73 protein-coding genes (1 of these 73 only partly in view) are annotated in these 81,220 nt (G+C 70.8%); 29 read left to right on the forward strand and 44 right to left on the reverse strand.

Annotated elements, in window-relative coordinates; all coding sequences use genetic code 11:
- A protein-coding gene (gene xylB / locus ACGFIO_RS32995) for a xylulokinase (protein ID WP_392832305.1) crosses the window boundary here: on the reverse strand, positions 1 to 55 show its beginning. It extends 1,349 nt beyond the left edge of the window; 55 of the gene's 1,404 nt are visible here — the first part of the coding sequence; its start codon is at positions 53 to 55; the stop codon falls past the left edge of the window.
- A 164-nt stretch (positions 56 to 219) separates the two neighbouring features.
- On the reverse strand, positions 220 to 1,404 hold the full coding sequence (gene xylA, locus ACGFIO_RS33000) for a xylose isomerase (RefSeq protein ID WP_392832307.1): 1,185 nt from the start codon (positions 1,402 to 1,404) through the stop codon (positions 220 to 222).
- 75 nt (positions 1,405 to 1,479) lie between these two features.
- Between xylA and ACGFIO_RS33005 the strand changes: the two genes are divergently transcribed.
- Entirely contained in the window at positions 1,480 to 2,613 is a 1,134-nt protein-coding gene (locus tag ACGFIO_RS33005; protein WP_392832310.1) for an ROK family protein, read from the forward strand.
- Positions 2,614 to 2,933: 320 nt separating this feature from the next.
- Here ACGFIO_RS33005 and ACGFIO_RS33010 read toward each other — a convergent pair whose 3' ends face one another.
- On the reverse strand, positions 2,934 to 3,413 hold the full coding sequence (locus ACGFIO_RS33010) for a MarR family winged helix-turn-helix transcriptional regulator (RefSeq protein ID WP_392832312.1): 480 nt from the start codon (positions 3,411 to 3,413) through the stop codon (positions 2,934 to 2,936).
- A 56-nt stretch (positions 3,414 to 3,469) separates the two neighbouring features.
- Between ACGFIO_RS33010 and ACGFIO_RS33015 the strand changes: the two genes are divergently transcribed.
- On the forward strand, positions 3,470 to 4,576 hold the full coding sequence (locus ACGFIO_RS33015; RefSeq protein WP_392832314.1) for a PP2C family protein-serine/threonine phosphatase: 1,107 nt from the start codon (positions 3,470 to 3,472) through the stop codon (positions 4,574 to 4,576).
- Between the two features lie 151 nt (positions 4,577 to 4,727).
- On the opposite strand, the gene ACGFIO_RS33020 is transcribed toward ACGFIO_RS33015, so the two are convergent.
- From ACGFIO_RS33020 to ACGFIO_RS33045, 6 genes are all read right to left on the reverse strand, one after another.
- Entirely contained in the window at positions 4,728 to 6,434 is a 1,707-nt protein-coding gene (locus ACGFIO_RS33020; RefSeq protein WP_392832316.1) for a VWA domain-containing protein, read from the reverse strand.
- Between the two features lie 201 nt (positions 6,435 to 6,635).
- The gene (locus ACGFIO_RS33025) at positions 6,636 to 7,667 is read right to left on the reverse strand and encodes a lactonase family protein (RefSeq protein WP_392832318.1); all 1,032 of its coding nucleotides are present in this window, start codon (positions 7,665 to 7,667) and stop codon (positions 6,636 to 6,638) included.
- The gene (locus ACGFIO_RS33030) at positions 7,664 to 8,248 is read right to left on the reverse strand and encodes an ATP/GTP-binding protein (RefSeq protein WP_392832321.1); all 585 of its coding nucleotides are present in this window, start codon (positions 8,246 to 8,248) and stop codon (positions 7,664 to 7,666) included. Before ACGFIO_RS33030 ends, ACGFIO_RS33025 begins: the two co-directional genes overlap by 4 nt.
- Entirely contained in the window at positions 8,229 to 8,615 is a 387-nt protein-coding gene (locus tag ACGFIO_RS33035; protein WP_392832324.1) for a DUF742 domain-containing protein, read from the reverse strand. The genes ACGFIO_RS33030 and ACGFIO_RS33035 overlap by 20 nt, the downstream gene beginning before the upstream one ends.
- Before the next feature lie 2 nt (positions 8,616 to 8,617).
- On the reverse strand, positions 8,618 to 9,025 hold the full coding sequence (locus ACGFIO_RS33040) for a roadblock/LC7 domain-containing protein (protein WP_392832326.1): 408 nt from the start codon (positions 9,023 to 9,025) through the stop codon (positions 8,618 to 8,620).
- The gene (locus ACGFIO_RS33045) at positions 9,025 to 11,493 is read right to left on the reverse strand and encodes a nitrate- and nitrite sensing domain-containing protein (protein WP_392832329.1); all 2,469 of its coding nucleotides are present in this window, start codon (positions 11,491 to 11,493) and stop codon (positions 9,025 to 9,027) included. Before ACGFIO_RS33045 ends, ACGFIO_RS33040 begins: the two co-directional genes overlap by 1 nt.
- A 325-nt stretch (positions 11,494 to 11,818) precedes the next feature.
- On the opposite strand from ACGFIO_RS33045, the gene ACGFIO_RS33050 reads away from it, so the two are divergent.
- The 3 genes from ACGFIO_RS33050 (at position 11,819) to ACGFIO_RS33060 (ending at position 14,524) form a co-directional block, all read left to right on the forward strand.
- Positions 11,819 to 12,472: a hypothetical protein gene (locus ACGFIO_RS33050; protein WP_392832332.1), complete on the forward strand. Its 654-nt coding sequence runs from the start codon at positions 11,819 to 11,821 to the stop codon at positions 12,470 to 12,472.
- A 12-nt stretch (positions 12,473 to 12,484) separates the two neighbouring features.
- The gene (locus ACGFIO_RS33055; RefSeq protein WP_392832334.1) at positions 12,485 to 13,426 is read left to right on the forward strand and encodes a hypothetical protein; all 942 of its coding nucleotides are present in this window, start codon (positions 12,485 to 12,487) and stop codon (positions 13,424 to 13,426) included.
- Between the two features lie 111 nt (positions 13,427 to 13,537).
- Entirely contained in the window at positions 13,538 to 14,524 is a 987-nt protein-coding gene (locus ACGFIO_RS33060; RefSeq protein ID WP_392832336.1) for a helix-turn-helix transcriptional regulator, read from the forward strand.
- Positions 14,525 to 14,601: 77 nt separating this feature from the next.
- Here the strand turns inward: ACGFIO_RS33060 and ACGFIO_RS33065 are convergent, their stop codons facing one another.
- The 3 genes from ACGFIO_RS33065 to ACGFIO_RS33075 form a co-directional block, all read right to left on the reverse strand.
- Positions 14,602 to 15,075 (reverse strand): hypothetical protein, encoded by a 474-nt coding sequence (locus ACGFIO_RS33065; RefSeq protein WP_392832339.1) that lies wholly within the window; start codon positions 15,073 to 15,075, stop codon positions 14,602 to 14,604.
- A 539-nt stretch (positions 15,076 to 15,614) separates the two neighbouring features.
- On the reverse strand, positions 15,615 to 17,846 hold the full coding sequence (locus ACGFIO_RS33070) for a M48 family metallopeptidase (RefSeq protein ID WP_392832340.1): 2,232 nt from the start codon (positions 17,844 to 17,846) through the stop codon (positions 15,615 to 15,617).
- A gap of 445 nt (positions 17,847 to 18,291) precedes the next feature.
- On the reverse strand, positions 18,292 to 19,683 hold the full coding sequence (locus tag ACGFIO_RS33075; protein WP_392832342.1) for a family 20 glycosylhydrolase: 1,392 nt from the start codon (positions 19,681 to 19,683) through the stop codon (positions 18,292 to 18,294).
- A gap of 52 nt (positions 19,684 to 19,735) precedes the next feature.
- On the opposite strand from ACGFIO_RS33075, the gene ACGFIO_RS33080 reads away from it, so the two are divergent.
- A complete protein-coding gene (locus ACGFIO_RS33080) occupies positions 19,736 to 20,269 on the forward strand; it encodes a GNAT family N-acetyltransferase (RefSeq protein ID WP_392832345.1) in 534 nt (177 codons plus the stop codon).
- A gap of 59 nt (positions 20,270 to 20,328) precedes the next feature.
- Here ACGFIO_RS33080 and ACGFIO_RS33085 read toward each other — a convergent pair whose 3' ends face one another.
- The 4 genes from ACGFIO_RS33085 to ACGFIO_RS33100 form a co-directional block, all read right to left on the reverse strand.
- A complete protein-coding gene (locus tag ACGFIO_RS33085; protein ID WP_392832347.1) occupies positions 20,329 to 20,793 on the reverse strand; it encodes an NUDIX domain-containing protein in 465 nt (154 codons plus the stop codon).
- A 19-nt stretch (positions 20,794 to 20,812) separates the two neighbouring features.
- The gene (locus tag ACGFIO_RS33090) at positions 20,813 to 21,592 is read right to left on the reverse strand and encodes an LLM class flavin-dependent oxidoreductase (RefSeq protein WP_392832349.1); all 780 of its coding nucleotides are present in this window, start codon (positions 21,590 to 21,592) and stop codon (positions 20,813 to 20,815) included.
- Positions 21,593 to 21,622: 30 nt separating this feature from the next.
- Positions 21,623 to 21,901: a hypothetical protein gene (locus tag ACGFIO_RS33095; RefSeq protein WP_392832352.1), complete on the reverse strand. Its 279-nt coding sequence runs from the start codon at positions 21,899 to 21,901 to the stop codon at positions 21,623 to 21,625.
- A gap of 84 nt (positions 21,902 to 21,985) precedes the next feature.
- Positions 21,986 to 22,942: a helix-turn-helix transcriptional regulator gene (locus ACGFIO_RS33100; RefSeq protein ID WP_392832354.1), complete on the reverse strand. Its 957-nt coding sequence runs from the start codon at positions 22,940 to 22,942 to the stop codon at positions 21,986 to 21,988.
- 236 nt (positions 22,943 to 23,178) lie between these two features.
- On the opposite strand from ACGFIO_RS33100, the gene ACGFIO_RS33105 reads away from it, so the two are divergent.
- Positions 23,179 to 24,243 (forward strand): magnesium and cobalt transport protein CorA, encoded by a 1,065-nt coding sequence (locus ACGFIO_RS33105; protein WP_392832356.1) that lies wholly within the window; start codon positions 23,179 to 23,181, stop codon positions 24,241 to 24,243.
- Between the two features lie 219 nt (positions 24,244 to 24,462).
- Positions 24,463 to 27,048 (forward strand): lipopolysaccharide biosynthesis protein, encoded by a 2,586-nt coding sequence (locus ACGFIO_RS33110; protein WP_392832358.1) that lies wholly within the window; start codon positions 24,463 to 24,465, stop codon positions 27,046 to 27,048.
- Positions 27,049 to 27,095: 47 nt separating this feature from the next.
- On the opposite strand, the gene ACGFIO_RS33115 is transcribed toward ACGFIO_RS33110, so the two are convergent.
- From ACGFIO_RS33115 to ACGFIO_RS33130, 4 genes are all read right to left on the reverse strand, one after another.
- Entirely contained in the window at positions 27,096 to 27,566 is a 471-nt protein-coding gene (locus tag ACGFIO_RS33115; protein ID WP_392832360.1) for a hypothetical protein, read from the reverse strand.
- Between the two features lie 96 nt (positions 27,567 to 27,662).
- Positions 27,663 to 28,148, reverse strand: coding sequence for a GNAT family N-acetyltransferase (locus ACGFIO_RS33120; protein ID WP_392832362.1), 486 nt, complete (start codon positions 28,146 to 28,148; stop codon positions 27,663 to 27,665).
- A gap of 88 nt (positions 28,149 to 28,236) precedes the next feature.
- Entirely contained in the window at positions 28,237 to 28,377 is a 141-nt protein-coding gene (locus tag ACGFIO_RS33125; RefSeq protein ID WP_392832364.1) for a hypothetical protein, read from the reverse strand.
- Between the two features lie 184 nt (positions 28,378 to 28,561).
- Positions 28,562 to 29,035, reverse strand: coding sequence for an Lrp/AsnC family transcriptional regulator (locus ACGFIO_RS33130; RefSeq protein ID WP_392832366.1), 474 nt, complete (start codon positions 29,033 to 29,035; stop codon positions 28,562 to 28,564).
- A 71-nt stretch (positions 29,036 to 29,106) separates the two neighbouring features.
- Between ACGFIO_RS33130 and ACGFIO_RS33135 the strand changes: the two genes are divergently transcribed.
- From ACGFIO_RS33135 to ACGFIO_RS33180, 10 genes are all read left to right on the forward strand, one after another.
- Positions 29,107 to 29,562: a DUF2000 domain-containing protein gene (locus ACGFIO_RS33135; RefSeq protein ID WP_392832368.1), complete on the forward strand. Its 456-nt coding sequence runs from the start codon at positions 29,107 to 29,109 to the stop codon at positions 29,560 to 29,562.
- 96 nt (positions 29,563 to 29,658) lie between these two features.
- Entirely contained in the window at positions 29,659 to 30,009 is a 351-nt protein-coding gene (locus ACGFIO_RS33140; RefSeq protein ID WP_392832370.1) for a DUF2750 domain-containing protein, read from the forward strand.
- A gap of 102 nt (positions 30,010 to 30,111) precedes the next feature.
- The gene (locus tag ACGFIO_RS33145) at positions 30,112 to 30,321 is read left to right on the forward strand and encodes a Flp family type IVb pilin (RefSeq protein ID WP_392832372.1); all 210 of its coding nucleotides are present in this window, start codon (positions 30,112 to 30,114) and stop codon (positions 30,319 to 30,321) included.
- The gene (locus tag ACGFIO_RS33150; protein WP_392832493.1) at positions 30,318 to 30,707 is read left to right on the forward strand and encodes a TadE/TadG family type IV pilus assembly protein; all 390 of its coding nucleotides are present in this window, start codon (positions 30,318 to 30,320) and stop codon (positions 30,705 to 30,707) included. The genes ACGFIO_RS33145 and ACGFIO_RS33150 overlap by 4 nt, the downstream gene beginning before the upstream one ends.
- Positions 30,695 to 31,654 carry a pilus assembly protein TadG-related protein gene (locus ACGFIO_RS33155; protein WP_392832374.1) on the forward strand — a complete coding sequence of 320 codons (960 nt, stop codon included), beginning with the start codon at positions 30,695 to 30,697 and terminating at the stop codon, positions 31,652 to 31,654. The genes ACGFIO_RS33150 and ACGFIO_RS33155 overlap by 13 nt, the downstream gene beginning before the upstream one ends.
- 11 nt (positions 31,655 to 31,665) lie before the next feature.
- The gene (locus ACGFIO_RS33160) at positions 31,666 to 32,430 is read left to right on the forward strand and encodes a Flp pilus assembly protein CpaB (protein ID WP_392832376.1); all 765 of its coding nucleotides are present in this window, start codon (positions 31,666 to 31,668) and stop codon (positions 32,428 to 32,430) included.
- 4 nt (positions 32,431 to 32,434) lie between these two features.
- A complete protein-coding gene (locus ACGFIO_RS33165; protein WP_392832379.1) occupies positions 32,435 to 33,607 on the forward strand; it encodes a CpaE family protein in 1,173 nt (390 codons plus the stop codon).
- Positions 33,604 to 34,986 (forward strand): CpaF family protein, encoded by a 1,383-nt coding sequence (locus tag ACGFIO_RS33170; RefSeq protein ID WP_392832380.1) that lies wholly within the window; start codon positions 33,604 to 33,606, stop codon positions 34,984 to 34,986. The genes ACGFIO_RS33165 and ACGFIO_RS33170 overlap by 4 nt, the downstream gene beginning before the upstream one ends.
- Positions 34,987 to 34,994: 8 nt before the next feature.
- A complete protein-coding gene (locus ACGFIO_RS33175; protein WP_392832383.1) occupies positions 34,995 to 35,930 on the forward strand; it encodes a type II secretion system F family protein in 936 nt (311 codons plus the stop codon).
- A gap of 1 nt (position 35,931) precedes the next feature.
- The gene (locus tag ACGFIO_RS33180; RefSeq protein ID WP_392832384.1) at positions 35,932 to 36,855 is read left to right on the forward strand and encodes a type II secretion system F family protein; all 924 of its coding nucleotides are present in this window, start codon (positions 35,932 to 35,934) and stop codon (positions 36,853 to 36,855) included.
- On the opposite strand, the gene ACGFIO_RS33185 is transcribed toward ACGFIO_RS33180, so the two are convergent.
- The gene (locus ACGFIO_RS33185; protein ID WP_392832387.1) at positions 36,755 to 39,457 is read right to left on the reverse strand and encodes a transglycosylase domain-containing protein; all 2,703 of its coding nucleotides are present in this window, start codon (positions 39,455 to 39,457) and stop codon (positions 36,755 to 36,757) included. The two genes, ACGFIO_RS33180 and ACGFIO_RS33185, sit on opposite strands and share 101 nt — an antisense overlap.
- 350 nt (positions 39,458 to 39,807) lie before the next feature.
- Between ACGFIO_RS33185 and ACGFIO_RS33190 the strand changes: the two genes are divergently transcribed.
- Positions 39,808 to 40,242 carry a response regulator gene (locus tag ACGFIO_RS33190; RefSeq protein WP_392832390.1) on the forward strand — a complete coding sequence of 145 codons (435 nt, stop codon included), beginning with the start codon at positions 39,808 to 39,810 and terminating at the stop codon, positions 40,240 to 40,242.
- 1 nt (position 40,243) lies between these two features.
- On the opposite strand, the gene ACGFIO_RS33195 is transcribed toward ACGFIO_RS33190, so the two are convergent.
- The 4 genes from ACGFIO_RS33195 to ACGFIO_RS33210 form a co-directional block, all read right to left on the reverse strand.
- The gene (locus ACGFIO_RS33195) at positions 40,244 to 40,795 is read right to left on the reverse strand and encodes a hypothetical protein (RefSeq protein ID WP_392832393.1); all 552 of its coding nucleotides are present in this window, start codon (positions 40,793 to 40,795) and stop codon (positions 40,244 to 40,246) included.
- Positions 40,795 to 41,814, reverse strand: coding sequence for a LuxR C-terminal-related transcriptional regulator (locus tag ACGFIO_RS33200; RefSeq protein ID WP_392832396.1), 1,020 nt, complete (start codon positions 41,812 to 41,814; stop codon positions 40,795 to 40,797). The genes ACGFIO_RS33195 and ACGFIO_RS33200 overlap by 1 nt, the downstream gene beginning before the upstream one ends.
- Before the next feature lie 381 nt (positions 41,815 to 42,195).
- Positions 42,196 to 43,194: a 3-oxoacyl-ACP synthase III family protein gene (locus ACGFIO_RS33205; RefSeq protein ID WP_392832398.1), complete on the reverse strand. Its 999-nt coding sequence runs from the start codon at positions 43,192 to 43,194 to the stop codon at positions 42,196 to 42,198.
- 280 nt (positions 43,195 to 43,474) lie between these two features.
- Positions 43,475 to 44,620 carry an MHYT domain-containing protein gene (locus tag ACGFIO_RS33210; protein ID WP_392832401.1) on the reverse strand — a complete coding sequence of 382 codons (1,146 nt, stop codon included), beginning with the start codon at positions 44,618 to 44,620 and terminating at the stop codon, positions 43,475 to 43,477.
- A gap of 322 nt (positions 44,621 to 44,942) precedes the next feature.
- Here ACGFIO_RS33210 and ACGFIO_RS33215 point away from each other — a divergent pair, with 322 nt between their 5' ends.
- The 3 genes from ACGFIO_RS33215 (at position 44,943) to gcl (ending at position 48,407) form a co-directional block, all read left to right on the forward strand.
- Positions 44,943 to 45,728 (forward strand): hydroxypyruvate isomerase family protein, encoded by a 786-nt coding sequence (locus ACGFIO_RS33215; RefSeq protein ID WP_392832402.1) that lies wholly within the window; start codon positions 44,943 to 44,945, stop codon positions 45,726 to 45,728.
- Complete coding sequence (locus tag ACGFIO_RS33220; RefSeq protein WP_392832405.1) at positions 45,728 to 46,603, forward strand: 2-hydroxy-3-oxopropionate reductase; 876 nt, start codon at positions 45,728 to 45,730, stop codon at positions 46,601 to 46,603. Before ACGFIO_RS33215 ends, ACGFIO_RS33220 begins: the two co-directional genes overlap by 1 nt.
- 118 nt (positions 46,604 to 46,721) lie before the next feature.
- A complete protein-coding gene (gcl, locus tag ACGFIO_RS33225) occupies positions 46,722 to 48,407 on the forward strand; it encodes a glyoxylate carboligase (RefSeq protein ID WP_392832408.1) in 1,686 nt (561 codons plus the stop codon).
- Between the two features lie 71 nt (positions 48,408 to 48,478).
- On the opposite strand, the gene ACGFIO_RS33230 is transcribed toward gcl, so the two are convergent.
- Complete coding sequence (locus tag ACGFIO_RS33230; RefSeq protein WP_392832411.1) at positions 48,479 to 49,069, reverse strand: TetR/AcrR family transcriptional regulator; 591 nt, start codon at positions 49,067 to 49,069, stop codon at positions 48,479 to 48,481.
- Positions 49,070 to 49,140: 71 nt separating this feature from the next.
- On the opposite strand from ACGFIO_RS33230, the gene ACGFIO_RS33235 reads away from it, so the two are divergent.
- A complete protein-coding gene (locus ACGFIO_RS33235) occupies positions 49,141 to 49,956 on the forward strand; it encodes a siderophore-interacting protein (RefSeq protein WP_392832414.1) in 816 nt (271 codons plus the stop codon).
- 75 nt (positions 49,957 to 50,031) lie between these two features.
- On the opposite strand, the gene sucD is transcribed toward ACGFIO_RS33235, so the two are convergent.
- Positions 50,032 to 50,916, reverse strand: coding sequence for a succinate--CoA ligase subunit alpha (gene sucD / locus ACGFIO_RS33240; RefSeq protein WP_392832416.1), 885 nt, complete (start codon positions 50,914 to 50,916; stop codon positions 50,032 to 50,034).
- A gap of 2 nt (positions 50,917 to 50,918) precedes the next feature.
- The gene (locus ACGFIO_RS33245) at positions 50,919 to 52,001 is read right to left on the reverse strand and encodes an ATP-grasp domain-containing protein (protein WP_392832418.1); all 1,083 of its coding nucleotides are present in this window, start codon (positions 51,999 to 52,001) and stop codon (positions 50,919 to 50,921) included.
- Positions 52,002 to 52,112: 111 nt separating this feature from the next.
- Here ACGFIO_RS33245 and ACGFIO_RS33250 point away from each other — a divergent pair, with 111 nt between their 5' ends.
- Entirely contained in the window at positions 52,113 to 53,822 is a 1,710-nt protein-coding gene (locus tag ACGFIO_RS33250) for a thiamine pyrophosphate-binding protein (protein ID WP_392832421.1), read from the forward strand.
- An 18-nt stretch (positions 53,823 to 53,840) separates the two neighbouring features.
- Here ACGFIO_RS33250 and ACGFIO_RS33255 read toward each other — a convergent pair whose 3' ends face one another.
- The 11 genes from ACGFIO_RS33255 to ACGFIO_RS33305 all read right to left on the reverse strand — a co-directional run bounded on the left by ACGFIO_RS33255 (position 53,841) and on the right by ACGFIO_RS33305 (position 69,373).
- On the reverse strand, positions 53,841 to 54,530 hold the full coding sequence (locus tag ACGFIO_RS33255; protein WP_392832423.1) for a GntR family transcriptional regulator: 690 nt from the start codon (positions 54,528 to 54,530) through the stop codon (positions 53,841 to 53,843).
- 266 nt (positions 54,531 to 54,796) lie between these two features.
- The gene (locus tag ACGFIO_RS33260; RefSeq protein ID WP_392832426.1) at positions 54,797 to 56,329 is read right to left on the reverse strand and encodes an aldehyde dehydrogenase family protein; all 1,533 of its coding nucleotides are present in this window, start codon (positions 56,327 to 56,329) and stop codon (positions 54,797 to 54,799) included.
- Between the two features lie 316 nt (positions 56,330 to 56,645).
- Positions 56,646 to 56,864, reverse strand: coding sequence for a formate dehydrogenase subunit delta (locus tag ACGFIO_RS33265; protein WP_392832429.1), 219 nt, complete (start codon positions 56,862 to 56,864; stop codon positions 56,646 to 56,648).
- Positions 56,857 to 59,628 (reverse strand): formate dehydrogenase subunit alpha, encoded by a 2,772-nt coding sequence (fdhF, locus tag ACGFIO_RS33270; protein WP_392832431.1) that lies wholly within the window; start codon positions 59,626 to 59,628, stop codon positions 56,857 to 56,859. Before fdhF ends, ACGFIO_RS33265 begins: the two co-directional genes overlap by 8 nt.
- Entirely contained in the window at positions 59,625 to 61,253 is a 1,629-nt protein-coding gene (locus tag ACGFIO_RS33275) for a formate dehydrogenase beta subunit (protein WP_392832434.1), read from the reverse strand. The genes fdhF and ACGFIO_RS33275 overlap by 4 nt, the downstream gene beginning before the upstream one ends.
- Positions 61,250 to 61,756 (reverse strand): NAD(P)H-dependent oxidoreductase subunit E, encoded by a 507-nt coding sequence (locus ACGFIO_RS33280; protein ID WP_392832436.1) that lies wholly within the window; start codon positions 61,754 to 61,756, stop codon positions 61,250 to 61,252. The genes ACGFIO_RS33275 and ACGFIO_RS33280 overlap by 4 nt, the downstream gene beginning before the upstream one ends.
- Entirely contained in the window at positions 61,753 to 62,742 is a 990-nt protein-coding gene (locus ACGFIO_RS33285; RefSeq protein WP_392832439.1) for a 2-dehydropantoate 2-reductase, read from the reverse strand. Before ACGFIO_RS33285 ends, ACGFIO_RS33280 begins: the two co-directional genes overlap by 4 nt.
- A 251-nt stretch (positions 62,743 to 62,993) precedes the next feature.
- Positions 62,994 to 64,265, reverse strand: coding sequence for an OFA family MFS transporter (locus ACGFIO_RS33290; protein ID WP_392832442.1), 1,272 nt, complete (start codon positions 64,263 to 64,265; stop codon positions 62,994 to 62,996).
- A 286-nt stretch (positions 64,266 to 64,551) separates the two neighbouring features.
- Entirely contained in the window at positions 64,552 to 66,684 is a 2,133-nt protein-coding gene (locus ACGFIO_RS33295) for an acetate--CoA ligase family protein (RefSeq protein WP_392832444.1), read from the reverse strand.
- Between the two features lie 13 nt (positions 66,685 to 66,697).
- On the reverse strand, positions 66,698 to 67,924 hold the full coding sequence (frc, locus tag ACGFIO_RS33300; protein WP_392832446.1) for a formyl-CoA transferase: 1,227 nt from the start codon (positions 67,922 to 67,924) through the stop codon (positions 66,698 to 66,700).
- 210 nt (positions 67,925 to 68,134) lie between these two features.
- Positions 68,135 to 69,373: an MFS transporter gene (locus ACGFIO_RS33305; RefSeq protein WP_392832449.1), complete on the reverse strand. Its 1,239-nt coding sequence runs from the start codon at positions 69,371 to 69,373 to the stop codon at positions 68,135 to 68,137.
- A gap of 32 nt (positions 69,374 to 69,405) precedes the next feature.
- Here ACGFIO_RS33305 and ACGFIO_RS33310 point away from each other — a divergent pair, with 32 nt between their 5' ends.
- A complete protein-coding gene (locus ACGFIO_RS33310) occupies positions 69,406 to 70,344 on the forward strand; it encodes a LysR substrate-binding domain-containing protein (RefSeq protein ID WP_392832452.1) in 939 nt (312 codons plus the stop codon).
- A 173-nt stretch (positions 70,345 to 70,517) separates the two neighbouring features.
- Here the strand turns inward: ACGFIO_RS33310 and ACGFIO_RS33315 are convergent, their stop codons facing one another.
- From ACGFIO_RS33315 to ACGFIO_RS33335, 5 genes are read right to left on the reverse strand one after another with little or no spacing between them, the layout of a single operon-like run.
- Positions 70,518 to 71,321, reverse strand: a complete 804-nt coding sequence (locus ACGFIO_RS33315; protein WP_392832455.1) for a PaaX family transcriptional regulator C-terminal domain-containing protein — start codon at positions 71,319 to 71,321, stop codon at positions 70,518 to 70,520.
- 2 nt (positions 71,322 to 71,323) lie between these two features.
- Entirely contained in the window at positions 71,324 to 73,612 is a 2,289-nt protein-coding gene (locus tag ACGFIO_RS33320) for a bifunctional salicylyl-CoA 5-hydroxylase/oxidoreductase (RefSeq protein WP_392832458.1), read from the reverse strand.
- Entirely contained in the window at positions 73,609 to 75,180 is a 1,572-nt protein-coding gene (locus tag ACGFIO_RS33325) for an AMP-binding protein (RefSeq protein ID WP_392832460.1), read from the reverse strand. The genes ACGFIO_RS33320 and ACGFIO_RS33325 overlap by 4 nt, the downstream gene beginning before the upstream one ends.
- 11 nt (positions 75,181 to 75,191) lie before the next feature.
- On the reverse strand, positions 75,192 to 76,055 hold the full coding sequence (locus ACGFIO_RS33330) for an acyl-CoA thioesterase (protein WP_392832463.1): 864 nt from the start codon (positions 76,053 to 76,055) through the stop codon (positions 75,192 to 75,194).
- A complete protein-coding gene (locus ACGFIO_RS33335) occupies positions 76,052 to 76,534 on the reverse strand; it encodes a cupin domain-containing protein (RefSeq protein WP_392832465.1) in 483 nt (160 codons plus the stop codon). The genes ACGFIO_RS33330 and ACGFIO_RS33335 overlap by 4 nt, the downstream gene beginning before the upstream one ends.
- A gap of 39 nt (positions 76,535 to 76,573) precedes the next feature.
- Between ACGFIO_RS33335 and ACGFIO_RS33340 the strand changes: the two genes are divergently transcribed.
- The 4 genes from ACGFIO_RS33340 (at position 76,574) to ACGFIO_RS33355 (ending at position 80,926) form a co-directional block, all read left to right on the forward strand.
- Entirely contained in the window at positions 76,574 to 77,053 is a 480-nt protein-coding gene (locus ACGFIO_RS33340; protein ID WP_392832467.1) for a RidA family protein, read from the forward strand.
- 22 nt (positions 77,054 to 77,075) lie between these two features.
- On the forward strand, positions 77,076 to 79,337 hold the full coding sequence (locus ACGFIO_RS33345) for a putative bifunctional diguanylate cyclase/phosphodiesterase (protein ID WP_392832470.1): 2,262 nt from the start codon (positions 77,076 to 77,078) through the stop codon (positions 79,335 to 79,337).
- Entirely contained in the window at positions 79,334 to 80,449 is a 1,116-nt protein-coding gene (locus ACGFIO_RS33350; protein WP_392832472.1) for a WD40/YVTN/BNR-like repeat-containing protein, read from the forward strand. Before ACGFIO_RS33345 ends, ACGFIO_RS33350 begins: the two co-directional genes overlap by 4 nt.
- Before the next feature lie 180 nt (positions 80,450 to 80,629).
- Positions 80,630 to 80,926: a MoaD/ThiS family protein gene (locus ACGFIO_RS33355; protein ID WP_392832475.1), complete on the forward strand. Its 297-nt coding sequence runs from the start codon at positions 80,630 to 80,632 to the stop codon at positions 80,924 to 80,926.
- Positions 80,927 to 81,220: the final 294 nt, after the last annotated feature.

The raw sequence follows: 81,220 nt of genomic DNA on the forward strand, positions 1-81,220 counted from the left end.
GAATCACGACCTTGCACGACTGGGTGGAACTGTCGATCCCGGCGACCAGCGTCATAACTTGATCCTTCCAGGTCAGATGCGCCCGCGCTGCGGCCGTCGTTGTCGGGGGTGCCGGTTTTTGGACGAGGCGCTCTTTCCCGGCCGAAAACCGGTACCCCCGACAACGGCATCAAGGGCCGCAGCGCCCGCCGAGTGGAGCGAGGCCATCAAACTCAGCCATCAAGCTCTGACTACGTGGTCGATGGCCAGCTGGTGGAGCTTGACGAATCCGTAGCCCTGGGCGCCGGCCTTGTCCGCGTCGAAGTCCTCCCACGCGCTGCGGTCGTTCAGCAGGTCGGTGTAGGTCTCGCCCTCGTTCAGGGTGGGCTGGGAGAGCTCCTTGACCTTGCTGTACGCCAGGGCCTCCTGCACCGCCGGGTCGGCCCGGAACGCGGCCGCCCGCTCCTTGAGCAGCAGGTACATCCGCATGTTGGCGGCGGCCGAGTCCCACACGCCGTCGAAGTCCTCGGTGCGGGACGGCTTGTAGTCGAAGTGGCGCGGGCCGTCGTAGCCCGGACCGCCGCCCCAGCTGCCGTGCTCCAGCAGGTCGACCAGGGCGAACGCGTTCAGCAGGTCACCGTGGCCGAAGACCAGGTCCTGGTCGAACTTGGGCCCGTGCTGGCCATTGAGGTCGATGTGGAAGAGCTTGCCGTGCCACAGCGCCTGAGCGATGGCGTGCGCGTAGTTGAGGTTGGACATCTGCTCGTGCCCGACCTCGGGGTTGATGCCGAACAGCTCGGGCCGCTCCAGCTCCTGGGTGAAGGCGATGGCGTGGCCGGCGGTGGGCAGCAGGATGTCGCCGCGGGGCTCGTTCGGCTTGGGCTCGATGGCGAACCGGAGGCCGTAGTTCTTGTCCTCGGAGTACTGCGCGATCAGGTTCAGGCCCTCGCGGTAGCGGTCGAGGGCGGCGTAGATGTCCTTGGCCACGTCGTATTCCGAGCCCTCGCGGCCGCCCCACAGCACGAAGGTCTTGGCGCCCAGCTCGGCGGCCAGATCGACCTGACGCAGGATCTTGCGCAGCGCGTACCGCCGGACCGAGCGGTCGTTGCTGGTGAAGGCGCCGTCCTTGAACAGCGGGTGCTCGAAGGTGTTGGTCGTCACCATCGGGACGATGATGCCGGTCTCCTCCAGGGCCTTCTTGAAGCCGGCGATGATGCCATCCCGGGTCGCCGTGTCCGAGCCGAACGGGACCAGGTCGTCGTCGTGGAACGTGATGCCGTACGCGCCGAGCTCGGCCAGCTTGTGTACCGCCTCGATCGGGTCGAGCGCCGGGCGCGACGCCGAACCGAAAGCGTCGCGGGCCTGCCACCCGATGGTCCACAGGCCGAATGAGAACTTGTCCTCGCGGGTGGGCTGGGGTGCCACGGTTAACCTCCGGGAAACAGGGCTGATTTGTTCAATGGTTGAATTATTTGGCGGTGGTGTGGCAATGTCAAGGGTGTGACCGCTCGCATCCAGGCCGCCTCGACGGCCCCCGTGCGGCAGTCCAGCGTCCGCGCCCATAATCTCGCGCTTGCCCTCCAGACGGTCGCGACCAGCGAAAATCCGATCTCCCGAGCCTTCGTCGCGGCGGCCACCGGGCTCACCCGGGCCACCGTCTCGGCCCTGGTCGACGACCTCATCTCGGGCGGCCTGCTCGTCGAGGGCGACCCCGTCACCCGCACCGGCGCCGGGCGACCCGCCGCCGGCCTCACACTCGCCCCCGACGGCGCCTTCGGGCTCGGCCTCGAGATCAACGTCGACTACCTGGCCGCCTGCGTGGTCGACCTGACCGGCGCCGTCCGGTTCCGGGTCGTCTCACCCAGCGACCCACGACAACTCGGCTCCTGGGCGACGACGCTGGCCCGGCTCACCCGGGGCATCCCCTCGGTGGCCGGCGCCGCTCTGGCCGTACCCGGCCTCGTCTCAGCCGACGGCATCGTGCGTGTCGCGCCCAACCTGGGCTGGCAGGACGTGGACGCCGCGTCCATCCTGGGCGAGACACTGGGGATGCCGGTGGCCGTGGACAACGAGGCCAACCTGGCCGCGCTGAGCGAACTACGGGCGGCCGGAGGGCGGCCCACCTTCGCCTACATTTCCGGCGAAATCGGCATCGGCGCCGGGTTGGTGCTGGAGGGCGCGCTCTACCGAGGGGTACGCGGGTGGAGCGGCGAAATCGGCCACCTGCCGGTGCATCCCGACGGGCGGGCCTGCCGCTGCGGGGCGCGGGGCTGCCTGGAGCAGTACGCCGGCCAGGAGGCGATCCTGCGCACAGCCGGCGTGACCACCCTGGCCGACCTGCCCGACCGGGCCGACCTGAGCGAGGCGGGCACCGCCCTGGGCATCGCCCTGGCCGGCGTGGTCAACCTGCTCGACCTGGACACGATCGTGCTCGGGGGCATTTACGGGCCGCTGCTGCCACGGCTGCGGCCCGGGATCGAGCAGGAGTTGCGTCGCCGGGTGCTGACCGCGTCGCTGGCGCCGATCGCGTTGCGAGCGTCGGTGCTGGGCGCGGATGCGGCGATGCGCGGGGCGGCGGAGTCGGTGATTCGGGCGATCCTCGAGGATCCGGCTTCGTTTCTGGGCGGGCGTTGATCGCCTGGGTGAACGAAACTGTTTCGTTTCGCCTCGGCGCTCCGTGGCCTGCCGCCGGGTGAACGAAACTGTTTCGTTTCGCGCAGGCTCGGCGTCGGGCTGCCGGGTGAACGAAACTGTTTCGTTCGCACAGGCTCGACGTCGGGCTGCCAGCTGAACGAAACTGTTTCGTTCGCACAGGCTCGACGTCGGGCTGCCAGCTGAACGAAACTGTTTCGTTCGCACAGGCTCGACGTCGGGCTGCCGGGTGAACGAAACAGTTTCGTTCGCACAGTGCTCAGCCAGTGCGGCAACCCGGACGGCCGCGGGCGAACAGAAGGTCAGGCAGTGCGCTGGGATGCGACGCCGGGGCTCTCGGCGGCGGCCACGGCGAACTCGGTCAGCCCGCGGACCAGGGCCGCACGACCGGCCGGGGACATCCGGTCGAGCACAGTGCCCAGCATGGCCAGCCGGGCCGCGCGCAGCTCGTCCAGCAGCTGGCGCGAATACGGAGTCAGATACAGCGCGATCTCGCGACGGTCGGCTCGCCCGGGCACCCGCTCGACCAGGCCGGCCGCGACCAGCCGGTCGCACAGGCGGCTGGCCGAGGACAGGATCATGCGTAGCCGACCGGCCAGCGTACGCAGATTGATGCCCTCGTCCTTCTCGACCACGATCAGGGCGCTCAGCTGCGCGGCGGACAATCGAGGCGTGCTCTGCTCGCGGGCCGCCTCCCAGGTGGCCAGCAACGCTTGCGCGGCGTCGTCCAGTGCCGCGGCGCGTATCGGGTCCGGTCCGACCGGCCCATGGTGTTCGCCCATGGTCCCTCGGAGACTACCCGTACGGTGCACACAGTCGAAGGGGGCAACGAGTGTCCATGCGAAGTGTGTCCGTGCGACGGGCCCTGACCGACGCTCCGGCCGACCGCGTGGTGGAGGCCATGCGCGACGCGATGCGGGCCGCGTACGGGATCGAGGATATTGATCTGCTGCTCATCGATTATCGGCTGGCCGTGCTGCTGCCGCTGACCGAGGGGGCCGGCGTGACCCGGCCGGGCGACCCGGCGTGGCGGTGCTTCGATCATCAGAGCGAGGTGTTCGCCGACACCGTCCTCTATCTACCGGTGACGGTGCGCGGCGAGCGGATCGGTGTGCTGCGCTGCCGGCCCGCCCCGGCCGCGGCCGAGGACCGCGCCGAGCTGGGCGAGTTGGCAACCGCGCTGGGACACGAATTGCAGTCGGCCGCGGTGGGGACGGACCGCTACACGATGGCGGCGCGGACCCGGCGGCTGACGCTGGCGGCCGAGATGCAGTGGGAGCTGCTGCCGGGGCGCAGCCGCATCCGACCCTCGTTCGGGCTGGCGGGGCAGCTGGAGCCGTCGTACGCGGTGCACGGCGACAGCTTCGACTGGGCCGAGGACGACGGCCGGTTGTCGCTGAGCGTGCTCAACGGCATGGGCGAGGGGATGACCGCCGCGCTGCTGACGTCGCTGGCCACCTACGCACTGCGGAACGCCCGCCGGGCCGGTCTGGCGCTGGCCGATCAGGCGGCGCTGGCCGATCAGGCGGTCTTCGCCCAGCACGCCGGCGAGTGGCATGTGTCGGCTCTGCTGCTGGAACTGGACCTGGGCACCGGCGAGCTGACGGCGGTGGACGCCGGCTCGCCGCGCATGATTCTGCTGCGCGACGGTGTGGCTCGCGCTCACCCGTTCGACCAGCAGTTTCCGCTCGGCATGTTCGAGAGCACCGACTACCACCCGGAGAAGCTTCAGCTGCGCCGAGGCGACCGCCTGGTGATTCTGAGCGACGGCGTGACGGGGGCCGCTTCCTACGGCGACGCGCCGCTGCAGCGTTTCCTGCGCCGAATCGGGCCGATGGCGCCGCTCGAGGCGGTCCGGTCGCTCATCGGCGACCTGCGGACCCACCTCGGCGACGCCGACCTCCAGGACGACGCCGTGGTGGTCGTCCTGGATTTCGACGGATAACCGCCACGGCACTCCGTCCCGCGATCGGCCCGTCGTTGAGACGGCCCCGGTTTTCTTACACCCGCAAAAAGCGACGGGTGACAGAAAACCGGGGCCGTCTCAATGGCATCAGGGGGCCGATCGCCCGCGGAGCGGAGCGACGCCGTCCAACTCAGCCATTGGCTCCGTTGCGGCTGGAGATGGCCTCCAGGAAGATGTCGCTGATCTTGGCCGGGTCGGGGGCGATGAAGACGCCGCCGGCGCTGGTGGCGTTGGTGATCGTCTCCAGTTCCTTGCGGTTGACCTCGGTGCCGATGCCGATGATGACCATGCGAACCGGACGCTTCGGGTCGTTGGCCTTCTTCAGCGCGTCGACCAACTGCGGCAGCTTGAGGCCGTCGGGGTTGTCGTTCTCGCCGTCGGTGAACAGCAGCACCGAGTTGATCCGGCCGTCCTGCCAGTCGTCCTGGACTTCCTTGTACGCGGCCAGCGCCGTGTCGTAGAGGCCGGTGTCGCCACCGTCCTTGGGCACGATCTGCTGGGTCGCCCCGAGGAGTTCCTGGCGTGCCGCGGTGAGCGGGCTGATCGGCACGACCTCGCGGTACGGTCGTTTGCCGTCCATCTCGGTCGAGAACACCCACACGCCGACGGCCCACTTGTCGTCGAACAGGGACAGACCCTGCTGCGCGGCCCGCTGGGTGACCACGGCGCGGGTGAGCCCGCCGGCGGTCGGTACCGGCTTTTTCATCGAACCGGAGACATCGAAGACGGCGAGGGCCCGGCCGGGCAGCGTGATCGCGGCCCAGCTGCCGAGCGCCTGGCTGATCACGCCGGCGTCGATGCCCGCGGCGGCCGCGCCGCCCTGCGACGGGTCGGCCGGCGGTGCGGCCGACTTGCTGGCCGCCGGGGCTCCGACGGGGGTGTTGAAGCCGTCGCCGATGGTGCCGTCGGGGGCCCGCAGCCCGTTCTTGGCCAGCAGGTTCTTGAAGGTCGCGGTGGCCAGCTGCTTGCGTAGCCCGGTGGCGGCGGCCTGCCGTTCGAGGCTGACCTCGGGCATGATCGCGTACGGGTAGTCGAGCCCGGGCGGCGACGGTTCGAGGTAGAGCGCGGCCAGCTGGACGGCCGGCTGCTCGGCGTTGTACGCGACGACGTCTTCCTCGGAGAGCGGCGCGGCACCGAGCGAGCTGGCCAGGTCGGCCGTGCTGTTGGAGCGCGGGAACTTCTGCAGCAGGTCGTCGCGGAGCGCGGAGCTGCCCAGGGCCAGCGCGCGCAGCCCGGCCACCTTGGCCTGCAGACCCTTGGCGTCGGTGCCGGCCGACGCGCCCAGCGCGAGCAGCCCGGCCAGCCCGGCGGCGTCCCGGTTGGGGTCGACCAGGCCGGTGTTGATCCGGCCGTCGGCCTTCTGCATCTGGGCGAGCAGGTCCTTCCAGCCCAGCTTGCGGTTGGGCCAGCCGATCCGCTCGGCCACCGGCGTCGGCATGGCGACCACGATGGGGCTCTGCGCGATGGGGGTGCCGTCGGACGGCGTGAAGCCCGACGCCTCCTTCTTGAGGCGGAGGAGCCAGGTACGCGAGTCGGAGATCCAGACGTCGGGCACGTTGACCGACTGCGGGGCGTTGCCAAGCCCGTTGATGGTGACGCCGTGCTCACGGGCGACGGCGGCGGCCATGGTCGCCGGGTTGACCCCGGTAACGCTGACGGCGACGCACGTCCCGTTGACGTTGGCGCCGGTGGTCATCCACTGCTGCGCGGTCGCCTCGATCGCCGGGGCGATCTCGGGCGCGGCGGCGACGGTCAGCGGGATCTGACCGGTGCAGCCCTTGTCGGTGAGCTGCTGGTAACCGAAGTAGGACCCGGTGAGGACGACGATGATCGCCATCGCGGCTCCGATGACTCCGGCGCCCCTGAGGTTGAAATTTCGTCGATGGCGGCCTGACACGCGCTCCATACTGCGCATTGGAGAGACCGAATGCCATACGCGTTCGGACGAAAGTTACTCACATCGAAAATTAGCGTCACGATTTCAACTCAATGTGATCAGCCCGTGGCAACCCGTGCATGAAGTGGCTGGTCGGGGGCCTCAGGCCGGAAGCCAGCGGAGGACACAGGTCGGGCTCGGCTGGCCTACCGGCGCCCCCTGGGCACTGGGCAACCCGGTGGCCGGGTCGATCCGGAAAATCGTGACCGCGTGCGAACGTTCGTTGGCTACGTAGAGGTGGTCGCCGATCACCGAGAGGTGCCGGGGCCAGGCGCCACCCGTGGGCACCTCGCCGGCCGGGGTGGCCCGCGCGCCGTCCCAGGCGAAGACCGAAACGGTGTCCGGCCCGCGGACACCGACGTAGACGTAACGGCCGTCCGGCCCAACGGTGATCTCCGAGGGGTACGCCACGCCGGCCGCCGTGCTGGCCGGGGCGGCGCCGCCGGTCACCCAGCCGTCCGGGCCCGGCCGGTGCCAGGACAGCTCGGCCGACAGCTCGCCGGCGACCAGGACGGCGCCGTCCGGCGTACGCGACAGATGCCGTGGACCCTGACCCGGCGCCGCGACGATGGCCGGGGCGAGATCGAGCAGGCGGCCACCGATCGGGTCCAGCCGCGCGCGCCACACCCGGTCCGACCCGAGATCGGAGATCAGCACATGCCCGGCGGCGTCCGGCAGCACCATGTGCGCGTGCGGGCCGGTCTGGCGGTCGGGGTCGGGACCGTTACCCCGCAGGGCGACGAGATCGGTACGCTCCCCCGGCCGTCCGGCCGCGTCCAGCGGATGCACCGAGACGCTGCCGCTGCTGTAGTTGGCCGCCAGCAGATGCCGGCCGTCCGGGGTGACCGCCACGTGACAGGGGTGCGCGCCACCGGTGCCGGCCCCACCGGCGGGGGTGAGCGAGCCGTCCGGGCCGACCGCGAACGCCGAGACCGTGCCCTCGTCCAGCTCGTTCGCCGCGTACAGCACCGGAAGCACCGGATGGCGGGTGAGGAACGACGGCGACGGCGTACGCGCGGCCACGCCCCGCGGCGACAGCTCACCGGTGGCCGGGTCGCGGCCGAGCAGCGCGATGCCCTCGCCCCGGCCGCCGCTCTCGCCGGTGTAGCTGCCGACGAACAGGAACTCGGTCATCGGCTGGCCCCGGTCAGCTGGCGCCGGGCGACGTACTCGACCAGCTCGATCAGCACGTTGCGGGCCGACGTGGCGTCCCGCGCGTCGCACAGCACCACCGGGACGTCCGGGTCCAGGTCGAGGGCGCCGGCCACCGCCTCGATGGTGAACTTCCGGTTGTCGTCGAAGCAGTTCACGCCGACCACGAACGGCGTACCCCGCTGCTCGAAGTAGTCGATCGAGGGGAAGCAGTCGGCCAGCCGGCGGGTGTCGGCCAGCACCACCGCGCCCAGCGCGCCCTGCGACAACTCGTCCCACAGGAACCAGAAGCGGTCCTGTCCGGGCGTGCCGAACAGATAGAGCAGCAGGTCGTCGGTGATCGTGATGCGACCGAAGTCCATCGTCACGGTCGTGGTGGTCTTGCCCTCGACCAGCGCGGTGTCGTCCGGATGGTCGCCGCCGGAGAGCACCTCCTCGGTCTGTAACGGCCGGATCTCACTGACCGACGACACCAGGGTCGTCTTGCCCACGCCGAAGCCACCGGCGATCAGGATCTTGAGCGCGACCGGGACACGAGAGCCGTCAGAGCGCTCGGAGACCATGGGCAACCGCCTTGAGAACGTCGACGTCGGGCGGCTGGTCGGCCGCCGCGGGCTGGGACAGGGAGATCAGACCCGCCGAGCGTAGATCACCCAGCAGGACGCGCACGACACCGATCGACAGGTCGAGGCGAGCGGCCAGCTCGACCACCGTCACCCGCTCCCAGCACGCCGACATGATCGCGTGGTGCTCGGGCTGCAGGATCACGCCCGGTGTTCCCTCGGCCGTGCCGGTCGCCTGGACGAACGCCACCAGGTCGTAATCGGTCGCGGACGGCGCCACGCGGCCCTGGGTGACCGCGTACGGGCGCACCACCGGGCCGGCCTCGTGGTCGAGCCAGTCGTGCGGGGCGCGCAGGGGATCGGGCATCGTCACCCGTCCAGCGGCGATCGGGTCGGTGCCTGCATGAACTCGCCGACCCGGGTGACCAGCATGGCCATCTCGTAGGCGAGCACGCCGAGATCAGAGTCGCTCCCGGCCAGCACGGCCAGGCAGGCACCCTGCCCCGCGGCCGTGACGACCAGGAAGGCGCTGTCCATCTCGACCACTGTCTGGCGGACCGGCCCGGCCCGGAAGTGCCGGCTCGCGCCCTTGGCCAGGCTCTGGAACCCGGCCGCCATCGCCGAGAGGTGCTCGGCCGCGTCCCGGGCCATCCCGGTCGACGAGCCCATCATGAGCCCGTCCGCGGACAGCACCACAGCCTGTTGTGCCGGCGGCACGCGCTCGAGGAGCTCGTCCAGGAGCCAGGTGAGGTTCGCGGTCTGCTTTGCTTGTGCCACTATGCGTCCTTCTCGTCACGTACCACCGGGAGATTGACGGTAGCCGCTTCTTCCAAGGCGTTGTCGAGGGCGGGTGGGCGGGACTCCGGATCGGCGCCGGTGGCAGCCTGGCGGCCTTGCGTGGACCCGCGCTGCAGGGCGGACATCATGCTGCGGATCTCCTCCGGCGTCCGGGTCGTCCCGGTGCCGGCGTCGTCGTCCTCGGGCGCGGCCTCACGCAACTGCGGCGCGAGGCTGGCCTGGCGGACCCGCTTGGGCAACCCCTCCTTCGTGGTCTCGCCGGGCGGCGTGGCCGGTTTGGACCGCCGGCGTTGTACCAGTCCCTCGGGCGAGAGGCCGTCGGCGACCGAACTGCTGGCGAATGCCGGTCCGGCGGCCGAGATCGGTTCGGAGGCGCTGCGCTGTCGGGGAATCAGCGGGGTGGCCGGCTCCTGCACCGGAACCGGCTGGGTGGCGTCGGCGTCCTGCCACTGCAGGGCGGCCGCCGGGTGCTCCCAGCCGGTCTCGCCGGCCGTCGGCACCGGCGGGAGGTCGCCCGCCGCCGGCGGCGGGAGCAGGCCGGGCGGGATGGGCTCGGCGGTGATCAGCTCGCCCGGGACGAGTACGACGGCGGTGATGCCCGAGTACGCCGACGGGCGCAGCGACACCTTGATGCCGTGCCGGTGGGCCAGCCGCGCGACCACGAACAGACCCAGCCGGGCGCTGTCCGACGGGTCGAAGTCGGGCGGCTCGACCATCTTGCGGTTGGCCTCGTCCAGTGACTCCTGCGACATGCCCAGGCCGCGGTCCTCGATCTCCAGGGCGTACCCGTTGGGCAGCAGGTTGCCGGTGACCTGGACCCGGGTCTGCGGCGGCGAGAACGACGCGGCGTTCTCCAGCAGCTCGGCCAGCAGGTGGATGACGTCGCCGACGGCCCGCCCGACCACCGCCGAGCCGGCCACCGTGGTGATGTCGACCCGCTTGTAGTCCTCGACCTCGCTGATCGCGCCGCGGATGACGTCGATCACCGGCACCGGCTGCCGCCAGCCCCGCCCGGGCACCGCGCCGGTCAGGATGACCAGGTCTTCGGCGTGCCGGCGCATCCGGGTGGCCAGGTGGTCGACGCGGTACAGGTCCTCGAGCTCGTCCGGCTCGGTCTCCCGCCGCTCCATCTTGTCGAGCATCGCGAGCTGGCGGTGCAGCAGCGTCTGGCTGCGGCGGGCGATGTTGAGGAAGACCTCGTTCAGGCCCTTGCGTACGGCCGCCTCGTCCACCGCCGACTGCACGGCCGTCGTCTGCACCTCGTTGAACGCGCGCCCGAGCTGGCCGATCTCGTCCCGGCCGAACTCCAGCGGCGGGGTCTCGATGCCGACGTCGACCTGCTCGCCGCGCTGCAGCCGGCGGACCACCGAGGGCAGCCGCTCACCCGCCAGTTCCAGGGCCTCCTTGCGCAGCCGGCCCAGCCGCCCGACGATCGACCGGCCGACCCGGATCGACACGATGATGGAGATGACCAGCGCGCCCAGGCCGAGCAGCCCGGCGACGCCCAGCCGGACCAGGACCCGGACGGCCACCGGGGTGGAGCGCTCGGTCAGCGCCTGGGTGGCGTTGATCTCGAAGGCGCGCAGCTGCTGCGAGCCGGCCTCGTAGACCGGCTTCCAGAGGTCGTCGGCGACCGGTGGCGCGCCGTCGGCCCGGGACCGGCTGAGCAGTTCGTCCTGCAGCTGGTCGAGCTGCTTCCAGGACTGCGAGAGGGTGAGCCGCTGGAAGGTGGCGCGGTCGGCCGACGGGAGGTCGGCGACGCCCTCGGCCAGCAGGAAGCGCGAGGTGACGATGGCCTCGACCAGGTCGTCCCGGACGACGCCCTCGAACCGGCCCTTGGCGTTGCCGGCGGCGATCAGGGCGTCGGCCCGGCTCAGGTATTCCTGGCCGCGGCCGACGGTGGTCAGCGCCCGGATCTGCCGGTCGACGGTGTCGTCGCCGAACGACGCCGTGGCCGAGAACATCAGGAAGCCGGCGTCGACGATCCCGTTGTAGAGGTTCTCGGCGCCGATCACGTCGACCTCGTGGTTGTCGATGTGGGCGCGGTTGGCGCGCAGGCCGTCGAGGTCGGTGAAAACCTGATCGATCCGGGTACGCAGGGTGTCGCTGTCGGCGTCCCGGGCGTCGTCGCTGTCGGCCGAACGCCGGAAGTCGGCCGCCGCCCGGTCGGTGGCCGCGCGCTGGGCCGTGAGCTCGGGCGTGACCTGGTTGCCGGTGACGGGGCCGGACAGCTGGATCACCGACAGCCGCCGCTCTTTCTGGAGCTCGCCGACCAGCACCTCGCCCGGGCGGCCGACGGTGTCCAGCAGCGTCTGCGCCGACAGCAGGTTGAACGCCGGTCCGACGGTGAGCACCGTCGCGAAGACCCACAGCGCGAGCAGCGCCGTGAGCGGCACCACCACCAGCGCGATGATCTTCGAGCGGATCGACCAGTACCGGCTTTTCATCTAGCTCCGCCCGACGGGTACGGCATGGACCTCCGGCAGAGGATACGAAATCGACGTGTGGCGAGGAACCCGCCCAATGCCCGTTTTGGTGGTTTTGCCGGATGCCGCCGCGCATTCTGTCCGGATGCGCCGCGTGATTGGCATGAACCCGACACTACGACGTCACTCGTCCGAAGTGGCTGGTCAACGGTCTGTGACGGAATGAGGGCGGCACCGGGACATCCGACCATCGCCCTCTGGAACGGGTCAAGTAAACGGATCCGCTGGGCGGGATTGATGACCACCGCTCAGTGGGAATACCAGGGGCGGAGAAGGAGGAAAATCCATGTCCGGTGGACAAGTCATCGTCCTCGTCATCGTCCTGCTGGTGCTGGCCGCGGTCGCGGTCCTCGCGGTCCGCGCGGCGCGCCGTCGCAAGCTGCAGAGCACCTTCGGACCCGAATACGACCGCGTCGTCGCCGACACGGGCAGCCGTGCCGACGCCGAGAAGGAACTGCAGGAACGGCAGAAGCGGCACGCCGAGCTCGAGCTCAAGGAGCTGAGCCCGGAGGCGTCAGCGCGTTACCGCAAGTCCTGGGAAGACGTCCAGATCCAGTTCGTGGACAGCCCCGGCGAGGCCGTGGCCACCGCCGACGACCTGGTCAGCCGGCTGGTCGCCGACCGCGGCTACCCGACCGGCGACTACGACGACCAGCTCGCCAACCTCTCCGTCGAGCACGCCCGCACGCTGGGCCACTACCGCGACGCGCACGAGATCAGCACCCGCAGCCGCAACGGCGAGGCCAGCACCGAGGACCTCCGCCAGGCGCTGGTGCACTACCGCGCCCTCTTCGCCGACCTGCTGGGCGAGGAGCCGGTGCGGCCGGCCGCGACGACCACCACCGCCACCGAGCCGGTGCGGCCGGCCGCGTCCACCACCACCGAGAACGTCAACAACAGCGACGTCACGGGCCCGCGCCCGGACGCCACCAGCCGCTGAGGAGGACCCGGGATGCGCTTCTTCACCAACGACAACAAGGACGACGACACCGACGTCAAGGACCGCCCCGCCGATCACCCCGACGACACCGTCGCCCTGCCGCAGCAGCGCGGCAACTCGCCGTGGTCGTCCACGCCGGACAGCACCGAGGGCAGCGGCAGCCACCGCCGGGACGACGAGGAGCCGCTGATCACCGACCAGTCGGCGGCCGAGGACCCGACGCCGCCGGACCACGCGGTCGCCGACACCTCCCCGGACGCCGCCCCCGACGCCGGCTGGGCCGGGCCCACCGGCACCACCGACGGCAAGGGCGCGACGCTGGAGGACGACGGCGAGTTCGACGACCCCAAGGTGGTCGACGCCGACGGCAGCGCCACCATCGCCGACGGCGACGACGACACACTCCGCGACGAGGGCGCCTTCGACGACCCCAAGGCCGTCGACCCGGCGACCGACGAGCCGATCGAAGACGACTCCACGGACACCGCGGACCACACGGGCACCGACCGCACGGACTACACGGACAGCACGGACACTGTCGAGACCACGGACACGGCCGACACCGCGGTGATCGTCGCCGAGCCGGTGCCCGTCGCCACCGACGCCGCCGTCACTGACGCGCCGGCTGCCGCGGACGCGACCACCCCCGCCGACGAGACGCCCGCGGCCAAGCCCGGCGAGGTGGCCGCCCCCGAGGTGACCACGATCTTCGGCGCCGACGACGCCAAGGCCTTCCAGGACCGGTGGCGGGACGTGCAGCTGCGGTTCGTGGACAGCCCCAAGGAGGCCACCGCCGAGGCGGCCGCCCTGATCGACGACGCGGTCGAGAAGCTCACCGCCGCCCTGCGCAGCCAGAAGGACTCGTTCCGCGGCGACAGCACCGAGGACACCGAGAAGCTGCGCGTCGAGCTGCGCGGCTACCGGGAGATCTTCAACCGGATCATCGGCCTCTGACCGCGCGTACCGTCCGTCGGGCCTTCATGAAACGAAACAGTTTCGTACGCTCACAGCAGCCGCGCCGATGACTGACAGCCGCTGTCAGTCATCGGCGTTATCGTGTCGGCCATGCGCGCCGGCCGCCTGCTCTCCCTCCTGCTGCTCCTGCAGACCCGGGGGCGGATGACCGCGCAGGCGCTGGCCGAGGAGCTCGAGGTGTCGGTGCGCACCGTCTACCGCGACGTCGAGTCGCTGAGCGCGTCCGGGGTGCCGGTCTACGCCGACCGTGGTCCGGCCGGCGGCTACCAGCTGCTCGACGGCTACCGGACCCGGCTGACCGGGATGACCGGGGCGGAGGCGGCCACCCTGGTGCTGGCCGGCATCCCCGGCACGGCGGCCGAACTCGGGCTCGGGTCGGTGCTGGCGGCGGCCGAGCTCAAACTGCGGGCGGCGCTGCCGGGCGGGCTCGCCGAGCGGGCTGACGGCGTACGGGAACGATTTCATCTGGACGCGCCCGGCTGGTTCCGGGCCGACGAGCCCGTCCCCCACCTGGCCGTGCTGGCCGGGGCGGTGTGGGACGCGCGGCAGGTGTCGGTGCGATACCGGCGGTGGCGGGCGCCGCGCGAGGTCAGCCGGACGCTGTCGCCGCTGGGCGTCGTGCTGAAGGCCGGCCGGTGGTACCTGGTGGCGTCCTTCGACGACCGCGTCACGGCGTACCGGGTGGCCGGCGTGCTCGACGCCGAGGTGCTGGAGCGGCCGGCCGACCGGCCGCCGGGTTTCGACCTGGCCGCGTTCTGGCGGGAATGGACCGCGCGGTACGAGCGGAGCGTCTACACCGCGACCGCGACCGTCCGGATGACCACCGCCGCCCTCGACTTCATGCCGTTCGTCTTCCCGCCGGAAATGTCGCGGATGGCCCGGGCCAACGCGGGTGCTCCGGATGCGTCCGGGCACGTGACCACCGAAGTGCCCATCGAGTCGGCCCGGCACGGCCACACTGAGCTGCTCAAACTCGGCTCGTCGGCGGAGGTCCTGGCGCCGCCGGAGCTGCGGGCGATGTTCGCCGCGACGGCACGGGAGATGGCCGCCCGGTACCAGCAGGGACAGTCGCCGTGACGATGCGCCGCGCAACGCGAAGCTGATCGCGGAGTTCCGGGCCGGCGGATCCCGGTGGTGGCGCTGATGCCGGCCGATCAGCCCTGACCGCTGGTGCCGCTCTGATCCGATCCCTCGTTGCCGTCGCCCTCGTCCGGATCGTCGGGCGTGGTGGTGCTCTCCTCGTCCGGCGGCGTGCTCGTGGCGTCGTCGGCCGGGGTGGTCTCGGTCGGCTCGGTGCTCTCCACCGGCTTCGACGTCTGCTCGGGCGCGGGCGACTCGGGCGCCTTGGTGGTCTTCGACGGCTTGGGCCGGGGCGGCTCGGTCATCGGCATGTTCCTGGCCTTGCGCTGGGGCTCCGGCACCGTTACGGGCTCCGGGTCCGCGGCGCCGGCGGCCTCGCCGCCGCGCGGGTTGGTCACGCTCTGTTTCTGCTCGCTCTGCACGACCGGTGGTTTCGGTGGCGAGACGGTCACGTCGCCGATCTGTACGCCGAGCCAGAGCGCCGGCCCGAGCCCGATCGCGACGAGCGCCCCGAAGAGCGCCATGGGTCCCCGCTGTTCGCGTTGCATCGGCGCCCCTCCTCCCCATTGATCATGTCCGCTGCGTCTACTTCTACCCAGAGATCCCGAAGTTGAAGCAGCCGTCACGCGATGCCATTGTGACGCAAAGTGAAGCTTCGGTTACGTGACCGTCAGAAGTGTGACCGTGTTACCGAGAAGCACGAACCGGACGGGCGAACAGTTCAGCGCCCAGCCAGGATTCACCTCGCGTTCGCTCTCTTTCCCGGCCGGCCCGCGCTTTCCCCTCGCCGCCACCCGGCCGGCCCGCACCGGCTCGGCTCAACGGGTCACGGCGTCGTCGAGAGCAGCCCGCGACAGCCCGGCTCAACGGGGCACAGCGTCGTCGAGAGCAGCCCGCGACAGCCCGGCTCAACGGGGCACAGCGTCGACGAGAGCAGCCCGCGACAGCCCGGCTCAACGGGGCACAGCGTCGACGAGAACGGCCCGCGACAGCCCGGCTCAACGGGGCACAGCGTCGACGAGAGCAGCCCGCGACAGCCCGGCTCAACGGGGCACAGCGTCGACGAGAGCAGCCCGCGCTGCTCGGCTCAGCGGGTGCGGGCCAGGTAGGCCACGGCGTCGTCGAGGGCGGCCCAGCCGCCGGGAAGCTCGTCCGAGTCGAGGGCGGCGCGGACGGTCAGCGTGTTGCCGTCGCGCAGCCGCAGGTCGTAGGCCTTCGGGGTGCGGCGCGTCTGGGTCGCTCCGCTGACTTCCGCGTACGGGACGAAGCGCGCCCCCGGCGCCGCGTTCGGCATCGCGGCGACCTGGGCCAGGCGACGTTTCGCCGAACTGTTCTGCGACCGGGGCAGGCCGGGCACCAGCAGCAGTCCCGTGTCCACGATCAGCAGGTCGGTCCGCGACCCGTCCACGACCAGGTTGACCAGCCCACCGACCACGTCGGCGCCGGTGCGGCGGTCCCGTTCGGCGCCGGCCGTCGCCGCCGGGTCGATCCGCAGGGCGATCAGCCGGTCCCGGGCCGCGGCCACCGTCGACGGGTCGGCGACGAGCGTGGCTACCGCACCCAGGTCCAGGTGGCTGCCGTCGGAGGCGACCAGTTCGGCCGTACCCGTCCAGCTGTGCCGCCAGCGCGCCGCCCCACTGCGCAGCGCGGCCAGCGCGAGCAGCAGGGTGACCAGCTCGTTGATCCGGCGTTCGGTCTCGTCCGGCGGCATGTCCGGGAAGACGGTCTCGGCCACCTTGCGCAGCCGCCCGTCCGCGGCCAGGTCGAGCACGTCGGCGGCGGACGCGACGGGCGTGCCCGCGGCCCGGGTCAGGGTGCCGAGCGCAGCGTCCGCCTCGCGGTCCATCTCGGCCGCGCGCGCGTTGCCGAAGAACTCGTCCCAGCCGACCACCGTCCGCCCCTGCGGCGGGAACGCGACCGCCTGCAGCGCGCGGCCCAGCCCCGGCAGGTCGGGCACCAGCTCGACATCATCGGCGATCAGGACCGCCCCGGTCGGCTCGACGTCGACCAGCGCGCCGGCACCGGCCCGAACCGGCAGCGGTGTCCAACCCGGAATCGACGAGACCGGCACCTCGCCGCCGCCCGGGGCCGGAACCGCCGAGATCGGGCTCCCGTCGGCCGCCTCCTGGCCACGATCGACCGGGGCACTCGAGTTCGCGGCGGCGTCAGTCAGCCCGGAGGAAGCACTGAACCCGCCTTCCGCCGGCCCGGTCGCATGGCTGAGCCCGGCGCCCGTCGGGGTGGCGGCATCACTGAGCCCGGCGCCCATCGGCGTGGCGGCATCGCTCAGCTCGGCGCCGGCTTCGACGGGCGGGATGGCGGGGGCGGTCGCGACGGTCGCGGGGGCGGGCGCGGCCATGGCGGGCGCGGGGGCCGCCGGGATCGGGATCGGGGTCGCGAGCGCGGTGACCGCGGCCAGGCGTTCCGGGCGGGGCGGATGGGTGTCCCACTCGTCGGCCACGTGCAGTTCCTGGCGGCGGAGGATGGTGAGCTCGTCGGCCCGCGCCGCCAGCATGCGCAGGAAACCGCCGAACACGTCGTCCGGTGCGTGTCCCGTGCGCCAGCCCGGCGCCACGTACTCGGTGTAAAAGACCCGCTGCAGCGTCTCCATGGCCGGCCCGTCGCGCAGCATCGCCACCGTGGCCGCGACCCCGGCGAACTCCGCCGCCACCCAATCGGCGCACAGTTCCTGGGCCTGGCTGACCGGCTGGTCATACCCCCGATAGATTTTCGCGTAGGCCCGCAGCACCGGACCAGCACCGTTGCGCCGGGAGATCCGCGGGATGATCCGCGCGACCGCGCGCCGCCCCCGGTAGGCCGGCGGCGCCCACCGGCTGAGCCGCGGCGTGACGTGCGAGAGCTCGTGCGCGACGGCCGCGCCCAGCACCGCGTTGTCCCAGGCCTGCAGCAACGGCAGCCCGAGGTAGAGGTCCTGTCGTCCGCCGATCAGACCGAGCAGATGGGTACGCTCGCTGAGCACGACAGTGGCCTCGGCGACCACGATCACGCGTTCGGGCGACCGCACCTGACCGGCCTGAGCCGCGGCGTCGATCATCGCCCACAGCGCCGGCGCGTCCGAGCGGGTCACTTCCACGCCGGCCGGCTCGATCCGCCGGGTGCGCAGGGCCCGCCACGTCGCGTAGGCCATCACGCCGACCGTGGCGATGCACAGCGGAACTCCGAGCCGCAGCGCCGCGCCCGACGGCAGCAGCGACAGCACCAGCAGCACCGGCACCACGACCAGCGCCAGCTGGGCCGTGGCAACGACCAGGAACCCGGCCAGCATGGCGGCCGACAGCCACGCCCTGGCACCGCCCAACGTCCGCTCCTTCCCCTCGGGTCCGCCGTCCCGCCACAACGACCAGCCACATCGCCGCCGCACCGCCGCAACGACCAAGCCACATCGCCACCGCACCGCCGCAACGACCAAGCCACATCGCCACCGCACCGCCGCACCGCCGCAAGCCACATCGCCACCGCACCGCCGCAACGACCAAGCCACATCGCCACCGCACCGCCGCAACGACCAAGCCACATCGCCACCGCACCGCCGCAACGATCGAGCCGCGTCGCCGCCCTCCCGCCGCGACGACGACACCGCGTCACTTCGGGGAGGCGCGACCCAGATTAGGCCGCGCTCCGGCATCCGGCTCCACCGCGTACCGACGGCTCAGCTTCCGCCTTGCACCACGAAGTGCGGAAACAAGACGACGCGGCCGATCCGAAAACTTAAGGAAGATTTCGAACCGGCCCCGTCCGGGTGACTACTCCCAATCGACGGTCGGCGACGGGTGGTAGGCGATGTTCCCGGAACGCCAGCGGGCTCCGTACGCGCCGACCCGCCGGCGGAAGGAGGACCAGTCGCGGGCCGCGCGCGGCGTCCAGCCGATCTCCGCGATCGCCGGCAGCCGCGGGAACGTCATCGTCTGCACGTCGGCCAGGCTGCGCAGCGTCTCCGACCACAGGGCCGCCTCGACGCCCAGCAGGGAGTGTTCGGGTACGCCGGGCAGGCGGTCGGCCGGGTCCCAGTCGTACGCGCGGTCGAGCTCGACGCAGCCGGCCCAGTCCAGGCCCAGGGGGAAGTCGGGGGTGTACTTCATGTCCAGGTAGGTGCGGTCGGCGGGCGACATGATGACCTGCGAGCCGGCGGCGACGGCGCGGGCGGTGGCCTCGTCGTCGGGCTCGGTCCGCCAGAACTGGGGTACGGCGGTGTCGGGGAGGTCGACGGTGGCCATCTCGTGCCAGCCGATGGCCCGTTTGCCGTACTTGCCGACCATGGGGAGCACCCGGGACATGAAGGTCCGGTAGTCGTCGGCGGTGGTGGCCTGGGCCTCGTCGCCGCCGATGTGCAGGAACGGGCCGGGGGTCAGGGCCGCCACCTCGCGGATGACGTCCTCGACGAAGGTGTACGTGGTCTCCGAGCCGGCGACCAGGGAGCTGTAGCCGACCTCGCCGTCGGTGCGCTGGGTGACGGGCTCGCCGTCGGCGGTCAGGGACGGGTACGCGAACTGCGCGGCGTTGACGTGGCCGGGCATGTCGATCTCGGGGACGACGGTGACGAAGCGTTCGGCGGCGTAGGCGACGATCTCGCGGTAGTGGTCGCGCGTGTAGAAGCCGGGGCCGACGCCGTCGACACCGGTGCCGGCCGCGCCGCTGACCTCGGTGAGGCGGGGCCAGCCGGGGATCTCGATGCGCCAGCCCTGGTCGTCGGTCAGGTGCAGGTGCAGGTGATTGATCTTGAAGGCGACGATGGCGTCGATGTAGGACTTGACCTCGTCGACGGTGAAGAAGTGCCGGGCCACGTCGAGCATCACGCCGCGGTAGGCGAAGCGCGGCCGGTCGGAGATGTGGCCGCCGGGCAGGCGTCCGTCGGAGGATCGAAGCTGCTGGAGGGTCTGGACGGCGGCGAAGGCACCGGCCGGCGCGGGCGCGGTCACCGTGACCGATTCATCCGAAATATCAATTGAGTACGATTCGTCGGGACCATCGCCGCCGGCGACGAAGCGAACATCGCCCGCCGGGGAGGACGGCAGCCCCAGGAAGGCCGCAACCTCGGGATAGTCGCCGCTGACGCGGGTGTCGGCGGTGATCGTGAACACCGCGGACGAGGGCTGGACGGTGACGGGCAGAGGAATGACGTCATCGAGGAGTCGCACGAGCCTGACTCTAAATGCTGTTTCCAGTTACTGGCGAATAAAGTAGATCGTCATGGGGATCACCATCCGCCGCGCCACCCCGGCCGACGCGGCCGAACTGCACGACGTGGCCGCCCGGACCTTCGCCCTGGCCTGCCCGCCCGGCACCACCCAGGCCGACGTCGACGACTTCGTGACCACACACCTGTCCGAGTCCCGCTTCGTGGACTACCTCGAGGACGAGAACCGCGTCCTGCTGCTGGCCGAGTCCGACGGCGAGCCGGTCGGCTACACCATGCTGGTCCACGGCCCGATCGCCGACGAGGACGTTCGCCGGGTGGTCGAGGAGGAGGGCAGCATCGAGCTGAGCAAGTTCTACGTGCTGGTCGACCGGCACGGCTCGGGCATCGCACGAGAGCTGATGGCGGCCACGCTGGAGGCGGCCGCCGCCACCGGCGCCACCCACTGCTGGCTGGGCGTCAACCAGCTCAACGCGCGGGCGGCGAGGTTCTACGAGAAGAACGGCTTCACGATCCGGGGTACGAAACGCTTCCTGGTCGGCTCCGACTGGCACGACGACCACGTACGCGCCCGAGCCCTCACCTGAGACCTGTCTCAAAATTCAGTCCCAGAAAGAGCGCCCCGGGGGCGAATTTGAGACAGGTCTCAGGGCGCGAACCAGGTGCCGGGGGCCAGCGCGCATTCGATCCGATGCTTGCCCAGGTCACTGAGGGCCGGCAGGTCGTCGAGGGCGAACCACCCGACGGCCAGCGACTCGTCGTCGTTCACCCGCGCCTCGCCGCCGGCCGCCCGGCACCGGAACGTGATGTCCACGTACTGCACCTGGTCCTGGTTGGGGTAGGTGGTCGCCGGCTGGGTGAGCACGCTGACCACCCGCTCGGGCACGATGTGGACCGCGGTCTCCTCGTACACCTCGCGCACGATCGTCTCGGCCGGCTGCTCCCCCGGCTCCATCACCCCGGCCGGCAGTGCCCACTGCCCGTTGTCGGCACGCTCACCGAGCAGGACACGGCCGGTGTCGTCGAACACGACAGCGGTCACGCCCGGCATCAGGATCAGCCGGTGCCCGATGTCGTCGCGCAGGGTCTTGATGTACGGCGAGAGCGGCATGCCGGACAAGGTACGCGGATCAGGCGAAGCGCGGCGTGATCTCCTCGCCGACGAACCGCAGGAAGGCGTGCAGGTCGGGTTCGTCGGCGTCCGGTTCGAGGACCACGGTGGCGGCACCGGCGTCGATGTACTGCTGGACGGCGTCCACGGTGGCCCGGACGTCACCGGTACGGCCGCGCGGGTGCGGCGCGAACATGATGATCTTGTGGGCCGGGTCGCCGATCAGCTCGCGGGCCTCCCGTACGCCGTCCGGCGACAGGCTGCTGACCAGGATCGTCTCGTCGGCCACCTCGCCGGCCAACTTGAGCGTCTTGGGTCCCATCGCGCCGACCACGATCGGCGGCACGGTGGCCGGCGGCCAGTCCAGCTTGACCTTGTCCAGGTTGACGTACTTGCCGGTGGTGGTGACCTCCTCGCCGGCGAGCAGCGCGCGCAGGGCGGTGACCCACTCGCGCAGCAGGGTCAGCGGCGACGCGGCCCGCGCGCCGACCTGCTGCATCCACTCCTGCACACCGTGCCCGACGCCGACGATCGCCCGGTCGCCGAACATCCGGTGCAGCGTGGCGATCTCCATCGCCTCGGCCACGACGTTGCGGAACGGCACCGGGGTGAGGCCGATGCCGACCCGGATGCGCTCGCTCCACGCCAGCGCGGCCGCGGTGGCCGAGATGCCGCCGTTGAGGAAGCAGTCTTCCCACAGCCAGAGCTCGTCGACCCCCAGTTCGTCGGCGAGCCGCACGGCGGCCTTGAGGTTTTCCGGCGGGTTCTGCGGGCGGAAGGTGACCCCGATCGCTGTCATGAGATCAACCTACTGCCCGGCCGCGGAGGATCACGGCGAGTGGGCGGTCCAGCTCGTCCAGGTGGGTACGCGGATCCCGGGCGGAAACCACGGCGTCGGCGGGTGCCCCGCCCACCAGCCGTCGAAGAACGCGCCGGGCCGCGCGATCCACGGCCCGGCGTGCACCGCCCGGGGCAGCTCGGGGTCCCGGCCGAACCACTGCGGCGGATCCCCGGCCCGCCCGGGCGACCGGATCAGCGTGACACCGGCGTAGAGATCGATCGTCTCGCCCTCCGGCAGCCCCACCCCACGAACCCGAAGCACGCTCATGGCCGGAAATCTAGGGGAAAATGTCGTACCTCGCCGGTAGGTTTCCGGTGCGGATGGGCGCCACGGGGGCGCCCATCCGTCCACTCACGACGGCCCGGCTCCCCTGAGCAGCGCCGCACCCACGCGTCGAGCCGCGTCGATCAGTTCGGGCGGCGACTGCACGGTGAAAGGCGCGCCGACCGTGCCGAGCACCAGCACCGCCCAGTTGAGATCGTCGACGTTCATGACGAGCCGTGCGCCCGCGGCGGTCTCCTCGACGCTGCCCCACGGCCCGACCACCGCCCGCACCCGCTCGGCCGGCGCCTCGATCAGCACGGCCACGTCGTGCCGGGCCGGCACCGACGCCAGCCGCGAGCGAAGCCACGCCACCGGGTCGCCGCCCGGGATCTCCCTCGGCCGGAAGCGGGCGCCGGTCAGCGCCGGGCCGGACATCCGGTCGACCCGGAAGCTGCGCCAGTCGCCGCGCTCGGTGTCCCAGGCCATCAGATACCAGCGGCGGCCGAGCGAGACCAGCCGGTGCGGCTCGACGTGCCGGCTGGTCGCCTCACCCTCGCGGGCGGTGTAGCCGAACCGCAGCCGTTCCTCGCCCCGGCAGGCCAGGGCGATGGTGGTGAGCGCGCCGGCGTCCAGGGCCGGCCCGCCACCGAGGACGCCCGGGCTGGTCATCGCCTGCAACGCGTCGATGCGCCGGCGCAGGCGGGGCGGCAGCAGCTGGATCACCTTGGCCAGCGCGCGTACCGAGGTCTCCTCGAAGCCGGCCACCGCACCGGCCGCCGCCGTCCGCAGCCCGATCGCGATCGCCACGGCCTCGTCGTCGTCCAGCAGCAGCGGCGGCACCGCCGCGCCGGCCTGCAGTTGGTACCCACCGGCCACGCCCCGCGCGGCGTCCACCGGATAACCCAGCTCACGGAGCCGGTCGACATCGCGTCGCAGCGTCCGCGGGCTGACCGCCAGCCGCTCGGCCAGTTCGCCGCCCGGCCAGTACCGATGCGTCTGCAGCAGCGACAGCAGCCGGAGCATTCGAGCACTGGTGTTCGCCATGCCTCCAGAGTCTCCCCCATTGCGGTCAGTTTCCGACCACATCGGCGGCCCCGGAAGTGGCAGGTCTGGGCGGTATCCGCGGCGCGGATACCGCCCAGGGCTACCACGAGGGTTTGGGGGCGCGACCAATTACGCAGGTGGAGCGAAGCGACCTCGGCGGGAGCAGCGGTCTGTACCACCCACCCCGCTACGACCTCCTGGTCTTGATCTTGGAATGCGCCGCTACCTTCTCTCCCATGATGTACCGGTGGTTGCGCGGTCTCGTCGGGCCCGGCCGGGCGGAACGGCCGCACGAGGTCCGGCTCTCCGCCGACGACGTCGTCGACTGCGCCGTTTACGCGCGCGGCCGCCGCCGCCCCGGAGCGGCCGACTTCGTGCACGCCGCGCGGGAGGCACGCCGCCGCGGCGACAGCTTCGTGTGGCTGGGGCTGCACGAACCGGACGTGATCACGATGACCGCGGTCGGGCAGGCGTTCGGGCTGCACGACCTGACCGTCGAGCAGGCGCTCGTCGGCGGGCACCGGCCGGCCGCCGAGACCATCGGCGACGTCGTGCGGATCGTGCTGCGGACCGCCCGGTACGTCGAGCATGAGGAACTCACCGAGACCTCCGAGGTGGTCGACACGGGCGACGTGACGCTGCTGGTCGGCGAACGCTTCGTGATCACGGTGCGGCACGGGGCGCCGGGGGCCTTGCGGGACGTACGCCGGGAGCTGGAGCTGCGGCCGGAACTGCTCGGCCTGGGCCCGTGGGCGGTGGCGCACGCCGTCAGCGCGGCCATGGTCGACGGCTACCTGGAGGTCGCCGGCCACGTCGAGCGAGACATGGAACGGCTGGAGGAGACCGCGTTCGCCACCGACCGCAGGCCCGGCATCGCGCACATGTACCAGCTCAAGCGCGAGATGGTCGAGTTCAAGCGGGCGGTGCTGCCGTTGCAGGAGCCGCTGCACCGGGTCATCGACTCGGACCAGCTGCCACCGGCCCTGCGCCCCTACTTCGTCGATGTGCGCGGCCGGCTGGCCCGGACCGTGGACCGGGTGGCCGGCTTCGACGACCTGCTGAACTCGATCATGCAGGCGCGGCTGGCTCAGGTGTCGATCGACCAGAACAACGACATGCGCAAGATCGCCTCGTGGGCGGCGATCGCGGCGGTGCAGACGGCGATCGCCGGCATCTACGGCATGAATTTCGACCACATGCCCGAACTGCACTGGAAGTACGGATATCCGGCGGTGATCGCGCTGATGCTGCTCGCGGCGGTCGGCCTGCACCGCCGGCTCAAACGGGTCGGCTGGCTGTAACGGTCGGCAACACGCACGGTCACAATCGAGACCAAGATCACTCGCGAAACCGACGTTAGCCTTGTGACCAGGCAAAACGCATGGGACCTCAGGACCAACAAAGCTCCGCCGAACGGGTCCCCCATGGTCGCTCGACCGTGTCCCATCTCGGACCGCTTCGCCGTACCACCCCATTACTTCCAGTAACTACCTTTTGCTGGTCGATCATTGGGGGAACGAGTGACCGCTACCGAGGCCGTGCCACAGACCACCGTTGAGCAGGCTCAACTTACCCTGCTCGGCCGACTGCGCGGGCATGTCGACCTCTTCCTGAACGCCGGCTCGCTGATGGCCACCACGGCCATCACGTCACTCTTCGGATTCGCCTACTGGTGGGTGGCGGCCCGGTCGGCCCCGGCCGAGGCGGTCGGCCAGGCCTCGGCCGCGGTCTCCGCGATGACCCTGATCGGCACCATCGGCATGTTCGGCATGGGCACCATGCTGATCTCCGACCTGCCCAAGCTGACCGGCCGCAAATGGGACCTGATCTCCACCTGCCTGCTGGTCGCCGGCGGCGTCGCCACGGTCGGCGGGCTGGTCTACGTCGCCCTGGCCCACCTGGCCATCCCCGGCCTGCAGGACGCGCTCGGCTCCCCCGCCGCGACCGTGCTGCTGGTCTTCGGCATCGCGCTCAACGCGGTCACCCTGGTGCTGGACGAGGCGCTGGTCGGACTGCTGGCCGGCCCGATGCAGCTGATGCGCAACGCCTGGTTCTCGGTGATCAAGCTGGTGCTGCTGGGCGCCCTGGTGCTGCTGCCGTTCACGGTCACCGGCGGCACGCTGCTGCTGACCTGGGTGGCCGGCATGGTCCTCTCGGTTGCCATCCTGAGCCGGGCGCTGCGCCGCCGCGGCATGATCGACTCGGCCCGCCCGGACCTGCGGCTGATGCGCGGGCGCGGTCAGGCCACCTTCGACCACAACCTGCTCAACCTGGCGACCTACCTGCCCCGGGCCACGTTGCCGCTGGTCGTCACCGCGGTGCTCTCGGCCGAGGCCAACGCGTCGTTCTACACCGCCTTCATGGTCACGTCGTTCCTGGCCATGGTGCCCGGCAACGTGGCGCTCACCCTGTTCGCGGTGGCCAGCGGCGACCGGGCCGCGCTGCGCTCCAAGGTCCGCGTGGGCCTGCTCATCTGCGCGGCGGTCGGTCTGCCGGTGGCGATCTTCGTCGCGGTCTTCAGCGACTGGGTGATGGGCCTCTTCGGTTCCTCGTACGCCGAGACGGCCGGCCCGGCCCTCGCCATCCTGGCCCTGACCTACGTCCCGTTCGTGTTCCACCACTTCTTCCTGGCCATCTCCCGGGTCCAGGGCAAGGTCCGCGGAGCCGGCATCTTCTCGGTCTTCGCCGGCCTGGCCGAGCTGGCCGCCGCCTGGTACGGCGGCTCCCGCGGCAGCCTGACCGAGCTGGTCGCCTGGGTCGCCGCGGTGATGGCCCTGGAAATGATCATCGTCGCGCCCATCGTGCTGCGCGTCGTGCTCCCGTCCCGGCGGGCCGACGCGGCCGAGCTCCCGGAAGGAACCATGTCCGCCACCCCACTCACCCTGCATGAGCGTGCCTGGCTGCCGCTGGAGTACATCCGTACCGTCGGGCCCCTGACCGGGGTCACGGCCGAACGGATCCGGGCCGCCCTGATCGGGTTGCACGCCGCCGACCCCACCCACCGCGCCGTCTCCCGGCTCGACCGCACCGGCGGCCGCTGGCTGCACCTGGACGCGCCGACCTTCGCCGCCTACGTGACCGAGGCCGTCACCGATCTGGGCGACGGGCCGGTCGACTTCGACGCGATGACCCGCGAGCTGCAGGCCGAGCCGCGGGCCCACCATCCGGTGCGGTTCCTGGTCGGCGGCGGCTACGTGGCGATGAAGGTGGCGCACTCGTACGGCGACGCCGGCCCGGTGAACACCCTGCTGCGCGAGGTCGTGCGGGCGGCCGGCGAGGAACGGGCGGCCGTGATCGAGCCCATGCCACGCCGGTTCGCGCTGCCCGGCGCCTGGTGGAACACGTTCGGCAAGCACCCGGGCAAGTGGCGTGACGCGCTGAAGATGGCGCGTACGCCGCACTTCGCGACCGGCGAGGAACACCCGTGGACGGCGGGTCTGACCGTGCAGACCGCGCGTTCGGCCGACGTGCTGGGCAAGATGCGGGTCTGGCGGGACGAGCACGCGCCCGGCGTGACCACGTCGGCAATCACCTTCGCGGCGTTCACCGCGGCGCTGAGCGAGCTCGGCTTCCACCCGGACCTGGCCGGGGCCACGTTCCTCGCCGACGCCCGGCGCTACCTGCCCAAGGGCGTGACGGTGGAGAGCAACTTCTGCTTCGGGCCGTACCTGAGCCCGGCGTCGCTGACCGACCCGATGGCCATCCACCGGACGCTGAAGGGCGAACTGGCCACCGGCGGGATGCTGACCATGATGCTGCTGCGCGAGACCAAGCTGGCGGTGACCGGGGCGCCCGGCTTCCCCGACCCGTACCCGTCCTCGGCGCCGGCCGACCCGCTGGTCCGGCTGACGTTCAGCAACCAGGGGCGACACGACGTGCTGGCCGACCTGCCGTGGGCGATCGAGCCGGCGCACCGGGTCAATCAGAGCGTGCCGACCCGGGGCGGCCCGGAGGGGATCACGCTGACCACGTCGGAGATGGGCGGGGTGCTGCACCTGGAGGCGACGTTCCACGCCTCGACGTACGACCCGGCGATGGTCGGGCGGGCGCTCGAGCTGGTCTGCGCCGACCCGGCCGCGCTGATCATGACGGCGGCGGCCCGATAAGACGTGCGCGCGGCCGGACGCCCCCGCCGGCCGCGCGCATCTTCTCCTTACATACCGGTGTTACGAACCGGCAGCACGAAAGCGGTCCACTTGGCGCTGACGACCTTCTTTTTGCCGGTCTTGCAGTTGTCGTAGCTGATCCACGCCGGCAGGTAACGCCAGGTGCTCTTGTACGTCGGGCCGGTCTTGACGTAGAACGACGCGAAATCGGTCTCGTTCTTCTTCAGCGTCGAGTCGTTGTGCAGCGACGTGAAGGGCCAGCCCCACGGGTGGGTGATGTCGACGCCCGGGATGTCGTTGACGCGCAGCTTGAAGTTGCAGGCTTTCACGTCGGTCCTGAACCAGACGCTCTGCCAGCGCCCGGAGTTCTCGTCCTGGGACTGCAGGAACGACCAGACCGCGGTCGGTCCGTTCGCCTTCGGAGCGGCGACGGCGGGCGCGGAAGTCGCCGTCATCGCCATGCCGGTGGCCGCCACCGTCGCCGCGACCATTGCACCGATCCGCCGGAACTTGTTCATGCCGAAAGCCTCCTGAGAAAGTTCGGCCGCCCCCGTGAACGACCGACGAGATCAGGCTATTCGGACTTTAGGTATTTTTTGGGATTTTGGGAATTTTCATAGCTTCATGTACATAACGTGGAGTCCCACTGGCCCGTTCGTACGATGCCGGAACGACTCGGGAACCGTGCCGATGATCCGGAATCCCAATGCCTCCCACAAATGCACGGCCACGGCATTGGTCTCGACCACCGCGTTGAACTGAATGCCGTGGTATCCCGCCCCGCGCAGCCACTCCACCGCATGAACGCCCATCGCTCGCCCCACGCCCCGCCCACGCACGCCCGGGTCGACCATGAAGCTCGCCGTACCGACGTGATCGCCGCGCCCCGGCCGGTTCGGCCCCATCTTGGCGCTGCCGAGCACGCGATCGCCGTCGACGGCCACCACCACGTGCCCCGGCGGCTCTTCCATCCACAACGCGCCGGCCTCGTCCGGACCAAGCCCTTCCGGGTACGCGTAGGTCTCCCCCGCCGCGACGATGCTCGCCCAGAACGGATAGATCAGCGGCCAGTCCGCCGCCGTCGCTTCCCTGATCTCCACACCGGCAACCGTAGGCCCAGCCGGACCCGGCGGTCGTGAGCAGCGGTACCGAACCGTCAGACGACGCCGCTGGTGTCGGCAGCGCTGATCAGGTCTCGAACGCCGCGGAGGTCAGCTCCGCGGCCCATTCGTACAGCTGACAAGCCGTACCGGCATGGCGGAGATATGGGTCGAAACGCTCCACCGAGATCCACGTCGGGATCGTCGCGGCATGCGGATGAACAGCCACGAGGGCCAGGGTAGGGACTCGACCATTGCCGGCGAAGCCAAATCGAACACAATCACTCGATCGAGTGGCCCAGGGGAACGACCGGAAAAGAAGGAGCCCCAGTGGCATGCCGAAGCAGAGGCCGAACTGGGGCGTACCCGTAGAACGCTAATCTCCTCGACGCCTTTCGTCAAGTCACCTCCCCCTACGGGCCGGCCGGGAGCGGGGCGATGCGGTCGTTGCGGAGGTGTTCGTAGACGACCGAGGTGCGGACGTCGGCGACGTGGGCGTGTTCGGTCAGGCGGTCGATGACGAAGGCGTACAGGGCGTCGTTGTCGGGGACGGCCACGTGCAGCAGGAAGTCTTCGGTGCCCGAGGTGACGAAGACGCCGAGCGTGTCGGGGAGGGCTCCGGCCCAATTGCGGAAGGCCTCGATGTTGCGGCGCGACGGCGGGCGGATGCGGACCGCGATCAAGGCCTGCACGGGGCGCCCGATGGCGTGCAGGTCGAGCTTGAGGCTGGCGCCCTGGATGACGCCGCGCTCGCGCAGCGACCGGGTGCGGTCGAGCGCGGTGGTCGGCGACACCCCGACGGCGGCCGCGATGTCGCGGTTGGTCCGCCGTGCATCGCGCTGCAACTCGCGCAGGATCGCCGTATCAAGTTCGTCCAGATCGGCCATCGGCCCACCCTAGCCGAATTAAGTACGAACGCATTGGAACTCAGCCGTGCTAATGCCTAGCCTTGGCCGTCATGAGCGCACAATTCGGCTTCGAGCCGGAGGAGATCCGTACGGACGAATCCACCCGCACCGCCCGTCTGAAGTGGGTGATCCTCATCGACCGGGAGCTCGACCCGGGCCGGGCCGCGAACGCGGCGGTCTGTGTCGCCGCGGCCACCGCGACCGAGGTCAAGGGCCTGCTCGGGCCGGACGGCAAGGACGCGGCGGGCGCCGTGCACGCGGGTCTGCCCTGGGCCGGGTGCACGATCCTGGGCGCGACGCGGGCCGAGCTGGCCGAGATTCGCGCCAAGGTGACCGACGGCGTGCACGTGACCGACATGCCGGAGGCGGCCCAGGCCACCCGGGTCTACGACGACTACCTGCGTCAGCTGGCCGGCGACGACGCTCCGGCGTACCTCGCGGTGAGCCTGGTCGGGCCCCGGAACCGGATCGACAAGCTGGTCAAGCGCCTGCCGTTGCTGCAGTAAATTCCCATTCAAATCACCCCGAACCCTCCGAAGAGCGACGATAGAGCTACGACAGAGCAGTGGATGGGCCGTAGCGAGGGGACGGAGGGAAGCGGCATGTCGCTCAGCGGTGCGCACCGGGCGGCGTTCCGGCGTGAAGCGCCCCAGGAGGGGCGGGTCTTCTCGATCCGTGACGCCGGCGGCTATCCGGTGGCGAAGGACCCGGACGGGACGATGGCGCTTCCGTTCTGGTCGAAATCGTCGCGGGCGGGCAAGGTGGTCGGGCAGGTCACCGCGTACCGGAAGTTCGACGTCGTGGAGATCGACCTGGCCGACTGGCTGGAGCGCTGGTTGCCGGGTCTGGAGCGGGAAGGTTACCTGGTCGGTGTCAACTGGGCCGGGCAGCGAGCGACCGGCTACGACGTCACGCCTGGCCAGGTTGCCAGGTGGTTCCAAGAGACTTCATGACGCCGCCAAACCCTTTAATGGCTCTCCCGGGGACCGATACACATTGCGACAGGCTGACCATGCCGGCGCAATCGGTCGCGGCACCCCAGAAGGAGATCCACGATGCTCACCACCCTGCTCCACGAGATGGCGACGCGCTTCTCCTCCCGGCGTTCCAGCGACGACGAGGGCGCCACGGCGGTCGAGTACGCCCTGCTCGTCGGCCTGATCGCGGTCATCATCATCTCCTCGGTGACGCTGCTGGGCGGCAACATCGACGCGATGTTCGACGACATCGCCAACCAGCTGGGCGGCGGCACCAGCACCACCTGACGCCCGCGGACGACGGGGCGGCCGCCGTCGAGATGGCGATCGTGCTGCCCCTGCTCCTGCTCATCCTGTTCGGCATCATCGACTTCGGTCTGCTGCTCAACCGGCAGATCCTGCTCACCGAGGCGGCCCAGGCCGGTGCCCGGGCCGCCGCGTTCGGCTCGGCCGACCCGGGTTCGAGGGCAGCCGCGGTGCTCGGCGACCAGCCGTCCTCGGTGTCGGTCACGCCGTGCCCGGCCAACGCCACCACCGCCGACGACGCCCGCGTCACCCTGACCTACCGCTACCAGGCGAAGACGCCACTGGGCAGCCTGATGCTGCTGTTCGGCCAGGACGCCGCCGACACCTTCGAGCTGCGCTCCACGGGTGTGATGGCATGCGTCGGCTGAGCCGAAGGGACGACGACGGCGCGGTCGCGGTGCTGGTCGCGATCCTGCTCGGCGGTGGGGTGCTGCTCGGCACGGGTGCGCTGGTCATCGACATCGGGTTGATCGCGCACGAGCGCGAGCAACTGCAGGGCGGTGCGGATGCGGCCGCGTGGGTGGTCGCTGATTCCTGCGTGCGTACGCCGGCCACGTGCGCCGGCCAGCAGCCACTGGCGCAGCGGCAGGCCGACGGCAACGCGCGCGACGGCCGGTCGGCCGCATCGCTGACCGTGTGCACCGCCGGCTGTGGCAGCGCACCCCGCGGGCGTACCCAACCATGTCCTGCTCTGCCCCCGGACCTGACCGCGCCGTTCGCCGAGGTCCGCACCGAGACCCGCGACGCCGACGGCGGAACCCTGCTTCCCCCGGTGCTGGCCGGGGCGAGGAACGGCACCACTGTCGCCTCCTGCGCCCAGGTCGCGTGGGGCGCCCCGGCCACCGGCACCGTCCTGGCCCTGGGCATCGCGCAATGCGCCTGGGCCGACGCCACGCGGAACGGCACCGCGTACCCGTCGCCCTCGGGCTCGTTCGCAGCCGGCGGCACCAGACCCACCAGCTGCGGCGATCCGATCCCGAGCGGCTGGCAGGCGACCACCGGCTACACGTCGCTGGCCGAGGACGACGGCTGCGAGCGCACCCTCGACACCGCCGACACCGTGCCCGCTCCGGCCGACCCGGGTGACTGCGCGTCCGCCCTGGACGCAGCCCGCGACAGCGGCGAACCGGTGCTGATGGCGATCACCGACGCGACCGACGGTACTGATTACCGGATCAGCGGCTTCGCGGCCTTCGTGGTCGAGGACGACGACCCGCTCACCGGCCATTTCGAGCAGCAGATCCGGCCGGTGAACGGGCAGCTGCCGGGCGACGGCCGGGACTACGGCGCCACGTACATCACGCGGATCGGATGAAGGAGGATCTCATGCGCCGACGGGTTCTCATTGTGCTGGCCGCCCTGGTTCTGGGCGGGCTGAGCGCGATGGCCGTGCTGGTCTACGCCCGCGGCGCGGACCGGCGTGCGGTGGCCGGCCGGGAGGGCGTGTGGGTGCTGCTGGCCCAGGACAAGATCCCGCGGGGTACGACCGGAGAGCAGATCCGGTCGGGCCGGCTGGCCGGCCGCGTGCTGATGCCGGCGGCCACGGTGCCCGAGGGCGCGCTGACCGACATCGACGGCAAGCTCGACAGCAAGCGCCTGGCCACCGACCTGATGCCCGATCAGATGCTGATGCGGGGCCTGTTCACCGACGCCGGCGACATGGACCGGGCCGGTGTGCCGGACGGCAAGCTCGCGGTCAGCGTGGCGGTGGCCATGGCCCCGGGTGTGGCAGAGAAGGTCACCTCGGGCGACAAGGTCACGGTCTTCGTCACGTACGCCAAGGACGACCCGCCCAGCCGGCAGCGAACCCGGGTGCTGCTGCCCGAGGCGACCGTGATCAGCATCGACAGCGGGCCGCCGAGCGACGTCACGCCCAGCCCGGCCACCAGCTCGCGGCTGTCGGTGTCGACCCGGAGCAGCAGCCGCCAGGCCGACTCGTACCCGGCGACCCTGGCGGTGGACCAGGGCCAGGCCACCCGGCTGGTCCACGCGGCGCAGACCGGCCTGATCTACCTGGGTCTGGTCGGGGCGGACGCGTCGGTCGGCCCGTCCGCAGCCGTGAACTACGACAACATCTGGCCGAAGGGATGAGCCGGTGACCTACTACGTGTACGTCGAGCCGGACCCCGAGCGCCGGTCGATGGCCGGTCCGTACACCGAACAGGGTTTCGACATCGTGCCCGAGCTGGCCGACCTGGACGAGCACCTGCCCCGGAACCCGGAGACGCTGCTCGTGGTGGTCGGGGCCGCGGTGGATCTGGAGGCGGCGCTGACCTTCGCGGCGTACCAGCGGGTCCAGCGGCCGCTGCTCGGAGTGATCCTGCTACGCCGCACCCCCGACCCGGACGTGCTGGCCCAGGCCATGCGGGCCGGCGTCCGTGAGGTCGTCCAGGAGCTCGACGCCGAGGGTATCCGCAACGCCGCCGTCCGGTCGGTGGACCTGTCCAAGGCGCTGAGCACGACCATGCGCGCCACCGACCACACCCGCAGCGCCAAGGTGGTCACCGTGTTCGCCGGCAAGGGCGGTTGCGGCAAGAGCGTGGTGGCCACCAACCTGGCCGCGGCGCTGTCCGCCCAGGGCGGCCGCCGGGTCCTGCTGGTCGACCTGGACCTGCAGTTCGGCGACGTGGCGATCATGCTGCAGCTGCCGCCGGCCCGGAGCATCACGGACGCGATCGCGATGGCCGGGCGGCTCGACGAGACCGGGCTGCGGTCGGTGCTGACCTCGTACCGGCCGAACTTCGACGTGCTGCTCGCGCCGGCCAGCCCGGCCGAGGGCGAGCATGTCGGCCGCGACCTGGTCACCGAGGTGATCGAGGTGGCCCGCGGCATGTACGACTTCGTCGTGGTCGACACCCCGCCGTTCGTCACCGATCAGGTGCTGGCCGCGCTCGACCTGTCCGACTGGTTCGTGCCGATCGTCACCCCGGATCTGCCCACGCTGAAGAGCATCCGGCTCACGGTGGAGATGTTCGACCTGCTGGAGTATCCGCGCGAGCGCCGCCTGGTGGTCTTCAACCGGGCCGACTCGCAGGTCGGCCTGACCGTGGAGGACGTCGAGGAGGCGGTCGGCGCCCACCTGTCGGTGCACATGCCGTCGTCCCGGGACGTGCCGGTGTCGGTGAACAAGGGCATTCCGATCACCCTGGACAACCCGACCCACCCGGTCAGCATGGCGATGCGCCGGCTGGCCGACCGGTGCGCCGGCGGGGCCGCGGAGCAGGTCGAGGCCGCGCCGAAGCGGCGGATGTTCGGGCGGCGGCGGTGAGCCTGTCGGCGCGGATCGGCGGCCGCGCCCGGACGCCGGAGGCCGCGCCACCGCTGGACGACGCGCCGGAGCGGGGCCCGGTCTCGGTCACCACCGAGCGCTACCGGACGGCCGGTCTGCAGGCCGGGGACAACGTCACCGAGGTACGCCTGCGGATCCAGCGCCGGCTGGCCGACGAGCTCGGGCCGTCCTTGTACTCGGCCAACGCGGCCGCCGAGGACCTGGAGGACCGGGTCCGCCACACGCTGACCGAGCTGATCGCCCGGGAGGAGACCCCGCTCGCCGGCGCCGACAAGGCCCGGATCATCCGCGAGGTCACCGACGACGTCCTGGGCCACGGCCCGATCGAGTCGCTGCTGCGCGACCCGTCGGTCAGTGAGGTGATGGTCAACGGCCACGACCACGTCTGGGTCGAGCGCTACGGCCGGCTGGAACGCGCCGACGTCGAGTTCGACGACGAGGCCCATCTGCGCCGGATCATCGACCGGATCTGTTCCCGGGTGGGTCGCCGGGTCGACGAGGCCAGCCCGATGGTCGACGCCCGGCTGCCCGACGGGAGCCGGGTCAACGCGGTGGTCGCGCCGATCGCCCTGGACGGCTCCAGCCTGACCATCCGCAAGTTCTCGGTGTCGCCGCTGACCGTCGACGACCTGATCCGCTTCGGCACGCTGACCCGCAGGACCGCCGACTTCCTGGACGCCTGCGTCCGCGGCCGGCGCAACATCGTGGTCAGCGGCGGCACCGGCTCGGGCAAGACCACGATGCTGAACATCCTCTCCGGCTTCATCCCGCACGACGAGCGCATCGTCACCATCGAGGACGCGGCCGAGCTGCAGCTGCGTCAGGAGCACGTGGTGCGGATGGAGTCGCGCCCGATCAACTCCGAGGGCCGCGGCCTGATCGCGATCCGCGACCTGGTCCGCAACGCGCTGCGGATGCGCCCGGACCGGATCGTGGTCGGCGAGGTCCGCGACGCCGCCGCGCTGGACATGCTGCAGGCGATGAACACCGGCCACGACGGCTCGCTGACCACGCTGCACGCCAACGCGCCCCGGGACGCGGTGTCCCGGATGGAGACGATGGTGCTGATGGGCGGTCTGGAGCTGCCGGTCCGCGCGATCCGCGACCAGATCGCCTCCGCCGTCGACCTGATCATCCAGGTGAGCCGGCTCAAGGACGGCACCCGCCGGATCACCCACATCAGCGAGGTCGTCGGCATGGAGGCCGAGGTGGTCAGCCTTCAGGATCTCTTCCTGTACGACTTCAAGTCGGCCAAGGGCGGCCTGAAGCCGACCGGCATCCGGCCCCGGTTCACCGACGACATGACCGTCTATCAGGTGACCCTTCCGCCGTCGCTGTTCGCGGCCGGGCCCCGATGATCGCGGCCATGGTCCTGGCCGGTGCCGCGGTCACCCTGCTCGCCTGGCTGCTGCTGGACCACGTGTTCGGCCGCACCCCGTTCCAGCGGCGGCTGACCATCCTCGCCCGGTTCGCGGTCCACCGCCCCGAACGCAAGGGCCGCCTGCTGGCGGCGGTCCGGGCCGCCGCCACCAGGGCCGGCGAGGGGCTGGCCCGGCTGACCCGGCTGGACAACCACGATCTGCTGGACGCGGCCGCGGTGCCCATCCGGCCGACCGAGTGGCTGGTCATCCGGGCCGGCGCGGCGCTCGGCCTGTCCCTGCTGCTGACCCTCCCGCTGCCCTGGTGGCTGGGCCTGCCGACCGGCCTGATCGCCGGCTTCCTGGTGCCGAACGCGCTGCTCACGGTCCGCATCGACCGGCGCAAGCGCACGTTCGCGCAGGAGCTGCCGGACACCCTGCAGATGGTGGTCAGCTCGCTGCGGGCCGGGTTCACCCTGCAGCACGGCATCGAGGTGGCGGTGCGCGACAGCACCGGGCCGGTGGCCGCCGAGCTACGCCGGGCGGTGTCCGAGACGCGGATCGGCGGGGAGCTGGAGGAGGCGCTGGTGCGGGTCGGTACGCGTACCGGCAACCACGACATGAAGTGGCTGACCATGGCGATCAAGCTGCAGCGTGAGGTCGGCGGCAACCTGTCCGAGGTGCTGCAGACCACCGCCGACACCATGCGCGAGCGGGAGCAACTGCGCCGCAGCGTGCACGCGCTGAGCGCCGAGGGCCGGCTGTCGGCGACCATCCTGGTGGCGATGCCGCTGCTGATCGGGGCGTGGATGTTCCTGTTCCGGCCGGAGTACGTCCGGCCGCTGATCGCCGAGCCGCTGGGCCTGGTCATGCTGGGCGGGGCCGGGCTGCTCATGGTCGTCGGCATCCTGTGGCTGCGCCGTGTGGTCCGGGTCGAGGTCTGACATGGCGTCGCTGATCGTGCTGACGGTGGCCGTGCTGTTCGCCGCCGCGTCGGTGAGTCTGGCGGTGCTGGCCGTCGCGTTGCCGCCGACCCGGGGCGAGCGGTTGCTGCGGACGCTGGCGGCGTTCGGGCGTACCCGCGGGAAATTGATCGACGACCGTGGCCCGCGCTGGGACGAACGTCTGCGCCGCTCGGCCGTGGCCGGGCTGGACCGGCTGGGCCGGGCGGTCACCCCGAGCGGTGCGCGGGCGCGGCTGAGCCGGCTGCTGGACTACGCCGGCAACCCGGACGACCGGCCGCTCGAGGTGGTGATCCGCCGCCGGGCCCTGCTGCTGCTCGGGGTGGGCGTGGGCGGGGCGCTGTTCGGGGCGATCCTGGCCGGTCCGGCCGGTGCGCTGCTCGGCGGTCCGGCCGGTGCGGTGCTCGGCCTGTTCGTGCCCGACCTGGCCCTGCACGAGCTCGGTGGGAAGCGGCAGCGGGAGCTGGCCGCGTCGCTGCCGGACGTGCTGGACGCGATGGTGATCGGGGTGGAGGCCGGGCTCGGCCTGGACGCGGCCATGCAGCAGGTGGCCGAGAACCTGACCGGGCCGATGCCCAGCGAGGTCAACCGGGTGTTGCAGGAGATGCGGATCGGCATTTCCCGTACCGACGCGCTGCACGCCCTCTCCGAGCGCACCACGGTCCGCCCGCTGCAGAACTTCGTGACCGCCATCGTGCAGGCCGGCGAGCTGGGTGTGCCGATCGCGAACGTGCTCCGGGAGCACGCCCGCGACCAGCGCGTCAAGCGTCGGCAGGAGGCCGAGGAACGGGCTCAGAAGGTCCCGGTCAAGCTCCTGTTCCCGGTGCTTTTTTGCCTGTTTCCCGCGATTTTTGTGGTGATCCTTGGTCCCGGAGTTCTTCGTCTCCTGGCGGCGCTGAGTCGATGACCTCGGGCCGGACCGGATCGACGGGCGGCTGCTCCTCGACCGGCGGCGCCGGCTTCTCGGTCACGCCCTGCTCCGGCTGCTCCTTGGGCGGATTCGAGTGCGGCAGCGGCCGCGCGGCGACAGTCTTCTCGGGCAGGTCGAAGGTCCAGCCGTCGGCCAGCAGCTCGGGAATCAGCTTCTTGAGCGCGGTGACGGTCTGGGAGCGGTCGCCGCCGCCGTCGTGCACGAGCACCACCGCGCGGTCCTCGAGCTGCTCCTTGATCCGCGTGCGGATGACGTCGGCCCCGGGCGTCGTCCAGTCGTCCGGGTCGACCACCCAGCCCAGCGGCGTCATGTGCATCGCCGCGCCGGCCTTGGCCGAGGCACCCCAGCTGCCGAACGGTGCCCGGAACCAGGAGACGGTCCGGCCCGGCGCCGCCTTGGCCAGCGCGTCCTGCGTCCGCTGGATGTCGGCTCTGGCCGCCGCCTCGGACAGGGCGCCGAGGTCGTCGTGCTTCCACGAGTGGTTACAGAGGCCGTGGCCCTCGGACACCACCCGCTTGACCAGGTCCGGGTGCTGCTCGACCTCCTCGCCGACCATGCAGAAGACGCCCTTGATGTGGTACTGCTTCAGCAGGTCGAGCATCGCCGGGGTGAACTCCGACGGCCCGTCGTCGAAGGTCAGCGCCAGCCGCTTGCCCGCGTGGGCGGTGTGGATGACCGGCACGTCCGGGCCGAGCGGCTTCGCGCCGATCCCGCCCTTGGTGCCGGTGGACGGCTTGCTCCGGCCGGCGTCCCCGACGTCGGTACGGCCCACGTTGGCCGGCGGCGGCAGGGCCTCGACCGGCGCGCCGTGCAGCGAGGCGGTGGTGAACGCCTGCCACATCTTGGCCGGCAGCGTCTCGCCCTCGATCGGCTTGCCGGCGGCGTCGCGCAGCGGTCCCGGCTTCTCCTTGCCCAACCAGATCGTGGTGGCCAGTTCCGGGGTGTAGCCGGCCATCCAGGCGTCCTGGTTCTCCTTGGTGTCACCCCAGGCCTGGGTGCCGGTCTTGCCGGCGGCGGGCCGCTTGGGTGACACGCCGTCGCGGCGGACCACCGAGCTCAGCACCGTGCTGACGTCGGCCGCCACGCCCGGCTTGAGCACCACCTCACCGACCGGGACGGCCTGGTAGAGCTCGCGGTGGTCGGCGGCGCTCACCTTCTCGACGAAGTACCGGTCGTAATGGGTGCCGCCGGAGGCGAACGTGGCGTACACGGTGGCCAGGTCGGCCGGCGCGACCGGGTACCGGCCGATGGAGATGTCCGGCCGGGTCCGGCCCGGCTTCGGGTCGCCCTTGACGTCCACCATGGAGCGCTGGCCGGCGTAGGCGTCCGGAATGCCCAGCCGGACCGCCATCGAGCGCACCGCGTCGGCGCCGAGCTCCTCGGTGACCGCGTAGAACGGGGTGTTCAGCGACTCGACCATCGCCGTCTCCAGCGTGCAGTTGGGGCACTGCGCGTTGGCGTGATTCTTCAGGGGTACGCCCTGACGGCCCGGAAAGATCCGCGGCGAGCTGCCGTCCCAGCGGGAGTTGTAGCCGATCCCCCGCTCCAGCGCGGCGCTCAGCACGATCGGCTTGAACGTGGACGCCGCCGGGTGCGGCGCGGTCGCGTAATCGTAGTAGCCGCGGCCCTGGTCGCTGCCGAAGTACGCGCGGACCGCACCGCTGCGCGGGTCGAGGGCCACCAGCGCGCCGCGCAGCCCGGCCGGCTGGACCTGGAGCTGCTGCGTGACCTGCTGCACGGCGGCCGGCTGGGCCACCCGGTCCAGCGTGGTCACCACCGACAGGCCCTTGGTGTGCAGGTCCTGCGAGCTGATGCCGCGCGCCTTGAGCTCGTTCTCGATCTGGTCGACGACCACACCGTTCTTGCCGCCGACGTTGGTGCGGGTCAACGTCACCGCGGGGTACGTCAGGCCGGTCGGCAGCCACTTCGCCTCGGCGGCGGCCTTGGCGATCCACAGGAAGCGGTTCTTCGCGGCCCGGGCGTCGACGGCCGGGTCGAAGTGGTACGGGTCCTTGATCACCGCGGCCAGCACCACGCCCTGGGCCGGGGTGAGCTGGTCCGGGCGTACGCCGAAGTAGGCGTTGGCCGCCGCCGCGATCCCGTACGCGCCGCGGCCGAAGTAGATGGTGTTCAGGTAGCGCTCGAGGATCTCGTCCTTGCTGTACCTGCGCTCCAGCTTGACCGCGATAGCCATCTCGCGGGCCTTGCGGTCGACCGAGAAGTCCTGGGTCAGGTAGGCGTTGCGGGCGAACTGCTGGGTGATGGTCGAGGCGCCCTCGTGACCGCCCTTGAGGTCGGAGACGATCGCCCGCAGCACGCCGCGCACCGAGACGCCCCCGTGGTCGGCGAAGTCGCGGTCCTCGGCCGCCAGCACCGCGTGACGCACGGCCGCCGGCACCGCCGACAGCGGCACGTCGTTGTGGTCGGCGGTGCCCACCCGGGCCAGGATGGTCTTGCCGTCGCTGTAGTAGAGCACCGACGCCTGCGGGCCGGGCGGCTCGTCGCGCATCGGCACGGAGGCGACGTACACCTCGGCCGCGCCCCAGCCGGCCCCGCTCACCAGCGCGAGCACGACCATGGTGCGGATGATGATCCGCTGCCACTTCGGGCGATGCCTGATCCGCCATCCGAACCAGCTCGGGCGGCGGTGGCGGAAGTGAGGGATGGGGGGGATTCGGCTCACGTGTCGGTGACGCGTCCGATGTTCGATTCGGTGGCCTCGATATCGCGACTACCTTCGGCTGCGACTCCGTCACTCCGGCTCGCCCGGTGTTGAGCTGCCGTTACCTGTTCGTTGCATGAGGGCCGTATGAGACATGTCTCGTTTCGCACGGCGCTCACGGACCGGTGATTTCCTACCGGGTGGCCATGGAACGGATCCGAGGCCGGGCCCTATGCTTGCGCCACTGCAAACAGAGGAGAAGTCGGGTGCGGAGCCTCCAGATCCTGGTCGTCGACGATGACGACGCCGACGCGCTGATGATCGAGGAGGCACTGGGAGCCACGGAGCGCAGCGCCACGGTCACCCGGGTGGCCGACGGCCGCGAAGCGCTCGAATACCTGCACCGCGAGGGGCCATACACCGGCGCGCTGCGCCCCGACCTGATCCTGCTCGACCTCAACATGCCGCGGATGGACGGCCGGGAGACGCTCGCCGCCATCAAGACCGACGACGAGCTCAAGGCCATCCCGGTGGTCATCCTGACCACGTCGGGCGCGGCGCCGGACATCGTGGCCAGCTACCAGCACCGCGCCAACGCCTATGTCACCAAGCCGTTCGGCCTGGACGACTTCGAGGCCACGGTCCGTCAGATCGACCGGTTCTACCGTGAGGTGGCGATCCTGCCCCGGCAGGACGACTGACTCACACGCAGGCGCCGCACTCCGGGTTGGGATCGTTCCCGCCCGGATGGCCGGGCGACACCGGCAGCGAGACGAGCGGGTTGTCGGCCGGCAACGGCGTGATCACGACCCGGTGGTCCGGATCGAGCTCGGTCCGAACGCAGGCGACCCGGTTGTACGTCAGGCCGGCGACCAGGCAGACCGCTCGCACCCCGCCGAGACTTCCGTCGGCCTGGTCGTTGCCGTCGCGGTAGCCGGGCGCCAAGTATTGAGTCACACCCGGCCCGTCGAACGGCCGTAGCGTGCTGCTCCGGATGTGACCTCCGCGCTGGTCGTACTCCGCGAGTCCCCAGCGACCCGCGGCCAGATCCTCCGCAGGGGTGCCCGCGCACGGCTGGATGCGGACCACCAGCGGGGTCCGACCCGGGTCGGCCGGTGGCCGCTCCCCGGCCTCCAGGGTGCCGGTCGCGCAGATGTTGGTACCGGGCGGGACCGGCAGGGCCGCGGCGGGCTGGGCGCAGGCCAGGACGGCGACCGGCACCACGATGAGGGCCGGCGACAGACGACGGAACATCAGTTCTCCTCGGAAGAGATATCCAGTGGCACAGGGGTGGCCCGCGCGGCCCCGAGGACCAGCCCGAGCTGGAAGCGGTTCTCCACGCCGAGCCGGTCCATCAGGTTTCGCATGATCTTGGTGACGAGCCGGGTGCTGATCCGCATCTCGGCCGCCGCCTGCACGTCGGTGCGGCCCCGGGCCAGCCGGCCGACCAGTTCCTTCTCGCGTTCGTCCAGAGCGATCTCGGGCAGGCCGGCCTCCCGTGGGTCGGTGGCCGCCAGCCAGTGATGTTCGAAGAGCATGACCAGCGCGCTGACCACGCCCGGTTGACTGATCTCGAGGTAGCCGCGCTCCAGATCGGCCGGGTCGGCCGGGAAGAGCGCGTACCGCCGATCGATGACCAGCAGTTTCATCGGTAGCTCGGGCGCCTCGCGGTAGCCGAGGAACGGGTGGCCGAAGACCGAGGTGTCCACGTGCAGGTCGCCGTCGGCCGGTGGCAGGCCGAGCACGCGCATGCGTACGCCGCGCTCGATCACGTTCCGGCTGAGCGGCGCGGCCGCCTGCGCCGAGGCGGTGTCGAAGGACTGCTCGGTGTTGATGGCCAGGTGCTCGACCCGCTCGGTGGCCATCAGCTCGGCCAGCCGGCGCCGGGTCACCGCACGGCTGGGCAGGTAGCGCACCCCGTCGCCCAGATTCGGCCGGCCCACCGCGCCCTCGACTATCGCGTGGTGGGTGCGGATCTGCGCGGTGCGGTCGGCCAGCCGGATCCGCCGGTGGCGCAGCTCCTGGATCACCTCGGCCGGCGGGCGGGACGCCCACACCGTACGAAGGTCGGAGATCGCCCCCACGGCGCGCAGTTCGGCGATCGCGGCATCCACCCGCCGGGGCGCGAGGCCGAGTTCGGTCGCCAGCGCCGACGCGGCGTGCGGCCCCATCGTGACCAGGGTGCGGTAGACCAGATCGGCGTCGCTGGTCAGTCCCCACCGTGCTAAATCCGGAATCGCCGCACCGATCGGCACGGTCGTACGTGTCGTCATGGTCACCCCCGTGATATATCGACGGCGATCATGCAACCACAGCGGGCGACAGCCATCGACCCCTGTCCGCTTTGTCCCCGGGCCGTGCTGTTTACCGCACGCCCGCCCCCTCACCTCCAACCCCGAGAACAGTGGTGGCCCCGGGCGGCATCCGACTCTCGGATGCCGCCCGGGGCTACCACTTGTCGGTTGGGCGGCGCCCACAGAGGCAGCCGACGCACTCCGGGCTGGTGTGGGGATACGCCCCGGGGGGGCAACGGCACCTTCTTCGCGCCCGGCGGCTCGGGATCGAACCCCGGAAAGTCGGCGTTCGTCGGGACCGACAACAACGACAAGGTCGACTGCATCGTCAAGGAACAGTCCAGCCCCGGGAGCTCCTGGTCAGGCGGCGGTGTGCCAGCGGAGGACCGAAGCGCCCACCGCCATGCCGCCGCCGAAACCGGCCAGCAGGACCAGCTCGCCGTCGTGCAGGGCGCCGGAGCGGACCGCCGCGTCCAGCGCCACCGGCACCGAGGCGCTGCCGACGTTGCCGTACCGGTCCAGCGTCAGGTGGGTGGTGGCGCCGTCGAGCGAGGCCAGGTCGACCAGCTCGCGCAGCATCACGCCGTTGGCCTGGTGCGGGACGAAGTGGTCGACGTCCTTGGCGTGCAGGCCGGCCCGGTCCAGCATCTCGGCCAGCACCGGCGGGACGTGCTCGGCGACGAAATCGCGTACGCCGCGGCCGTCCATCCGGAAGAAGTGCTCGCCGTTGTCGACCGTCTCGTGCGACGCCGGCTTGCGGCTGCCGCCCGCCTCGACCCGGATCAGCTGATGGGCGGCGCCCCGGCTGACCAGCTCGGTCTCCAGGATGCCGTACCCGTCGGGCACCGAGCCGACCACCGCCGCGCCGGCGCCGTCGCCGAACAGCACGGCCGTACGCCGGTCCTGGAAGTCGAGGATCCGCGAGTAGACGTCCGAGGCGATCACCAGCACCTTGGCGCCGGGCTGGACCGCCACCAGGCTGCGGGCCATGGACAGGGCGAAGACGAAACCGGCGCAGACCACGTTGATGTCGAAGCAGGCGGCCCGGTCGGCGCCGATCAGATCCTGTACGAGGCTAGCCGTCGGCGGTTGCGGAGAGTCACCGGTTGAGGTGGAGACGATCACGTAGTCGAGGTCCGTGGCGGCCACTCCGGCGGCTTCCAAGGCGGGGATCGCGGCCTTCGCGGCGAGGTCCGAGGCGGCCTCGTCCGGTGCCGCGAAACGGCGCGCCTCGATCAGCGTCTTGCGTGTCACCCACTCCGGGTCGGCCCCGGGGACCAGGGTGGCGAGTTCGTCATTGGTCACCTCACGGGACGGGAGGTACGAACCGGTGCCGAGGATTCCGACGCCCACGGGCATGCCACCACCTACGTAACAGGACAGCGGTCCACCGAAACGCCGCCGTCCCTTCGATCGTTGATCAGTAGTCACCCAGCGTCATCACCCGCAAGGTCATCCCGGTTGCCCGGTCGGCCTACTGTTCACGCCGACCTGGCATCCGCGGACGGCAAAAACGCCATCGCCGGGCCCGGTCGGGCCCGGCGATGGCGCCTTCTCGTCGATGCGGCTGCCTTCTTGTCGGCGGCCTTTTACTTGTCGGCGCGTCACTGTCGACGCGGCTTACTTGTCGGCACGGCTTTTACTTGTCAGCGCGGTCGCGGAAGGTCCAGCTGCTGTTCGCGCTCGGCATCCGGCGCGGGCCCTGCAGCTTGCGGGTGTGCTCGTCGCCGTCCGCGTGGGCCTGCGCCGCCGCCTCGGCCTGCTCGCGCTGCAGCGATCCGAGCTGCTCGCCCAGCGACGGGCCGGAGTTCGTGCGCTGCTGCGGCACCGCCGGCGGCTGGTGCTGCGGCAACGCCGCCTGCCGCTGCTGCTGGATCGGACGCGAAGCGTTCGCGGGCGCCTGCCGCGGGATCGGACGCGGGGTGTTCGTGGGCGGCTGCTGTGGGATCGGACGCGGGGCGTTCGCGGCCGCCTGCTGCTGGATCGGACGTGGCGCTTCACCGACGGCGTCAGGGCCGTCCTGCCGGGCGGCCAGATACGCCAGCCCGGCCCGATCCTCGTCGGTGGGCGCCGCCATCAGCGCGTACAGCAGGCCCAGCACCGCGAAGACCACGGTCAGCCCGATCGGCAGGATGAGCTGCGACGCCGCCGCACCGGAGGGCGGCGTGACGGCCGGCTCCAGGTGCACCGACATGGCCGACATGCCGGTGAAGTGCATGCCGTTCACCGCCACGCCCATGATCAGGGCGGCGGCCAGGATGGCCGGCGCCTTGCGGACGGTCACGGCCAGCCACAGCGCGACGGCCGCGGCGACCACCGCGATGCCGATCGACATGCCGACCCGGGTGATGCTGTAGTCGATCTCGCCGTCCAGCCGCATCGCCGCCATGCCGGTGTAGTGCATGCCGGCCACGCCCAGGCCGGCCAGCACTCCGCCGCCGACGATCCGCAGCTGCCGGGCGCTGGTGCCGTTCAGCGCGATGGCCAGGCCGATGCCGACCGCCACGATGCCGAGCAGGGCGCTGGCCGCGGTCAGGCCGACGTCGTACCGGATCGGGGTGCCGACGACGTCGAATCCGAGCATGGCGACGAAGTGCATCGTCCAGATGCCGGTGCCGCCGATCGCGACCGCGGCCAGAATCAGCCAGAAGTTCCGGGCGCCGGGACTGTTCGCCGTCCGGAACCGCACCGCACAGGTCAGGCCCAGTAAGGACCCGAGCACCGAGAGCACATAACTCGCGGTGGGGGTGACCCATCCGTGAGCAAGGTGATGGATCTCCGCCATGATCCAGCTTCCCCTTCGTTCGCCAACCGCGATGCATGATGCCTGCACCGCCCCCGATCTGCATAACTGTGGGATGCATCGAGTTCAGAATCAACCCTTCGGCCCAGCCGCGGATCACCGTTCGCCGCGCTCGCCGCCCGTGGCGCGGCCGACAAAACGGGTGTATCGGCGCAGGAAAATTCACCTCGGATTTACCGGGCCGCTCGCGCCGACGTCGCATCAGTCATCGAATGATCACGGGCCGCTGACCTTCGGCCCCACTGGCCGCCTCTTGCTCCGTGTCCAGCTTGACGTAGCTCCATACTGCATACAGGATACCGGAATGTACGACGTGAATCTGTCCATCCTCTTCACTGAGGTGCCGCTGCTGGAGCGCCCGGCCGCGGCCCGCGCCGCCGGATTCGACGCGGTCGAGTTCTGGTGGCCGTTCGACACCGCCCAGCCCGGTGACGCCGAGGTCGACCGGTTCGTCACCGCCGTACTGGACGCCGGGGTCCGGCTGGTCGGGCTCAACTTCTTCGCCGGCGACCTCCCCGGCGGCGACCGGGGGCTGGTGTCCTGGCCCGGGCGTACCCAAGAATTCCTGGACAGCGTCGCCATCGCCGTGGAGATCGGGGTGCGCACCGGCTGCCGGTCGTTCAACGCCCTCTACGGCAACCGGCTGCCCGGCGCCGACCCCGGACAGCAGGACGACATCGCGATCGAGGCGCTCGCGCACGCCGCCCACCACGTGGCCCGGATCGACGGCCAGATCGTCATCGAACCGCTCAGCGGGGCACCGCGCTACCCGCTGCGCAAAGCGGCCGACGCGCTCGCCGTGATCGACCGGCTCCCTCGCCGGGACAACCTGCGGCTGCTGGCCGACCTCTACCACCTCGCGGTCAACGGCGACGACCTCAGCACGCTGCACGAACTCACCCCGCGGATCGGGCACGTGCAGATCGCCGACGCGCCCGGCCGCCACGAGCCCGGCACCGGCCACGTCGACCTGCTCGGCGTCGTCCGGCGCCTGCACGCGCACGGCTACCGCGGTCACGTCGGACTCGAATACATCCCCAGTTCCGGTACCGCCGACAGCTTCGGCTGGCTGAGCAAGGAGGTCGTGTGATGGACGTCGGGTTCGTCGGACTCGGGATCATGGGGTCGCCCATGGCCAGCCACCTGGTCGCGGCCGGCCACCGGGTGGCCGGCTTCGACCGGCAGCCGGAGCCGCTGCGGCAGTTCGGCGCGATCGGCGGCCGGGTCGCCGGCAGCGTCGCCGACACGGTCACCGACGCCGAGGTGGTGATCACCATGCTGCCCGACCATCCGCAGGTCGAACAGGTGGCGTACGGCGAGGACGGCATCCTGGCCCGGGCCAAGCCGGGCACGCTGCTGATCGACATGAGCACGATCCGCCCCGAGACGTCGATCGCGGTGGCCCGCGCGGGCGCCGAACGCGGGCTCCGGGTGCTGGACGCGCCGGTGTCCGGCGGCGAGGTCGGCGCCAAGCAGGCGACCCTGTCCATCATGGTCGGTGGTACGCCGGACGACGTCGCCGCCGCCCGCCCGCTGCTGGAAGTCCTCGGCCGCACCGTCGTGCACGTCGGCGGGCACGGCGCCGGCCAGGTCGTCAAGGCGGCCAACCAGCTCGTCGTGGCCGGCGTCTACGGTCTCGTCGGCGAGGCCATCGTCCTGCTGGAGGCGTCCGGCGTCGACCCCGCGAAGGGCCTCGACGTGTTGGCCGGTGGGCTGGCCGCGAGCCGCGTGCTGGACCTGAAGCGGGCGTCGATGATCGCCCGCGAGTTCCGGCCCGGCTTCCGGATCGACCTGCACCACAAGGACATGGGCATCGTGCTGGACGCCGCCCGCCGCGCCGGCGTGGCGCTGCCCCTGGCCGGGCTGACCGCCCAGCTGGTCGCGGCGGCGCGGGCCATGGGCCACGGCGCCGACGACCATTCAGCCCTGCTGACCGTGACCACAGCCCTGTCCGGCCGCGAATGACACCCCCTCGGTGAGCAGAGCCGCTCTGCTCACCAATAGTCGCCAGTGCTCAGAACAGCTCTGCGCACCAATGGTCGCCGGTGCGCTTTCCGCTCGTACCCCGCAGAAAGGTTTTGTCATGCCGAAGATGCCCGCCATGCAGGCCGTCGTCGAGGTGCTCCGGTCGGAGGGCGTGACCACGGTCTTCGGCTGTCCGGGCGCGGCCATCCTGCCGCTGTACCACGCGATGGAGCGCGACGGCCGGATCGAGCACCTGATCGTGCGGCACGAGGAGGGCGCCACCCACATGGCCGACGGCTGGTCGCGCACCACCGGCAACGTGGGCGTGGCGATCGGCACGTCCGGGCCGGCCGGCACCAACATGATCACCGGGCTGTACACCGCGCTGGCCGACTCGGTGCCGATCATCTGCGTCACCGGCCAGGCGGTCTCAGCCAAGTTGCACCAGGAGGCGTTCCAGGCGGTCGACATCGTGGCCGTGGCCGAGCCGGTGACGAAGTGGGCGGTGCAGGTCAAGGAGGCGGCCCAGGCGCCCTGGATCTTCCGGAAGGCCTTCCAGGTGGCGCGGTCGGGGCGGCCGGGGCCGGTGCTCATCGACCTGCCGCTCGACGTACAGCGGGAATTGATCGAATGGGATGCGTCGGTGGACGCGCCGCTGCCGGTGACCCCGGTCCGCCCGCACCTGCCGCGCGTCGAGAAGGCGCTGGACATGCTGCTGGCCGCCGAGCGCCCGCTGATTCTGGCCGGCGGCGGCGTGATCCTGGCCGACGCGTCAGTCGAGTTGCGCGACGTGGCCGAAGAGTTGCGGGTGCCGGTGCAGGTCACGCTGATGGGCAAGGGCGCGCTCGACGACGACCATCCGCTGCATGCCGGGATGACCGGGATCCAGACCTCGCAGCGGTACGGGAACGCGTCCTTCCTGGAGTCCGACCTGGTGCTGGCGGTCGGGGCGCGGTTCGGTGACCGGCACACCGGCGCGCTCGACGTCTATCGGGGCGACCGCAGGTTCATCCACGTCGACATCGAACCGACTCAGATCGGTAAGGTCTTCGGCCCCGATCTCGGCGTAGTTTCGGACGCACGGATCTTCCTCCGCGAGCTGCTCGCAGCGGTCCGGCGGCGGTCCTTTGACAATTCCAGAGAAGGGTGGCTGGCCCGCGTCGAGTCGCTGAAAAAGGAGCTCGGCCGGCGAGACGACTACGACGAGGTGCCGATCAGGGCGCCGCGCGTCTACCGCGAGATCAACGACGTGTTCGGGCCGGAGACCTACTTCGTCACGGCGATCGGGCTCTACCAGATCTGGGGCGGGCAGCATCAGCGGGTGCATGCGCCCCGCCGCTACCAGGTGTGCGGGCAGGCCGGGCCGCTGGGCTGGGAGATTCCGGCGGCGATCGGCGTCAAGAAGGCCGCACCGGATGCCGAGGTGGTCGGCGTGGTCGGCGACTACGGCTTCCAGTTCCTGGTCGAGGAGCTGGCGGTGGCCGCCCAGTACGACATCCCGTTCGTGTTGATCATGCTGAACAACGAGTACCTGGGGCTGATCCGCCAGGCCGAGATTCCGTACGACATCAACTACGAGGTCAACATCCACTACGACACGTACGGTTCGGACAACGTCAAGATCATGGAGGCGTACGGGTGTTCCGGCCGCCGCGTCCTCGATCCCGGCGACATCCGCGACGCCATCGAGTGGGCCCGCAAGGAGGCCGCCCGCACCAGCCGCCCTGCCCTGGTCGAGATCATGATCGAGCGGGAGGCGAACACCCCGCACGGCGCCGCCATCGACTCCGTGCGGGAGTTCTAGACGCGCGTCCCTGTGCGCGGCGGGCGGCGTACCAGCCCAGGGGGAGGAGCACGACGGCGGCCGCGCGTCTGTCATGACCCGGTCAGATAGCGGGTCAGCATGGCCACCATCTCGTTCTCCAGGCGTTCGGTGTCGACCTGGGCGATGACCAGCTGGTGTACGACCATCTCGACGGTGGCGACGATCAGCTCGGCCGCGGTGGTGGTGTCGGCCACCCGCACCTGCGGATGGTTCTCCAGCAGGGCGCGGGTCTGTTCGACGCGCTGCTGCGAATAGGTCTCGATGCGCCGGATCAGCTCGGGTGAGAACGGCGCCTGCTCGATCATCAGGCGCAGCAGCCGCGGGTCGTCGCGGTGGTTGTCGATGGCCGCCCGGACGTGGCTGCGGAGGACGTCGGCCAGGTCGGCGCCGGCCGTCGCGCGCTGGGCCGCCATGCCGGCGTCGAGGTGCCGGGTCAGCAGGCTGGCCAGGATGGCGTCCTTGTTCGGGAAATACTGGTAGAGCGAGCCGATCGACACCCGGGCCCGCTCGGCGATGCGGTTGGTGGTGCCGGCGGCGTACCCGTGCTCGGTGAAAACGTGAGCAGCGGCGGTCAGGATGCGTTCCCGGGTGAGCTCGGCGCGCACCTGTCGCGGCTGCTTACGGGGCTCCAGCTGGCGCACGTCGCCGCTCCCTTCCCGGGCCGAGGAAAAGCGAGTTTCCAAGAAGACGAGTAATTGCTCAGAATTATGTCATGAGCTGGGACATCCTGCCGAAGGTGCAACTGCCATCGGCCCGCCGCATGATCACCTTGACGGTGCTGCGAACCGAGCAGACCACACCGTCGTTCCGCACCGTCACCCTCGGCGGCCCCGACCTCGGGCACCTGGTCGTGACCGGCTTCGACCAGACCGTGCGACTGTTCTTCCCCCGCCTCGGCCAGCGCTCGCTGCGGATGCCGACCCTCAACAGCGAGGCGTGGATGGCTCAGGTCCTGCTGCTGCCGAAATCGGTTCGTCCGTGGGTACGCAACTACACGATCCGCCGCGCCCGCCCGGGCGAGCAGGAGATCGACATCGAGTTCGCGCTGCACGGCGAGGGCCCGGCTGCGGCCTGGGCGACCTCGGCCCGCCCGGGCGACGAGGCCGGCATCTGGGACATGGGAATCTCGTACCTGCCGCCGGCCGAGGCCGAGTGGCACCTGCTGGCCGGCGAGGAATCCGCCGTGCCCGCGATCCTGTCCATCCTGGAGAACGCCTCGGACGCCCTGACCGCCGAGGTCTTCCTCGAGGTCCCGTCGCCCGCCGACATCCGCACCGACATCCTCGCCCCGCCCGGCGCGCGCATCCACTGGCTCCCGCGCCGCGAGGGCCTCGGCCGCCCGGGCGCGCTGGCTCTGGCCACCATCAAGGAGGCCATCCTCCCGGCCGGCCGCTCATACACCTGGGTGGCGGGCGAGTCCAAACTCCCCACCGGCCTGCGCCGCCACCTGGTCAACGACCGTGGCGTCGCCAAGTCCGACATAGCCTTCTTCGGCTACTGGCGCCACGGCCGCTCCAGCCCCGGCTGACCCCCGGAAAGCGCGAACCGCGGCCGCTCCAGCCCCGGCTGACCCCGGAAAGCGCGAGCCGCCCGGAACCCCGGCTCACTGAGTTTCTCGCAACGCTGCGCGCAGCAGTGACGCCGTCTCGGTAGGGGTGCGGCCGACCCGGACGCCGGCCGCGGACAGGGCCTCCGCCTTGGCCGCGGCCGTGCCCGACGAGCCGGAGATGATCGCCCCGGCGTGACCCATCGTCTTGCCGGGCGGCGCGGTGAAACCGGCTACATAGGCGACCACCGGCTTGGTGACGTGCTCGGCGATGAAGGCCGCGGCCCGTTCCTCCGCGTCGCCCCCGATCTCCCCGATCAGCACGATCGCCGCGGTGAGAGGGTCGGCCTCGAAAGCGGCCAGGCAGTCGATGTGGGTGGTGCCGATGATCGGGTCGCCGCCGATGCCGACGCACGTCGAGAAGCCGATGTCGCGCAGCTCGTGCATGAGCTGGTAGGTCAGGGTGCCGGACTTGGAGACCAGGCCGATCGGGCCGGGGCCGGTGATGTCGGCCGGGATGATGCCGGCGTTGGCACGGCCGGGGCTGATCAGGCCGGGGCAGTTCGGGCCGATGATCCGCGTCGCGCTGTCGCGGGTACGGGCCCACACGGCCGCCGTGTCCAGCACCGGCACGCCCTCGGTGATCACGACGACCAGCGGGATCTCGGCGTCGACCGCCTCCAGCAGGGCGTTCTTGACGAAGGCGGGCGGTACGAAGATGACGGACACGTCCGCACCGGTGGCCTCCACTGCCTCACCCACCGAGGCGAAGACCGGCAAGGACGTGTCCTTGACCTGGAACGACGTACCGGCCTTGCGCGGGTTCACGCCGCCGGCCACATCGGTGCCGGCGGCCAGCATGCGGCGGGTGTGCCTGGCCCCCTCGGCGCCGGTCATGCCCTGCACGATGACGCGCGACTTCTCGGTCAACCAGATCGCCATGACTACCTCCCCAGGTGGGCGGCCCGGGCCGCCGCGTCGTCCATCGTGTCGGCCAGCGTGACCATCGGATGCCCGGCGCCGGCCAGGATCGCGCGCCCGGCGTTCGCGTTGTGGCCGTCCAGCCGCACCACGATCGGCCTGGTCACGGCCGCGCCGAGCTGGTCGAGAGCCTGGATCACACCGTTGGCCACGGCGTCGCACGCGGTGATGCCGCCGAAGACGTTGACCAGCACCGATCTCACCGCCGGGTCGTCGAGTACGACGGACAGCGCGTCGGCCATGACCTGCGCGCCGGCCCCGCCCCCGATGTCCAGGAAGTTGGCCGGCCGCGCACCCGCCCCGGCCACCACGTCGAGCGTGGACATGACCAGGCCGGCCCCGTTCCCGATGATCCCGACCGTGCCGTCGAGCTTCACGTAGTTGAGCCCTTTGGCGACCGCCCGGGCCTCGAGCGGATCGTCGGGCCGCCCGGAGAGGCCGGCGAAGGAGCGACGGAACGCGGCGTTGTCGTCCAGGGTGACCTTGCCGTCGATGGCCAGCACCCGGCCGGCCGCGTCAACGATCAGCGGGTTGACCTCGACCAACGTGGCGTCCTCGCGGACGAACACCGCCCACAGCCGTTCCGCGACGGGGACGATCGCCGGGGGAAGAGCCGTGAGATCCAGCGGGTCGACCGGAATGCGGACGATCGACGAGGCGGGCGCCTGTTCGATGTCCATGCCGCCGGACGACGAGAACATCCCGGTGATCTCCCGTGCCGACCGGTCGACCAGGAAGGCGAGGTAGTACTCGGTCGCGATGTTCGACGCCTCGGCGACCAGCACCTCGCGTACCCGATGGCCCTTGATCTCCATGCCGATGATCTCCCCGGCGCGAGCGGACGCCTCGGCCGGCGTGGCCGCGACCCTCACTCCCCCGGCCTTGCCGCGCCCACCGACCTTGACCTGCGCCTTGACGACGGTGGCACCGCCGAGCCGGGCGGCGATGGCGCCGGCCCGGGCGGGCGTGTCGGCGACCTCGCCGGCCGGGACCGGCACCTGATGCGCGGCGAACAGACGCATTGCCTGATGCTCCAACAGATCCATGCCAGGAGCATACTGTATGCAATATGTGGTCTACCACAGACTGGACAAGCCAAAGTAGAGCGGCGAGGATAGTCGGCATACGGTATGCAGTCTTCAATCCCGGAGGGCATCATGACACAGACCGCCACCGAGTCGTCCACGGAGAAGATCCTGCGCCGGCCCAGCGAGGATCCCGACACGATCTCCGGCGGCCACCTGGTCGCCAAGGCACTCAAGGCCGAGGGCGTGGACGTGATCTTCACGCTCTGCGGCGGGCACATCATCGACATCTACGACGGCTGCGTCGACGAGGGCATCGAGGTCGTCGACGTACGCCACGAGCAGGTCGCCGCGCACGCCGCCGACGGCTACGCCCGGATCACCGGCAAGCCCGGCGTGGCCGTGGTCACCGCCGGCCCGGGCACCACCGACGCCGTCACCGGCGTGGCCAACGCCTTCCGGGCCGAGAGCCCGATGCTGCTGATCGGCGGCCAGGGCGCGCTCAGCCAGCACAAGATGGGCTCACTGCAGGACCTCCCGCACGTCGACATGATGCAGCCGATCACCAAGTTCGCCGCCACCGTCCCGCACACCACCCGCAGCGCCGACATGGTCTCGATGGCGTTCCGCGAGTGCTACAACGGCGCCCCCGGCCCATCCTTCCTGGAGATCCCCCGCGACGTGCTGGACGCCGAGGTCAACCTGGCCGACTGCACGATCCCGGCACCCGGGCGCTATCGCGCGAGCACCAAAAGCGCCGGCGACCCGGCCGCCATCGAGGCCCTGGCCGCCCTGATCGCGCGCTCGGAGAAACCGGCCATCCTGCTCGGCACCCAGGTGTGGACCGGCCGCGGCACCGATGCCGCGATCGAGATGGTGCGCACCCTCAACGTGCCGGCGTTCATGAACGGCGCCGCCCGCGGCACACTCCCGCCCGGCGACCCGCATCACTTCCACCTGTCGCGGCGCTACGCCTTCGACAACGCCGACCTGATCATCATCGTGGGGACGCCGTTCGACTTCCGGATGGGGTACGGCCGGCGGCTCCCGCAATCGGCCACGGTGGTCCAGATCGACATGGATTACCGCACGGTCGGCAAGAACCGCGACATCGACCTGGGCATCGTCGGTGACCCGGGCGCCGTGCTGGCCGCCGTGACTCGGGCCGGCTCGTCCGTCAACCGCAAGGCCTGGTTCGACGAGCTGCGCCACGAGGAGACCGCCGCGTACCAGAAGCGTCTCCCCCGCCAGCTTTCCGACGCCGACCCGATCCACCCGCTGCGCCTGGCCCACGAGATCAACGAGTTCCTGACCGAGGATTCCATCTTCATCGGCGACGGCGGCGACATCGTCACCTTCTCCGGCGGCGTGGTGCAGCCCAAGGCGCCGGGCCACTGGATGGACCCCGGCCCGCTGGGCACGCTCGGCGTGGGCGTCCCGTTCGCCATGGCGGCCAAGTACGCCCGCCCCGACAGCGAGGTGGTCTGCCTCTTCGGCGACGGCGCGTTCAGCCTCACCGGCTGGGACTTCGAGACGATGGTGCGCTTCAACCTGCCGTTCGTCGGCGTGGTCGGCAACAACTCGTCGATGAACCAGATCCGCTACGGCCAGAAGCGCAAGTACGGCGAAGCCCGGGAACGGGTCGGCAACACGCTCGGCGACGTGCACTACGACAAGTTCGCGCAGATGCTCGGCGGGTACGGCGAAGAGGTCCGCGACCCGGCCCAGATCGCACCGGCCCTGCGGCGGGCGCGGGAATCCGGGCTGCCGTCGCTGATCAACGTCTGGGTCGACCCGGACGCCTACGCCCCCGGAACCATGAACCAGACCATGTACAAGTAGGACCCGGCCGGCGGGCGGTCACTCCGGAGTGGCCGCCCGCTGCTCGTAGATCTTGCGGGTCCGCTCGGTGTGCTTGCGCATCAACTCGCCCGCCTTGCGGCCGTTCCCACCGGCGATGGTCTCGATCAGCTCACGGTGCTCGTCCCACGCCTCCTGCCCCCGAGCCCGGGCGATCGGCCGGTAATACCACCGCACCCGCCGGTCGACCATGCCGATCAGCTCGGCCATGATCTTGTTGCCGGACATCGTGAGGATGTGCTGGTGCAGCGCCGCGTTGGCGGCCACCATGCCGGCCTCGTCGTCCTTGGCCACCGCCTGCTCGCCGGTGGCCTGCAGCTTCCACAACTGCTCGACCGTCTCGGGCGTGGCGTTCACCGCGGCCAGCCGGGCCGACTCGGCCTCCAGCAGCGTACGGGCGCCGAGCAGCTCGTCGGCCTCCTTGGGCGTCGGGGTGTGCACGAACGCGCCCAGCGCCGGCCGCAGGTCGACCCAGCCCTCGGCGTGCAACCTTTGCAGCGCCTCGCGGACCGGCTGGCGGCTGACCCCGAGCTGCGCGGCCAGCTCCTGCTCGACGAGGTGCTCGCCGGGCTGGAGCTCGCCGTTGATGATCATGTCGGAGATGACGTCGGTGACCGCCTGGCGCAACGGCACGGGCCGCTCCAGCGGCTGCCGCGCCGAACGGGTCCGCCGGGTGGGGCTGTCGGGCATCGCGTCCTCCGATGGGTGCTCGGGTCAGTGGTTTTAGCATACAGTCGCCGAAATGCACGCCAAGGACGCCCTGCTCACCGCCGGTGATGCGTATTTGTGCTCAGAGGCTCTGAGCACAAATAGGCATCACCCGCCAGGCCCTGCCGCTGCTCTGAGCACAAATACGCATCACCCGCCAGGCCCTGCCGCTGCTCTGAGCACAAATACGCATCACCCGCCAGGCCCTGCCGCTGCTCTGAGCACAAATACGCATCACCTGCCAGGCCCTACACATCGGACGGGAAGCGGGCCGACGACGGGAAGTTGCCGTACAACGGCTCGTCGCCCGTCGTCATCGCGTGCACGAGCAGCGGCCCGCCCACGAAGGCACCACGCCACGAGGCACCCCGCCCGCCGAAGACCTCCTCGCGGTCGCCCCGGGACCGCGGCCGGTTGACGCCCACCTTGAACGCCTGCACGTCGGCCGCCAGCCGCGCCGCCAGCACCGGATCGTCGCAGGCGAGCGAGGCGACCAGCGAGCCGTTGGAGGCGTTCATCCCGGCCAGCAACTCGGCCTCGGTGTCCACCAGCACGATGGTGTCCACGGGACCGAACGGCTCCGCGTGGTGCAGCGGCGACGAACGCGGCGGGGCCAGCAGGGCGACCGGCGGCAGGTATGCGTCGGTCGGCTGTCCGGGGAGGAACCGGCCGTCGGCGAGCGAGCCCCGGTGCAACGGGACGCCGCCGCGGGCGATCGCCTCGGACACCACGTCGTTGAGTTCCTTGGCCTTGGCGTGGTTGATGAGGGGCCCGTACTCGAGATCAGGAAGTTGATCTTCGACGGAGGAGACCGCGAGCGGATGACCGAAGCGGACCTCGCGGATGGCCGGCAGGTACGCCGCCAGGAACGCATCGAAGAGGCGGCGCTGGACGACATACCGGGGGTACGCGGTGCAGCGCTGTTTCCCGTACTCGAAAGACCTGCGCACCAACCCGGACAGCAGCTCCCACTGGCTGAACTCCCACACACCCCAGCAGTTGAGCCCCTCCTGCTCGAGCACGTGCCGCTTGTCGCTGTCGACCAGCCGCGCCGCCACCTGCCCGCCGACGTCGCGCCCGCCGACGAACGACACGCACCCCACCTCGGGCGCGCCGACCAGCACCGAGGACAGCTTGGCCCCGCTGCCGCTGATCAGCGTGAGCGGCAGTCCCTCGCGGGCGGCCAGCGCGACCGCCAGCGTCAGGCAGCTCACCCCGCCGTCGGTGGGCGCCTTGCCGATCGCCGCGTTGCCGGCCAGCACCTGCACCAGCATGGCGTGCATGAGCACGCTCATCGGATAGTTCCAGCTGGCGATATTGGTCACCGGCCCGGGCAGCGGGGTGCGGCCGGCCAGCATCGGGTCGATCTCCTCGACGTACCACCGCACGCCGTCGATGCAGCGGTCGACGTCCGCGGTGGCCAGCCGCCACGGTTTGCCGATTTCCCAGACCAGCAGCAGCGCCAGCAGCTCGCGATGCTCGCCCAGGGCGTCGAGGGCGGCGGCGACCCGTTGTTTTCGCACGCTGAGTGGGGTGTCACCCCAGGGGCGATGCTGGTCGTACGCCGCCCGCACGGCCGCCGTGGCGGTCAGCTGGTCGACGGCCGGCGCCCCGGCGATCTCGGCGCCGTCCACCGGGGACACGCCCGGTGTCGTGGCACCGCCGATCCGCCACAGCCCGCCCCAGAAGTTGGCGAGCCCTCCGGGTTGAAACGCTTCGGGCGCCACCTCGCGGCAGCGCGCGTACACAGTCGGCCAGTCGGTTCCAGGCTTGAGCAACATGACTCTCCCGCGAGGTGACGTCGAAGTGGTAGCCCCAGGCGGTGTCCGGGCCCCCATCCCGCCCAGGGCTACCGCTGAGGGGGTCGGTGGTAGCCAGGAACGGCATGCGCGGCATGCACACCGCCCAGGGCTACCAGTGAGGGGTTCGGTGGTAGCCGGGAAGCACACTCGGCCCAGGGCTACCACTGAGGGGGTCGGTGGTAGCCAGGAACGGCATGCGCGGCATGCACACCGCCCAGGGCTACCGCTGAGGGGGTCGGTGGTAGGCGGGAACGGGATGCGGGGCGGGCGCACCGGGCGGGGCTACCACTGAGGGTCAGCGGACGAGGCGCGCGGCCTCGATGGCGAGGGGGTCCAGGGGCGCGGCCTGGTCGACGAGGGTCTGGAGGCGGGACCGCATGCGCGGGTCCCAGAACCGGCGGACGTGCGCGGCGATCGCCTCGGCCGCCTCGCCGGGTGGCAAGTGGCGGAACTGCCGCGAGATGTCGTTGATCATGCGCTGTTCGGCCGGCACGGTGCCGGGACGCTCAGACATGGATCGGCCGGGTGAGTGCGATCTGGACGGCGGTCACCTTGTACTCGGGGCAGTTGGTGGCCCAGTCGGAGTGTTCGGTGGTGACCACGTTGGCGCCGGTGACCGGGTGGTGGAAGGTGGTGTAGACGACGCCCACCGGCATGCGGTCGGAGACCCGGGCGTGCAGCGTCGTCTCGCCGACCCGGCTGGTCAGGGTGACCAGGTCGCCGTCGGTGATGCCGCGGTCCTCGGCGTCGTGCGGGTGCACCTCGAGCAGGTCCTCGGGGTGCCACGCGACGTTGCCGGTGCGCCGGGTCTGCGCGCCGACGTTGTACTGGCTCAGGATCCGGCCGGTGGTCAGGACCAGCGGGAAGCGGCGGGTGGTGCGTTCTTCGGTGGGTACGTACTCCGTACGCACGAACCTGCCCTTGCCCCGGACGAACTCGCCGATGTGCATGACCGGGGTGCCGGCCGGCGCGTTCTCGTTGCACGGCCACTGGACGCTGCCCAGCTTGTCGAGCAGCTCGAACGAGACGCCGGCGAAGGTCGGAGTCACCGACGCGATCTCGGCCATGATCTGACTTGGGTGGTCGTACCCCATGGGGTAGCCCATCGCGGTGGCGATCTCGCAGATGATCTGCCACTCGTGCTTGCCGGTGCGCGGCGGCATCACCGCGCGTACCCGGTTGATCCGCCGTTCCGCGTTGGTGAACGTGCCGTCCTTCTCCAGGAACGACGCGCCGGGCAGGAACACGTGCGCGAACTTCGCCGTCTCGTTGAGGAACAGGTCCTGGACGACGACCAGCTCCATCGCGTGCAGGGCGGCGCTCACATGCCGCAGGTTGGGGTCGGACTGGGCGATGTCCTCGCCGTGCACGAACAGCCCGTGGAAGCTGCCGCCGATCGCCGCGTCGAACATGTTGGGGATGCGCAGCCCGGGTTCGGGTTCGATGTCGCGGCCCCAGAGTTTCTCGAAGACGCCGCGGACGGCCTGGTCGGACACGTGGCGGTAGCCGGGCAGCTCGTGCGGGAACGAGCCCATGTCGCACGAGCCCTGCACGTTGTTCTGGCCACGCAGCGGGTTCACGCCGACCCCGTCCCGCCCGATGTTCCCGCAGGCCATGGCCAGGTTGGCCATGCCCATGACCATGGTCGACCCCTGGCTGTGTTCGGTGACGCCGAGGCCGTAGTAGATGGCGCCGTTGGCCGCCGTCGCGTAGAGCCGGGCCGCCCCGCGCAGGTCGGCCGCCGGAACACCGGTGATCGCCTCGACCGCCTCCGGGCTGTGCTCGGCGCCGGCGATGAACTCGGCCCAGCCGTCGAAGTCCTCGCAGCGTTCGAGGGCGAACGTCCGGTCCACCAGCCCCTCGGTCACCGCGACGTGGGCCATCGCGTTGACCACGGCCACGTTGGTGCCGGGGCGGACCGGCAGGTGGTAGGCCGCCTCGATGTGCGGCGAGCGGACCAGGTCGATGCGCCGCGGGTCGACCACGATCAGCTTGGCGCCCTCGCGCAGGCGGCGCTTCATCCGGGACGCGAAGACCGGGTGCCCGTCGGTCGGGTTGGCGCCGATCACCATGATCACGTCGGCCTGGGCCACCGACTTGAAGTCCTGCGTACCCGCCGACTCTCCGAAGGTCTGTTTGAGCCCGTAGCCGGTCGGCGAGTGGCACACCCGCGCGCACGTGTCGACGTTGTTGTTGCCGAAGGCGGCCCGGACCATCTTCTGCACCACGAACACCTCTTCGTTGGTGCAGCGGGACGACGAGATCGCGCCGATCGCGCCGGCCCCGTGCCGACGCTGGATGTCGAGCATCCGCCGGGCGACAGTGCCGATCGCCTCGTCCCACGACACCACGCGCCACTGTTCGTCGATCGTGTCGCGGACCATCGGTTCGAGCTTGCGGTCGGGATGGCCGGCGTACCCGAAAGCGAAGCGGCCCTTCACGCACGAATGGCCCTCGTTGGCGCCGCCGTCCTTGTACGGGACCATCCGCACCAGCTCGTTGCCGCGCAGTTCGGCTTTGAAAGAGCAACCCACGCCGCAGTACGCACAGGTCGTTATCACCGTGCGCGACGGCAGGCCGAGTTGCACCACCGACTTCTCCTGCAACGTGGCCGTCGGGCAGGCCTGCACGCACGACCCGCAGGAGACGCACTCGGACTCCATGAACGAGCCGCCGGCGCCGGGCGACACCGTCGATTCGAAGCCGCGCCCGGCGATGGTCAGCGCGAACGTGCCCTGCACCTCGTCACAGGCGCGGACACAGCGTGAGCAGGCGATGCACTTGGAGGCGTCGAAGTCGAAGTACGGGTTGCTGGTGTCCTTGGGCGCGTCGAGGTGGTTCTTCCCTTCGTACCCGTAGCGAACCTGCCGCAGACCCACCGCACCGGCCATGTCCTGCAGCTCGCAGTCGCCGTTGGCCGAACAGGTCAGGCAGTCCAGCGGGTGGTCGGAGATGTAGAGCTCCATCACCCCACGCCGCAGCCGTTGCAGGCGGGGCGTCTCGGTGCTGACCCGCATCCCGTCGGTCACCGGCGTGGTGCACGAGGCCGGGGTGCCGCGACGGCCGTCGATCTCGACCACACACAGCCGGCACGACCCGAACGCCTCCAGGCTGTCGGTGGCGCACAGCTTGGGAATGCTCACACCCGCCTGCGACGCGGCGCGCAGGACCGAGGTGCCTTCGGGTACGACGACCGGCAGGCCGTCCACCTCGACGGTCACGGTCGCCGGCCCTTCGCGTTCCGGTGTCCCGTGGTCGGGTTCCTTCAGCAGAGTCACGGTTGCCTCGCTTCGAAGTCGTCCGGGAAATGGGTCAGCGCGCTGCGTACGGGCATCGGGGTGAGCCCGCCCATGGCACAGAGCGAGCCGTCGGTCATCAGCTCGCACAGGTCCTCGAGCACGGCCAGGTTCTCGTCGCGGTCGACGCCGGACCGGATCCGGTCGATCACCTCGACGCCGCGCACCGCCCCGACCCGGCACGGCGTGCACTTGCCGCACGATTCGGCCGCGCAGAACTCGAACGCGAAGCGGGCCTGGGCGGCCATGTCGACCGAGTCGTCGAAGACCACGATGCCGCCGTGCCCGAGCATCGCCCCGGCCTTGGCGAACGCCTCGTAGTCCATCGGCAGATCAAAATCATCTGTGGGTACGTACGCCCCGAGCGGCCCGCCGACCTGCACGGCCCGCACCGGGCGCCCCGACCGCGTGCCGCCGCCGTACCCCTCGACCAGCTCGCCCAGCGTGATCCCGAACGCGGTCTCGACGATCCCGCCGCGCGCGACGTTCCCGCCCAGCTGGAACACCTGGGTGCCCCGGGACCGTTCGACGCCCAGCTCCCGATAGGCCTCGGCGCCGCCGGCCAGAATCGTCGGCACGGTCGCCAGAGTGAGCACGTTGTTGATGACTGTCGGCCGGCCGAACAGCCCTTCGAAGGCCGGGATCGGCGGCTTGGCCCGGACCATGCCCCGCTTGCCCTCCAGGCTCTCCAGCATGGAGGTTTCCTCACCGCAGATGTACGCGCCGGCGCCGACCCGCACCTCCAGCCGGAACCCGTCGAGCCAGGCCGCGGCCCGGCCGATGGCCTCACGCATGACCGCCACGCCATCCGGATATTCCGAGCGGATGTAGATGTAGCCTTCGCTCGCGCCGACCGCGTGGGCGGCGATGGCCATGCCTTCGATCAGCATGAACGGGTCGCCTTCGAGGACCATGCGATCGGCGTACGTGCCGCTGTCCCCCTCATCGGCGTTGCAGCACACGAACTTCAGGTCGCCGGGGCATTCCAGCACGGTCTTCCACTTGACACCGGCCGGGAATCCGGCGCCGCCGCGGCCGCGCAGGCCCGACTCGGTCACCTCGGCCACCACCTGGGCCGGCGTCATGGCCCGCGCTCGCCGCAGTCCCGCCAGGCCACCGTGCGCGACATAGTCGTCGAGCGACAGCGGGTCGGTGACTCCCATCCGCGCGAACGTGACCCGCTGCTGCCCGGCCAGCCACTCGTGCTCCTCGACCAGCCCGATCCCCAGTGGGTGATGCGTATTTGTGCTCAGAGCAAGGAGCGGCTCGGGCTCCGCGACCGGCCCGACCCCCGGCGAGTGATGCGCATTTGTGCTCAGAGCAAGGAGCGGCTCGGGCTCCGCGACCGGCCCGACCCCCGGCGAGTGATGCGCATTTGTGCTCAGAGCAAGGAGCGGTAGGCCGGGCACGTCGGCCGGGGTTACCGGGCCGAAGCCCACCCGGCCGGCCGGTGTGTCCACCTCGACCAGTGGTTCGAGCCAGAGCAGGCCGCGCGACCCGTTGCGCACGACCGTCAGAGAGGGGTAGTGGGCCTGGATCGCGGCGGCCACCTCGTCGGCACCGACTGAGCGGGCCGCCGAATCCCGTGGGACGTGAACCGTGGTCATGACGCACCCTCCAAAGCCGATCGCAGCCGGTCCGCGTCAACCCGCCCGAGCAGGCGACCGTCGACCACGGCCGACGGCCCCAGCGCACAATTGCCCAGGCAGAAGACCTGTTCGACACTCGCGCCGGGCCCGCACACCACCGGCGCCGCGGCGAACAACTCCTCCGCGCCCACCGCCTGACACGCCTCGCCGCGGCACATTTTGACCTGGTGCCCGGCCGTCGGCGCGGCCCGGAAATCGTGGTAAAAGGTGATCACCCCATGGACCTCGGCCCGGGACAGATTGAGCTCCTCGGCCAGCACCGGCACGGTGTCGGCGGGCACGTGCCCGAGCGTCCGCTGAATCTCGTGCAGGATCGGCAGCAGGTTGCCGCGTTGCTCGCGACACGCGGCCACCGCCGCGCGCACGGGTTCCGCGATGGCAGGGTCGACCAGTGCGGCCGGACTCGGCGCCGCCTCCCGCCGGCCGCGACGACGGACCCGATCCTCCGACGACGGGTTCACCGGGCACCGACCGGGGCGGTGACCGTGCGAGCCAACAGGTCGACGGCCGCGTAGACGTTGCGCAGGGTCGGGGCCGGGACGCCGGTCATGTCGGCCAGTTCGACCACCGCGCCGATGATCGCCTCGAGTTCGAGTTCCTTGCCGGCCTCCAGGTCCTGCAGGGTCGACGTCTTGTGGTGGCCGACCCGGGCAGCGCCGTCGATGCGCCGCTCGACCGAGATGGACGGCTCACAACCGGCCGCCGTGGCCACCGCGACCGTCTCGCGCATCATCTCGGCGACCAGCTCGCGAGCGCCCGGGTGGCCGCACATGTCGGCCAGCGTGGCCCGGGTCAGCGCGCTCAGCGGGTTGAACGCGACGTTGCCCATCAGCTTGATCCAGATGTCGTCGCGGATGTTCGTCTCGACCGGACACTTGAGACCGCCCTCGACCATCGCCGAGGCGAAGGCCAGGCAGCGTTCGGAGCGCGTACCGTCGGGTTCGCCGATGGAGAAGCGGGTGCCTTCGAGGTGCCGGATCACCCCGGGACGCTCGATCTCGGTCGAGCAGTAGACGACGCAGCCCATCGCCCGGTCGACCGGCAGGACGGCGGTGGTGGCGCCGCCCGGGTCGACCGACTCGATCCGCCGGCCCTCGAGGGGGTGGCCGGTGAGCCCGTGGAAGTACCACCACGGGATGCCGTTCTGCGCGGCGACGATCGCGGTGTGCGGGCCGAGCAGCGGGGCGACCAGGGCGCCGGCCGTGGCGTACGCGTGTGCCTTGAGCCCGAGGAACACGTAGTCGACCGGCCCCACCTCGCGAGGGTCGTCGGTGGCCCGGGCCCGGGCGGTGAAATCGCCCCGCGGGCTGCGCACCTGGACGCCGTCGCGCCGGATCGCCGCGAGGTGCGCGCCGCGGGCGATCAGGTGGACTTCCACTCCGGCCCGGTGCAGGGCCGCTCCGACATACGCGCCGATGGCGCCGGCGCCGAGAACAGCGATCCGCACGCCGCCTCCCTCCCTGAAGTCTTGTATACAGTATGCGAACCCACACCCAAACGAAACCCCCAGTGGCAGCCCCGGGCGACATCCGCCGCGCGAAAGCCGCCCGGCCCTGCCACCGCCAACCGAAGTGGTAGCCCTGAGCGCTGCCCGCCGCGCGAAAACCGCCCGGCCCTGCCACCGCCAACCGAAGTGGTAGCCCTGAGCGCTGCCCGCGCGGCGGATACCGCCCGGGGCTACCACTGGACGGGACCACCTCAGGCGACGGTCGCGCGGGTCATCGGGACGGCCTCGGCCTCGGCCGCCCGGCTGCCCCGGCCGGGCTGCTTGAGCAGCAGGGACAGGATGCCGGTGAAGAGGCCGATGCAGCCGGCCAGCACGAACGCGCCGCCGTAGCCCCAGGCCGCCACAACCACCGCGCCCAGCCCGGACCCGACCAGCCCGGAGACCAGCTTGGAGCTGTAGACCATGCCGTAGTTGGAGGCGTTGTTGTTCTCCCCGAAGTAGTCGGCGGTCATGGCCGCGAACAGAGGGAAGATCGCGCCGCCGCCGAAGCCGGAGATCATCGACGCGAGCAGGAACAGCGGCATGTTGCCGATCGAGCCGGACAGGTAGACGGCGAACTGGGCCAGGCCGAGGATCACGCAGACGATGGTCAGGGTCTGCCGGCGGCCGAACCGGTCCGAGATCCAGCCGATCACGCCGCGCCCGGTGCCGTTGACCACGGCCTTGAGGCTCATGGCGAGGGCCACGATGCCGCCGGCGAAGCCCATCTCCTTGCCGAACGGCACCTGGAACGCGATGCCGAAGATGTTCACGCCGGCCGTCATCAACAGGCAGAACCACATGAGATAGAGCACGGGGGTACGCGCGGCTTCACGCGGCGTGTACTGCTTGACGGCGGGCGGGTTCTTGGACAGCGAACGCCGCACCCGCGGGTCGTCGGCCACCTTGAGCGGGTCGACGTGCACCGGCCACCAGTTCTTCGGCGGGTCCCGGAAGAAGATCCCGGTGACCGCCACGAACGCGGCCAGCAGGAAGCCGATCCAGGTCAGCGTGCCACCGTAGTTGCTGGTATCCATGTAGTTGGTGAAGATGAAGATGAACGGCACCGACCCGTACGCGAATCCGCCGTTGACGAACCCGGTCTTGCCGCCTTTGCGCTCGGGATACCACTTGCCGACCATGTTCACGCAGGTGGCGTAGACCATGCCGGCGCCGGTGCCGCCGAGGACGGAGAAGCCGATGTACGCGACGATCACGTTCGGCGCGTACGCCAGGGCCAGGTAGCCCAGCACGGTGCCGACCGCGCCGCACAGCATCGCCGCCCGGGCCGACAGCCGGCCGCTCTCGCGCAGCTTGCCGGTCGGGAACGCGACCGCCGCCTGGAACAGCACCCACACGCCGAGCAGCCAGAAGATGTGCGCGCCGTGCCAGCCGTGCGCTTCAGACAGGGTTTCGTCGGTGGACGAGAACGCGTACTCCGACGAACTGATCGCCATCATCGCGATCCACGGCAGAAACACCATCCACCGGCGCGATCGCCCGAGAATTTCCCGGTCGGTCTCGCCCAGCCGATAGGTCCGGCCGTTCCCGTCAATGATCTCGCGGTAGCCGTTTACTGTGGTGTTTGTCGCGTTGCCGGTTCTTCCATTCGAGATAGAATTCTCGGCAGGTGGGCGGTCTGGTGTCGAGACCATGACTGAGCCTCCTTGAAGGACAGAGATACGTGGTCTGCGACGGGCAAGGTCCAGACCGGGCTGTGCTTCCTTGAGCTGCCGTTCGACGTTGAGGCGTGGGGCGGCAGCTCGCTCGTTACGGGTGGGTGATCAGGCCCGCGGCGCGGGCCCAGCGATATTTGGCACCGAGGACCGCCACCGGCTTTTCCGTGGTGTACGGATAAGCGACGACGCCGTGCCGATACAGATACGCACTGGCCTCTTCCACTTCGACGTCACCGGAAAGACTGGCGACGATCGGCTTGTGAATGCCCTTGGCGCGAAATTCTTCGACGACGTCGACGACCAGTTCGGCAAAGGTCATCGGCGGCGTCACGATCGTGTGCCAATAGCCCAGGATCAGCGCGTGCACCCGCTCGTCGGAGAGACCGAGCGCGATCGTGTTGCGATAGGTGGACGGTGGTTCGCCGCCGGTGATGTCGACCGGGTTGCCGGCCGAGCCGAACGGCGGGATGTAGGCCCGGAAGGCCGCGTCGAGATCGGCCGGGATCTCCATCAGTTTCAGGCCGTTGTCGACGCAGGCGTCGGAGAGCAGCACGCCCGATCCGCCGGCGCCGGTGATGATGACGACGTTCTCTCCGGTGGGCGTGGGCAGCAGTGGCACGCCGCGGGCGTACTCGAGCAGGTCGTTGAGGCCTGGCGCCCGAATCACGCCGCTCTCGCGCAGGATGTCGTCGTAGACCTTGTCGTTGCCGGCCAGCGCGCCGGTGTGCGAGCCGGCCGCCTTCGCGCCCTGGTCGGTGCGGCCGGCCTTGAGCACCACGATCGGCTTGCGTACCGACACCCGCTTGGCCGTGTCGGCGAACGCCCGCCCGTCCTTGAGGTCCTCCAGGTGCATGGCCACCAGGTTGGTGTTGTCGTCGTGCTCGAAGAACGTGAGCAGGTCGTCCTCGTCGATGTCGGCCTTGTTGCCGACGCCGACGATGGCCGAGACGCCCATGCCGGACGAGCGGCTGAACCCGAGGATGGCCATGCCGATGCCACCGCTCTGCGAGGACAGAGCCACTCCCCCGCGTACGTTGTACGGCGTGCAGAACGTGGCCGACAGGTTCTCCGGCGTGTAGTAGTAGCCGTAGATGTTGGGCCCGAGGATGCGTACGTCGTGCCGCCGGGCGATGGCCAGCACCTCGTCCTGCAGTTCCTGGTTGCCGGTCTCGGCGAACCCGGACGGGATGAGGATCGCGCCGGCCACCCCCTTGGCGCCGGCCTCGTCCAGGGCTTGCGGCACGAACTTGGCCGGGATCGCGAACACCGCCACGTCCACGTCGCCGGGCACGTCGGCGATGGACTTGAACGCCTTGTGGCCTCCGATCTCGTCGGCCTTCGGGTTGATCGGGTAGATCTGGCCGGCGTACCCACCGTTGACCAGGTTCTTCATCACCGAGTTGCCGATCTTGCCGGCTTCGGCGGAGGCGCCGATGACCGCTATCGCGGCCGGTTTCATGATCCGGTTCATCGCGGTCAGGATCTGCTCGGTGGTGAAGGTGGCGGGCCGTTCGGCCGCGGCAGGGTCGACGATGATGCGTACGTCGACCGCGACGGCCGAGTCACCGGTGGCGAGCACCGGGTTGAGGTCGACCTCGGCCAGCTGCGGGAAGTCGGTGACCAGCTGCGACACCCGCACGACGAGGTCGATGAGCAGCTCGCGGTTGGCCGGCTCGGCCCCGCGTACCCCGCGCAGGATCTCGGCCGCGGCGATGCCGTCGAGCATGGACGCCGCCGTTTCCCGGGTAACCGGGGCCAGCCGGAACGTGACGTCCTTGAGCACCTCGACCAGCACGCCACCCAGCCCGAAGGCGACCACCTTGCCGAAGCTCGGGTCGGTGACCGCCCCGACGATGACCTCGTGACCGCCGCCGAGCTGCTTCTGGATCTGCACACCGCGGATGTCCGCGCCGGGCACGTGCTCTCGTACCGAAGAAAGGATCTTCTCGAACGCCCAGCCGACCTCGGCCAGGCTGCCGACCCCGACGATCACGCCGCCGGCCTCGGTCTTGTGCAGCACGTCGGGCGAGACGATCTTCATGACGACCGGGAAGCCGATGGCCTGGGCCAGCTTCTCGGCCTGGTCCGGGTTGGTGGCCAGGCCCTCGGCGGGCGTGCTGATCCCGTACGCCTCAGCCACCGCCCGGCCCTCCGGAGCCGTGAGCGACGAACGGCCGTCCGCGGCGACCTGGTCGAGGATCTCTTGCACCTTGATCTTGTCCATGAGAAAGGCCTCCTCAGATGGCGCCGGCGGCGCGCAGTTCGGCGGCCCGGCCCTCGAAGCCGATCTCCGCGAGGATCTCCTCGGTGTGCTCGCCGAGCAGCGGTGACCGCTCGACGTCGACCGGGGAGTCGGACAGCTTGATCGGGCACCCGACGGTCTTGAAGGTGCCGCGTTCCGGGTGCTCGACCGAGACGACCGACCCGAGCATCCGCAGGGTGTCGTCCTCGATCAGCTCCCGGGTGGACAGCACTGGGCCGCACGGGATGTTGTGCGCGTTGAGCTCCTCCATCACCGCCCACTTGGTGTGCTTGGAGGTCCACTCCTCGATCAGCTGGAACGCCTTGTCGAGCTTGTCCAGCCGCGCCTTGGGCGTACTCCACTCGGGGTCGTCGGCCAGCTCGGGGCGGCCGATCAGCTCGGCGATCGGCGCCCACCCGGTGGGCTGGATGATCACGTAGATGTAGTCGTTCGGGCCGCCCGGCGCGCATCGGACCGCCCAGCCGGGTTGTCCGCCACCGGACGCGTTGCCCGACCGTGGCACCTCGTCGCCGAAGTTCTCGTTGGGGTACTCGCCCAGCGGCCCGTGGGCCAGGCGCTGCTGGTCGCGCAGCTTCACCCGGCACAGGTTGAGCACCGCGTCCTGCATCGCGACCTGCACCCGTTGTCCCCGGCCGGACTGGGTGCGGTGCAGCAGCGCGGCCAGGATGCCGGCGACCAGGTGGATGCCGGTGCCCGAGTCGCCGATCTGCGCGCCGGTGGCGGTCGGTGGCCCGTCCTCGAATCCGGTGGTGCTCATCGCGCCGCCCATGGCCTGGGCCACCACTTCGTAGGCCTTGAAGCCCGCGTACCGGCCGGGGCCGAAACCCTTGATCGACGCGTACACCAGCCGGGGGTTGATCTCCTGCAGCCGCTCCCACGGGAAGCCGAAGCGGTCGACCACGCCGGGGCCGAAGTTCTCCACGAGCACGTCCACCTCGGACAGCAGCTTCGTGAAGACCTCCTTGCCCTGGTCATTCTTCATGTTCAGCGTGATACTGCGCTTGTTGCAGTTGAGCATCGTGAAATAGAGGCTGTCCACGCCGGGTAGATCGCGGAGCTGGCTCCGGGTGATGTCGCCGTGGCCGGGGGCTTCCAGCTTGATCACGTCCGCGCCGAGCCAGGCGAGCATCTGGGTCGCCGACGGTCCGGACTGGACGTGGGTCATGTCGAGAACGCGAATGCCCTCGAGTGCCTTGGTCATCGTGATCCTCCTGTACGACGCTGAACGGGTCGCGGAGACGAATGCGGTGCCCCAACGACGGACCTGAGTAGTGGTTGGATTGCATACCGTATTTCGTAGTCAGTATGTTGTCGCATGTAACAGCCATGTGTCCAGAGTGTGTTTGAAAGACATCGATAGAAGAGCTGAATGGCCGCGGGTACGCAGGTCAGCGCGCTTTTGCGCCTCCGCTCAACGCGGCAGGGTGAGCAACGGGCGGCCGGGCTGGCGCAGACGATAGGCCAACAGGGCAGCAACCAGCCCGAGACCGCCGGCGACGGCCCAGGCGTTCTGGCCCGTCGCGAGGATGATGCCGAGGACGCCGCCGACCGCCTTGCCGGTGTAGACGACGCCGTAGTTGGAGAGGGTGGCCTCGTCGCCGAACCAGTCGCGGACCAGACCGATCAAGAGCGAGTAACCGGCCCCGGTGCCGAAGCCGGCGAGCACCACCGCGATCGGGTTCCCGTGCGAGGCGAGCAGGACGAACTGGGCCAGGGCGCCGACCATGAGGGCGTGCGCGAGGGTGCGGCGGCGGCCCAGGCGATCGGACAGGCGGCTGCTCAGCCACCGGCCCAGCCCCGTCGACACGGCCAGGACGGCGATCGACACCGCGGGCCAGCGTCCGGTCGCCAGCATCGCGATGTCAAAGAAGGCCATGACCGAGGTGAGCACCACGACCACGAACAGGACGGGCAGGACGCCGGACCTGAGAGCCGCCCGGAAGGAGAAGTGGCGCAGGGCGGGACGGTTGTTGGGAATGCTGTTGTTGAGGCTGCGGTCCACCGCCCACCGGTGTGGATCCAGGTGGGACGGCCACCAGTGCGGAGGCGGACGGCGGATCAGCAGGGCGGCGGTCACCAGCACGACCGCCACCACGACCGCCGTCACGTCGAGCATGACCCTGTTCACCGTCAACCCGGCGATCAGGATGAACGGAAGCGCGCCGTAGCCGAAGGCACCGCTCACCGCACCACTGGCCGAGGCGATACGTTCCGGGAACCACTCGGTCACGGCACCGATGCTGACCACATAGGCCAGGCCGGTTCCCAGGCCGCCGTAGATGGCGTACCCGTAACCGCTGTTCTCATGGGCGAGGGAGATCAGGCCGGCGGCACAGAGGGCCGCCGCGACGAGGAGCAGGAGTTCCGGGTTGCGGCCGGAGCGGCGATAGAGCCAGGCCGCCGGAGCCGCCGAGCCGGCCTGGCAGAACACCCAGACCGCGAGGACGAGCAGGGCGCGCCGGGTCGTCCAGCCGTTCAGCTCGACGAAGGCCGGCAGCGCCGCGGCGTACCCGTACTGGAAAAGGCTGACCGCGGCCATCGACGCCCAGGCCGCCCTCCTGATCCAGATCCGCGGCCGCCCGAGCAGCTCGACGTCCGACTCACCGACCCGGTAGCGACGCCCGTAGACGTCGGTCGATATCTGTGACACGAGACACCTCCTGGTGGTCTACTGTATGCAGTATGTCACAGACGGTGCTGTTGAGAGAGCTCGAATATCTCGTCGCGCTGGCCCGTGAACGCCACTTCGCCCGCGCGGCCGCCGCCTGCCACGTCTCCCAGCCGTCGCTGTCCACCGCCATCCGCAAACTGGAACGGGAACTCGACGTGCAGATCGTCCGGCGGGGCCATAGGTTCGCCGGCCTGACCCCCGAGGGCGAACGCGTGCTGCTGTGGGCCCACCGCATCCTGGCCGGAGCCACCGCCCTGCAGCAGGACCTGGCCTCGATGCGCGGCGAACTCACCGGCACCCTGCGCCTCGGCGCCATCCCCACGGCCCTGACCGCGGCGTCACTGCTGACCACGCCACTGTGCACCCGGCATCCCGAGATCCGGGTGACGCTGACCTCGCTCAGCTCCCGCGAGGTGGCGGCCCAGCTCGCCGGCTTCGAACTGGACGTCGCCCTCACCTACCTCGACGACGACACCCTGGTCGGCATGAAAACCTTTCCCCTGTACGAGGAGCGCTACCTGCTACTCACTCCCGCCTCCGGCCCACTCGCCGAACGCCCGGCGGTGACCTGGCCCGACGTGGCCAAGCTGCCGCTCGTCCTGCTCACCCCGCGCATGCGCAACCGCCGCATCATCGACGGCCTCTTCGCCGCCCACGGCCCCGTCCCCGCCCCCGCGGTCGAGACCGACACGGTCGACGCCCTCTACGCCCACATCGCCACCCGCCGCTGGTCGAGCGTCATCGCCCACGCCTGGCTGCACACCTTCGGCGTCCCGTCCGGCATGCGCGTGGTCCCCTTGAGCGGCCGCTCCGGCGGCTCCCGCATCGGCCTGGTCGCAGCCGACCGCCAGCCCGAGCCCTACATCGTCCGCGCCCTGGTCGACCTGATCCCGGCCGCCGACGTCCGCGGCACGCTGCAACGCCTCCTCCGCACCCACCTCAACCGCTGACCGTCGAGTCCGTCCCACCCTCCGGCGCGAGCACCGCGCTGAGCGCGGCTTGGGCGGGGCGGCAGGGACGGCGAGAGAGCAGGCTGGACGCCTGGCGAACCAGGATCGGCCCCGCGCCTGAGCGCGAGCGGCGCCGGCAAGCCGGCCGGGGGCCAGAAGCTGCGGCACACGGCTCAGGTGTGGATGGCCTCGTGGGCGTGTTTGCCGGCGAGGTCGCTGAGGGCGGCGTTCAGGTCGTCGAAGAGGGCGCCCGCGGTCTCGCCGTTCCAGTCGGATGGGAGCAGGGACAGTGGCAGGCCGGGGTCGCGGAAGGGCAGGCGGCGCCACTCGGTCAGCATCGGGATGTAGAGGCGGAAGGCGTCGGGGCCGGTGGTGGGGGGACTGTCGCGGACGGGGGTGTAGCGGCGGAGGAAGTCCGCGTACATGGTGGTCAGGTCGGACAGGTCCCACCACTGGGCGACCTTGATGCGCGGGTCGCCGAAGGCCACGTAGTCGCCGGTGAAAATGTCGACGTAGCCGGACAGCCCGCGGCGCTCGAGGGTGTGGCGGGTCTCGTCGGCCAGGTGCTGGGGGGCCACCCAGACGCCGGAGGCGACCGTGCCGAAGCCGAGGCGGGTCAGAGTGGTTCGCAAGGCGTGGCGCTGGTCGCGTTCGGACTCGGGGACCGAGAAGAGGACCATCACCCAGCCGTCGCCGGGGGACGCGCGGGCCCGGCGGAAGATGCGGCGGTCACCCTCGGCCAGCATCTCCAGGGTCGGGCCGTCGAGGGCGTAGCCGGCCGCGCCGTCGTAGCGGGAACCGGCCAGGACGCCTCGGCGTTTCAGGCGGGAGACGGCGTTGCGGGTGGGCTGGGCGTCGACGCCGACGTCGGACATCAGGCGGACCACCGACGCCACCGACAGCCAGTTGTGTTCGGTCCGGGCGTACAGGGCGAAGATCGTCAGGATCAACTGGGAGACGCGGGCGTCCACCGCCATGATCACGAGCCTATCGGAGGCGGCCGCCAGCGCACGTGGGTGTCGTCCTCGGCACGGTCGGGGCGCAGCAGGTGGAGGCGCGGGCGGACGGCGTCGGTGCGGGCCGACGGCGGCTTGCGGCTGCCGGGCCGGAACTGCACCGGCCAGTCGGCCCCGCGATACTCCTGCTCGGCGGCCGCGTGCAAGGTCCACTGCGGGTCATAGAGATGGGTACGCCCGAGAGCGCACAGATCGGCCCGGCCGGCCAGCAGGATCGAGTTCACGTCGTCGTAGGAGGCGATGGCCCCGACCGCGATCACCGTGGCCCCGGGCACCTCGTGCTTGATCCGGTCGGCGTACGGCGTCTGGTAGGACCGGCCGAACGCGGGCCGCTCGTGCTGGGCGACCTGGCCGGTCGACACGTCGATGGCGTCGGCGCCGTGGGCGACGAAGGCTCGGGCGATCCCGACGGCGTCGTGCTCGGTGGTGCCGTCGTCGAGCCAGTCGGTGGCCGAGATGCGTACGCTCATCGGCCGCCCGGCCGGCCACACGGCCCGGACCGCGTCGAACACCTCGAGCGGGAACCGCAGCCGGTTGGCCAGCGGGCCACCGTATTCGTCGGTCCGCCGGTTGGCCACCGGTGACAGGAACGACGACAGCAGGTAGCCGTGCGCGCAGTGCAGTTCGAGCAGATCGAACCCGGCCTCGGCCCCGCGCCGGGCGGCGGCCACGAAGTCGGCGACGACCCGGTCGAGGTCGGCCCGCGTCGCCTCCCGGGGCACGTGGCAGCCGGGGCCGTAGGGCAGCGCCGACGGCCCGATCACGTCCCAGTTCCCGTCGGGCAGCGGCTCGTCCATGCCCTCCCACATCAGCCGGGTCGATCCTTTGCGCCCGGAGTGCCCGATCTGCAGTCCGATCCGGGCCGAGCTACGCGCATGTGCGAAGGCGACGATCCGGGTCCAGTGGTCGCGCTGCTCGTCGGTCCAGATGCCGGTGCAGCCGGGCGTGATCCGGCCCTCGGGCGACACGCACACCATCTCGGTCATCACCAGGCCGGCGCCGCCCATCGCCTTGGAGCCGAGGTGGACGAGGTGGAAGTCGTCCGGGATCCCGTCGACGGCGGAGTACATGTCCATCGGTGACACGACGATCCGGTTCTTCAGATCGAGATCACCCAGGCGGTACGGCTGGAACATCGCCGGCGCCTCGACCCGGCCGAAGGCGGCGTTGACCCGGTCGGCGAACGCGGGGTCGCGGGTGCGCAGGTTCTCGTAGGTGATCCGGCGCGACCGGGTCAGCAGGTTGAAACAGAACCGGGCCGGTTCCTGGCCGGCGTACATCCCGATGTTCTCGAACCACTCCAGCGACGCCTGGGCCGCCCGCTGCGTCGATTCGACGACCGGCCGGCGCTCTTCCTCGTACGCGTGAAGTGCGGTTTTGATCTCGGAATGCTCGTGCAGGCACGCCGCCAGGGCCAGCGAATCCTCCATGGCGAGCTTGGTGCCCGAGCCGATCGAGAAGTGCGCGGTGTGCGCGGCGTCGCCGACCAGCACCAGATTGCCGTGGTGCCAGCGCTCGTTGCGTACCGTCGTGAAATTGATCCACCGGGATTTGTTGTCCAGCAGCCGGTGACCGTCGAGTTCGCCGGCGAAGATCTCGCTCAGCCGTCCGACGCTGAGGTCGTGACCTCCGGCGCGCAGCCAGACGTCCTCGTGCATCTCGACGATGAAGGTCGAGCGCCGATCCGAGTAGGGGTAGCCGTGGACCTGCATGATCCCCCACGGCGTCTCCTTGATGAAGAACTGGAACGCCTCGAAGACCCGGTCGGTGCCGAGCCAGATGTAGCGGTTGCGGCGTTCGTCGCGGGTGAGTCCGAAGTGTTCGGAGCGCGTCGCCGAGTTGACGCCGTCGGCCGCCACCACCAGATCGTGCGTCTCGGCCAGGTCGGGCGGCGCCGGGGCGGAGAAGTGGATGGTCACGCCGAGCGCGTGGCACCGCCGCTGAAGCAGGCCGAGCAGTTCCTGGCGGCTCATCGCCGCGAACCCCTGCCCGCCGACGGTGTGCGTGACCCCGCGGAAGTGGATGTCGATGTCGGTCCAGCGCGCGAACCGGTCGGCCATCGCGCCCGCGAACTCGGTGTCGGCGTTCTCGATGCCGCCCAGCGTCTCGTCGGAGAAGACCACGCCGAAGCCGAACGTGTCGTCGGCGGCGTTGCGTTCCCACACCGTGATCCGGTGCGACGGGTCGAGCTGCTTCATGAGCGCGGCGAAGTACAGCCCGCCCGGGCCGCCGCCGATGACCGCGACCTTCACAGCATCGCCCGCAGCCGGAAGTGCTGGAGTTTCCCGTTGGCGTTGCGCGGGAGGGCCTCGATGAACCGGACGTCGCGCGGGTACTTGTACGGGGCCAGGAGCTGCTTGACGTGGTTCTGGATGTCCTTGACCAGCGCGGCGTCGCCGGTCACGCCCGGCCGCAGCACGACGAAGGCGCAGACGACCGAGCCGCGTTCGCTGTCCGGTCGGGCGACCGCCGCGCTCTCCAGCACGTCGGGGTGGGTGTCGATGGCCGACTCGACCTCATAGCCGCCGATGTTGTAGCCCGACGAGACGATCATGTTGTCGGTCCGCGACTGGTAATAGAGGTAGCCGTCGTCGTCGGCGAGGAAGGTGTCGCCGGTGACGTTCCAGCCGTTGTCGACGTACGCGGCCTGCCGCTCGTCGTCGAGGTAGCGGCAACCGACCGGTCCGATGACGCCGAGCCGGCCAGGTTGGCCCGGTCCGAGTGCGGTGCCGTCCGGCCCGAGGACGGTGGCCCGCCAGCCGGGCACCGGACGGCCGGTGGCGCCGGGGCGGATGTCGTCGCCGGCCGCGGAGATGAAGATGTGCAGCAGCTCGGTGGTCCCGATCCCGTCGATCACCCGCAGGCCGAGCCGGTCGCGCAGCCGTTCCCAGGTCACCACGGGCAGGTGCTCGCCCGCCGACAACGCGACCCGCAAGCCGCCCAGCTGCTGGTCCCGGTGTTCGCGGAGCATCGTCTTATACGCCGTGGGCGCGGTCGCCAGGGCCGTGACGCCGTGCCGTTCGACCAGCTCGGCCAGTTGCACCGGGGTGGTCGCCTCGGTCAGCAGCGCGGTGGCGCCGGCCCGCAGCGGGAACACGACCAGCGAACCCAGCCCGAACGTGAAGGCGAGCGGGGCCGAGCAGGCGACCACGTCGTCCGGTCGCAGCCGGAGCACCTCGCGGCCGAACGTGTTGTCGATGGAGAGCAAGTCGCGGTGGAAGTGCATGGTGACCTTGGGCTCGCCGGTGCTGCCGGAGGTGGGCCCGAGCAGCGCGACGTCATCCGCGGCGGTGTCGACGTTCTCGTAATCCCCCGGTTTCGCCTCCGCGCCTCGACGCAGCGCGGAATACGGCACCACGGGCACCGCCAGGTCGAGCAGGAACCGGTCATCAACCAGGGCGAAGGCCGGTCGGGTACGCCGTACGACCGGCGCCAGCTCACGCACCCGCAGCGCCGCCATCGTGGTCACGACGACACCGCCGGCCTTGAGCACGCCGAGCCAGGCCGCCACGGTCCACGGGTTGTTGGGCGAGCGCAGCAGGACCCGCTGCCCCGGCACGAGGGCGAGGTCCTCGGTGAGGAACCGCGCCACCTGGTTGGCCCGGTACCTCAGCTCGCCGTAGGTCCAGACGTCGCCGGACGGGGTGAGCAGGGCCGGGCGCTCCGGCCCGCGGGAGGCCGGCACGTCGATCAGCTCGGTGGCGGCGTTGAGACGGGCCGGGTACCGCAGGGCGGGCAGGGTGAACTCGATCTCGGGCCACAGGTGCGCGGGCGGCAGGTGGTCGCGGGTGAACGTGTCGACGTGCGCGGATCGCTCCACGGCGGGTCCTCTCAGGACGTACGAATCATCCCCTCTTGGGCGACCGTGGCCAGGTGCCGGCGGTCGCGGGTGAAGAAGCGCCCGGTGCCGAGGCCGCGACCGGTGTCGGCGGCGACCGCGTCCTGGACGTAGAGCAGCCAGTCGTCGACCGGCCCGCCGCGGTGGAACCACATGGCGTGGTCGAGGCTGGCGGTGACCAGTCCGGGTTCGCCCCAGGGCCGGCCCAGCACCCGGAGCACCGGTTCGAGAATCGTGTAGTCGCAGACGTACGCGAGCGCGGCGGTGTGCAGTTGCTCGGTGGTCAGCCCGTCGACCGGGCGCAGCGGGTCGAACGGCTTCACCCAGACGGCCTGACGCGGCTGCCGGTTCCCGACCCGGAGATAGATCGGATCGGGTACGTGCCGCATGTCGAAGCCCCGCCCGCCCGACCAGTATTCGGTCGCCGCTGTCGCTTCCGCCCCGCTCAGGTGTTCCCTCGACGTCGGCAGGTCGCCCGGATCGGGTACGTCACCGGGAAAGGCGCTGGTGTAGGAGTCGCCCGCCTCCGGTTTCTGGAACGACGCCAGCGCGGTGTAGATGACTTTGCCCGACTGGTACGCGCGCAGCTGCCGCGTGGCATAGCCGCGGCCGTCGCGCAGCCGCTCCACCTCGTAGCGGACCTCGGCACCGATGTCGGCCGGGCGCAGGAAATAGCTGTGCGTCGAGTGGATCCTCTTGTCGTCGGCGACCGACCGCATCAGCGCGGCGGTGGCCGGGCCGACCAGGTCACCGCCGTACGCCTTGGGCCACGGGCACGGTTGGGTCGTGCCCACGTACACGTCGGGTTCGATCTGTTTCAGGGTGAGCGCGGCGGTGACGATCTCGGAGGTGCTCACCGGTCGGCCCAGCCCGGCAGGTCGGCGTCCGGCACGTCGGGCAGGTTGACCACGATGTTCTCCGGGGTGCGGGTGGTCAGCCAGGTCAGTGGCCGGGTCCGGTCGCGGTTGCACTCGATGTGGGGCAGGAACGGCGGCACGAAGACCCAGTCGCCGGTCTCCATGTCGAGGTAGTCCTCGAACCGCTCGCCGAAGTAGATCCGCGCCTTGCCGGACAGCACGTACCCACCGGTCTCGGCCTCGCCGTGGTGGTGGCTGACCGAGCGGTAGCCGGGATCGTTGTAGACCTTGCCGAACCACAGCCGGGTGGCCGGCGTGTGCTGGATGCTCACTCCCGAGACGCGGCTCGCGCCACCGGAGTCGGCGGTGTTGCCGTCCTCTTGTCCGCCGCGCGTCACGACCGGCGCGACCAGGCCGCTGGGCAGCCGGTAGATCGAGTTGTCGCCCTCGAGAACGTACTTGCTGAGGTCGGGCTCCATATCTCGTATTTTTCACGACCGTAAAATAAAGTCAATGACATGACGCCCATCCCCATCAATCCCGGCACGCTGCCCCGCCCCAGCGGCTACTCGCACGGCACGCTGGCCGGCAACACGCTCTACCTGGGCGGGCAGACCGCCCTCGACGCGGACCGGCGGATCGTCCCCGGCGGCATCGTCGAGCAGTTCCGGCAGGCGTTCACCAACGTCCTGACCACGCTGCGGGAGGCCGGCGGCGAACCCGGCGACCTGGTGTCGATCACGATCTACCTGACCGACATCCCCGGCTACCAGGCCCACGGCAAACAGATCGGCCAGGTCTGGCGCGAACTGGCCGGTCCGGTCTACCCGGCCATGGCCGGCATCGGCTGCACCAGCCTGTGGCAGCCCGAGGCCCTGATCGAGATCCTCGGCGTCGCCGTCATCCCCGGCGATCGGCTCTCAATCCCCGGCGATCGGCTCTCAATCCCCGGCGATCGGCTCTCAATTCCCGGCGGCACCGGCCGAACAGGGGAGTAATCAGCGTGGATGAGGAGAGTCGGTGGGAGCGTTTCGGGCGGGTCTGTTGCCCCGTGTCCGGTTGTCGGACGCGGCGTTCCAGGCCCGGCACGCCGCGCTCCGGCTCGTGCTGTGGGTACAGATCCCGATACTGACCATGGTCGGTGTGCTGACCGAACCGCACGGCCCCGAGGACATGGTGCACGCCTCCTGGGCCGCGCCGGCGATGGGCGGGGCCCTGGCCTGCTGCGCCATCGGCAGCGTCTTCGTCCGCGGGCGTCGGCTCGGCCCGTTCCTGGTGTCGCTCGGGCTGCTGCTGGCGGCGGCGCTGCTCGTGACGCTCGGCGGCGGGCGTACCGAACTGCACTTCGCCTTCTTCCTGATGATCGGGCTGATCAGCCTCTACCAGGACTGGGTGCCGCTGGCGCTGTCGGTCGTGCTGGTAGTGCTGCACCACCTGCTGGTCGGACACGTCGCGCCGGCGCTGCTCTATTCCGACCCGCCCAGCGCGGTCCGGTTCATCCAGTACGCCGCGGTGCACGGCGGCTTCGTGCTCGGCTGCTGCGCGGTGCAGATCGTCTACTGGCGCTTCACCGAACAGGCCCAGAACGAGACCGACCGGATCCGGGCCGAAGCCGACCGGGCGTTACGGCACAGCGCCGAACGCTACGAGGCGCTGGTGCAGGACTCGTCCGACGTGACAGTGGTGGTCGACCGCAGCGGCAAGATCGTCTCGGTCAGCGCCGCCATGGAACGGGTCCTCGGCCACCGCCCCGACCACCTGGTCGACACCGACTACCACCAGCTGGTCCACCCCGACGACGTCGCCCGGTTGCGCTCGGCGCTGGCCGACGGCCGGGAAGAACATCGAGCCGAGGTACGCCTGCAGCACGCCGACGGTGACTGGCGCTGGCACGAGATGGTGCTGCGGGACATGACCGCCCACTCCGCGGTGTCCGGCTGGGTGATCAACCACCGCGACGTCACCGAACGCCGGCAGGCCCAGGACCGGCTCGCGTACGAGGCCTCCCACGACGCCCTGACCGGGCTGGCCAACCGGGCCGAACTCCTGCGCACCCTGGACGAGAGCACCGCCGCCGCGGCCGCCACCGACACCGGAATCGCCGTGCTCTACCTCGACCTGGACCACTTCAAGCAGGTCAACGACGTGTACGGGCACGAGACCGGCGACCTGCTGCTCGCCTCCGTCGCCCGCACCCTGCACCGCTGCGTGCTCGGCTCGGACACCGTCGGCCGGCTCGGCGGCGACGAATTCGCCGTCGTTCTGACCCAGATCGGCCGGCTCGAGGCCGCCATTTCGGTGGCCACCCGCGTCCTGGCCGAGCTGGCCCAACCGGTCGAGATCAACAACGTGGCCATCGTGCCCGGGGGCAGCATCGGCATCGCCCTGTCCACACCGTCGCGGCCCGACGGCAACCTGCTCAGCCACGCCGACACCGCGATGTACCACGCCAAACGCGACCGGAGCGGCTGGCGCGCGTACGTGGCCGGCATGCACGATCCCGCCGTACCGGTCACGACCCTCGAGGACGACCTGCGCGACGCCATCCGCGACGGGCAGCTGAGCCTGGCCTACCAGCCCGTCGTCTCGCTCATCACCGGAGAGATCACCGAGGTCGAGGCCCTCGTCCGCTGGAATCACCCGGTACGCGGGCGGCTGCTTCCGGAGGCGTTCCTGCCGCTGGCCGAGCAGTCCGGGCTGATCGGTGCGATCGGCGACTGGGTGCTGGCCGAAGCGTGCGCGCAGGCGGTGCGGTGGCCGGGCGTACGCCTCGCCGTGAACCTCTCGCCCCGCCAGCTCGACGCCGACGACGCGGCCGACCAGCTCCTGGCCGTCCTCGCCGGTACCGGCTTCGACCCCGGGGACCTGACCGTGGAGATCGCCGAGACCGCCTGCGTCGACGCGCCCGAACTGGTCGACCGGCTCACCGAACTGCGCGGTCATGGGGTACGCATCGCGCTCGACGACTTCGGCACCGGCCACTCGTCGCTACGCCACCTCACCCGGCTCCCGGTCGACGTACTCAAACTGGACGACTGCTTCGTCGCCGAGCTGGACGGCACACCGGCCGGTTCGGCGGTGGCCGAAGCGGTCATCCGGCTCGGCCGCATCCTCGAACTGGACACCGTCGCCGAGGGCGTCGAGACCGAGGCCCAGGCGGCCGAGCTGACCCTGCTGGGCTGCCGGTCCGGCCAGGGCTTCCTCTACTCCGCCCCACTGGACGCGACCCGAATGGATGAACTGCTGCGCTCGACGTCCGGGGCGGGCACACTCTCTGGATGAACCGTGTCCGACTGCTCGTAGGCACCCGCAAAGGGGCGTTCACGCTGACCGCCGACGGCACCCGCACCGATTGGACGGTCGACGGGCCGTTCTTCGGCGGGTGGGAGATCTACCACGTGGCCGGGTCGCCGGCCGATCCCGACCGGCTCTGGGCCTCCGCCTCCGGCGGCTGGTTCGGCCAGGTCATCCACCGCTCCGACGACGGCGGCCGGTCCTGGGCCGCGGTCGGCAACGACTTCGACTACCACGGCGCCGTGGGCGAACACCTCTGGTACGACGGGACGCCCCGCAAATGGGAATTCAAGCGCATCTGGCACCTGGAGCCGTCCCGGACCGACCCGGACACCGTCTACGCCGGCGGTGAGGACGCCGCGCTCTACCGCTCGACCGACGGCGGCCGGGAGTGGACCGAACTGACCGCCCTGCGCCACCACCCGACCGGCCCGCAGTGGCAGCCCGGCGCCGGCGGCCTCTGCCTGCACACGATCATCCTCGACCCCGCCGACCCGCGGCGCATGTTCGTGGCCATCTCGGCCGCCGGGGCCTTCCGCACCGACGACGCCGGCGAGTCGTGGCAGCCGATCAACCGCGGCCTGCGCAGCGGTGGCATCCCCGACCAGGACGCCGAGGTCGGCCACTGCGTGCACCGCCTGGCCCAGCATCCGACCCGCCCGCAGACGTTGTTCATGCAGAAGCACTGGGACGTGCTGCGCACCGACGACGCCGGCGGGCAGTGGCGCGAGGTCAGCGGCAACCTGCCCAGCGACTTCGGCTTCCCGATCGCGGTGCACGCCCACGAACCGGAGACCGTCTACGTCGTCCCGATCACCAGCGACTCCGAGCACTACGTCCCCGACGGGAAGCTGCGCGTCTACCGCAGCCGCGTCGGCGGCGACGAGTGGGAACCGCTGACCGCCGGCCTCCCCCAGCAGCACTGCTACGTCAACGTGCTGCGCGACGCGATGGCCGTCGACACGCTCGACGACTGCGGCGTCTACTTCGGCACGTCGGGCGGCCAGGTGTACGGGTCGTCCGACAGCGGCGACACCTGGGCGCCGATCGTCCGCGACCTGCCGCCGGTGCTGTCGGTCGAGGCCCAGGTGCTGCCGTGAGCCGCGTCGTTCGGCCGCTCTTCTACACGCCCGGCGGCATCTCGTGACCCGGGTCTTACGCTCTTCTACGCGCCCGGCGGCATCTCGTGACCCGCGTCGTCCTCCAGTTTTTCCGCACGCCCGGCGGCATCTCGTGACCCGGGTCGTCCTTCCGCTCTTCTACACGCCCGGCGGCGTCTCGTGATCCGCGTCATTCTGCCGGCGCACCTGCGGGCCCTGGCCGGGGTCAGTGGCGAGGTCGAGGTCGAGGTCGCCGGCGTGGCGACGCAGCGGTCCGTGCTCGACGCGATCGAGGGGCGTTTCCCGATGCTGGTCGGAACCATGCGCGACCGCCGCACCGGGAAGCGGCGGCCGCTGGTGCGCTTCTTCGCCTGCGCGGAGGACCACTCCAACGACGACCCCGACGCCGAGCTGCCGTCGCCGGTCGCGGCCGGACGGGAGCCGTACCTGATCGTCGGCGCGATGGCCGGCGGCTGACACCCCGACGCCGGCATGGTTGCCGAGGTGGTGACCGGCCGCCACCTCGGCAACCATGCCGGCGCAGCGGGCGAACTCCCGCTGCGCCGCGGCCGGCCCTGGGCTACCACCGCCGACCTCGGTGGTGGGACCGGGCGGGCTGTTTCCGCCGGCTCACCTCGGCCGGCCCGGCGGGTGACCACTCACTCAGGTGGAGCGGAGCGACCTCGGCGGGAGTGCCCTGTGTCAACCGGTTGGTGGGGTTGGGTTGAGCAGGGTTTGCAGGGCGCGGTGTTCGGCTGGGTTGTAGGGGGT

The sequence above is a fragment of the Actinoplanes sp. NPDC049265 genome, assembly GCF_043197135.1.
Taxonomy (GTDB): domain Bacteria; phylum Actinomycetota; class Actinomycetes; order Mycobacteriales; family Micromonosporaceae; genus Actinoplanes.

Coding starts and splice junctions, on each gene's coding strand:
- ACGFIO_RS33010 (WP_392832312.1), bottom strand. CDS start 3,413: ATGGGCGAACACCATGGGCCGGTCGGACCGGACCCGATACGCGCCGCG.
- ACGFIO_RS33015 (WP_392832314.1), top strand. CDS start 3,470: ATGCGAAGTGTGTCCGTGCGACGGGCCCTGACCGACGCTCCGGCCGAC.
- ACGFIO_RS33020 (WP_392832316.1), bottom strand. CDS start 6,434: ATGGCGATCATCGTCGTCCTCACCGGGTCCTACTTCGGTTACCAGCAG.
- ACGFIO_RS33025 (WP_392832318.1), bottom strand. CDS start 7,667: ATGACCGAGTTCCTGTTCGTCGGCAGCTACACCGGCGAGAGCGGCGGC.
- ACGFIO_RS33030 (WP_392832321.1), bottom strand. CDS start 8,248: ATGGTCTCCGAGCGCTCTGACGGCTCTCGTGTCCCGGTCGCGCTCAAG.
- ACGFIO_RS33035 (WP_392832324.1), bottom strand. CDS start 8,615: ATGCCCGATCCCCTGCGCGCCCCGCACGACTGGCTCGACCACGAGGCC.
- ACGFIO_RS33045 (WP_392832329.1), bottom strand. CDS start 11,493: ATGAAAAGCCGGTACTGGTCGATCCGCTCGAAGATCATCGCGCTGGTG.
- ACGFIO_RS33050 (WP_392832332.1), top strand. CDS start 11,819: ATGTCCGGTGGACAAGTCATCGTCCTCGTCATCGTCCTGCTGGTGCTG.
- ACGFIO_RS33055 (WP_392832334.1), top strand. CDS start 12,485: ATGCGCTTCTTCACCAACGACAACAAGGACGACGACACCGACGTCAAG.
- ACGFIO_RS33060 (WP_392832336.1), top strand. CDS start 13,538: ATGCGCGCCGGCCGCCTGCTCTCCCTCCTGCTGCTCCTGCAGACCCGG.
- ACGFIO_RS33065 (WP_392832339.1), bottom strand. CDS start 15,075: ATGCAACGCGAACAGCGGGGACCCATGGCGCTCTTCGGGGCGCTCGTC.
- ACGFIO_RS33080 (WP_392832345.1), top strand. CDS start 19,736: ATGGGGATCACCATCCGCCGCGCCACCCCGGCCGACGCGGCCGAACTG.
- ACGFIO_RS33085 (WP_392832347.1), bottom strand. CDS start 20,793: ATGCCGCTCTCGCCGTACATCAAGACCCTGCGCGACGACATCGGGCAC.
- ACGFIO_RS33090 (WP_392832349.1), bottom strand. CDS start 21,592: ATGACAGCGATCGGGGTCACCTTCCGCCCGCAGAACCCGCCGGAAAAC.
- ACGFIO_RS33095 (WP_392832352.1), bottom strand. CDS start 21,901: ATGAGCGTGCTTCGGGTTCGTGGGGTGGGGCTGCCGGAGGGCGAGACG.
- ACGFIO_RS33100 (WP_392832354.1), bottom strand. CDS start 22,942: ATGGCGAACACCAGTGCTCGAATGCTCCGGCTGCTGTCGCTGCTGCAG.
- ACGFIO_RS33105 (WP_392832356.1), top strand. CDS start 23,179: ATGATGTACCGGTGGTTGCGCGGTCTCGTCGGGCCCGGCCGGGCGGAA.
- ACGFIO_RS33115 (WP_392832360.1), bottom strand. CDS start 27,566: ATGAACAAGTTCCGGCGGATCGGTGCAATGGTCGCGGCGACGGTGGCG.
- ACGFIO_RS33130 (WP_392832366.1), bottom strand. CDS start 29,035: ATGGCCGATCTGGACGAACTTGATACGGCGATCCTGCGCGAGTTGCAG.
- ACGFIO_RS33135 (WP_392832368.1), top strand. CDS start 29,107: ATGAGCGCACAATTCGGCTTCGAGCCGGAGGAGATCCGTACGGACGAA.
- ACGFIO_RS33140 (WP_392832370.1), top strand. CDS start 29,659: ATGTCGCTCAGCGGTGCGCACCGGGCGGCGTTCCGGCGTGAAGCGCCC.
- ACGFIO_RS33145 (WP_392832372.1), top strand. CDS start 30,112: ATGCTCACCACCCTGCTCCACGAGATGGCGACGCGCTTCTCCTCCCGG.
- ACGFIO_RS33155 (WP_392832374.1), top strand. CDS start 30,695: ATGCGTCGGCTGAGCCGAAGGGACGACGACGGCGCGGTCGCGGTGCTG.
- ACGFIO_RS33160 (WP_392832376.1), top strand. CDS start 31,666: ATGCGCCGACGGGTTCTCATTGTGCTGGCCGCCCTGGTTCTGGGCGGG.
- ACGFIO_RS33175 (WP_392832383.1), top strand. CDS start 34,995: ATGGTCCTGGCCGGTGCCGCGGTCACCCTGCTCGCCTGGCTGCTGCTG.
- ACGFIO_RS33180 (WP_392832384.1), top strand. CDS start 35,932: ATGGCGTCGCTGATCGTGCTGACGGTGGCCGTGCTGTTCGCCGCCGCG.
- ACGFIO_RS33185 (WP_392832387.1), bottom strand. CDS start 39,457: ATGGTCGTGCTCGCGCTGGTGAGCGGGGCCGGCTGGGGCGCGGCCGAG.
- ACGFIO_RS33195 (WP_392832393.1), bottom strand. CDS start 40,795: ATGTTCCGTCGTCTGTCGCCGGCCCTCATCGTGGTGCCGGTCGCCGTC.
- ACGFIO_RS33200 (WP_392832396.1), bottom strand. CDS start 41,814: ATGACGACACGTACGACCGTGCCGATCGGTGCGGCGATTCCGGATTTA.
- ACGFIO_RS33205 (WP_392832398.1), bottom strand. CDS start 43,194: ATGCCCGTGGGCGTCGGAATCCTCGGCACCGGTTCGTACCTCCCGTCC.
- ACGFIO_RS33210 (WP_392832401.1), bottom strand. CDS start 44,620: ATGGCGGAGATCCATCACCTTGCTCACGGATGGGTCACCCCCACCGCG.
- ACGFIO_RS33215 (WP_392832402.1), top strand. CDS start 44,943: ATGTACGACGTGAATCTGTCCATCCTCTTCACTGAGGTGCCGCTGCTG.
- ACGFIO_RS33220 (WP_392832405.1), top strand. CDS start 45,728: ATGGACGTCGGGTTCGTCGGACTCGGGATCATGGGGTCGCCCATGGCC.
- gcl (WP_392832408.1), top strand. CDS start 46,722: ATGCCGAAGATGCCCGCCATGCAGGCCGTCGTCGAGGTGCTCCGGTCG.
- ACGFIO_RS33235 (WP_392832414.1), top strand. CDS start 49,141: ATGAGCTGGGACATCCTGCCGAAGGTGCAACTGCCATCGGCCCGCCGC.
- sucD (WP_392832416.1), bottom strand. CDS start 50,916: ATGGCGATCTGGTTGACCGAGAAGTCGCGCGTCATCGTGCAGGGCATG.
- ACGFIO_RS33245 (WP_392832418.1), bottom strand. CDS start 52,001: ATGGATCTGTTGGAGCATCAGGCAATGCGTCTGTTCGCCGCGCATCAG.
- ACGFIO_RS33250 (WP_392832421.1), top strand. CDS start 52,113: ATGACACAGACCGCCACCGAGTCGTCCACGGAGAAGATCCTGCGCCGG.
- ACGFIO_RS33255 (WP_392832423.1), bottom strand. CDS start 54,530: ATGCCCGACAGCCCCACCCGGCGGACCCGTTCGGCGCGGCAGCCGCTG.
- ACGFIO_RS33260 (WP_392832426.1), bottom strand. CDS start 56,329: ATGTTGCTCAAGCCTGGAACCGACTGGCCGACTGTGTACGCGCGCTGC.
- ACGFIO_RS33265 (WP_392832429.1), bottom strand. CDS start 56,864: ATGTCTGAGCGTCCCGGCACCGTGCCGGCCGAACAGCGCATGATCAAC.
- ACGFIO_RS33275 (WP_392832434.1), bottom strand. CDS start 61,253: ATGACCACGGTTCACGTCCCACGGGATTCGGCGGCCCGCTCAGTCGGT.
- ACGFIO_RS33290 (WP_392832442.1), bottom strand. CDS start 64,265: ATGGTGTTTCTGCCGTGGATCGCGATGATGGCGATCAGTTCGTCGGAG.
- ACGFIO_RS33295 (WP_392832444.1), bottom strand. CDS start 66,684: ATGGACAAGATCAAGGTGCAAGAGATCCTCGACCAGGTCGCCGCGGAC.
- frc (WP_392832446.1), bottom strand. CDS start 67,924: ATGACCAAGGCACTCGAGGGCATTCGCGTTCTCGACATGACCCACGTC.
- ACGFIO_RS33310 (WP_392832452.1), top strand. CDS start 69,406: ATGTCACAGACGGTGCTGTTGAGAGAGCTCGAATATCTCGTCGCGCTG.
- ACGFIO_RS33315 (WP_392832455.1), bottom strand. CDS start 71,321: ATGGCGGTGGACGCCCGCGTCTCCCAGTTGATCCTGACGATCTTCGCC.
- ACGFIO_RS33335 (WP_392832465.1), bottom strand. CDS start 76,534: ATGGAGCCCGACCTCAGCAAGTACGTTCTCGAGGGCGACAACTCGATC.
- ACGFIO_RS33340 (WP_392832467.1), top strand. CDS start 76,574: ATGACGCCCATCCCCATCAATCCCGGCACGCTGCCCCGCCCCAGCGGC.
- ACGFIO_RS33350 (WP_392832472.1), top strand. CDS start 79,334: ATGAACCGTGTCCGACTGCTCGTAGGCACCCGCAAAGGGGCGTTCACG.